Source organism: Sorangium sp. So ce145 (assembly GCF_051525985.1).
Taxonomy (GTDB): Bacteria; Myxococcota_A; Polyangia; order Polyangiales; family Polyangiaceae; genus Sorangium; species Sorangium cellulosum_B.
Window position 1 is genome coordinate 7,322,338 of the sequence record NZ_CP150315.1, and the last position, 115,343, is coordinate 7,437,680.

Below are 115,343 nucleotides of genomic sequence, written 5' to 3' on the forward strand. Positions count from 1 at the left end.
ATATGGCACGTCCCCGGCCGCGGCAGGTGATCCATCCAGTAGAGGTCGAACCGGTCGTCCGGCGCGAGCCGCCGCACCATCGGCTCGAGCGGCAGCATCAGCCCCTCGCGGAAGCGCGCCAGATAGACCACGTTCGACAGGCGAACAGGGGAGTTCAGGCCGATGCGCCGCCGCGTCCCGGACGCGTAAGGGCCCGTGTGATCGATGAACTCCACCGTCTGGAGATCGCCGTAGAGGTCCGGCTCCGTCTTCTCGACCGTCACCAGCGTCCACGCGCAGAGCGGCCGCTGCGCCCGCAGGAGCGCGCGCGTCATCTGCTCGAAGTCGGGCAGATCCGCGGCCGCCCGCGCCTCGGTGTAGTGGCCGTGCGCGAACTGGTTGCGCTCGGCCTGCATCAGGTTCGAGAGCGTCTCGAACGTCTGGTTGTGCGACAGCTTGACGTCGAGCACCTCCCTCGCCATCGAGCCGATCGGATCGTCGCGATCGCCGAACGCCCGCGCGGCCGTGCGCGCGAGCTCGCGCCACGCGCCGAGCGCCAGGCCGTCGCGCGTGCGCGTGCGGCCGTGGAAGTCGAGGAGCGCGCTCCACCCGGGAGGCGCCCCGCCCGCGCCCGGACCGCCCGCGCCCGCGCCGCCCGCAGCAGGCCCACCGGCGCCCGGACCGCCCGCGCCCGCGCCCGCGCCCGCGCCCGCCCCGCCCGCGCCCGGACCGCTCGGGACGCCGCTGCGTGCCGAGGTCGGGGGCGCGCTGCCGCCGCTGAAGAAGGCCGAGACGAGCACCGTCGCGATGAAGCGCCACGTGCCCTCGAGCACGTCGAACAGCATCTTCACCCGCTCGATCGCGCTCGAGGCCCCGATCGCCGCCCGCACCCGCCCCGCGATGGGATAGGGCAGGCCGCCGCTCAGCGCCGAGAGCACCCCGTGCGGATCGCCGCACTCGCGCGAGATCTCCGCCGCCCGCGCGCCCGCGTCGGCGTCGTGCAGGAGCTCCCACGACAGGGTCCGCGCGTGCTCGACCCTCCCGTCCAGGATGGGCGGCCGGCCGTGCCAGTCGCACTGCACCGCGCTCGCCATCACCGCAGGATCCGCCTTGCGGGGCACACACGCGGCGACCACGCCGGGCGCGAGCGGCGCGATCAGCGCGCCGGCGCCCGCGTGGGTGGCGACGACCGCCGCGAGCTCCTGCGCGAGCGCCCCGATGACGTGCGGCCCGACGCCGCCGAGCGCGCTCTGCTCCTCGATGCCGAACAGGACCGTCGCCCGGCGCCCGCTCCGCGACGCCTCGATCACCTCGAGCGGCGCGGCGAAGCGCGCGCTGGCCGTGCCGTCGCGGAGCTCCGCCACGGGGGTGGACGCGCTGCTCGCGCCCGCCGTGCCGCGCTCGCGCTCCGCCGCGAGCGATGCGCCCCGCTCGCGCTCCGCCCCGAGCGATGCGCCCCGCTCGCGCTCCGCCGCGAGCGACGCAATGGCGTGCAGACCGAGCTCGACCTCGCGGCCGGCCACGTCCGCCTCGCCGGCGATGGTGAAGTAGCCGCACGCGAACGCTCCGAGCCCCGCGGCCTCCGCGGCCTCCAGGGCCTGCCGGGCCGCGGCGGCCGCCTCGGCGGCGCCGCCCCGCACGAGCACCACCGCGGTGCCGTCCGCGTCGCCGACCGGCCGATCCGGCCACAGCCGGTGCACCGCGACCAGCGCGGCCGCCGCGCGCGAGGGCGCGCCCGCCTCGATCGGCCGCAGCAGGACGAGCGCGCCCTGGCCCTTCCGCGCGAGGAGCGACGCGCACTCCTGCTCCAGCCCGGCGCGCGCGAGCAGGCCCGTCGCCGGGTCCACCGCGCCGGCAGGGACCGACAGCGCGGCGTAGCGGCGGTCGAAGAACGTCGCGCGCATGCCGCCGACGCAGACGAAGGTGCCGTGCACGAGCGGCGACTCCTCCCCGCGCGCGAGGTGCCGCGCGCCGACCTGCACGGGCACGCTGCACTCCTCGCGGCGGCGCAGCCACCAGCGCACGCCGTCGTGGCGCAGCGAGGCCGCGAGCCGCGACGCCACGTCGGGGTAGACGAGCTCGTTGCGCTCGTCGCCCACGCGCTCCACGCGGCCGAGCCGCAGCGCGCCGACCGGCTCGAGCCGGAGCTCGTGGAGGTAGCCGTCGCGCCCCTCGATCCGCAGCCGATCCGGCGCGTCCACCTCGCCGCGCCACAGCGAGAACCCGGGCGCCTGCGTGAGCCAGAGCGTGGCGCCGCCCGCCGCGACCGACCGCAGCTCGGCCCCGGGCGCGCCCTCGGGGCCGCCCGCCTCGACGGGCGCGGGCGGGACGCTCTCGCCCACCGGAAGGTCCCCGCCGCTGTCTCGTCCGCCCGTCACGCGTCCCTGTCCATGGTGATGCCCGCGAGCCGCGCCGCCCGAGCATCCGGGGGGCTCCTTGGGCGATTACCGCACTGCGGCGCGGCAAATTCAACGCAAATGCGCCGCGGCGAATTCCGCGATGCCGCCCCGCGCCGCCTGCGCTGGCCGCGCCGCCTGCCTCGCCCCGCGGGCCTCGCCCCGCGCCTTGCGCTGAGCCGAATCCGCCTTCCTGCCGGCGGCAGCGAGCGTGGTCGCATTCGCCTGGTTGCTCACCCATCCTCCGAACGGAGCCGGCCGCATTTGCGTGCGCGGCAGCCGGCACAGGACGGCGCCCGCTCGCCAAAAGCGGGGCGCCCCCTCAGGGCCCGTGCGCGAGTTGATGGCGGCGATCCTCGCGGAGGGGAGCGCGTTCAGCTCAGGTGCTCTGCCGCCATCATCGCGTGCGCCCGGGGCGCGCCGGGCGAGCTTGCGCTCCGGCCCGGGTGAAGCGACACCTGCCTCGACAGGGCGGCCCCCCAGGGCGGGCGATGCACGCGGGGCCTCGGAAGGCGAGGTCCCCCGCAGAAAGCGCGGGCGCCCCGAGGCGGCAGACGGGCGCCCCGCGGCGGAAGGCGTCTCCCCCGGGTCCGAGGGCAAGCACCCCGCAGGGGATGAGTCGGGCGAGGCGGGGGATGAGTCCGGCGAGGCGGGGGGCGACGTGGCCGGAGGTGGGGCATGCGTCGTCCGAGCCGGGGGCGACAGCGCCGGAGGCAGGGCAGCGAGCGGCGGAGGTGGGGGGTGTACGGGCGGAGCCGTCGGCGAGAGCGGAAGGGCTGCCCGAGGAGAGGACGGGGTGTGTTATGACGAGGGCGGGAGCACCGGCTGCGAGCGGTGGTGTGACGCGAAAACCCCGGGGGGCGCTCGCAAGGCGGGCAGGTGTTTGAAATCAGGAAGAATTTTTGGATGGCCGAGGCCACGCCAGGGGCCTCGGACGACCCGCGCGGGGGGCCGAAACGGGAACCTCTCGCAAACCGGGTTGTAAGAGCACCTAACATTACTCCGTTGACGCCGCTCGTTTGCCCGCTCGCTTGAGGGATGCGGAACGTGCGGCAGAATACAGCGTGGGCAAGCTGTTGGTGCCGGACGAACTCTGGGAGCGAATCGAACCTCTATTGCCGAAAACGGAGCCGAAGCCGCAGGGCGGCCGGCCGCGTACGCCTGATCGGACCGCCCTGACGGGGATCTTGTTTGTGCTCAGGACAGGGATCCCTTGGGAATATCTACCGCAAGAGCTCGGCTGCAGCGGAATGACGTGCTGGCGCAGATTGCGCGATTGGCAGCAGGCTGGCGTGTGGGATCGGCTTCACGAGGCATTGCTTGATGAACTCGGCGGGGCCGATAAAATCAACTGGAATCGTGCTGCGCTGGATGCCTCCCTGGTTCCGGCAAAAAGGGGGGCCAAGAGACCGGCCCGAACCCCACGGATCGCGGCCGGGCGGGCTCGAAATATCACCTCCTGGTCGATCAGAGTGGCATCCCGCTCGCCGTCGAGATGACGCCGGCCAACGTCCATGACTCGAAGATGTTCACCCCCATGGTGGATGCGGTGCCGCCGATCGCGCGTCCTTGCGGCCGACCGCGGCGCCGCCCCAAGAAGCTGCACGCGGACAAGGCATACGACGACCCGGCCCTGCGCTTGGCTTGCCATCTGCGTCACATCGTACCCCGCATCGCTCGCAAGGGTATCGAGTCGTCGGAGAAGCTCGGCCGTTATCGATGGGTCGTCGAACGGACGATCGCATGGCTGCGTCGCTTCCGGCGCCTGACCGTACGCTACGAGCGGCGGGCCGACATTCACCGTGGGTTCCTCAAGCTCTCCGTCTGCCTGATCTGCCTCAGTTACGTCCAGACTAGCTTTTGTTAGGCGCTCTAAGTACGCGAAATGTCAGGTAGGTCTGGGAGGCCTCTCTCCGCCGCTGAAAGGCGGCGGCCCCATTGAAGCTGAAGTGGCGGCCAACTGGGGAATACCTGATGTGGCTCTCTCCGCCGCTGAAAGGCGGCGGCCCCATTGAAGCACCCTTCACCTGGCCGTCCACCAGGACCCAGCCCGCGGGCCTCTCCGCCGCTGAAAGGCGGCGGCCCCATTGAAGCATCGCACAGAGTCCCACCGTCCCGTGATCGAATAACCGCTCTCCGCCGCTGAAAGGCGGCGGCCCCATTGAAGCAGGTACCTGGGCTGGGGGCGCCTGCCAGCGAGCCAGCCGCTCTCCGCCGCTGAAAGGCGGCGGCCCCATTGAAGCCCGTCCCAGCGCAGGTCGGCCTCGGCCACGAGGTGCCTCTCCGCCGCTGAAAGGCGGCGGCCCCATTGAAGCTGGCCGAGCTGCCGGAACACCTGCTCTCCCAGAGCGCGCTCTCCGCCGCTGAAAGGCGGCGGCCCCATTGAAGCCGCAGGACCGGCGTCGTGCACGGTAGCCTCACCGGTTCTCCGGCTAGACGAGCTCTCCGCCGCTGAAAGGCGGCGGCCCCATTGAAGCCGCAGGACCGGCGTCGGCGCGTCGCGTTCCGGGAAGGTGCTCTCCGCCGCTGAAAGGCGGCGGCCCCATTGAAGCCGCGGCAGGCGCGCGACGTGAGGTCGATCCGCGGTTGCCTCTCCGCCGCTGAAAGGCGGCGGCCCCATTGAAGCCGGCCTCACGTCGTCGGGAGGACATTCGTGTTCACGGCCTCTCCGCCGCTGAAAGGCGGCGGCCCCATTGAAGCGAGGCGTACCAGGTCGTTCTCGGAAAGCTTGTACTCCTCTCCGCCGCTGAAAGGCGGCGGCCCCATTGAAGCAAACAGTGCTGTCTGTGGCCGCCGAGATGCGACAGATCACTCTCCGCCGCTGAAAGGCGGCGGCCCCATTGAAGCTGATATTTGACGTGCATGGTTGTGCCCCAGTAGTTACTCTCCGCCGCTGAAAGGCGGCGGCCCCATTGAAGCGGGTCGTTCAGGTCACGGATCGGAATCGTCGGCATGGGGCTCTCCGCCGCTGAAAGGCGGCGGCCCCATTGAAGCTCCATGACCCTGCACCGCACCCGTCGCGGGCTTCTTCCTCTCCGCCGCTGAAAGGCGGCGGCCCCATTGAAGCGCAGGGTGGCCCACGTCGCTGGCAATCCTTCGATCCGGCTCTCCGCCGCTGAAAGGCGGCGGCCCCATTGAAGCCGCGAGGTCGCCCGGGGGCCGCGCGCCGCTCCTGGTCCTCTCCGCCGCTGAAAGGCGGCGGCCCCATTGAAGCAGCGTGTCGAGGCCCGCCGTTACTGCGGCGGCCTCCGTGCTCTCCGCCGCTGAAAGGCGGCGGCCCCATTGAAGCCAGTTGCAGCAGGAAGTCTACACCGTCCACGTCGGGCTCTCCGCCGCTGAAAGGCGGCGGCCCCATTGAAGCGTCTTGGCCTGCATCATCGCCCAGACGACATCGGCCTCTCCGCCGCTGAAAGGCGGCGGCCCCATTGAAGCTGATCATTCGAGTCTCGAAGCCGACCAATCTCGAACGAGCTCTCCGCCGCTGAAAGGCGGCGGCCCCATTGAAGCACGTTGACGCGGAACACGCCCTGCCGCTGCGCCTGCTCTCCGCCGCTGAAAGGCGGCGGCCCCATTGAAGCTCCATGTGGCTGAGCTGGGCGTAGGTCTTGCCGCCGACGTCTCTCCGCCGCTGAAAGGCGGCGGCCCCATTGAAGCGGGTACTACTACCAGGGGCAGGACGGCGCGCCGACCGCTCTCCGCCGCTGAAAGGCGGCGGCCCCATTGAAGCTAGAAGTCGTAGTCGGCCCCGGGCGGCTTGATCGTCACCGCCTCTCCGCCGCTGAAAGGCGGCGGCCCCATTGAAGCTCTGATACCGTCAGGTTGCGTAATACCTTCTTTTGCACTCTCCGCCGCTGAAAGGCGGCGGCCCCATTGAAGCATGGGGTTGGCCTTGGCATGCTCCAGCCTGGCCTCACTCTCCGCCGCTGAAAGGCGGCGGCCCCATTGAAGCGAGATCCGGGTCTGGATCTGGCCCACCACCAGGAGCCCGACTCTCCGCCGCTGAAAGGCGGCGGCCCCATTGAAGCCAGTTCTGCCTCAGCTCCCGGAAGGCATCATCCACGGCTCTCCGCCGCTGAAAGGCGGCGGCCCCATTGAAGCCCCCGCCGTCATCAGGAAGGGAGCAGGCCCCGAGGGCTCTCCGCCGCTGAAAGGCGGCGGCCCCATTGAAGCACGAGCTTCGCGCGGAGCGCCGCAAGCTCTCCCTCCGCCCTCTCCGCCGCTGAAAGGCGGCGGCCCCATTGAAGCAACGTGGATCGGTCCAGGTGCGCGGGGACTTCTCGGTCTCTCCGCCGCTGAAAGGCGGCGGCCCCATTGAAGCAACGTGGATCGGTCCAGGTGCGCGGGGACTTCTCGGTCTCTCCGCCGCTGAAAGGCGGCGGCCCCATTGAAGCGTCAAGCCCCGGCGGTCGAATTAGAGCGCCTAACAAAAGCTAGTCTGGACGTAACTGAGGCAGATCAGGCAGACGGAGAGCTTGAGGAACCCACGGTGAATGTCGGCCCGCCGCTCGTAGCGTACGGTCAGGCGCCGGAAGCGACGCAGCCATGCGATCGTCCGTTCGACGACCCATCGATAACGGCCGAGCTTCTCCGACGACTCGATACCCTTGCGAGCGATGCGGGGTACGATGTGACGCAGATGGCAAGCCAAGCGCAGGGCCGGGTCGTCGTATGCCTTGTCCGCGTGCAGCTTCTTGGGGCGGCGCCGCGGTCGGCCGCAAGGACGCGCGATCGGCGGCACCGCATCCACCATGGGGGTGAACATCTTCGAGTCATGGACGTTGGCCGGCGTCATCTCGACGGCGAGCGGGATGCCACTCTGATCGACCAGGAGGTGATATTTCGAGCCCGCCCGGCCGCGATCCGTGGGGTTCGGGCCGGTCTCTTGGCCCCCCTTTTTGCCGGAACCAGGGAGGCATCCAGCGCAGCACGATTCCAGTTGATTTTATCGGCCCCGCCGAGTTCATCAAGCAATGCCTCGTGAAGCCGATCCCACACGCCAGCCTGCTGCCAATCGCGCAATCTGCGCCAGCACGTCATTCCGCTGCAGCCGAGCTCTTGCGGTAGATATTCCCAAGGGATCCCTGTCCTGAGCACAAACAAGATCCCCGTCAGGGCGGTCCGATCAGGCGTACGCGGCCGGCCGCCCTGCGGCTTCGGCTCCGTTTTCGGCAATAGAGGTTCGATTCGCTCCCAGAGTTCGTCCGGCACCAACAGCTTGCCCACGCTGTATTCTGCCGCACGTTCCGCATCCCTCAAGCGAGCGGGCAAACGAGCGGCGTCAACGGAGTAATGTTAGGTGCTCTTACGCGACGTGTTCCTCTCCGCCGCTGAAAGGCGGCGGCCCCATTGAAGCCCGCGAACCTGCTGAAGGCGCTGCTGAAGGAGAGCGCTCTCCGCCGCTGAAAGGCGGCGGCCCCATTGAATCCTGATCGCGGCCTCGCCCACGTCGCGCGCGAGCAGCCTCTCCGCCGCTGAAAGGCGGCGGCCCCATTGAAGCGACCCGACGACGCTCCCGGGGAAAATCGGCTCGCCCTACTCTCACCGCCGCTGAAAGGCGGCGGCCCCATTGAAGCAGCGTGTTCTCTAGGTATTTCTGCATCCAGCCCCTCTCCTCTCCGCCGCTGAAAGGCGGCGGCCCCATTGAAGCTTGCAACCTGTCCACGAAGCCTTCCTTGAGCTGCGTTGCTCTCCGCCGCTGAAAGGCGGCGGCCCCATTGAAGCTCGAGAGCCGCCCTGTTCTCGGCGATCTGCTCCTTCTCTCTCTCCGCCGCTGAAAGGCGGCGGCCCCATTGAAGCATCCCGCGGTGGCGTTGCGAGAGCGCGATGTTCAGCGCGTCTCTCCGCCGCTGAAAGGCGGCGGCCCCATTGAAGCATGGCCTGCCAGGCGTAGATGGCCTGCTCCGCGGTGCTCTCCGCCGCTGAAAGGCGGCGGCCCCATTGAAGCAAGGGTAGGACGTCGCACGTTGCATGCTGTTGTCCCGCCTCTCCGCCGCTGAAAGGCGGCGGCCCCATTGAAGCGAGATGTGCGATGAAGCCGAACGTTTGGGAATTCCTCTCTCCGCCGCTGAAAGGCGGCGGCCCCATTGAAGCTGAGATGAGCGTTACGGCCTCGGGCGCGCGACGGGTGCTCTCCGCCGCTGAAAGGCGGCGGCCCCATTGAAGCACGGCTGGAAGGAACGCCTGGGCAAGTTTGCCGATTCCTCTCCGCCGCTGAAAGGCGGCGGCCCCATTGAAGCACCTCGGCGAGGTTCCGCGCCGGCCGCCGCTCTTCGACTCTCCGCCGCTGAAAGGCGGCGGCCCCATTGAAGCGACACGTTCGAGCGCATGACGTAGAAGTCAACGAACCTCTCCGCCGCTGAAAGGCGGCGGCCCCATTGAAGCTCCTCGACCACGCCGTAGGGGATGCGCGCCTCGGCGCTCTCCGCCGCTGAAAGGCGGCGGCCCCATTGAAGCGAAAGCGTCGTGTGCATGGCGGCGAAGAGGGCGTCCGCTCTCCGCCGCTGAAAGGCGGCGGCCCCATTGAAGCATCGCGGTGTTCGCGGTGGAGGGCTCCCAGCCTTGCTCTCCGCCGCTGAAAGGCGGCGGCCCCATTGAAGCAGAACCGGAGCGGGCGAAGCCCTACTCCTTGATCATCTCTCCGCCGCTGAAAGGCGGCGGCCCCATTGAAGCCAGTGGGCGACGTACGAGGCCGCGCGGAAGCTCGGCTCTCCGCCGCTGAAAGGCGGCGGCCCCATTGAAGCCGACAAGATGCTCAACTGATTGTGAATCATCTGCTGCACTCTCCGCCGCTGAAAGGCGGCGGCCCCATTGAAGCAGGATGAAGGTCTCCTTACGGCTCCGGACCTTCTGGCTCTCCGCCGCTGAAAGGCGGCGGCCCCATTGAAGCATCGCGGTGCTGCCGTTGTAGATCGTGATCGCGAGCGGCTCTCCGCTGCTGAAAGGCGGCGGCCCCATTGAAGCCCCATATAGAAGTCGACCGGCTCAGCCTGGACCCGCCTCTCCGCTGCTGAAACGCGGCGGCCCCATTGAAGCAAATCCTGCCCCCGGAGTGAGGTTGGGGGGCAGGGGGCCAAGTCCACCGGCTACGTCGACGGGCGTCTGCATCGATGTGAACGGGGCGCGGTCCCAGGGACCGCACCTGCCGCGCAACACCACGAAAGCGCACAGACTTGCGTCGTCGCCAGGGTTCTACTCCCATTACGGATTTCCTACGTCAAGATGTTACGCTGAAGAGACGAGAAGAATGGCGTCGATCCGCCTGGCAGGCTCGTCCTTGACGTGGCCAGGGGCCGCGCTCCACGTGCTCCTCGGGGGGAGCACATGAGGCGGCTGCTGCGCGTGCTGGGTCTGCTGGGAATTGCGGGGACGGCGGCGACGACGGGATGTGGAGCATCGCCAGAGGTGGACGAACCTGAAGCGGCCAGCGGCGAGGTCGAACGGCCTGACTCCTACAGTGAGTGCGTTGCCGCCTGTAGGAACGGTCAGCTCGCGATGGAGCAGTTTTGCCGGGGGCTACCTGATCCACGCATGAGAGCGACCTGCTGGTTGGCTGCAAAGGGTGGCATGATCGCCTGCATCAACTGGTGCAACTGGCATTTCGGGGAATAGTAGGCGGCTGCCACTTGACCGTTCCCGGGAACGAGCGGCAGGCTGCGTCCCATGGTTCCCATAGACAACCCCATCGCGGAACGTCGCCTCACCGTCGTTGACGACCCAGGTCGTTCGGTGACGGTAGCGATCGGCCAACCTCTGGAGGTTCAGCCGGGTCAATGGGCGTGCCCGTTCACGATCGACGGCACCCCCGAGCCTCGGTCGGATCGAGGTCTCGGGATCGATGGCATTTCAGCCTTGCTCAACGCCCTCCATGCCATCCGGTATGCGCTCGAAGCTTCCGGGATTCGTGTCTTCTGGGAGGGTGGGGAGCCGGGGGACGCGGGTTTTCCGAAGCTGATGCACTATGCCTTCGGGTTCGCATTCTCCCAGCGGATGGAGCAGCTCATCGACGAAGAGATCCAGAAGCTCGTGGACGAGAAGAAGGCGCGTGCTGCGACGGGCTCCCCCGGCTGAAGCCCCCGCCCGGCGCACCATGCTTCGAGAGGGGATCGGATGACGGCACCGCCTCTTGCCGTGCATCAGCTCAAGGCGTTCCGTTTTGCGCCGTTAATTTACTGATAGTTCTGAATGGCTCACGACGCGCGAAATCCAGATTGAAGCGTCGGGATCGAGCTCGACCGCACCAACCGCGAGATCGCTCTCCGCCGCTGCAGGGCGGCGGCCCCATTGAAGCGGTTGGATGACGACCACGGGGGGCGCGCTGCATGGCCCTCTCCGCCGCTGAGAGGCGGCCCCGCGGAAGAATGGTCGCCGGCCTCGTCGACGCTCGACTCGTCGCCCCCTCTGCGCCGCGTCTCCGCACGGCGCAGATGGCACCCAACACGAAGCGTCGCCCTTCCTGCCATGGTCGAGCCCGCCGGCCATGACGTCCGAGGAGGTCACCCCGACCCGCTGCGCACCCGCGCCGCCCAGCGCCCCGCACCGTTCCGACCTTCTGCCGCCATCGGCCACGCTCCCGCCCCCACCCCTCGGTACCAGCCCCGTCGATTCCGTGACGATCCCAAGAATTCCCCGCAATTCTAAGCATGAGCCTTCTCTCTCCCCTCCCGCCTCCTCCCGAGGACCTCGTCCAGCACAGCACCTGGACGTCCATGCACGCGACCGCCGTTCACGTCCTCCCGGGGATGCTCCGCTACCTCGGCGTCGCCGAGGACGACATCGACGACCTGTCCCAGGAGGTCCTCCTCGGCGCCTACACGAGCCTCCGCCGGTACAACCCTGTCTATCCCGCCGCGGCGCGCGGCGCTGCCGCACCGTCGCCGGCCGCCTCACCGCCTCTCCAGGACTTCGCGTCCGCCGTGCCAGCTGCCGCCGCGGACACCGCCCAGGAGCAGCAGGGGCAGGACGACCCCGCGTCGCTCCCTCCGCCGGCGCCGCGCGATCCTCCTCGGCCATCGCGCCCGCACGGCCTCGGTCCGCGCTGGCGAGCCGAGTCCAGCTGGCTCTTCGGGATCGCCTGGCGAAAGGTCCGGCGCCACCTGGAGCGCACCTACCGGCGCCTCGAGGTGCCAGTGGGCCTCGCGGATGAGGCGTATTTCGAGGGCGCCGACGTCGCGCCGAGCAGCGAGCAGCGCATCGCCACGAACCAGCGAATCGCGATCGCTACCCGCCTGCTGGCGACGATCGCGCCCGAACGGCGCGCCATCCTGATCATGGCCGATGGGGTCGAGATCCCGGTGCGCGAGATCGCGCGCGCCCTCGAGCTCAACGAGAACACCGCTTCAAGTCGGCTGCGCCTCGCGCGCGAAGACTTCCGCGCCGCCGTGAAGCGCCTGCGCCCCGAGGAGCAGCGCGCGCTCCGGTCCGGCCTGCTCATGGTCCCGCTCTTCTCCCTCGCCTCCTCGCGCTCCGCCGTCGCGTCGCCGGCCGTCCACTCCGGCGCATCCGCCGCCGTCGAGACGAACGCGCCCGCGACCCGTCCCGAGCTGCCGAGCGATCTCAGACCCCAGGACCTCGCAGATCGACCCGGGCGCGCCGCTCGCCTCGCACGCCCGCTCGCCGGATTCATCCGCTCGGCGCTGGCGTGGGCGACGGCAGGCGTCGGCGGCGCCGTGCTGTTCGCCGCGCTCGCGCCAGCGCCCGCCCTCTGGGCCCACCGCCTGGGCCCGATCGCGACACCGCTCCTCCTCTCGCGTGCCGCCCACCCCGATGCGCGACCGGAGACCGGTCCCGGTGGACGGCCGCGGTCCGATGCTCCGCGATCCGACGCGCCGCGATCCGACGCGCCGCGATCCGACGCGCCGCGATCCGATGCGCCGCGATCCGACGCGATCTCGGACAACAAAGCTCCACCCCCTCATGCGCCCGCGCCCGCGCCTGCAAGTGCCTTCCGCCAGCGCAAGCCCGCCGCGCCGGAGCAGCGCGCTCCCTCCGACCAGGATCGAGAGCCGCTCGCCGACGAGCTGCAGCTGCTCGACGCCGCCAGGCAGGCGCTGTTGCAAGGCGACAGGGCGACCGCGCTGGAGCGCATCGCCGCCCATGAGCGACGGTTCCCCGAAGGGCAGCTCAAGCTGATGCGCGAGCGCCTGCGAACGAAGGCGGCGGCGGCGCAGGCGACGCCGGCCGGCGGCGCGGCGGGGCGGAAGCTTCCGTGACCGCGCGGACGAGGCGCGTGCGCCGGACATCGCACGGCGAGAGCGCGAGCATGAAGCGGGCGGCCCGCGCGGCGCTCGCCTCGATGGCCGCGGGCGCGATCTCCGTCGCTGGCATCACACCGGTCCAGGCCGAGCCCACGCCCACGCCGCTCCAGGTGCGGCTCGAGTTCATCCGCGGGCCAGGCGCCGAGGATTGCCCGGACGAGCCGTTCCTGCGCGCGGAGTCGGCCAGGGCGATGGGCGGGGTCGACCCCTATGATGCGGAGGCCCCGTTCACGATGACGGCGTCCATCGAGCGCCGGCACGGCAAGCTCGCCGCATCGCTGTTCCTCCGCGATGGCGACGGGCACGGACGCTGGGCCGACGGGTTCAGCGCGCGCGACGACTGCAAGGTGCTCGTCACCGCCATGGCCGTGTCGATCGCCTTGCTGCTCGACGACGCCGCCGAGCTCCCCGCACCACCGGCGGCGCCAGCGAGGCCCGCCGAGCAGACGATGCCGCCCGAAGAGCCCTGCTCGCCGGAGCGGCCCTGCCCGCCGAAGCCGGCCCCTGCGCCGCCATCACCGCCGCGCACGGCGTCCCCCGTGCGCGCGCCGCTCCGGAGCAGCGCAGTACTGCGAGCGCCGGCGGAACGCTTCCGCTGGGTGGCCGGCCTCGGCGCGGTGGCAGGCCTCGGGTTGACGCCCGGCATTGCTGCTGGGCCGGCGCTGTCCGCCGGGGCACGCTGGCCGGCGTGGTCCGTAGTGCTGGAGGTCCGCGGGCTCGCCGCGCTGTCAGGAAACGTCGACGCCGTCGCCATGTCGGTCTCCACCCTCACGACGAATGTCGTCTTCTGTCTGGACCGCCGGAGCTTGTTCGCGTGCGGCCTCGCCGAGCTCGGCGTACGCCATGCGGTCGCCGCTGTTCCGTTCAACACGACATCACGGCTGAATCTCCGCGCCGGATTCGGTGCTCGGGCGGGTATCGAGTGGCCTCTCTCAGATAATTTATCAGCCCGAGCACACGCGGATGTCGTTCATCCTGTGGCCGCCGGCGCCATCCTTCGCCAACCAGGCGATCCTGAGCCCGAGCGCCCTGTCTGGAGCGCTCCTGCTGTCGCCGTGGCAATCGGCGTCGGTCTACAGGCGAGCTTCTGAGAGCGATTCGACAGTGAGCGCGGCAGAACGCTCCGACAAATTGGAACGGAAAGAGAAATTCCTCTCGCTTCAGGGAATGGTGTTCATGAGAATCGTCGTACGTCATTGGCCTTGTGCTGAAGAATGGCGTTCAAGTAAGGTTTCAGCCATGCGCACGGCACGATTCGTCCTTCCAGGGCTGCTGCTCATCGCTGGCTGCGAGGTAGAGCCCACCATCATCACGGGCCCCTGCACACCCCAAGAGAAGGCGCTGGGTTATTGCTCGGGGGCCGCCACCGGTGGCGGCGGCGGTGAGGGCGGTGAGGGCGGTGCCGACGGCCAGGGCGCCGCCGGAGGCCAAGGCGGCGCCGGCGGCCAGGGCGGCGCCGGCGGCGACATGCACAGCTCGCTGTGCTCCGGCCAGTGCACCCCGCCTGCACCGCTCGGCTGGTTCGGCCCGGCGCTGCTCTGGTTCGGCCCGCCCGAAGCTGTCCCCGACTGCCCCGCCGATGCGCCCACGCTCGGCTACGAAGGCTTCGCCGATCTCCAGCAGCCGCCGATCAACTGCGCGACCTGCGCGTGCGATCCGCCCGAGGCCTCGTGCACGCTCCCCACCGGCTGGGCCGCATCCTCGTCCGCCTCGTGCCCCGGCGACGAACCGGGCACCGTGATGACCTCCTTCGCCGCACCCGACGGCTGGGACGGCGCGTGCACCGCAGCGAACCCGATCCCCGAAGATCAGCGCTGCGACGGCGAGCCCTGCGTGCAGTCGCTCACGATCGCGGCGCCCTCGGTCACGACCGGCGCGTGCACGCCGCGCATCGATGCGCCGCCGCCTGTCCCCAGGCTCGATCCGTGGGCGACACGGGCCAGGGCGTGCCTCGCCGGCGCGTACACCGCATGCGAGGACGCGACGACGTGCGTGCCAGCGGCACCGTCGGGCTTCGTGACCTGCGTCTACCACGAGGGCGACGACGCCAGCTGTCCGGAGGGGTACGCCGCCAGGCACGTCTTCTTCGAGGACGTGATCGACGGCCGCGAGTGCACCGCCTGCGGCTGCGGCGATCCTACCGGCGCCTCATGCACCCTCATGGCGTCCGTGTTCCGCGACGCCGCCTGCACGGACCTGCTCGCGTCGAGCCTCGTCAGCTCCAGCGTCCCGTTCTGCGTCGTGACGCCGCCCGGCGTCGGCCTGGGGAGCAAGTCGGCCGTGATCGCGGATGTCGAGCCGGGCGCGTGCGCTCCGCACGGTGGTGAGCCCGTGGGCGAGCTCCAGGCGAGCGCGCCATCCACCTTCTGCTGCACGGCCTGAGCGGGGCGTTCCCGGAAATCTGAAGCGCGAAGCATCGTCGAGCAGGGCGTGGATTCGCACGGTGACCCTGCGCCCGGCCAGATGGTCGGCGGGAGCGCTGACGGCTGCGAAGTGTGTGACTACTGGAGCCATGGATCGGGAATACATACGATGGACGCCGTGAGGTCGTGAGGATTGAGACTTTGTGAGCGTTCTCCGCGCTCCACGGCTCCAAGCGAACAACCGGGATAGGACCGATGGATAATTCACCGAGAAATAACGCAGTCACCTCGAAGCGCCGCGACGCCCGGCGCTCCTCGTCCGCACGGCTCGATCCGAAGCACGGTCGCGCGCGGCGAGCTTCCCTCCTCGCCGCGGCGATCGCGCTGATGACGGGTGTGCTGGCGCGCCCCGCGCTGGCCGCGGACAAGGCGCCCGAGGGGCGATGGGTCTCCGCGTGGCACAGCAGCCCGACGCCCGGCGGCACCTTCAACTCGCAGGATTGTCCCTCGGACGTCGGCCTCGCCGACCAGACGGTCCGGAACATCGTCCGCGTGAGCGCCGGCGGGAGCTCGGCGCGCGTGCGCATCTCCAACGCCGGCGGCAGCGAGCCGCTCAAGGTGGGCTCGGCGTCGGTCGCGCTCTCGGCCGGTGGAGCCGCCACGGTCGCGGGGAGCTCCCTGCCGCTGCGCTTCGCAGGCCAGACATCGATCGTCATCGCCGCGGGCGGCGAGGCGGTGAGCGACCCCGTGGCGCTGAAGGTCCAGCCGCTGCAGACGCTGGCGGTGAACGTCTACCTTCCGGGCAAGACCGGGCCGATCACGCAACACTACTTTGCGGCGCAGGACAACTTCCTCGCCTCGGGCAACCAGACAGGGAACGGCGCCGACAAGCAGTTCACACGGAAGATCTCGTGCTGGATGGCCGTGTCGGGCGTCGACGTCAAGGCCTCGCCGGACGTCGTCGGCACCCTGATCACGCTCGGCGACTCGATCACCGATGGATACCTGTCGACAAAGAACGACAACCATCGCTACCCCGATTACCTCGCGCAGCGCCTCGCCAGCCGGAAGGGGCCGACCCTCGCCGTGGCGAACGCCGGGATCATCGGGAACGAGCTGCTCACCGTCCGTCCCCAGCTCCAGTTCGGGTATCCGGTCCCTGCCCGCCTCGCGCGCGACGTGCTGACCCAGCCCGGCGCCCGCGCGATCATCCTGCTCGCGGGCATCAATGACATCGGCGATCGCTCCGCCAAGGCCGCGGATCTGATCCCGGCGATCCAGCAGATCATCCAGTCTGCCCGCGCCGCCGGGCTCAAGATCTACGGCGGCACCCTGGTGCCGTTCGCCGGCTCGAACGGCACCTACAAGGGCGATTATGGAACCGCCAAGGGGGAGCAGGAGCGGCAGAAGCTGAACACGTGGATCCGCACGAGCGGCGCCTTCGACGGGGTGATCGACTTCGACAAGGCCCTGCGCGACCCGGCCGATCCGAGCCGCCTGCTCCCGGCCTACGACGCGGACAAGCTGCACCCGAACGACGCCGGGTACCAGGCGATGGCGAACGCGGTGGACCTGGACGCGATCATCGGCGCCGTCGTCAAGGGAGCATCTCCGTAAACCTCGAGCTCCCGGCGCCGCCGGCCCGGGGCGCCAGGACACCGATCACGTTGATCGAGCGAGAAATGAACCGCCAAGGACGCCAAGGACGCCAAGAGAATCATAAAAATCTTGGCGTCTTATGGCGCCTTGGCGGTTCAAATTCCTGCTCTTTTCTGGGGTTTCAACCCGTTTGTCGCTCCAGGCAAGCGCCCGCCAGCGGCGCGCTCCGGCTCAAGCCCTCGTGGCGGCCGAGAACGGATCCACGTACGTCGTGGCGCCGATCTGCGCCCAGGTATCGTGACGCCCGTCGAGGTACGTCACCGGGACCCCGGTGAGGTCCGCGTCGTCGAGGCAATTCAGGTTCACGGAGCAGAACTCTCCGCCGAGCTCCGGGATGTTCCCGTGCCCAAAGACGCGGATACCGCACGTCTTGCAGAACCGGGCATGGCCGGCCTCGTGCCGCGAGTAGTCGCCGAGGACCTCCTCGCCGGCGATCAGGCGGAAGGCGCTCGGCTTCACGATGATGCCCCACCACCTCGTCTTCGTGCAGATCGTGCAGTTGCACTGCGTCGTCCCGGCGCTCGGGTCGAAGTCGGCCTCGAAGCGGACGGCGTGGCAAGCGCAGCTGCCCTTGTAGGTCCGGATGCCGGCGGTGGTCGTTGTGTGCTCGGAAGCGGCGTTGCTCATGGGCGGTGGCTCCAGGGATGGGGGGCGGGGGCCGTGGGGCTCGTCGAGACGCGCCTTCGGGCGCCTCGCCCGCGGGATGAGAGGAAGCTAGACTGGATTGCGGACAGATTCGGTCCGCAAGGAGACAGGCGGCACATGGTCCAGACGTCCGCGCGGCTGCTGAAGCTCTTGTCGCTGCTGCAATCCCGGCGCTTCTGGACGGGCGGCGAGCTGGCCCGCGAGCTCGCGATCACCGAGCGCAGCGTCCGGCGCGACGTGGACAGGCTCCGGAGCCTCGGGTACCCCGTCCACGCGGCCACCGGCATCGGCGGCGGATACCAGCTCGGCGCCGGGAAGGAGCTGCCGCCGCTGCCGCTCGAGGACGACGAGGCCGTCGCCGTCGCCGTGGGGCTGCGCGCGGCGGCGACCGGGCCCGTGAGGGGGCTGGAGGAAGCGTCGGTCCGCGCGCTCGGGAAGCTCGAGCAGGTGCTCCCCAAGCGGCTCCGGCGCAAGGTGACCGCGCTGGGCGCCGTGAGCGTGCAGCTGGGCGACGGCAGCCCCACCGTCGACGCGGACGCGCTCGCCGTCATGGCGAACGCGTGCCGCGACGCCGAGGTCTTGCGCTTCGACTACAGAAGCCACAGCGGCGCAGCGAGCACGCGCGCCGTCGAGCCGTACCGGCTCGTGCACACGAGCCGCCGCTGGTACCTGCTCGCGTACGATCTCCAGCGAGACGCCTGGCGGACGTTCCGCGTCGATCGCATCCAGGGCAGGCCGAAGGCCGCGGGCCGCTTCAAGCCCCGCCCGCTGCCCGCGGAGGACGTGGCCGCCTACGTGTCGAAGTCGGTCTCCACGGACGCCTACCCGATCCGCGCGCGCGTGACCGTGCACGCCCCCGCGCAGGCCGTCTCGGAGCGGCTCTCGGGCGTGGCGGGGCGCATCGAGGCGCTTTCGCCGGACCGCTGCGTGGTCCACACCGGCGGCGGGAGCCTCGACGCGCTCGCCTTCCACCTCGGGTTCATGGGGTTCGAGTTCGAGGTGCACGAGCCCGAGGAGCTCATCGACCAGCTCCGCCGCCTGGCCGAGCGCCTCGGCCGGGCCGCGGGGCGGAGCGGGGCGGCGGGAGCGTGAGCAGGTCGCTACGTCAGGTCCAGTTGCAGAACTCGAGCGAATCCGGGTCCGATGTGACCTGCACTTCCACTTCAGAGCAGTCGACAGGCTCGTAGGAGTCGAACCCCTCGCCAGGCGGCGCCGTGACGCACTTGCCGCAGCCGAAGCCGGCCGGGAAGCTCCCGGACCAGTCGAACCCCTGGCCGGAGTCGTCACGCCAGACGATGACGTGCCGCGAGCTCACCCCGAGGAGCGCTGTATCGAGCACGTCGGCGTCGATCTCGCCCCCGGGCATCTGGGTGCCCGGCGCGAGGAGCAGGACGAAGCCCATGCCGACACCGTTGCTGTTGAGCGCCTCGCGCGGCGGCGCCGACCCGAAGCCGACGGTGAACGTCGCGCCGGAGAGGCTCCCCTCGCCGAAGTTGAAGCCGTAGTCGGGGCTGGACGAGCTCACTATCCAGACGACGGCCACCACGGCGCCCTCGGGAGCCGTCTCCCCCGTGATCGGTCCGGTGACCGTGAATCCCCCCGCCCCGCCGCCCTCTCCCGTGCTGCCGCCGCCGCCCTCTCCCGTGCTGCCGCCCGGGCCTTCCTGCGCGTCATCGGAGCATGCGGGCAAGGCCAACATCATCCCCATCCACCCTGCGAACACCCATCGTGCGCTCTTCATATCCACCATCGAGCACGGCGCGCTCGATAACGGAAGCGAACCGCACTGTTTCCAGGGCGCGAAATCCTGCTCGATCCGCCCCGTTCACTCCTGCTGAAGACCTGTTCCCTCACGCGACGCGAACGGGCTCACTCCGAGAGCGCCGCCGCGATCGTCGCGTCGAGCCCGGCGCCCCGGCCCTCGAGGAAGCGCGCATCGTCGACCGCCTCCCCCAGCGCCGCGCGCGCGGCCTCGACGCACGCCTCGAGCGCCGGCCGCTCGATGGGCGGCACCGGCGTGCCGATGGCCTCGCGGAGCGCCGCGGCGCCGCCCAGCAGGCGCGCGCCGCGCTCCGCCTTCCCCGCCCGCACCGCCGCGCGCGCCAGCGCCTCCAGCACGCTCGCGGAGCGCCAGAGATCGCCGAGCTCCCGGTGCAGCCGCAGGCTCGCCCGCAGGCGCCGCTCCGCGAGGGCGAGATCGCCGCGCTCGATGGCGATGAGGCCCAGGATGTTGCTCGTCCAGGCGATCCCCTCCTTGAATTTGACCTGCCGCGACAGGCCCTCGCTCTCCTCGCAGAGGCGGGCCGCCTCGCCGAGCTCCCCGCGGTAAAACGCCGCGCAGCCGAGGTAGAGCAGCGCGGTCGCGGTCCCCTCGCGATCGCCCGCGCGGCGGAGCTCCGGCAGGGCGAGGCGGCACGCGCCCTCCGCGCGCGCGGTGTCGCCCGAGAGCCACGCCGCGAAGCCCGAGTAGCCGAGCGCGCGCGCCGCCTCGAGCGTGTCGCCGCGGCGCGTGGCCAGCGCGAGGCTCTCGCCGTGCAGCGAGAGCGCGCGCTCGTAGTCGCCCTGCTCGCGGGCGACGCTGCCGAGGATCTGGATCACCGAGGCGAGCCCGCCCTCGTCCCCGAGCTCGCGGTAGAGCGTCGCGCCCCGCTCGAGCAGCGCGCGCGCCTCGCGGTAGTCGCACTGGAGGAGCGCGAGCCTCCCCGCGCCCCGGAGCGCCGACGCCACGTGCTCGGGCGCGACGCCCCCGGCGCCCGCGAGCGCCCGGCCGAGCCACGCGCGGCCCTCCTGGTAGTGCCCGTGGATGTACCAGAACCGCGAGAGCGCCGCGGCGAGGCGCACCGCGGCGCCCGCGTCGGCGCCCGCGAGCGCGAGCTCCAGGGCGAGGCGGAGGTTGTCGTGCTCGAGATCGAGCGCCGCGAGCCACGCGGCCTGCTCGGGCCCGCAGAGCGCCTCGGCGGCGCGATCGGCGAGCTCCAGCGACAGCTCGACGAAGCGCCGGTTGCACGCCTCGGCGGCGCCCTCCTCCACGAGCCGATCGAGTCCGTACTCGCGGAGGATCGTGAGCATCTGGAACCGCGGCTCCTCGCCCGCGACCTGGAGCACGAGGCTCTTGTCGATCAGCGACTCGAGGATCCCGAGCGTGTCGAGCGCCGGATCGCGGAAGGCGCACATCTGGTCCGCCATGGCCAGGGAGAAGCCGCCCGCGAACACGGCGAGCGTGCGGAAGGCGAGCTGCTCCTCCGGATCGAGGAGGCCGTAGCTCCAGTCGATGGCGGCGCGCATGGTCTGCTGGCGCTCGGGCAGATCGCGCGCGCCGCCCGTGAGCAGGCGGAACGAGCCCGCGGGCGCGGAGGCGCGCCCGGCGGCGCCGCGGTCGCCGAAGCGCGAGAGCAGCGCCGCGGGGGAGAGGACCCGGAGGCGCGACGCGGCGAGCTCGATCGCGAGCGGCAGGCCGTCGAGGCGCGCGCAGATCTCCACGATCTCCGCGGCGTTGTCGGGGCCGAGCTGGAAGCCAGGCTTGATCGCGGCCGCCCGGCGGCAGAACAGGCTCACCGCGGAGCTCGCCAGCGCGGCGTCCACCGTGACGTCGCGCGGCTCCGGCACCTCCAGCGGCGGCACGACGTAGCGCCGCTCGCCCGAGAGGTTCAGGGCGGCGCGGCTCGTCACGAGGAGCGAGAGGTGCGGGCAGCTCGCGGCGAGGTGCGCGATCGCCGGCGCCGCGGCCGTCAGGTGCTCGAGGTTGTCGAGCAGGAGCAGCAGGCGGCGGTCGCGGAGGAACTGGACCACGCGCTCGAGATCCGGCCGAGCGCCGCCCTCGCCGAGGCAGAGCGCCTGCGCGATCGCCGAGGGCACCAGCGCCGCCTCGCGCAGCGACGCGAGGGGCACGAAGCAGACGCCGCCGGGGAACGCGGGGACGAGCTCCTCGGCAACCTGGAGCGCGAGCCGGGTCTTGCCGGTGCCGCCGACGCCGGTGAGCGTGAGCAGGCCGGCCTCGGGGTCGAGCAGGAGCGCGGCGATCTCGGCGCGCTCGCGGGCGCGGCCGACGAACGGCGTGCGCTGGACCGGCAGGTTGTGGCGCGGCCGCTCGGCCTCCGGCGAGCCGAGCAAGCCGAGCGGCGGCGTGCTGTGAGAGCCGGGCGGCGGCGGCGAGGTGCCGAGCGGCGGCGCGCCGTAGGAGCCGAGCGGCAGCGAGGTGCCGGGCGGCAAGGTGCCGTGGGGGCCGGGCGGCGGAGCGCCGTGGGGGCCGAGCGGCGGCAAGAAGCGGTCCGAGTCGCGGTGCGCGCCGCCGGGAAGCTCCTGGGGCGGGGCCTCGACGGTGCCCGCCAGCTCGATGGTGTCGGTGCTGAGCATGTCCGCGGGCACGCCGCCCCCGGGCGACGCCGGCCCGCCGGCGCCGGGCGGCTCGGCGGCCGCCGAGGAGCCCTCGAGCGCTGCGCGCAGCGCGAGGCTCTGCTGGCGGACCGAAGGGAAACGCCCGGCCGGGTCGCGGTCGCACGACCGCAAGAACCACGCGTCGAACGCGGGCGGGAGCCACCGCCAGCGCGTCGACGGCGGGTAGAGCCGCATCACGAGGAGCGCCGCCATCAGCTCGGCCATGCTGTTCGCGGTCCAGTAGATGTCGCCGGTCAGGAGGCGGACGGCGATGAGGCCGATCGCCCACACGTCCGCCGCGGGGCCGATCTGGTCCGAGCGCCCGCGCGCCTGCTCGGGGGCCATGTAGATGGGCGTGCCGATCGCCGTGCCCGTGGCGGTGATCCCGCCCGACGCGCCGAGCGCGCCCGGGTCGACCGCCTTGACCAGGCCGAGATCGAGGATCTTCACGCGCTCCCGCCCGTCGTCGCCGATCGCGAGGAAGAGGTTCGCGGGCTTGAGATCGCGGTGGGAGAGGCCCCGCGCGTGGGCGAGCTCGAGGGTCTCGGCGACCTCGCCGAGCCAGCGCTGCACCTCGCCGGGCGAGCGCCTGCCCTGGGTGGTGACGAGCTGCTCGAGGTCGTGGCCCCGGAGCAGCTCCATCACCAGGAAAGGGGCATCGTCGAGCTCGCGGGCGAAGCCGGCGTCGAGCATGCGCACGAACCCGGGCGCGTCGAGGAGCCGCATGGCCCGGATCTCGCGCTCGAACCGGGAGGCCGCCGCCGTGCCGGCCGCGTGCGTCCGGAGCAGGACCTTCACCGCGACATGGCCGCCTCCGTCGAGGTCGTCGGCCATGTACACAACACCCGCGCCGCCGCGGCCGATCTCGCTCAGGAGACGGTAGCGGCCACCAAGGACGAGCGGGCAATCCGGAGAGAGCATGAGGCGGCCGCGACCGGGACGAGCTCGGGAGGGGCCACGGCGGCGGCAGCTTACCACAGGGGGCGCCGACGCCCCGCCCTCGGCGGCCTCCGCTCCGCGTCGATGTGCCGGGGCGATGCTCCCCGCGCAACGCTTCCGCGCGACGCGTCCGCGGGGCGGATCCGCGCGAGCGAGAGGGCATGTCCATGACATCGAACAACGCGATCGCGCTGGTGGTCGGTGCCACCGGACAGGCGATGTCCACCTGCGCGCCGCGCGCAGGTCCCTCCTCGAAAACGATCGTCGAGCGAGGCCTCCCCTCGCCGCGGCGGGCCCGGTCACGGCGGCTCCAGCGCCGAGAGCGCAGGACCACCTCGGCCCCGCGTGCCCGCGCCGAGCGAAGCGCTCCCTCGCGTTGCGGGAAGCGGGTATGCTCGGCGCCGCGTTGGAGGGATGGCGCCGAGCACCAGCGAGAGCCCGCGCTCCGGCGCGACCCGCGGCCACGGAGCCGGCGCTCCGCGTCCCGGAACGCCGCCCCCCGCTGCTCGCCAGGAGAGAGCTCCATGACCAGCACCGTTGACAAGAGCGACGTGTTCCTCATCCCGATGCCCGGCAAGCGCGTGGCGCGCATCCCGGTCGCGGTCCTCGAGCGTTACCTCGACGAGGCCACGCGCGTCGTGCACGACCCCGCCGAGCCGGAGAGCGACGTGACCGCCCACGGGATGTCCGTCGACCCGGCGACGGGCGCGAGCGTCTGGCACACCGAGTGGGAGCTCGGCCCTTGCGACTACACCGACGAGAGCGGGTTCCCGCAGAGCGCCTACGCCTGGCACCGCCACCCGCTCGGGACCGAGTACACCGAGATCTACCAGAAGTGAGCGCGCCCCGGCCGGCCGTGCCCCGCTCCTGCACTCGCACGCCTCGCGCGCCCCACGCGCCCCGCGCGAAAGCTCGCCCGCGCCGCCCGCGCCTACCGAGCGCGCCGCTCCTCGCGGCGGCCGCCGGCGCGCTCCTCCTCGCCTCGCTCGCCTCGGCCTGCATCGAGCGCGGCTATCCCCTCGCCGGGAGCGGGCAGGTCGAGCTCCGCGCCGACGTCGCCGGGCCGCTGTTCGCCGCCGACACGCTCGACGAGGCGGGCAAGCCGGTGCTGCCCCGCCAGAGCCCCTGGCGGACCGCGGTCTCGCTCAAGCTGACCGAGGCGAACGAGCCGGCGTACGGCGGCTACGTCGAGGTCCGCGCCGTCCCGAGCGAGGCGCTCGCGCTGCACCCCGTGGAGCGCGACCAGGAAGACGGAGCCTCGTGCGGCGTGAAGGACGGCGCGTTCCGCTGCACCGCCGGAACCCAGGGCTACGCCCGCTTCACGGCCGCCTCGGAGGGCGACTGGTCCGGCGAGGCGCGGCTCGTCGTCTCGTGGGCCGACCGCACCGAGGAGCTCCCGATCACGATCCTCCCCGCGGGCTTGCCGGAGGACGCCACCAACTTCGCGCTCATCGCCGGGGGCCTCGGCGACAGCGACCGCGTGCTCGCGACCTACGTCCCCCTCATGTGCACGATCGGCCCCCTGCCGGACGATCTCGGCGCCACCTGGCGGCCGGGCGCGATCCGGGCGCGCGAGGCGCGCGTCCGCGCGTCGCCTCCCCTGAACGCGCCGGGCGTCGTCGAGCACGCGCCCGTGATCATCGAGTCGCTGCACAGCGAGGCCGCCCTCTCGCTCACCGCCGATTGCCTCGAGCGGACCTCGCGCCTGCGCGTGCTGCTCGGCGCGACCGGGGAGAGCCCGCCCTTCATCCTGTGCTTCAGCGACCTCGGCGGCGAGGTGAAGATCGCCGTGAGCTCCGGGCAGAAGGCGCTCGACCCGATCCCCTCGCTCACCGTCGACCCCGAGCCGCGCCTGCTCCGCGTGCGCGCCCTCCGGAGCGTCGTCGCCGCGGGGACGCCCGGCGATCTCTTCGAGGTGAGCGCCTACAACGCCGAGCGCGTGCGCATCGCCGTCCCCGTCGACCTCACCGTCGGCGACGACCAGGTGATCGCGCTCGGCGGGGCGTCGGTGACCCTGCGCGGCGAGGACAGCGAGGCGACGATCATCCAGGGCGTCGCTGTCGCGCCGGGGACGACGACGCTCCGAGTGACGCCCCGCCTGCTCGCGAGCCCCGAGTGCTCGTCCGAGCCCGTCACCGTCACGCCGGAGCCAAAGCCGGAACCGGAAGAGGACGCCGAAACGGAGACTGAGCCGGAGCCCGAGCCGGGCGCCGGAGGGGGAGGCTCGCCGTGAGCGCACGCAGATCCGCCATGTTCCTGTCGGCCGTGGCGCTCGCGCTCGCGATCGCCGCGCCCGCCACCGCGCCGGCGCAGGACGATCCCGAGACGGACACCGGGGAGACCGAAGAGGAGGATACGCCGGAGCCGGCCACCACCCTGAGGCGCCCGACCGACGCGGGGCCGATGGCCGTCCCCGCCGACTTCGGCGGCAGCCTGCAGGTCGTGCGCGCGCCGGCGGGCACGGCCAGCGCCGCGTCGTCGGCCGGCGGGCCGGAGATCTTCCCGGACGCGCGCCGCGTCTGGATGAGCGTCCGCGACACCGATCCGGTCCCGATCGAGGCCGCGCGCCGCGGCGGCCGCTGGCTGTGCAGCGGCGGCGGCTGCGCCGCGCAGACCGGCGATCCCGGGCAGAGCCCGATCGGCGACCAGATGCTGCGCTCGATCAAGCTCCAGACCCCGACGCTGCCCCTGCCGCTCACGGTGTGGGGGCGGCTCACCGAGGACGGCCAGCGCCTGCTCGACTTCGACCCGGTGCTGCTCGGCCGCCGCTCGTACCGGCACGTCTGCTCCTACCGCCCGGTCGCCGACGCCCCGCGCTCTCCCGTGGGCGCGCCGGCCGCGCCGTCGCCGCTGTCCCCCGATCGCGTGGACGTCTGCCGCGACGGCCGGCCCGAGCCGCCGCCGGCCGACGCGGGCGAGCTCACGCTGGGCATGCAGTGGCCGAAGCAGTCGGAGATGGCCGATTTCCACTACCTCGCCATCGTCGACAGCTGCGGCAACGCCCGGGTGCAGCCGTTCCAGCGCACGTTCACCGTGCCGGTCCTCGAGGTCGCCTCGGGCGGCTGCGGGCGCCCCGATGGCAAGGTCCTCCGCGTCTTCCCGGGCGGCGGCTGGCTCCGGGTCACCGCCTTCAACCTCCACGCGCCCGCGGCGGCCAACGTCGTCAACGCGACGTACCGGGTCACCATCCCGCCGCTCGAGAACCTCGTCGAGTCGAACCCCGCGCGGCTCCTCTTCCCCGATCCGCTCGCCGACGACCTGAAGGTCGACTGCGGCCCCACGCCGATCGCGCCCCGCACCGATGCCGGGAGCCTCCCGCCGCCCGGGAGCGCCCGCCCGCCCGGGCCAAGGGCGCCGTCCCCTGCCCCGCCGGGAGGCCGGGGACCTGCCCGCGCGGATGGGCAGCTCCAGGGCGGCGCAGGCGCCGGCCGGCGGCCCTCGACGGCGGCGCAGGCCGGTCCGACGGCGCAGCCCGGCGCGGCGGTGCAGGCCCAGCCGCCGGCGCAGGCCCAGCCGCCGGCCGGGTTGCCGCCTCCTCGCCGGGCGCCCGACGTCGATCCATCACGCCCCGGACCGCAGCCGCTCGCGCACGGCGCGGTCGTCATCTCGCCGGCGCCGCTCCGGCTGGGCAACTGCCGGATCCGGCTGACGGGCCAGGCCAAGCACCGGCTCGTGGCGCCGCTCGCGCTCCATGTCTCGCTGACGCGCACCGATCAGATGCGGAGCGGCACGCCGATCGAGCTCCTCCAGAACGGCACGTGGATCGTCACGCCGAGCAGCGCGGAGTTCCCGCTCCCGCCGCTCGCCGAGGACTTCGACGGGGACGCGCGGCTCCGGCTGGCCGTCTACAGCGATCCGCTGAGCCCGCAGGGCAAGGTGGTGCTCGTCTCCGACGCGGGCCGCGTCGCGAGCTCGCTGCGCTCGAACGAGCCCGGCGAGCCGGAGCGCGCCCGGCGCCTCGTGGGCTCGGTGGCGATCCACTCGGTCCCGCTGTGCGGCGAGGACAACTTCCAGACGCTCGAGGCCGCGGGGACCTGCTTCCGCGCGTACCTCACCGTCCCGGCGATGCTGGCCACGCTGCAGGTCACCCGCGCGCCGTGGGTGGAGAAGCCCCTCGTCACGCGGAGCGTGCTCAGCGCCGTCGGCGTCGCGCTCGCGATCGACCGCTACGACCCGGTGGAGCGCCGGGCCTTCCCGATCGCGGCGCAGCTCGGCGGCTTCGTGCAGACGCTCGGCGAGGGGCGGGTCGGCCTCCTCGGCTACGTCGGCGTCGCGCCGACGATCCCCATCCTCGGCTCGGGCGGCAACACCACGTCGTTCGGCTTCCTGGCGGGGCTCGGGCTGGAGTACATCACCAACGAGGCCGGGCCCGACGAGGGGCTCAAGCCCGCCGCGTTCGTGTCCGCGGTCGTGCAGGTGGGCCAGGCCGCCCCGCAGGTCTCCACGAGCGGCCGGGCGAGCTTCGGCACCTACGCCGGCGACTGAGCCGCCGCGGCGCGGGGCGCGCGGAGGCCCGGTCGCCCGCTCACCGGGGGTTCAGGATCGTGTCCAGCTCCTCGATCGCCTGCCGCTGGATCGCTGTATCGAGCCGCACCTCCTCGAGCAGGGCGCGCGCCTCCGGGTAACGCCTCGCGATCACGAACGCCCGGATCCAGAGCACCTTGCGCTCCGACGCGAAGAGGGTGTTCGGCATCTCGCGCTCGTAGCGCTGGAGCGCCGCGATCGCCCGGTCCGGATCGCGCGCCTGCAGCGCCTTGGTGACCGCATCGAACAGGGCGATGTCGTGATTGCTGCCGGGCCCGTCGATCTCGATCTCGAGCTTCTCGATCGTCTCGGCGGCGACCGGCGCCGGCGCGCGCTCCCCCCGGTCGCGCGGCGGCACGCGCGCGCGCCGCTGGGCCGGGGGGCTCCGCCGCGGCGCCTCGACGGACGCCGGAGCCGCCGGCGGCGCAACGGGCGGCGCCGGCGGCTCGGCGGGCCGGCGCGGCGGCATGGCGGCGACGAGCGCGGGCACGACGTGCCTCGCCTCCTGCGGAGGCGGCGGCTCCGGGGCGTGGAGCGCGAGCCAGGCCGCGCCCGTGGCCGCCGCCGCCGTGGCCGCGACGGGCGCGGCCACGCCCAGGGCCGGCAGCTGGACGAGCTTCGCGAGGCCCTTGAGCCACGTCGCGGCGTCGCTCAGCGCCTGACCGACGCCCCCGGCGGCGTTCCCGGCGCTGCCCGCCTTGAGCGCCCCCACCGCCTCCTGCACGCCGCGGAGGATCGAGGCCCGGACGTCGTCGGGCACGCGCGGCGAGATCCGCGCGGTGGCGAGGAGCGCCGCCAGATCCAGGGGCAGCACGAGGCGAAAGCCCTCCCTCTTCCGGTCCTCGCGCCGGCGCTTCACGAGGATGTCGTGGAACAGGCGCATGGCGCGCGCGCGCCACTTGTACGCGGTGGACAGCGGGATGCCGCGCTGCTGCGCGAGATCCGCCATCGGGGTGCTGTGGAGATCGTGCCCGACCAGGATCCAGTGCGCGTCGGCGTCGAGCTGCTGCATGAGCTCCAGCACGACGAGCCGCTCCTGATCCGAGATCAGCAGCTCTTCCGAGGTCTTGGAGGGGTCGACGAGGGGAGGGAGCTCATCGTCGGGCACGAGCTCTTCGTAGCGGTGCTGGGCCCGCTGCAGGTAGTGCGAGGCCGTGTGGACCGTGATCCTGTTCAGCCAGCGCTCGGGCCGGGAGATCTCGGGGTTGTATTTGTTGAAGCTGAGGTAGGCCGCGAACAGCACCTCCTGCGCGAGGTCCTTGCGATCGCGCAGCGGGACCCCCAGGCCCGTCAGCCAGCGCCCTACGAGCGCGGAGGTTTGCTCGCGAAAGAGAAGCTCGAAAGCGCGCTCTTTCTCGGGTGGGCCACCTTGGCCCGGACGTCGAGGTCTTGTCATACACAAGTCCAGTTCCGGGCACGGACGGGGGATTGCCGCCCGAAGCAGGCCACGCGCGACGGACGGGGGATCCGGGCGGCTGCTCACGGGCGTCCGGAGGCCGAAAATGCCGCAGAATGCTCGCGAGAACGGGGGCGCCAGGGCGCTCCGGATCCATCCGATTATCGAATAACACTACGAAGTACAATTCATGCCGAGAATGAATCGTGCTGCGCCGAGGTTGCGGCGCGAGGAGGCGCCGGGACGCACCGGCTCGCCGGGGATTCCGGGTGCACCCGCGCGCGACTCGAGGCAGGCTGCCGCCCCCGCCCCGCGGATCCAGCGCATGAAGCTCACCGACTTCTCTCTCGCATCGATCGCGGCGAGCTCGCGCCGCAACACCATCCGCGACGTCTGGGACAAGCTGAGCGTCCTGCCGGGGGGCAAGCGCCTGTTCAGCCGGCTCATCGGCGCGATGGCCCCGTACACGGGGACGATCCGCGCCGAGGTCGAGGTCCTCGAGCGCGGCCGCGCGGAGGTGTCGATGCGCGACCGGCCGGGGCTGCGCAACCACCTCCGCTCGGTGCACGCCGTCGCGCTCGTCAACCTCGCCGAGCTCACCGGCAACACGGCGCTGTCCTACGCGCTGCCCGATGACGCCCGGTTCATCGTCGCGGGCCTCTCGATCGAGTACGTGAAGAAGGCCCGCGGGACGATCCGCGCCGTCTGCGAGTGCCCTCTCCCGGAGACCAGCGAGCGCAGGGAGTACGATATCCCGGTGAGCCTGCGCGACGCGACGGGGGCCGAGGTCGCCCGCGCCGTCCTCCGCAGCCTCGTCGGTCCGAAGAAGCACCCCTGAGCTCGGCGCCGCGCCGCCCTACGGAGCCCCCCGGCGCTCCCGACCCCTGCATTCCGGCGAAGCGCGACGCGCCGGAGCCCCCTGTACTCCAAAGCACGCTGCGCTCCGGCGGAGCCCTAAGCTCCGGAGCAGGCGTGTGCTCCAAAGCACCTTGTGGACCGGAGCAATCCTGTGCTTCGGAGCAATCCTGTGCCCGCAAGCACACGGGGAGCTCAGCTGTCGCCTGCCCTCCCCTGAAGCGTCTCACCCCGTCCCACACCGGGCCAGGGCGCGGACAGAGGGTTCGAGTCAACACGCTCGACAAAGCGCTTCCAGGGTGTTTCGATTCTTCTCATGAGGAACCGGTCAGCGATGGTGGCGCTCGCCGCGACGGGGATCAGCGTGATCTTCGCGGCGTGCGGGGGGGCCGATGGCTCGTCGGTCTCCGCCGGCGGAGCCGGCGGAGCGGGCGCCGGGGCCAGCTCGGGGACAGGCCCGGGGAATGGCTCGGGGAATGGCTCGGGAACAGGCGGAGCAACGAGCACCGGCTATGGCACCGACGGGCCTGGAGAGATCACCACCGGGCCCAGCAGCGGCGCCGGCGAGGGCGCCGGCGGCGAGGCGTCGTGCGCCGGGGAGACGAAAACGGCGGAGCTCGTGCCGCTCGACCTCTACATCATGCTCGACTCGTCGGGGTCGATGAGAGACCGGCTCGCGACGGGCGGCACCAAGTGGACCGCCGTGACCGACGCGCTCGAGGCCTTCTTCACCGACCCCAAGTCGGAGGGGCTCGGCGTCGGGCTCCAGTACTTCCCTCTGCTGAACGCCGGCCAGCCCATGAGCTGCAGGACCAACGAGGAGTGCGGCGTCAGCGGGCCGTGCGCGCTCCGGGCCTGTCAGAGCTCGTTCGACGCCCGCACGGGCATCCAGATCTGCGTCGCCGACGCGGACTGCCCGGACGGCGACCCGTGCATCGACATCGGCGTATGCTCCCAGAACAGCAACGTCGTCTGCGGCGACATCGGCGAGCGCTGTCCCAACCGCGCGGGCACGTGCAACAGGGTGTCCCGGAGCACCTGCGCTCACCCGTACTCGTGCGTCACCGAGGACTACGCGACGCCCGCCGTCTCGATCGCGCCGCTCGACGCCGCCTGGGCCGACGAGCTCATCGGGTCGATCGACCGGACGTTCCCCGACGGAGGCACGCCCACCGCCGGCGCCCTTTCCGGCGCGATCGCCCAGGCCCGGGCCCACGCCCAGGCGAACCCGACCCACAGGGTCGTCACCGTGCTCGCCACCGACGGGATGCCCACCGAGTGCAATCCCACGTCCGCCGACGGCATCGCGGAGATCGCGGCCGAGGGGCTGGGCGGCTCGCCGAGCATCTCGACCTTCGTCATCGGCGTCTTCGGCAGGGACGACGACGGCGCCCAGGCCACGATGAACCGCATCGCCGAGGGCGGCGGGACGAAATCGGCCTACTTCATCGACACGAGCTCCGACGTGACGCAGGCGTTCCTCGACGCGCTCAGCGAGATCCGCGGGACGAGCCTCGCGTGCGAGTACCAGGTCCCGGCGCCGTCCGCCGGGCAGACGCTCGATTACGGCACGCTCAACGTCCAGCACACGCCGCCGGAGGGCGCCGACCCGTCGACCATCTTCTACGTGGCCAGCGAGGCGCGCTGCGACGCGACCGCCGGCGGCTGGTACTACGACGTCGACCCCGCGACCGGCGGCACGCCGACCAAGATCGTGATGTGCCCCGCGACCTGCACCCACTTCCAGGCGGGCGGGCAGGTCCAGCTCCAGGTCGGCTGCAAGACCGAGATCCCGCCGATCAACTGAGGTCTTCCCGCCACCTCACCGGCGCCACGCGCCCCCCATGGCTCGCCCGCGCGACCGGCAGTCGGTGGCGCGCGGCGCGTGGCGCGCGGCGCGTCAGGCGTCGAGCGCCGCCGGCCGCGCGGCGGCGGACGGGCCGCGGGTGCGCAGCCAGAAGTACGCCGCGGACGCGGCGAACAGGGCCCCGCAGACGAGCGCTGTCGCGTAGCTGAAGCCGAGGAAGAACTCGAGCCACGAGCGCTTCGCCTGGCCAAAGCTCTTGTAGAGCAGGAGCGCCACGCTCCCGAGGTAGCCGAAGGCGTCGGCCGCGGTGATCAGGAATCCCGCCGTCGCCACCGAGCCCACGGCCGCGATGAGCCGGTCGAAGAGGACGCAGTTGTACGGGACGTACCCCACGTAGAGCCCGAGCCCGACGCTGATCATCCAGGCGACGGGGCCGATGACGCCCGCCTGGTAAAGCGCGGTGCTCAGCCCCGCGAGCGCCGCCCCGGCGATCATGACGCCGTGGATCGCGGCGAGCGCCGTACGGTTGTTGCGGATGCCGATCATCACCGCGACCGAGAGGAGCGCGCCGATCGCCACGGGGATCTCGGCCGTCGTCAGGATGGCCGGCTGGTCGGTGTAGCCGAGGGCGTCCCAGATCTCGCGGGCGAAGTTGTCCCGGAAATCGCGGTAGGCGGTGAGGACGACGTAGCCGAGGACGAGGGTCGCGAGCCCGCCCGCGTTCGCGAGGACGAACGCGCGCCGCGCGGCGCGGTCCATGGGCGCGCGCCGGGTCCGGAGCGCCTCGTCGTCCACCGAGGGCGGCGGGATCTGCGCGAGCATCCACACCGAGAGGAGCAACGGCGGGAAGAAGAGGGCGCCCGTCACCGCCGGCATCCACACCTCCGGGACCCCCCAGCCGAGCGTGATTTTGCCAATGGTCTTTACGAAGCCGCTCGCGACGATGAAGCTGGCGCAGAGGCCGGCGCCGAGCAGATCGCTCACGCGGCGCCCCTCGAGGAAGCCGAAGACGAGCCCCCAGACCATGCCGAGGGGCAGGCCGTTCAGCGCCAGGAAGACGGCGGCGTACGGCGCCGGCGCGAGCCCGAACAGGACGAGCGCGGCCTCGCTCACGCCGATGCACGCGAGGATGGCGAGCGCGCGCCGCTCGGGCGGCATCTCGGAGACGATCTTGATGCCAAGGAACTTGGAGGCGCAGTACCCGAGCACCTGGGCGATGATGTAGAGGCTCTTCAGATCGAGCGCGGGGAGCAGCGGCAGCGCGACCATCCCCTTGTACGAGCCGACCGCGAACGGCTTGCGGAAGGCGTACATGCAGAAGTAGGTCGAGAACGCGGCGATCACGGCGAAGGCCGTGAACACCGGCGCAGGGGCTCGCTCGAGCCATTTCGTCACGCTTCGCTGGGCCGGCATGGGAGCTCCGAGGAAGGCGCGAGGGTAATCGCGGCCGCGCGGCGCGCGCATGGTTTTTCGGTGAGGAGCGGGCCGGGCTCCCGCCCGCACACGAACACGCGAACCGCGGATCTCGCCGTGGCCTGCCGAGCGTCCGGCCGGTATCCCGCGATGGTCACATTTTTCGCCTTCCGCCCTGCTCTTTCTTCTCCCGGCTCGTGTCGCGGCTCGCCCCTCGTCGCTCCGCGTTTCGGTCCTCGCTCTCCGTCTCTCGCGCCTCTCGTGGGGCGCCCGCGGGCGTGCGGCGCTCGAGGAAGCTCATCGGAGATCGATGAGGCGGGCTCATCCGCGGGGTGACGGTCGAGATCGGATGGCCTGAAGTCGATTCGTCGGCGCGCGGCCCGGAGAGTCATGTGAGCTCGTCCGTCGGCTCCCGAGTCACCTTCAGGGGAAGCCCTAAGTCATGATGTCGTCACTGTGGCACAACGTCTCTGTGAGACGGTTTGGTCGCTCCGGCATGGGGCGCATTGCACCTCGCAGCGGGCCTGACGGGGCGAAATCTCCCTGAAAACGGAGCGAAATACCGCCCTCGCCGTCCTGGAACACCCCTTGCGATGTCGGATCGCGCCGGGGCGTCGGGGCCCTGGATCTTCAGCCCACGCGGCGCCGGACAGGCACGCACGACAGGCGGCCCGATACGGCTGTCCTCCCGCACGCTCGTGCGTCGCCCGACTGTAGACCGAGCGTCGGCTGGATCACCGGAGAGGAGCGGCCCAGTTTCGCTGCCGTGTCGCTCTCCTCGCAAGAAAGGCGGAGGAGTCATGCCGAATCGTCAGGGATGGATCGACGAGGAACATAACGATGGGCCGGGGCGCGACGACGAGCGGTTTGGGCCAACCCAGGGTCAGCGAGCCGATGAGCGATATCGTGGCGAGCGCGGAGCGAGCGGGGATGCTAGTTACGGGCATCGTGGCAACTACGAGCAAGTCCTCCAGCGAGACGATCGGCGTCATTCCCGCGGAGGTCACGATGATCTCCGCGGTCGCCCCGATCAGCGAGAGTCTGTCGGACGCGGCCACGAGGGCGAGCGCGGCGGCGAGGGCGACCCGAGCTGGCGCGGCCATGCCGGAGAACGCGGCTGGGAGGGCCGACAGGATCGCGCCTGGGGGCAGCGCGAGGACGCCCGGCGCAAGGACTGGGGCGGCCAGCGTGATGACTTCCAGCGAGGAGGTCGCGACGATCTTGACGCCAGGCGCGGCCACGGCGGCGGCCAAGGCGGCTTCGGCGGCGGCCAGGGCGGCTTCGGTGGCGGCCAGGGCGGTCACGGCGGCCAAGGTCACTTCGGCGGCGGCCAGGGCGGCTACGGCGGCCAAGGCGGCTTCGGCGGCGGCCAAGGCGGTCACGGCGGCGGCCAGGGCGGATTCGGCGGCGGCCAGGGCGGCTTCGGTGGCGGCCAGGGCGGCTTCGGTGGACAGGGCCACTTCGGCGGACAGGGCCACTTCGGCGGCTACGGCGGAGAGGGATCCGGCCGCGGCCAGGGCGGATTCACCGGTGGCCAGGGCGTCTATGGCGATGAGGGCGGACAGGGCCGCTTCGGCGGACAGGGCCGCTTGGGCGAACAGGGTGGCTTCGGCGGACAGGGGCACTTCGGCGGACAGGGTGGCTTCGGCGGCAGCCAGGGCGGTTATGGCGCCGGTCAGGGCTATTTCGGTGGCCAGGGTGGATTCGACGGCCAGGTTGGCCAGGGCGGCTTCGGCGGACAGGGCCACTTCGGCGGCGGCCAGGGCGGTGAGGGCGGCCTCGGAGGCCAGGGTGGATTCGGTGGCCAGGGTGGATCTGGTGGCGGCCAGGGCGGCTTCGGTCGCCAGGGAGGCGTGGGCGGAGTCCAGCACGAAGGGTACGGAGCCCGCGGCGGCCTCCGGCAGTGGGCCGACGACGAGCGCGGCTGGAGCGAGCGGCCAGGACAGCAACGCGGATACGAAGGCCACGAGTCGTCCTTCGGCGGCGATCAAGGCCCTTCCCCTCGGCCCTACGGCGGACAGGGATCCGGCGGACAGGCCTCAGGCGGCCGCAGCTTCCTCCAGACCGTTCGACAGGGCGGCGGGCTCGGCGGCTCGCGTGGTCGCCCGCCCAAGGGGTACAAGCGCTCGGACGAGCGGATCCGCGAGGATATCTGCGACCAGATCTCCGATCAGCCGGACCTCGACGCGAGCGACGTCGAGGTGAAGGTGCAGAGCGGCGAGGTCATCCTCTCCGGGACCGTCCGCGAGCGTCGCTTCAAGCACCAGCTGGAGGCGCTCGCCGAGCGGATCTCGGGCGTGGTCGACGTGCGGAACGAGATCCGGCTCTACCGCGAGCAGCAGCAGGGCGAGGCGAGGACGAGCACGGGATCGTCGTCGAGCGATCGCGCGGCCGCGAGCACGAGCGGCGTCACGGCGGGCTCCGCGACCTCCATCGGCGCGACGTCACCCCCGGAGACGAAGAACAACGAGTCACGCCGGAACGCCTCCTGAGCGCCGGCGCGAATGGCCGAGGCGGGCGGGCCGCCGCGCGGCGGTCGATTGCAGGCCGAGCGCGTGGCACACGTGGCGGCGGGAGCCGCCGCAGCCGCGCTTAGAGCACCGATCACGTTGATCGAGCGAGAAGTGAACCGCCAAGGCGCCATAAGACGCCAAGATTCTTATGATTCTCTTGGCGTCCTTGGCGCCTTGGCGGTTCGAATTCTGCTCTCTTCTGGCGGTTTCAACCCGTTTGTCGCTCTAACCGCCGCAGCCGCCGTGAGTGTCCTCGCCGCCTGCATCGCCCCCGCCGCCTTCGTTGCCCCCGCCGCTCCCGTCGCTCTGGTCACTGCAGCTGACCACCCACAACCCGGTTGGTCCGTCGCAAGTGGCACTCACTGTGCCACACTCGCGATGATAACTGCACGGCCCCACGCTGTAGTAGGAACTGCAGTCCGTTCCATTCTCGGGCGCCGTATCGGGACATGCGGTGCAGTGCTCGACCCACACCCCGTCGGTGCAGGTGACGCTGCAGGGGGAGCAGGCGTAGTCGCACAGCTCGCCCTCGTTTGCGCAGCGCGCCCCCGGCGGAGCGCCCCCTCCTGAGAAATCACACTCGACGGGGGTGTCTCCACCGGTCGAGGCGCTGGACGACGTGGTCTCCTCGGGCGTGCCGCCGGTGCCGCTCGATACGCTGGAGGACAGGGTCTCGTCGGGCGTGCCGCCCCCCGAACCGCCGTCGGAAGGCTGCTCGACCGCGTCGGAGCAAGCGAACACAGGAAGGAGCGCGAGGGGAATGAGCCATCGGACAAAGGTCTTCATGCCGCCCCTTTCAGCAACGGATGTGCCAGCCTGATGTGCCAGCACAAATCGTGGATTTCCGAGCGTGAGACGATGAGGCTGCGCCAGGGTGAGCCGAGCGACTGACGGACGGTGCCTTGAGGGGCCGAGATCGTCGCTCGTCCTCACTCCCGCGGATCACTTCATCCTCGCAAGAGCCAGGCGCATGGCGGTGGCCGACCGCGGGCGTGCGCCCGCAGCGCCGTGAGCCTCGCGTCCGCCCCCTGGAGTCCGGTTGACTCGACTCGGTGACTCATCGACCATATCGTCCATGGTCCCCTTCGTTGCCTTCATTCCGCTGTCGAACTGGCTGCGGGGCTTCGATCGCTACGGGATGCGCTACTCGAAGGCGTTGATCCGCGAATCCACCTTCCCCGACGCTTTCTATATGCTGAAGGAAGACGAGCCCTTTGCGCCCGGGCTCGAGAAGGCGCGGAGGCTCGTGACGAGGCTCGGGCGGCCGAAGGATCGCGTCGTGGCGCTGCGGGCGCGGCTCCCTGTCGGGCCCGACGCGATGCGCCCGAACGACGTGACGGGCACGGGCATCGGCTGGCGCTGGCCGTCGAGCGAGATCCCCTTGAGCGGCGTGGCGTGGGTCGATGCGCGTGGCGCCCTCGTGCCCACCCGGCACGAGGAGATCACCGCGGAGGCCTTTCGCCTCGACGACGCCGGCCTCATCGACTGGGCGCAATGCCGGCCGCGGAGCATCTCGGTGCTGCCCGTCGCGAATGCTTGCCAGGCGCGTTGCGCATTCTGCTTCTCGAAGGCGAGCGCCTCCGATCTCGCGCGCCAGCAAAGCGCCACGCTGGAGCGCTACCTCGACTGGGCGAGGCGCGCGAAGGAGCGCGGCGCCGAGCGCGCCGTCATCACCGGCGGCGGCGAGCCGACGTTGCTCGAGCCCGAACGGCTCCGCGCGCTCGTTCGTGGCCTGTCCGAGCTCTTCCCGAAGTCCCTCCTCATCACGAACGGCGCGCGCCTCGACCTCGCGCAGGTCGAAGAGCTCCGGGACGCGGGGCTCACCACCCTCGCGGTGAGCCGGCACGGCGTGACGCGCGAAGACGACGCGCGCATCATGGGGATCGAGGTCGACTCCGGCGCGCTGGGGGGCGCGCCGGGCCTCCGCACGCGGGCCATCTGCGTGCTCCAGCGCGGCGGCGTCGACGACGCCGCGAAGGTGCGCGCCTACCTCGAACGGAGCGCCGGAGAGGGGTTTCAGGAGGTGTGCTTCAAGGAGCTCTACATCTCGAGCCTCTCGGAGAACCCGTGGGCGCCGAGCGCGGCCAACCGGTATTGCGAGGCAAACCAGGTGCCTCTCTCGCTCGTGCTCCACACGCTCGCGGGCCTCGGCTTCGAGCGATGCGCGGAGCTCCCCTGGGGGAGCCCGGTCTTCGAAGGAACCATGGGAGGCCGCGTGCTCCGCGTGGCGGCCTACACCGAGCCATCGGTCGGCTGGGAACGGACACATGGCCTCGTCCGCTCATGGAACGTGATGGCCGACGGGTCCTGCCTCGCCTCCCTGGAAGATCCGAGCTCCACGTTATGAAGCACGAAGCGTTTCTCGCGCGCCGCGCGGAGCTCAGGGCCACGCGTCCCTCGCTCGTCGATCTCTCGGAGCTCAACGTTTACCGGAGCCTCGCGCGTCTCTTCCCGGCCATCGCGCCCTCGACCCACCCGGAGGCGCCGTATCGCTGTCACCTCGCGGAGCGGTTCCTCGCGCACCTCGAGCTCCCGCAGGCGCTCAAGCCGCGCACGCAGATCAGCCACGGTATCCGTCGCTCGCTTCGCGCGTTGTTCGAGCTCCTCGCGAAGCGGGATGCGCGCGTCGGCGTCCCCGCCGACGTCTACCCCGTCTACCAGCAGCTCGCGGCCGAGGCGGGAGCGACCGTCGTCCCGTGGAATGCGCGCCTCGGGTTACCTGTCCTCGACGGGCTCGACGCGGTGTTGATCTGCGAGCCCCTGAAGCCGTGGGGCTCGCACCTGTCGCCGCCCGAGGCGGCCCAGCTCGGGCGCTGGGCGCGCGCGGACGAGCGGCGCATGCTCATCCTCGATTCGGCCTATGCGACGCCGCCGACGGAGCAGGCACGGGCGCTGCTCGACGACGGGAGCGCGATCCTCCTCGCCTCGCTGTCGAAGGGCTGGCTCATCCCGGATCACGCGGGGCTCTGCATCGTGCCCGAGCGTTTTCAGAAGGAGGCGCGCGACGCCTTCGCGAAGCTGCCGAAGGACGAGCCGCGGATCCGCATCGCCTACGCGGCGCTCACCGAACATGCCTCGCGTCCGCGGGAGGTCGGCGCGATCTTGAGCGATCGCGCGCGCAGCCTCGACGCGCTGACGAGCGCGAGGCCCGATCTGAGAGCTTCCCGGTGCACCGGCTACTTCGCGATCTCGGCGAGGTCGTTCGGGGAACTGCTCGAGATCGGGATCCTCGGCGTGCCGGCGCCGGTGTTCGGTGGGCCCGAGGACCTCAGCGTGCTCTCGAGCCTCGAATGCCAGGGAGCTCGCTGAGCCTCATGATCCTTTCGCGGCGCTCACCGCCAGGCGCCCTGCACCGCCACGCTGCCCGGCAGCAGCGCGACGCGCGCGCTCCAGGGCCGCGCCTGCGCGCTCGCGCGCTCCCCGGGCGCCACGCGAGACGGCGCCGTCAAGAGCAGCGTCAGGCCCCCAGCCGCCAGCGCGCCGCCCGCAATCCACGCCACCGTCGAGCCGGTGCCGAGCGTCCTCGCGGAGTTGCGCAGCTGGACCCCCCTCGGGTCGCAGCGGTCCTGCGCGTCGCAGCGCCCAGGCTCGTCGCTCTCGCTGTTCTTCGCGAGCGCGAGCCCGCCGAGCACCGCGCCGGCCACAATGCCCGCGCCACCGAGCCCGATGGCGGCGAACGACACAGGGCGCCGCCACGTCGGCTCAATCGACGCCTCGGTCGCCGGGACCTTCTCCGGGCTTGCGTTGCGCACGTTCTCGTTCTCCGGACCTGCGTCGCGCTCGAGCACCGGGATGCGCGCGACACCGGCGCTTCCGTCGACGGCCTCGATCTGCCGCGTCCAGGGCTTGCGGCCGGGCGCACGGGCGACGAGCTCGTGCGCTCCGCTGTCGACCGGCACCGGAGTGGCCCACTGGCCGGCGCCGACCGGCACGCCGTCGCGCGTGATCGCGAGCCCCGGGATCGAGCGCACCTCTTCCGGGACCTCGATCGCCAGTGTCGCGAGCCTCGGCCTCAGCGCCGCCGCTTTCTCGGCCGCCCGCTGCCCGCGCTCTGGCTGCCCGGCCCGCGGCGCGAGCGATTCGACGAGCGCATACTGAGACCATGCGCTCGCGAGCTTGCCCCACCGCTCGTAGCACTCGCCAAGCGTGAGCTTCGCGCCGAGCCCGGTGGGGGCGAGGCGCGTCACCTCCTCGAGCCTGGGGCAGGCGCTGTCATACCGGCTCGCGTCCATCTCGGTGACGGCCTGATCATAGAGCGCCTGCGCCGCGAGCGCGGCCTGGGAGTCGATCCCCTGCGCCCGCGCCGCGGCGGGCGCGAGGAGGCTCAGCGAAAGGACGAGCGCGCCTGTTGCTCGCGCGCATTGCAGAGGCCTGGTCATCGCGTGCTCTCCGTCATTGCGTTCTACCGGTGGCAGAGGCCCTAGAAGACGCCCTCGTACTTCTTGGACGAAGGAGGCGGTTGCGGGCTGCTGGTCGCCGCAGGAGCGCTGGCGACCGCTTTCGCCGTCGGTTTCACCCGCGGCGTCGTGAACGCGGGCGGCGCCGCGCCGGCCGGCTTCCCGGGGGACGGAGCAGCCACGGACGCCGACGGCGTCACCGTGCCGGATGGCTCCGAAGCTGCGGAGGCCGCCATCGCCGGTGCAGCAGGTGGCGGAGGGTCGGGGGCGAACGTGGCCACCGAGGGGGGCGCCGGCGGAGCGGGCTCCTGGCTCTCTCGAGAATCCGGCTGCGCGCGAGGCGCCGCCGCCTCGACGCCCACTGGAGCAGATCCCCAGGCGAGCCATGCGCCTCCGGCCGCGAGCGCGACCGCTCCCAGCCCCGCGCTCAGGAGAAGGCCCACCTTGCCGGCCTTCGCTGGCGGCGATGGCTCGGTGATGTTCCCCCACGAGGAGCCTGTCGCAGCAGCGACCTGCGGCCTGCTCATGGGCAGCGCGGGCGCGGACTGGGACACCTGGCCAGACGCCGAGGGTCCGCCATGCGCCGCGATGCCCGGTTGCGAGGGGGCGAGCTGCCGGAACGCGCTCGCGGCCGGGCCAGGCGCGGTCGACACGGCTTCCAGAGCTGCCATCAGCTCCTCGATGCGCTGAAAGCGATGCTCCGGCCGCTTTTGCAGGCAGCGCGCCACGACAGCATCGAGCTCCGGCGGCATGCCCGGGCGAAGGTGGCTCGGCGGCGCAGCCTCGGTCTGGAGCACGCGGCCGACGACCTCTGTCAACGTGTCGGCGGGGAACGGCACGCTGCCCGTCACGAGCTCGTACAGCACCACCCCCATCGCCCAGATATCGCTCCGCGCGTCCACCTGCTTGACGTGCATCATCTGCTCTGGCGACATGTAGAGCGGTGAGCCAAGCATCGAGCCCGTCCTCGTGAGGTCCATCCCGTCGGGCGTGGTCTGCTTCGAAATGCCGAAATCGAGCACCTTCACGCACGGCGAGCCGTTGGGACGGCGGGTCAGAAACAGGTTGGATGGCTTCAGGTCGCGGTGCACGATCCCAAGCACGTGCGCCTCGGCGATCGCATCCGATGCCTGCAGCACGTAGGTCACGGCTTCGCGCAGCGGCAGCGGGCCGCGCTCCTGCACTACCTGCTTCAGGTCCATGCCGTCGAGAAACTCCATGATCATGTACGGAGCGCCGTTCTCGAGGCTGCCCACGTCATGGACCTTCGCGACGTGCTCGCCCTTGAGGCGAGCCGACGCACGCGCCTCGCGCAGGAAACGATTGATCGCGTCCGGGGTCCCCATCGCCTCGGGCAGCAGGAACTTGATTGCAAAGAGCTCGCCGAGATCGACGTGGCGCACCGCGACGACGATCCCCATCCCCCCGCGCCCGAGGATGCGCTCCACGCGGTACTTGCCAAGGAGGACTTTCCCCGGATGAATCATTGCGTCCATGCTGAGCCGCTCCAGCGAGCGCCAGTGTACGCGGCTCGCAGGCGAAATTGTCCGTCGCTGTGTGGATCTTACCGAGGCGACCAGGGCGAGTCCACATGGGGTTTCCCGGCCAAACGCGCCAATTCCATCGAGAGCGGAATAGACGACTCCTGTTCCACTGGTTCTTCTGCGACGTGAATCGCGTCGTCTTCACGGCCTTCGCCTCGGGTGTGCCTCGGCGGTACCCGCGGACGGACCCGCAAAGGGCCTTGTCGACCGCGCCGTGGGTGCATCTCTGGACGTGAAACGGTCGAGGTCTGGCGGCGTGGGGCTCCGCCCGATCGGAGATTCGAACCGCCGAAGGCGCAGGACCGCCACGCGACAGGCGCTCGCATCATCGTCCTTCGGTCGCGCTCTCGGGCCGAGGCCGATGGGGTCCCGATCAGCGCGGCTCGCGGCTGACGCATCTCCATGCCTGTCAAGTTTTTTCGGCGGCGCGCTGGGCGGCCGAATTTGGCCCCCTCCGTCCCCTCCTTGTGATCCTATCGGAGACGCCGGTCGCGGGCGCCGCGTCCTGCCCGCGTCTGTCTATGGCCGAGGTGCTCGCCGCATCGCTCGCGTTCCCTGCCGTGATCTTCACGGTCGCGCTCGCGCTCGCGCTCATCTACTGGCTGTTCGTCCTCCTGGGCGCGGTCGACCTCGACCTGCTCGGCGGCGCCCACGGCGACGCGGCGCCCCCCCTCGGCGGGCTCGAAGGCGCCGCCAAGGGCGCCCTCGAAGGCGCTGCCAAGGGCGCCCTCGAAGGCGCTGCCAAGGGCGCCCTCGAAGGCGCTGCCAAGGGCTCGCTCGAAGGCGCTGCCACGGGCACGGCGGACGGGGCCGGCGGCGCGCAAGACGCCGGCTCGCTCCTCGCCGCGCTCCAGCTCCACCGCGTGCCGGCGACGGTGACGCTCACGCTGATCGCGACGTTCGGCTGGTTCACGAGCGCCCTGTCGACGGTGCTCGTCGAGCCGCTCTGGCTCGGCTGGGGGCTGCCTCGCTGGGCGCTCGGCGTCGCGGTGCTCGCCGGCTCGCTCGTCGCGGCCGTTCTCTCGACCTCGCTCGCGGTGCGGCCGCTCGGCCCGCTGTTCGTGACCCGGCACGGCCAGTCGAAGAAGGATCTCGTGGGCCGCGTGTGCGTCATCTCCACCGGGCGCGTCGACGAGCGCTTCGGCCAGGCGACGATCGACGAGGGCGGGGCGAGCCACATCCTCGACGTCCGGTGCGACACGCCCGGCGCGCTCCGCCGGGGGGACCGCGCGCTGCTCGTGAGCTGGGACCCGGACCGAGAGATCTTCAGCGTCGAGCCGCTCGACGCCCTGCTCGGCCCTCCCCCTCCCCTGGCCGAGCGGGGGGCGTCCCGCGTGGAAGCACGCCCGGCCGGCGTCGAGGAGGACGACGCGCCCGCGGCGCGCGCAGCGGACGAGCGGCAGCGCCGCGGCTGAACGCCGGCGCGGGCGCCGCCGCTGAACGCCGCTGTCGGGCGGGCGGTTTCGTGTACCCTCATCCCCGAGGGGGCATCATTCGGCCCCCGACCCGGCTCTGAGCGGGCCTGGCCGTCCGACCCTCACCGACGTGAACGCGGGGGCCGGCGCCCTCCCCTCCACCGAAACGCGAAGGAGCTCCGCGTGCCCCCTGTGACCGTCCCCTTAATCATCGTCCTCGTCGGCGTCCTCGCCTTCGTCGCCCTCGGGATGCTGGTGATGTACGCCAAGTTCTACCGCCAGGTGGATCAGGGCAAGGCGCTGATCATCAACACGAGAGGCCAGGACCCCATCGTCACCTTCACCGGGACGCTGGTGCTGCCGATCATCCACCGCGCCGAGTACATGGATATCTCGGTCAAGACGATCGAGATCGACCGGCGCGGCAAGGAAGGCCTCATCTGCAAGGACAACATCCGCGCGGACATCAAGGTCACCTTCTTCGTGCAGGTGAACAAGACGCAGGACGACGTGCGCACGGTCGCGCGGACCATCGGCTGCGTCCGCGCGTCGAACCCGGAGACGCTCGAGCAGCTCTTCGCCGCGAAGTTCTCCGAGGCGCTCAAGACGGTCGGCAAGCGCCTGAACTTCGAGGACCTCTACAAGGAGCGGCAGAAGTTCAAGGACGACATCATCGACGTCATCGGCAAGGACCTGAGCGGGTTCGTGCTGGCCGACGCGGCGATCGACTACCTGGAGCAGACGCCCATCGAGCTTCTCGACAAGGACAACATCATGGATGCCGAGGGCATCCGGAAGATCACCGAGCTCACGGTCACGCAGAACGTGCTGACGAACGAGCTCCGCCAGAAGGAGCGGATGGAGATCGGCAGCCAGAACCTGAACTCCGACGAGGCCATCTTCCGCTTCGAGCAGCGCCGGGCCGAGGCCGAGGCGAAGAAGGCCAAGGAGATCGCGGTGGCGCAGGCGCGCGAGCAGAACGAGGCCGCGCGCATCGTGAGCGACGAGCGCAAGAAGACGGTGCTCCTCCAGGAGAAGAACGACGAGGAGGCCTTCGTCGCCCGCGAGGCGAAGGAGCGCGGCGTCTCGGTCGCCCAGAAGAACAAGGAGCGGGAGGTCGCGGTCGAGACCGAGCGCGTCGAGAAGGCGCGTCAGCTCGAGATCGTGAGCCGCGAGCGCGACGTGACGCTCCAGCAGATCGCGCGCGAGAAGGAGCTCGAGGTCCAGAGGAAGGACATCGCCGACGTGGTCCGGGCGAGGATCGCGGTCGAGAAGACGGTGGCCGAGGAGGAGGAGCGCATCAAGGACGTGCGCGCGGTGGCCGAGGCGACGCGCCTCAAGGACGTGACGCGCATCAACGCGGAGGCCGAGGCGCAGGAGCAGCTCGTCAAGCAGCTCAAGGGCGCGGAGGCGAGCGAGGAGGCGGCGAAGTTCCGGGCCCGGGAGAAGCTCATCATGGCCGACGCCGAGCTCGAGGCGAGCGACAAGGCCGCGCGCGCGAAGATCCGTCTCGCCGAGGGCCACCAGGCCGAGGCCGCGGCCGACGGGCTGGCGCGCATCCGGGTGAAGGAGGCCGACGCGCAGGCGATCGAGAAGCAGGGGTTCGCCGAGGCGCGCGTGGCGCTCGAGAAGATGAACGCCGCCGCCGCCGGCGAGGAGAAGCAGGGCCTCGCGCGGGTGATGGTCAAGGAGGCCGAGGCGATGGCGATCGAGAAGCAGGGGCGCGCCGAGGCGACGGTCGCGAAGGAGCGGCTGCTCGCCGAGGCGGCGGGCATCGAGCAGAAGGGGCTCGCGGCCGCGCGGACGCGCGAGGCCGAGGCGCTCGCCCTGGAGAAGACGGGCCTCGCCGAGGCGACCGCGATCAAGCAGCGGCTCCTGGCCGAGGCGGCCGGCACGGCGGAGAAGGCGGCGGCGATGAAGGCGCTCGACGGGGTCGGGCGCGAGCACGAGGAGTTCCGCCTCCGGCTCGAGAAGGAGCGGGCGGTGGAGCTCGAGTCGCTGCGCATCCGGGCCGAGATCGCCAAGGCGCAGGCCGAGATCCTGCACGGGGCGTTCGAGCACGCGAAGATCAACATCGTCGGCGGCGACGGGGCGTTCTTCGATCGCTTCGTCAAGGCGGTCACCCTGGGCCAGTCGGTCGACGGGCTTGTCGACCAGAGCGCGACGGTGCGCGCCCTGGCCGGCGACTACCTGAACGGCAACGCGAGCGTCACGGAGGACCTGAAGCAGCTCGTCGCGCCCGGGGCAAAGCCCTCGGACGGCACGCTGTCGGGGCTCCTGACGTCGCTCTTGCCGAGCGCCGACGCCGACGGGAAGAAGAAGATCGAGGCGCTGGCCCAGAAGGCGCGTGAGCTCGGCATCGACGAGCTCGTCAAGGCGCGCACCCCGCGCGCTTAGCGGCGCTCCCGCTTCGGATACGGTGCGGGTGGGAGAGCGGTGATCGGCAGTCGTCGACCGCTACCGACCTCCCACACCCATCAAGACACGGATCGCTACTGCTTCCTCGTCACGTGGATCACGGCGGCGAGGCACATCTCGTCGAGCGTGCTCTCGCCGAGGTGCACGTCCACCGGGGCGGGGAGGTGCTGCTCCTTGAGCGCCTTCGCGAGGAATGGATTGCCGTTCGAGTTGTCGTACGTGCAGCGCATCGTCAGCAGGTCGCCGCCGCGGAGGCGCGGGAGCTGCTCGATGGGAGCGTCGTAGTAGAACCCGCGCTGCCACGAGAAGTCCCACCTCGGCGTCTGTACCAGGCACTGCTCCGCAGGCTCGCCGGCGGCGCCCTCCTCGCGCGCGAGGGTGACCTTCATGTCCGTGCCGACATAGTGCATGTGCGTGCCGGCGCCGTAGAGGTACGTCTCCGAGAGAGATACCGCGGCGGGCAGCCTGAACTGCATGGTCTCGACATGATCCTTCTCTCCGGCGGGGATCAGGAACTCCACGCCATCCGCGTCGTTCGGCCCGGGGAGGAGGCCGCGCCCCTCCGCGAAGGGAGACTCGAAGTTGCCGATCAGCGCGATGCCCATGAGCCACTCCGGCACGCCCTGGGTGAAGCGCAGCTGGAGGCGCGTCGCGTCGGGCTCGGCGGTCGTCCCGGCCGGGTGATAGTGGACCTGCATCACCAGCCGCGCCCCCGCCGGGAGCTCAGCGCCGATGTTCGGTTCGAGCTCGATGGGGACGCCCCCCGGCGCCCACGCGGCGACGAGCTCACCCGAGAACCCGGGGCCGCCAAAGCAGTCGTATCCGCCGTGCTCATCCACGAGCGCGTCGGTCGCGCCATCCCTGTCGATGAACACGAGCGCGTGGTGCACGACCTTGCTGTTGCCCGGCATGAGGTGCACGCCGTTGATGTACCGCGCCTCCGTGAGCCCAGGATCCATCACGAAACACCGGAACTGGTCGGCATCGCCGCTCGCGACGAACGGCTCCTTCGGCGCGACCTCCAGCTCGACGCCGGGCAGCCCCGGCGCCTCGGCCACGAACGGGGGCGGCGCGTCCGCCGGATCCCCCTCGGGAGCGCCCGAGGCCGCCCACGCCTCGAGGACCGCTATCTCCTCCTCCTTCAACCGGAGATCGTCCTTCCAGCCGTGAGGAGGCTGGCACTCGTCCGTCTCCATCGCACCCCACGGCGGCATCGTGCGCTCCCGCGCCGAGCGCGCGAGCAGGCTGGCCACGCCGCGCGCGGAGTCGTACGCCGTCAGGCTGAACGGGGCGATGTTGCCGGGAGAATGGCAGCTCATGCAGTGCTTCTGCAGCAGCGGCTCGACGTCTCGATGGAACGTCGGAGACGCCGCCGTGGCGCCCGGCGCTCCCTCGCCGGAGCACCCGAGGAGGAACCCCGGAACGAGCGCAAGCCATGTGAGCGCGCCGGATGTCGACTTTCGCATGGTACCCCTCTTCGATGGCCCGCGTGTTCACGTGTCCTGAGCCGCCGAGACGGCAGCGCGGCGGCCCCAGGCGAGCCGCCGCGCTCCCGTCGCCGTCAGGGCTCGCGCGGGATCAGTGGACCTCGTTGTGGCACGTGGCGCTGCAGCCGTCGCCGTTCGCGGTGTTGCCGTCGTCGCACGCCTCGAACGCCGCCTGCCGCACGCCGTCGCCGCAGTGCGGGCCGAACACGCAGCCCGGAGCGCACTCGCCGTAGCCGCCGTCGTTCTCGCCGTCGTCGCACTGCTCGGGCGGCGCCTGGGTCACGCCGTCGCCGCAGCGCGGGCCGTACACGCAGCCCGGAGCGCACTCGCCGTAACCGCCGTCGTTCTCGCCGTCGTCGCACTCCTCGCCGAGCTCCCGCTGCACGCTCCCGTCGCCGCAGACGGCGCCGATCCGGCAACCGAGGCAGCCCATGCTGCCGTCGTTCACGCCGTCGTCGCACTCCTCGCCCCACGCGTCCTGGGTGACCCCGTCGCCGCACTTCGCCGCGTCGCCGCACTCCGCCGTGCACCCGCCGTAGCGGCCGTCGTTCACGCCGTCGTCGCACGTCTCGTCGGGCTCCTGGACGACCGCGTCGCCGCAGCGCGGCCCGATCAGGCACTCCGACGTGCACCCGCCGTAACGGCCGTCGTTCACGCCGTCGTCGCACTCCTCGCCGAACTGGCTGTCGATCTCCTCGTCCCCGCAGCGGGGGGCCGCCACGCAGCCCGGCGCGCAAGCCTCGGAGCCATAGCCGCCCAGGTTGGTGCCGTCATCGCAGATCTCGTACGGCGAGGTCGTCACCCCGTCGCCGCAGTAGAGCCCCAGCGTGCAGCTCGTCGAGCATTTCCCGTACCCCGGGCCGTTCTCGTCCTCGTCGTCGCACTGCTCGTCGGGCGTGACGATGCCGTCGCCGCACACGGGCTCGCAGACGGACGACGCCGCGTTGAAGCCGCCGAGCGTCAGCTTGTAGCTCGACGCCGTTGTGTGGCGCTCCGCCTGGAACACGACGACCTCGTAGACGCGCCCCGCCGTGAGGCCGAGATCATCCATGAGCACCGTCCCGCGATCGTCCTCGACGCCTGCGACCTCGCCGGTCCCCATCGGGGTGTGGATGCCGCCGAGGTCGATGCGGAGCCGGTTGTTGATGAACACCCAGACGTCGTCGTCCCCGTAGAAATCGAGCCGCTCCCCGCCGTGGTACTCGAACCAGGTGCGGACCTCGCTCGTGAAGTAGAAGTTGTGGTTGCCCGCCACGGCCCAGTCGTTGAACGGATCGCGGGCCTCGCGGCTCGCCTCGCGCTGCGCCTCCGGCACCGACGGGTCCTGCCAGCCCTTGCCGTCGAGCGGGAAGAACAGGTGATCCTCGAAGAGGAACACGTCCGACGTCCCGACCCGCTGGAGCGGGAGCCAGTCCACGACCGTCTTCGAGTAGGACGAGTCGTTGTACCAGCGGTTGAAATCCGTGGCGTTCGTGAGGAAGGCGTTCTGCCGCGCCGCCGCGAACTGGGGCTTGCCGTCGGCGCCGAGCGCGCTCTGCACGATGCCCGTGACGATGGCGTCCGGGGGGTTGGTCCCGGGCTCGAAATTCGGCTGACCTGCCTTGAAATCGCGGTACACGATCGGCACGCGGAGCTCGTCGCCCAGGGTCGAATCGTTCCTGCAGATGTACCCCGGCTCGATCGTGCACGCGCTCGAGCAGCCGTCGCCGCTCCTCGTGTTGCCGTCGTCGCACGCCTCGTCGCCGAGGCGCAGGCCGTCGCCGCAGGCCGACGTGCACCCGCTGTCGCCGCAGTCCGGCTCGACCTGGCAGAACGGCGTGCAGCCGTCGCCGAGGTTGGCATTGCCGTCGTCACACGGCTCCGTGCCCTCCTTCTTCCCGTCGTTGCAGACGGTGGCGCGGCAGGTGTAGCCGCCGGGCGCGGACTGGCACACGAGGCCAGGCTCCCACTTGCAGGTGGCGTCGCACCCGTCGCCGTTCTTCGTGTCGCCGTCGTCGCAGTCCTCGCCCGCGACGACGCGCCCGTCGCCGCAGACCGCCGTGCAGCGGCTCCCCGCGCGCGCGCAGTCGAACCCGGCCTCGAGCTCGCAGTTCGACGAGCAGCCGTCGCCCGAGACCATGTTGCGGTCGTCGCACGCCTCGCCCACGCCGATCTGGCCGTCGCCGCACACGACGGTGAACGTGCAGTGCACGCCGTCCGGGCACTTCCAGCCGGCCTCCACCAGGCAGCTCGGCGAGCAGCCGTCGCCCGGCTCGGTGTTCCCATCGTCGCACCGCTCGGTCGGCCGCAGGCGGCCGTCGCCGCAGCGCTCGACCGGCCTGCAGGGCTTCCCGGGCACAGGGCACGTGATGCTGCCGGGGTCCTCCAGCGCGCAGACCTCGGAGCACCCGTCTCCGGACACCTCGTTCCCGTCGTCGCAGGTCTCGCCGCCCGAGACGCGCCCGTCACCGCACGCGTGGAGCCGGGCACACGACTGGCCCGGGCCCGGGCAGATCCAGTCGCCCGGCTCCCTCTGGCAGCGATCGTCGCAGCCGTCGCCCGAGGCGGTGTTGCCGTCCTCGCAGCTCTCGCCGGGCTCCACCGCCCCGTTGCCGCACACGATCGTCGTGTGACAGAGCTCCCCGGGCTCGCAGACGCAGTACGGCTCCACCTTGCAGGCGCCAGAGCAGCAGTCTCCGGGGAGGCTGTTCCCGTCGTCGCACGCCTCGCTCGCCTGGTTGACCTCGCCGTCGCCGCACGCCGGCTCCACCGCGTCGCACTCCGGCGGAGGATCGGGCGACTCGCAGGGATCGCCCCCGGCGCCCCCGCTCCCGCCCGATCCGACCGTCATGAACCCGCCGAAGCCCCCGCTCGTGTCCTCGCCGCCGGTGCCTGAAGCCCCGCCGCCGCCCGCACCGCCCTCGCCGCTGCCCGTGCCGCCCTCGCCGCCGCCCCCCCCGCCGCCGCCACCGCAGGCGACGAGCGGACCGGCGAGCATGACGAGGAGCACGGAAGTAAGTCTCTTTCCCAAGCCCATCGACGCCACCATCCCAACTTGCTTCAGAAGGTCGTCACGCTGTCCAAGCCACGCCTCGAGGCGCCTCGAGCGACGAGGTGCGCCGCTGGAGGCGGAGTGAGCGCGCGTCGCACAGGCGCACGCTCGCATCGACATGTAGGTCGCCCTCGTTCCCGCCCATCGCAACGCAGCGTCCCGCGTGGAGCAAGCGGATTTCAAGGTATAGCGGGTTCCCGACGCGCCGCCCGCCGGGACGCGACGGAATCCCCCTGCGGCGCTCGGGCTTGACATCCTTGGACAACCCGCGCTGACGCGGCCCACGCCGCCGCGCGGTCGCCATCTCGCCCCCCGGACGCGGCGAACGGCTGTAACCTGGCCGCGGGCAGGCCGAGGCCCGCGCGGATTCGACGCGGGGGCGGGCCCTTCGGCTGACCACACGGAGCATGCATGGTGTCGACAGGGGCCTTGGACGGCGCGGCCCGAGCGGCGGGGGCGTCCCCGCCGCAGGCGGCGGAGCCGCTGGATGGGGGCAATTACGAGGTCATCCGGCGGCGGCTCGTCGAGCGCGCCGAGGAGCTCGCCCGCCGCGCCGAGGCGCTCAACGCGCGGCGCAAAGAGGTGTTCGGCGGCACGGACCTCGCGCTCCTCGAGAACGCCCGCGTCAGGACCGAGAACAACTGCGTGCCGCGCGACATCGTGAGCATCCGGGGCAAGCTGCTCGTCGGCTACCTCGTGTTCATGGGGCTGAAGGAGGTCAACGTCGGCGACGTCTTCAGCCTCCACCGCTTCGCGAAGGACGGCGGCGCGTTCGACCTGTCCCACGTGCCGCTCGACGAGGGCGACGCGTTCCTCGGCGACCCCAACTTCGTCAAGGAGTTCAAGGACCTCCACCGCTACGTCAAGGAGCCCCGGCTGCTCCAGCTGCGGCGCAGCGGCGACACGCGGCTGCTCGCCATCTTCCAGGTCGGCGCGACCGAGCGCGACACCAAGGTGTTCCGGTGGAGCATCGACGCGACCGGGCGCATCCGGTACCTCGACGCGCGCGGCGACGAGGACAACGTCCGGCCGCGCGCCCACGACTTCGCCTGGACCCAGGCCACGCGCGACGACCACGTGCAGGGCAAGCACCCGCACGTCGCGATCCTCGGCGAGATCTTCGTCGAGACGGTCGGCGGCGATCTCACGGTCAAGGTCGAGAACAACACGACCACCGGGCTCGGCATCTACCGCGAGCCGGTCGACGACGCGGGCCAGGCGCTCGACGACGCCGACATCCAGTACGCCCGGCTCGGGCCGCTCATCCTGCTCAAGATCAAGCCGTTCCGGGAGCCCTCGTACCGCTACCTCGTCTACAACGGCCGCACCCGGAAGGTCACGCGCATCGACGCGATCGGCCTCGCCTGCCTGAGCCTCCCCGAGGACCAGGGCATCGTCTTCCCGAACGGCTACTACCTCATCACCGGCGAGACGAAGCGCTTCGAGGGCAGCACCGAGAGCCTCGTCTTCGAGCGGGTCATCCGCTCTCCGAACGGGGAAGACGTGCTCTACGTGTTCCACCAGGTCGTGGAGGGGCGGTACGTGCTCTTCCCGTACAACCTGATCCGCAAGGAGATCGCGACGCCGATCCAGTGCCACGGGTACAGCCTCTTCGACGACGGCAAGATGGTGATCTTCCGGGCGTCGAGCGACGAGGCGACCCGCGTCCACCCGATGCAGATCTGGCAGACGCCGTTCATGACCGCGGAGTTCGCGGCGTCTGCGCCGACCGACGGCTCGTACCTCGCGAAGGTGGGCAACGCCGACCTCGTCCGGGGGATCTCCGACGCGCTCAGCATGCGGCGCGCGGCGCTGGACGGGTCGCCGACCCGGCAGACGTACGAGGATCTCATCAGGACCGCCGAGCGGATGGCCGACGCCTACTACTGGCTCGGCCACGCCGAGGCGGGCGATCTCCTGTCCGTCGTGAACGAGCTCCGGGGCGTCTCCGAGAGCATCGTCGACGAGTTCGAGAAGGTCGAGGGCATCAAGGCGCGCGCCGCAGCCGCGCTCGCCGAGGCCGAGGCGGCACAGCGGCAGCTGCTCTCCGGGGTGCGGCCCGAGGATGCGGCGAGCGTCGACGCGTTCCTGAAGGCCCTGACCTCGCTGCGGCGGCAGCGGGGGCACCTCATCACGCTCCGCGAGCTCAAGTACATGGACCTCGGCCGCGTCGACGCGCTCGAGGCCGAGATCGTCGCGCGCGCCGACGAGGTGAGCCAGGCGTGCGTGACGTTCCTCCTCGGCGAGCAGGCGTTCCGCCCGCTCTGCGACCGGCTCGCGGGCCTCATCGCGAAGATCGAGGCCGTCGCGAAGTCGCCCGAGCTCGCGCCGTTCGCCGCGGATCTCGACGCCGTGAACGAGGGGCTCTCGGTCCTCGCCGAGATCGTGGCGAGCCTCAAGGTCGACGACCCCACGGCGCGGACCCGGATCCTGGAGGGGATCAGCGAGGTCTACGCGCAGCTGAACCGCGCGCGCGCGACGCTGAGCGCCCGCGGCAAGGACCTGCGGGGCGCGGAGGGGCGCGCCGAGTTCGGCGCGCAGTTCAAGGTGTTCGGCCAGAGCGTGTCGAGCGCGATCGCGGTGTGCGACACGCCCGAGCGCTGCGACGCCGAGCTGTCGAAGCTGCTCGTCCAGCTCGAGGAGCTCGAGGGGAAGTTCGGCGAGTTCGACGAGTTCCTGGGCGAGCTCGCGGCCAAGCGCGAGGAGGTGAACGACGCGATCGCGGCGCGTCGACAGGCGCTGCTCGACGAGCGGCAGCGGCGCGTCTCGAACCTCGTCGCCGCGGCGGACCGGATCGTCCAGGGGGTGGCGCGGCGGGCGCGCACCTTCGCGGGCGTGGACGAGCTCAACACGTACTTCGCGTCCGACGCCATGGTCGCGAAGCTCCGCGATCTCGCGGCCGATCTCCACGCGCTCGGCGACAGCGTGAAGGGGGACGAGGTCGAGGCGCGGCTCAAGTCGGCGCGGCAGGACGCGCTCCGGGCGCTGCGCGACCGCGAGGACCTGTTCGAGGGCGGCGGCGACGTCATCAAGCTGGGCCGCCACCGCTTCAACGTGAGCACGCAGGCCCTGGAGCTCACGCTGGTCCCGCGCGGCGACGGGCTCGCGCTGCACCTCACCGGGACCGACTTCTTCGAGCCGATCGAGGACCCGGCGCTAGAGAGCGCGCGCGATCTCTGGGGCCAGGAGCTCGCGAGCGAGACCCCCGAGGTCTACCGGGGCGAGTTCCTCGCGGGCTCGATGCTCGCGGACGCGGAGGCGGGGCGCGGCGGGCTCTCGATCGAGCGGCTGCGCGAGGCGTCGCTCGGCCCGGGCGGGCTGCTCGGCGCGGTGCGCGCGTACGCGGAGGGCCGGCACGACGAGGGCTACGAGCGCGGCGTCCACGACGCGGACGCCGCGCTGATCCTGGAGAAGCTGCTCGCGCTGCGGTCCACGGCGGGGCTCCTGCGCTTCGGGAGCGCGCCGCGGGCCCTCGCCTGCCTGACCTGGGCGGGGCTCGACGCGCGCGCCCGGGACCTCGCGCACCGGCGGTCGCGGAGCCTCGGCCGGCTCGCCGCGCAGCTCGGCGAGAGCGAGGCGCGGGCGGCGCTCGCGGCCGAGCTCGCGCAGGGCGTGGCCGCGGCGGCGGCGGCGCATCGGCTCGAGGCGAGCGCGGCGGACGTGCGCGTGGCGGCGCGGTACCTCGTGGAGGAGCTGGCGGCGGAGCGCCCCCGGTTCGTGACGAGCGACGCGGCGCTCGCGCTGCGCGACGCGCTGCTCGCGCGCCTCGACCTCGAGGGGGGCCGCGCGGCGTTCGAGGAGGACCTGCGGCAGCTCGAGAAGCACCCGGCCGAGCGGCTGGAGCTCGCGCTCGCGTGGCTGCGCGGGTTTGCCACGGTCGCCAACGATGGGGGCTCGCCCGGCAAGCCGGGCTCTGCCCCCAAACCCTTGGCCAACGATGGGGGCTCGCCCGGCAAGCCGGGCTCTGCCCCCAAACCCCCGGGCCCTGCGCTCAAGCACCTCGCGCTGGAAGCGGCGGTCGTCGTCGTGACGGAGCGGCACATCGAGCGGGAGCCGAGCGGGGCCGTCACCGAGGCCCGCGTCGAGGGGCTGCTCGGGCAGCACCCGCGCATCAAGGAGCGCGCGATCGCGCTCCGGCTCGACGAATTCCTGAGCAGGATCGAGGACTTCCTGCACGAGAGGGCGCCGCGCTACCGCGCTTACAGGAAGGTGCGGAGCGAGATCGCGGAGCGGGAGCGGAAGCGGCTGCGCCTCGAGGAGTTCGCGCCGCGGGTGCTCACGTCGTTCGTGCGCAACCGGCTCATCGACGAGGTGTACCTGCCCCTCGTCGGCGCGAACCTGGCGAAGCAGCTCGGCGCCGCGGGCGACGTGAAGCGCACCGACCTGATGGGCATGCTGCTGCTCATCTCGCCGCCGGGCTACGGCAAGACGACGCTGATGGAGTACGTCGCGAGCAAGCTCGGCCTCGTGTTCATGAAGGTGAACGGGCCGTCGCTCGGCCACGAGGTGACGTCGCTCGACCCGGCCGAGGCCCCGAACGCGACGGCGCGCCAGGAGGTCGAGAAGATCAACCTGGCGTTCGAGATGGGCAACAACGTGATGCTGTACCTGGACGACATCCAGCACACGAACACGGAGCTGCTCCAGAAGTTCATCTCGCTCTGCGACGGCCAGCGCCGGATCGAGGGCGTGTCGCGGGGCCGGACGAGGACGTACGACCTGCGCGGCAAGAAGTTCTGCGTGGTGATGGCGGGCAACCCGTACACGGAGTCGGGTGCGCGGTTCCAGATCCCCGATATGCTGTCGAACCGGGCCGACACGTACAACCTCGGCGACGTCCTCGACGGCAAGGAGGCGCTGTTCGCGCTGAGCTACCTGGAGAACGCGCTCACGTCGAACCCGACGCTCGCGCCGCTCTCCGGCCGGGCGCCGGGCGACACGCACAAGCTCATCCGGATGGCGCAGGGCGAGGCCATCGCCGCGACGGAGCTCGAGCACGCCTACTCCGCCGCGGAGGTCTCGGAGATGGTCGCCGTGTTCGAGCGGCTCTTCCGGGTGCAGAAGGTGCTCCTGTCCGTGAACCTCGAGTACATCCGGAGCGCGTCGCAGGACGACGCCTTCCGGACGGAGCCGCCGTTCAAGCTGCAGGGCAGCTACCGGAACATGAACAAGCTGGCCGAGAAGGTCGTGGCGGCGCACACGCCCGAGGAGGTCGACCGGCTCATCGACGATCACTACGTGAGCGAGTCGCAGACGCTGACGACGGGCGCCGAGCAGAACCTCCTCAAGCTCGCCGAGCTGCGCGGCCGGATGACGCCGGAGCAGGCGGCGCGGTGGGACGACATCAAGAAGGGCTTCGTGCGGATCAAGCGCATGGGCGGCAAGGAGGACGACCCGGTCGTGCGCGTGACCGGCACGCTGTCGATGCTGGGCGAGCAGCTCGAGGGCATCCGCGGGGCGATCGGGAAGGCGGCCGCGGTGGCGCAGGCGGGGGACGCGCGGGCGCGGGAGATGAAGCAGTGGCTCGCGCCCGAGATGGAGCGGCTCTCCGCGGCGCTCAAGGGGGTGGCGCAGCCGCGGGTCGACGTGAAGGTCGAGACGGATCGCTCGGTGTCGGAGTTCGTGGGGCACCACCTGTCGCTGGTGGAGCGGCTCGTGGCGCCGCTCGCGAAGGCGACGACGCAGAGCGCGTTCGGCATCCGGGCGATCGAGGCGCAGGTCTCGGAGCTCGCGCAGGGGCTCCGGTCGCTCGAGGAGAAGATCCGCGCGGCGGCGCGCCCGCAGAGCCAGCCGCCGCCGCCGCGCTTCGAGGCGCGGGTCGGGGCGGCGTCCCCGGCGAACTTCTACCGGACGGCGCCCGCGGCCGACGTCGTCGACCACGGCGGCATCTTCGTGCCGACCTTCCGGCCGCCGCCTGCGCGCGGGACGACGGTGGCGCTCAAGATCCCGTTCGCGGAGGGCGGCGAGATCGACGCGGTGGGGGTGGTCGAATGGACGCGCGAGGCCGAGGAGGAGGGCCCGCCTGGGTTCGGGGCGCGCTTCGTGCGGCTCTCGGGCGAGCAGCGGGAGCTCGTGGAGGGGTTCGTGCGGCAGCGGGAGCCGATGCTGCTCGGCATGTGAGCGCGCTCGCAGAGACGGCACTCGTACGCTCTGCTGTCGATGCCGCGCGACGCCGCGCTCGCGCGTAGGGCGGAGCATCGCGCGGTGCTCCGGCGCGGAGGTATGCGGCCCGAGCACAGCATCCTAGCTGAGCCGATGCTGCCCGATGCTCGTCACCCGAGCGATCGGGCGCGCGCGGCGGGCGCCTCTCCTCTATGAGGAGTAGAGCGGCCTCCCTCGTGCGTGATATCACCGTCACGACGCGGTTCGTCGGAGATGGCCTGGATCCGAAGCCCGCGCTCCGGCGCCGGGCACGCAGGAGCTTCAGCGCATGAAGATGATGACCCTCGGACCCTTTGACGGGAACGCGTGGCTGCTCGGCCGGAAGATCGAGCGAACGGTCGCGGAGTGGAAGGAGCCCGCGCGGCTCGCGATCGTGGCCATGCCGAGCGGGACGAAGCACGAGGAGTACCTCGCCGCGGTCGAGGACGCGACGGGCGTTCCGGTGGTCGGAGCCACCACGGGCGGGGTGTCGTTCACGGAGCGCGGCTTCAGCAGGAGCGGGGTGACGTGCGCGTTCCTCGGGGGAGCGAACGTCGAGGTGGCGTGCACCGCGGCGCGCGAGCTGCGCTCGGATCACGGCAAGAGCATCAGGGCGGCGCTGAGCGACATGGACGAGGCCGTCTCGAGCGGCAGCGGGCGGAGCGGGGCGACGAGCTCGATCCTGGTGCTGGCGGACGCGTTCGCGTGCGACGGCGACGATCTGGTGGCCGCGCTCCGCCAGGGCGTGCCGCCGCACACGCGCGTCTTCGGCGGGACGGCGGGCGACGGCTGGACGTTCGAGGGGGCGCGGGTGTTCCTCGGCCGCAAGGTGCTGACGGACGCGGCGGTCCTCGTGCGGCTGACGCACCGGCAGCGGGTGAACATCGACGTGGTGCACGGGTTCCGCGCCGCCGAGGGCGGGCGGGATTTCACGATCACGGACATCGAGCGGAACGTGCTCAGGACGCTGGACGGGCAGCCTGCGGCGCGGGTGTACGAGGAGGAGCTCTCGCGGCTCGGCTTCCGGTCGAGCGGCGAGGGGCTCCTCCAGACGATGGCGAAGCACGCGCTCGGGGCGAAGACGCCGTTCGGCGAATCGCTGAAGATCAGGTCGCCGATCGCGATCCGCGGGGACGGCGCGGTGGTGCTGACCGGGGGGCTGGCGCGCGGGCAGGTGGTGCGCGTCGTGAACGCGGCGACCGACGCGGTGCTCCAGGCGGCGAAGAGCCTGTCGACCAAGGTGCTGGGGCCGCTGCCCGCGGTGGCCGGTTCGCTGGTGTTCGACTGCGCTGCGCGGTTCCGGATGCTGGGCGAGCGGTACCGGGAGGAAGTGCGGGCGTTCCTCTCGCCGAACGCGGCGTCGAACCCGATGTTCGGGATGGCGTGTTACGGGCAGATCGCGAAGTTCGGGGGGAGCGTCGAGGGGTTCTACAACACGAGCGCGGTCATGGTGGCCTGGGGGGAGTCGGACCAGGGGACGGCTGGCGGGTGAGCTTTGCTGGGCGGACTGGGCTGACGAAGAGGCGGGGCGGATCGTTGCGCGGTGTGGGGGCTTTGCTGAGCTGACCGGCCCGAGGAGAGGCAGCCCGCCGCGCGGTGGATGGCACGAGCTTTGCGCCTGCACCGCCTGCGCCGGCGCCGACATCGAATCAGCGTGCGCCCGCACCGTCCTCTGGCACGAGCGCGCAGGCGCAGCGCTCGCCGCACCGGCCCTCGACCCGATAGCCGAAGGACGATTTCATAGGCATTAACCAAGCTCGGTCACCGAAGCCCACCTCACCATCGATCACCAACGTGAACGTGGACGTTTACGTTAGCGGTCACGGCGACATGCGATCGGCGTCGCCTACGACGCCGCCCCTATCGAAGTTACCCCCGAGCAGAGCGTCGGGTCCTCGTCGTGCATGAGCCCGGCGCACGTCATTCGCTGAGCCTACGACAGTGACACGGAGGAGTGACTTCATGCGATGCAATCCATTGGAGAAGACTCATCGATTCCGGTGCGCCGCCGTTCTCGCCGCGGCATTGTGCGCGACCGCGTGCCAGCGGGCACGAATGTACGAGGAGCCTGAAGGACCGACGCCGGTCGTCGGGTGCGACGTGTTCGCGAGCGCGAGCGCCGCGCCTGGAGGCGCCGGGACGCGCGACGCTCCCTACGCGCGCCTGCAAGAGGCGATCGACGACGCGAAGGGCGGGACGGTTTGCGCATGCGCCGGCCATCCTTTCGCCGAGGCCGTGACGCTGCCCGCGGGGATCGAGGTGCGCGGGGACTTCACATGCAATGGAGAGTGGAAGCAGAGCTCGGATGCGAAGAGCACGATCGCGGGGCCGGCGGGACAGGTCGCGCTGACCCTGACGGGCGACGCGGACGGGGCGAAGGTGCATGGATTCGTGATCTCCGCGGCGAGCGCGACAGAGCCTGGCGGGTCGTCCATCGCGGTCGCCGTGGCGGACATCGCGGCCGAGCTGAGCCACCTCGAGGTGCGGGCCGGCGACGGCATGCCCGGCGCCGACGGTGAGCCGGAGGCGACCGCGGCAGACGCCGGGAAGGACGCTCCGGCAGAGGGAGAGCACGCACCAACGAATGCCTGCGTAGTTCCCGCGCGCGGTGGTGAGTCCGGACGGATGACGTGCGGTGACGTGGTCACCGATGGTGGCCCGGGCGGGACCGGGGAGACCTCGCCCCTCTCCGTGAGTCTGCCCTCCACGCCCGCGGAACCCGGTGAGGGCGGCAAGCCGCTCGCGAGCACGCCCCCGGACGGGTATGGAGGCACGGTCGACGCCTCGGGAACCCGCCAAGCAGGCATCGCCGGAGCCACTGGCGCCAGCGGGACGCCTGGCGAAGGCGGCCAGGACGGGAGGCTGACCCTCGCCGGCATCACGGACGGGGACGGCGCCCCCGGCCAGCCCGGCAAGCCGGGCCAGGGAGGCGGAGGGGGAGCTGGCGCACGCGTGCTGGGCGTCGTTTGTACCTTCATCGACGGACGTCCGGCAGACGGCGCTGCCCCGGGCGGTGGAGGTGGAGGCGCAGGAGGATGCGGCGGCAAGGGCGGCGCAGGCGGGAGAGCCGGCGGGTCCAGCCTCGGAATCGTGAGCATCGGGACGAAGCTGAGCCTGGCCGATGTGACCGTCACGGTGGGTCATGGCGGCCATGGAGGAACTGGCGCCGCAGGACAGAGCGGCGGAGAAGGGGGGCGAGGTGCGCCGGGCGGCACGAACCGGAACGATACGAATGCGCCCGACAACGGGGCCGGGGGGAAGGGCGGGCGCGGCGGCGATGGCGGCCCCGGAGGCGGCGGGCGCGGCGGACATGCGATCGGCATCGCCTACGACGCCGCCCCTGCTGCCGTGCCGTCGTTGAAGGAGTTCATCCCTGGAGAGCCGGGTGAAGGCGGTCCGGGAGGACTCGAGTCGTCGTCCAACGCAGGCCGCGCCGGCGTCAGCGCCGCATGCTGGAGCTTCAAGACAGGGACGCGCTGCGCGCCGTGAGCCGCGACCGCCGCCACGCGGCACACCTCGAGGAAGGCCTATTCGAAGATGGGCAACGGCCGCACGGGGTCGCCTCAGAATCCGAGCGATCGGATCGCCTTGCGGATCGTGTCCGCGCTGGCCCGGACGCCGGCCTCCTCCTCGGAGCTCATCGGGATGGGCAGCTGTGACTCGACGCCGGACCGGTTCACGATGCACGGCACGCTCAGGCAGACATCGTCGATCCCGCGATAGCCGCACAGCAGGCTGCTGACGGGCAGCACGCGGTTCTCGTCGCGGAGCAGGGCCTCCAGGATCTTGGCGGTCGCGAGGCCGATAGCGTAGTTCGTCGCGCCCTTGCCGGAGATCACCTGGGCGGCGGCGTTCTTCACGTTGGAGAAGATCTCCGCCCGCTCGGTCGCGCCGAGGTGGCCGTGGCCGGGCACCGACCACGCGTCGAGCGGGATGTTCGCCACGCTCGCGCTGCTCCACAGCGGCACCTCGCTGTCCCCGTGCTCTCCCGCGATGTACGCGTGGACGTTCTGCACGGCCACGTCGAGCTGCCTCGCGATGAGGAACCTGAACCGGCTGCTGTCGAGCACCGTGCCGCTGCCGATCACCCGGGCGGGCGGGAGGCCTGTCAGCTTGAGCGTGACATACGTGATCACATCGACCGGGTTGGTGACGAGCAGGTAGAGCGCGTCCGGCGCGACGGCCAGGAGCCTCGGCAGCAGCTCGCGGCATATCGCGACGTTCGCGGTGGCGAGGTCCATCCGGCTCTGCCCGGGCTTCTGCTTCGCGCCGGCGGTGATCACGACGACGTCCGCCCCGCGGCAGACCTCGACGTCATCGCTGCCATCGAGCGTGGCCGCCGGGACGAACTGCAGCCCATGGTTGAGGTCGAGCACCTCGGCGCCGACCTTGGCCCGGTTCACGTCGAACAGGGCGATCTGCTTCGCCACGCCGCGGAGCAGGCACGCATAGGCGATCGTCGCGCCGACGCTGCCCGCACCCACGATCGCGACCTTGCTGGGAGAGACGGATTGGTCGTCAGGCATGCCGCCGGGGTACCGCGGCGGGGCGGGTGGACCAAGGCAAATCGGGCCGCCGAGCCCGCGCGGACGCGGCGGTGATCGCCCGACGGCGGGGCGGCCGGCGCCTCGACCTGAGCCCGCGCGGGCTCAGCGGTGACCGTCCGGCGCCGGGGCAGCCGGCGCCGCGACGATCGCCGCCAGGACCGCCGGCGCCGCCCTCGGGTCAGCGGCGGGCACCGCGGTGCCGGCGGGCCCTGCGGCGCCCTCTGCGAGCCCCGGGGCGCCAGCCGGGGGCCGTATCTCGACGGCGAGGGCCGGCTGCGCCGCGGCGGGGCTGAGCGCCACGCCCTCGTCGCGGCACGCGCGGAAGAACGCCTTCATGACCTCGGACTCCAGCAGATCGTGGCGCTCGAAGTCGGCGATCCAGAACTTGATGACGTAGCGCTGGAAGAGCGGCGTGACGGCGGCGAGCCAGAGCCTGGGCGCGGGCTCGCGCAGCACCTCGGGCACCTCGCTGCAGGCGCGCTGGGCGGCGCGCTCCACGGCCTCGGGCGGGGCGGCGAGCGCGACGAGCATCTCGACGTTGCGCGCGCAGTTCCGGTCCGGCGCGCAGAAGTTCTGGACGCGCGCCTTGGCGATGATCGAGTTCGGCAGGATCACCACGTCTCCGGAGAACGTCCGGAGGCGCGTGGAGCGCCATCCCACGTAGATGACCTGCCCCTCGACCCCGTCGACGAGGATCCAGTCCCCGACCCCGAACGAGCGCTCGGAGTGCAGGGCGAGCCCGGCGAACAGGTTGCCCAGGGTGTCCTGCAGCGCCAGGCCGAGGACCACCGTGATGACGGTCGAGGTCGCGAGCAGCGGCACGAGGTCGACCCCGGTGACCGCGCCGACGATCGAGAGGCCGGCGACCAGGTAGAGGATCGTGAGCAGGAGGTGCCGCACCAGCGCCGGGAGCAGCACCTTCCTGCGCTCGGCGAGCCAGTAGTCGATGACCAGGGTCTCGGCGATCTCGATGGCGAGGTACGCGGCGAGGGTGAGCTCCAGGAGGAGCACGCCCTTGTGGAGCGTGGGCAGCTCTCCCCCGCGAAGGGAGATGAACGCGTGCAGCGCGAGCAGCGCGACGAGCATGCGCGCCGGCAGCCGCATGCGGCGGACCAGGAGGTCGTCCAGCGACGTCCGCGTGGCGCCCGCGAGGCGCGAGAGCGAGGCGAAGACCAGGCGGTAGACGAAGAAGCCGAGCGCGAGGACGGAGGCCGAGATCGCCAGCGCGACGGGCATCGAGGCGGGAGAGCGGATGAGGTCGGCCCAGAGCGCGGGGAGCCGGTCGAGGTTCACGCGGCCGAGTCTGCCACAACTCGGCCACGACCCGAGCGCGGGGATCCGTCGCCGAGCCGCGCCCGGGGGCGTAGACTCCTTCCATGAACGACATTCGCGATATAAGCGACGACGAGGCCCGGGTGGCGGAGCTGGTGCGCTCGGCGCGGCGGATCGCCGTGCTCGGCATCAAGACCGAGGCGCAGTCGGATCAGCCAGCGTTCTACGTGGCCAGCTATCTGCAGGGCGCGGGAGTGGAGGTGATCCCGGTCCCTGTCTACTACCCTGACGTGAAGACCATCCTCGGGCAGCAGGTCTATCGCCGGGTGGCCGACGTCCCGGGCCCCATCGACATCGTCGATGTCTTCCGGCGGGGCCAGGACGTCGCCGGGCACCTCGACGACCTGCTCGCCGCCCGGCCGCGCGCCGTCTGGCTGCAGAGCGGCATCCGGAACGACCAGGTCGCCGAGCGGCTGGTCGAGGCAGGCATCCTGGTCGTGCAGGACCGCTGCCTGATGGTGGAGCACCGCCGCCACGCAGGGCGGGGCTGAGGCGTCGAACGCCGTCGAGGACATCGAATTCCTCGGCGACTCCGATCCACCGCGTCCTGCGGCAACCTGGCGCGGCTCGGCCCCGGGTTGTCGGACGGCGGGCTCGGCGTGGGGCGACTACACCGCTCGGTGCTGCGTCCCCTTGCCGAACGTGATCGCCAGGAAATCCCCCGGCTCGTGCACGATCATCCGGTGCCACACCCCTTGCGGCACCGTGCACGCCGTCCCTGCGCGCAGCGCGACGACCCGCTCGCCGCCCTGGTCCTGCAGCACCACGTCGATCGCGCCCGAGAGGAGGTACAGGATCTCGTCCCCGGCCGGGTGCATCTCCCACCGGGGCGTGTCCTCGGCCATGTGAAACCGCGTCACGAGCCAGCCATCCACGCGCTTGACCCGCCGGATGTCGGCGCCCGCCGGCTCGTCGGACATGAGCTCTTGCCAGAACGTCGGCTTCACCTCGATCTGCAGCGCATCCCCCGCGTCCGCGAGGTGCAGGTAGGTGCTGCGGAGATCGAACCCAGGCTGTTTCGGCTCGGCCATCTTTCCCTCCCCCGTCTCGACTGAGGGCGTCCATGCCAGCAGGGCTCCCCTACCGCGTCAATCCGCTCTTCCCGTCGTGGCCTCCCCGCCGGCACGACCGGTGCGTCCCAGGCGCCCCGACGGAGCCCGCCGGGCTCTACTGAACAAACGCTCCCATCCTGACCGGAACGCGCTAGACTGCGCTCGCAGCGCTCGCAGCGCTCGCCGCTTCGCCCGGAGCACTCCGCATCATGCCGCGCCCCGTGAACAACCCTCCGAACCCATGGTCGTCGACGCAGGTCGAGTACCTCGAAGAGGCGCCCCCGGCGACGCTGCAGATCTTCGAGGAGCAGGCCCGCTCCATCGTGACCGCGAACGACAGCCCCGATCTTCCCTTCCGGTACAGCGTCAACCCGTACCGGGGCTGCCTCCACGCGTGCGCGTACTGCTATGCCCGGCCGTCGCACCAGTACCTCGGGTGGGGCGCCGGGACGGATTTCGACCGCAAGATCGTGGTCAAGTCGAATGCGCCCGAGCTGCTCGAGAAGGAGCTCAACAAGCCGAGCTGGCAGGGAGACACCATCGTGTTCTCGGGCAACGTCGATTGCTACCAGCCGCTCGAGGCGAGCTACGAGCTCACCCGCCGCTGCCTCGAGGTGTGCCTCGCGTTCAGGAACCCGGTCGGGCTCATCACGAAGGGCGCGCTCGTGCGGCGCGACGCCGCGTTGCTCGGCGAGCTGGCGCGCCGGGCGCGCGCCCGGGTCCACTTCAGCATCCCGTTCGCCGACGACGCGGTGGCGCGCAAGATGGAGCCGTATGCGAGCCGCTCTTCGCTGCGCTTCGACGCGATGCGGGCGCTCTCCGACGCGGGGGTGCCGACGGGGATCTCGCTGTCGCCGATGATCCCCGGCCTGAACGACAGCGATGTCCCGGAGCTCCTGGAGCGCGCCCGGGCCGCTGGCGCGGAGAGCGCGTTCATGATGCCGCTGCGCTTGCCGCGCGAGGTGCTCCCGGTCTTCGACGAGCGCCTCGAGGAGGCCTTCCCGGACCGCGCCGCCAAGGTCCGCCGCGGCATCCAGGAGATGCGCGGCGGCAAGATGAACGAGGCCGCCTTCGGGGCGCGCTTCCAGGGCGCGGGCCCGCGCTGGGCGGCGATCCAGCGGCTCTTCGAGGTCCACTGCCAGCGGCTCGGGCTCAACGTGGCGCGCGGCAGCGGCGAGTACATCGAGCGAGAGGGCGAGTCGACGTTCAGGCGGCCGAGCCGGCAGGGGACGTTGTTCGACCTCTGAGCGTGGCCTGCGGGCTCGTCGTGATCGTGCACGACGAGCAGCGCGGTGCTTGCCGACGGATTCGCTGCTGACGGCTCGGTGCGCCACGAAGCAGTAGATCCGGCCGGCGCCGGTCACGCCGGTCTCGGCGGAACACGCCGTGGGCAAAGCCAAGGAGCGCGATCCAGATCGGCCAGCTGGAAACGTGCATTCTCCGAGGGGACCTCACGGCGGCAGGGCCGGAATCCTCTCTGTCGCCGGCGCCTTGCTGTTTCGTGACGTAGCCACCACCCGAGAAGGAAAACTGCTACCCAAGGATCGCGGCGCCAGATGCATGACGTGGCGCTCGCGGCTGCCCTTCGCCGATCACGATCCGGGCGGACGTAGCTGCTTGCGGACCTTCTTGATGAAGGTCTGGGTGCACTTTCCGTGGGTGGCCTCGTGCTCCATGATCTCGAGCGTGAGCTTGGCCTTCGTCCCGCTGGAGAGATGAGCAGCCGCGTTCACCTCCCTGGCGAGCTGGATGCCTTCCAGCGACACAGGTCCCTCCGGCTTCTGGACGGCCGCCTGCTTGTTCGGCTGCCGGAAGTGGGAGGGCTTCGTCTTGGTGACGTCGCGGAAGCCGGTGTCGTCCGAGCGCCGGCCGGTGCCGTGGCAGCCCGGACAGGTGGCGGTGGTGCCGGAGAACGAGTTGGCGATGCGGCCGTCGCCGCCGCAGATGCCGCAGGATTCACCAGCCATGAGCCTGGCCCTCGGGTCGGGGCAGGTGCTTCGGGTCCTTCATGCCCGAGAGCATACAGCCGATCGTGGCTCGTGGAAGCTTCGCCTGGGGTGGTCCTCCATTTTGTGCGTTGCGGCTGTGCGCGGCGTCGCGCGGCGTCGCGCGGCGCGGCGTGGCGTGCTCCGCGTCGTTCGGCTCGCCCCCGCGCAGGGGCGAGCGGGACGCCGCGAACCCATCCGGGTGGGCTGGCTCGTCCACGCGGGACATGGGTCGCTTCCATCTCCCGGTGGAAAGGCGCGGTGGTGCTCAATATCGAGCAACGTGCCCCGGTAGACGTGGAGCAGCGGGCAGACCGAGGATCAGGTGACGACGCTGAAGAGGCTCAAGCGCCAGATGTACGGCCACGCCAGCGTGGGGCTCCTGCGCCAACGATCGCTCCTCGCGGCGTAAAGGCGCATCTCCGTGTTGCGCCGGCTGCGAGGCCGACCTCACCGCCTTGACATCCTCGCGTCGGTTCGGCTTTTCTCCCCCTGAGCGCGTCCGATCACGACTGTCGTGTCACGCGAGATCCCCTGAAAGGGCGCTGGAGCTCGGGCCGTCGAGTCAGGCGCACAACACATCATGAAGCGCACAACCGAGAAGCCGAGCAAGCCGCGCGCGAAGGCGCAGAAGGGGTCGCCCGAGAGGCGCGAGCCTCGGGAGGCCCCCGGAGCGCCCGCCGATGCGCAGGAGAGCCCGGCCGTCGTCGCGTTCCTGCGCGAGCTGGATCATCCGCGGAAGGAGGCGATCGTGGCCCTCCGGCAGATCATCCTCGGCGTCAGCCCGGCGATCCGCGAGGAGATCAAGTGGAACGCGCCGAGCTTCCGGACGACCGAGCATTTCGCCACGTTCAACTTGCGCGCAAAGGACCGCGTCCGGCTCATCCTTCACCTCGGAGCCAAGGTGAAGGACACAGCGGCGAAGGGGCTCGAGATCGCGGACCCGGCTGGCTTGCTGGAGTGGCTCGCCAAGGATCGCTGCCTCGTTACGTTCAGCGACGGAGAGGACGTCCAGGCAAAGCGGGCGGCGCTGGAGTCCGTGTTGCGCGCGTGGCTCCGATGGATCTAACCCCTGCGCTGGTAGCGGGCGAGCGGGACCGAGCGTATCTGTCCGCAACGGTGCGGCGGGAGAGCACCCTGGATGACCGACGAGCGGCCTCGGACGCCGCGATTGACCCCGCGGCGGCGCGCAAACCAGGGTGGGTCGCGACAGATCGTCGATAATGGTGCTTGCGTTCGACGATTTGTCCACCATAACGCAGCACAAACTGCGTGCGGGACCTCGAATCACGTGAATCTACACGGCGCAATGATTGCCATCACCGCACCGTGACACTTGTTCGCCGCCTCGCGCTCGGCCTCGGATTCATCATGGTCATCGCGGTGATCGCGTGGGCCTCAAGTATCGTGAGCCCCCCCACCCCGCAGCGGCCGCGACCGCCGGTGGTCCGAGCTGGCGCCTCCGCACCCGAACCACCCTCCCCTCCCGCGCTGCAGCCCACCGCCATCTCCGTCCCGAGCCGGCCGGCGCCTGGCAAGCCTCCCACCGAGCCGATACCGCCGCGGGCGTCGGCGCGCAGTCCGGAAGATCAAGCCCCCCAGGAGCCCCCGTCTGTCCCCATCGATGAGGAGCCGATCGAGCGTCCGATCCACGATGCCCCCACGAAGTTAGCCACCCCGCTGCGCCCCGCGCGCCCGCCGGAACAGTCGGCGTTCCGGCGGAGGTTACAGCCCGGGCTGTGTACGGACCCCAGCGAGGCAGCCGGCGCGCAAGAGACGTTGATCTCCCACTTCCGCCACGAGACGTGGGGAGATGCCGGGCGCCTGTATGTCGACCCCAGGCTGCCGGACGACGCACACCTGCCTCTCCTCGATCACCTCGAGCATGCGGAACGGGAGGTGTTCTACCGGCTGGAGCTCAAAGCCGAGCGGCCTGACGTCTTCGCGTACCTCGATACGGACCTGCTCACGGCTGCTGCCTGCACCAACCGCGGCGTGGTCGCCTTTTACGACGGCGCGCTGCACGTGGTCACGACGCGCGCGGACGCTCGGACCAGCGTCGTGCACGAGTACACGCATCACGTGCTGATGAGCCATGGCATGCTGGGGCCGGCCTGGGCGCAAGAGGGCATTGCCATGGTTGTCGCGCAAGAGACATGGTGGCTCAACCCGGCCAGGATCGAGCAGGTGAGGGACGCTCCGATGTCCCTGCAGCTGATGGAGCAGGCGGTCCCCTACACGCTCCGCACGGACGATGCCCTGATGTTCTATGTGCAAGCGGCCGGCATGGTCCGCTGCTTCGTTCGCGGCGACGACGCCAGGTTGCGGCGGCTCATGCGCGCGATGGGCGCGGATGAAGAAGCGGCGCGCGACGGATCATCCGACGAGCTCGCGCAGCTCCTCGAGCCCTCCACCTGGGAGTCCTGCATCGACTATCTGATGAGAGACATGGCCCCGCTGCGCTAATCCCTCGTCGCCCTGGCATTCCACAGCCGAGTGGACTCGTTCGATCTGTTATTTTTAGGCGGATCAGCGGATCGTACTTTGTGTACGCCATGTCAACTGCCGGTCGTTGACATGGCGTACACAAAGAACGTCCCCTGAGCCGACCAGAAAGCCCAACAGATCGAACGAGCCCACCTGGCCGTGCAATATTCCACCACGCAGGCGCTCGCGCCGAGGATCTCGACTATCGGCCGTTGTGACATGGCGCGCTCGAGTGCTATCGTTGCTTGGTGCCGGCGACCGGTTGGCGAGAGCTCAAGGCCGAGGGAAGAGGACGATGAACCTCCGGTCTCACGCGACCGTCGTCGCGATGGCATGGCTGGCCGCGTGCGGCAGCGGGCCGAGCGAGCCGCCTTTGCCAGCGCCGTCGGGCGGAGCAGGTGGTACGTCGGCGGCTGGCGCCTCGCCCGCGGCAGGCGGCTCGAGCGGGAGCGCAGCACAAGCAGGCGGCGCGGGAATGGGCGGCGGCGCTGCGGCTGTCGCGGGCTCGACCGGCGTGGCCGGCAGCCCGAACGCCAGCGGCGCCGCCGACAGCGCCGGAGCGGGTGGAGCGAGCGCGGGGGCGGGCGGTGCCGGCGCGTGCCCGGCGGGCTCGATGCAGCTGTCGCCGTGGCCTGGCAAGGCCGAGGTACGCACGCTCGACAGCGAGGACGCGTTCGAGAGCGATCTGAGCGGGCTGACCTACGAGGCGCCCGGCGTGCTGTGGGCGACCGACAACCTCTCCGCCAGGCTGTTTCGGTTGTTGAAGAGCGGAGCGAGCTACGCGCCGGACACGTCGAATGGCTGGGCCTCCGGCAAGCGGCTACGTTACCCGAACGGCAAGGGCACGCCCGACGCGGAGGGAGTGACGCTCGCCGCCACGAGCGCCGCGGGCGTCTACGTGTGCGCCGAGCGCGACACGGACGATCCGTCCGTGAGCCGGCTGTCCGTGTTGCGCTACGACGTGACGGCCGCCGGAGCGACGCTGACCGCGACGCACGAGTGGAACCTCACCGCGCTCTTGCCCGAGGTCGACGCGAACGCGGGCCTGGAAGCGGTCACCTGGGCGGCTGACAGCTTGCTCACGGCGCACCACTTCTTCGACGAGAGCAAGGCCCGAGCTTACGTCCCGAGCGACTACGGCGAGCACGGCGCCGGCCTGTTTCTGGTGGGCGTGGAAGCGACCGGCAAGGTGTACGCCTTCGCGCTGAATCACGGGAGCGGCGCGGCCACCTTGGTGGCCAGCATCTCGACGCCGCTCGCGGGTGTGATGGGGCTCGAGCTCGACCGTGACACCGGGAGCTTGTGGGCATCCTGCGACGACACGTGCGACAACCAGTCCGCCGTGTTCGGTATCGACGACGCGCTCGGGCGCTTCGTGCTGGAGCGGCGTTTCAGGCCCCCCGGCGGACTGCCGGACTCCAACAACGAAGGCATCGCGCTCGCGCCGGACGCGGAGTGCAGCGGCGGCGTCAAGCCGTTCTTCTGGACCGACGACGCCGGCGCCGACGGCTTTTCCCTGCGCGAAGGCTCGCTCGCTTGCGGTTGCCTCCAGTGACCGAAGGCCGTGTGATGGAGCGGCAGCGCCTCGGGCGCCGGAACGAACGCCCCCCTGAGCCGCTGTCGAGCTCATCACGCATCACGACGAGATCGGGAATCACCGGGACACCCGTGCCGCTGCTCTCCCTGAGCCGGGCGGAGCCGAACGACGCGTCACGCGACGCTGACGGCCTCCTGTGCCCCGACTGGGCCCGACAGGAGCGCACACGATACCCCGGCAGGGTGCGCCGCCATCACGCGCGTCGCTGCGGCGGCGCCGCGCCGGCCCCGGATGATCAGCACCGCGGCCTCATGGCCCTCACAAGCCGCGAACCGCGTCGGAGCCCCGCCCGCGGATTGGGCCTTGCGACCGGCGCACGGAATGCTGTACCACGGAGACCGCAGTGCGTTTTCGTGGGGGGTCGCACCGGCGCGGCCCGCTCCTGGTCTATCTTGGACACGCGGCGATACCGCGCGCCCGCTGACGAGCCCTCATGACCTCATCTGCCCAGGATCGCGCCACGGCCCGCCCGGCATCCCGCCGCAAGCTGCTCCTGAACCCGCGATTCCAGCTCAAATACACCGGGCTCCTGGTCTCGGTGGTGCTCGCCGTCATGGTGGCGCTCGGACTCGTCATCTGGCAGACCGCGAGCGTCGCGAACGAACAGGCGCGCTACGCGGCGACCCAGGCGGAGCTCGCGCTCAAAGAGGCGGCGAACAGCGCCAAGATCCTCAAGATGAGCACCGCCGCCCTGGGCGGCGACGGCGCCGACCTCGGCAGCACCCTCGACGAGGAGCTCGAGAAGACGAACCGCGAGTACGAGCGCAACCTGGCAGAGGTCGCCAGGCGGCGCGCCGACGTCGAGGCGCTGCAAGGTCGCCTCCTCGGCATCCTCGTCGGCGGCGGCGCGTTCCTCCTCGCCGTCCTCGGCGTGCTCGGGGTCTTCATCACCCAGCGCATCGTGGGGCCGGTCCACCAGCTGAAGCGCCTCTGCCGCCAGGTCGGCACGACGCGGCTCACCATCGGAGAGGGGCTGCGAAAGGGCGATGAGCTCGGCGACCTGTTCGACACGTTCGTGCAGATGACCTACTCGCTCAAGGCGCTCCAGACAGGCAGGCTCGCGACGCTCGACGCGACCATCGAGCGGGCCGAGGCCGAGTCGGCCTCGGCCGAGGTGCTCGCGCGGCTGCGCGCGCTCCGGGCGCAGCTCTGCCTCGGCCTCAGCGAATCGGAGGCGGTGCGGCGCCGCGGCCCGAAAGGTGGTGAGTCATGAGGCGAATCGCCGGGGCGGTGGAGACATGAAGCCTCCCGAGTTGGTCCAGCAGGCGGCCGGATTGCTCCGCGCCCGCTTCGATCTCAACGAGTACAACCCGACCCCGATCGTCGACCTCGGCGCGCTCGTGGCGAACGCCGACGGCACCGTCGACGCCGAGGAGATCGACGCCCTGCGCCAGCTCATCGAGCCGATGCTCGGCGCCCAGCTCAACGTCGAGCTCGTCCGCTACCTCATCGAGGCGAGCCTGAAGGTGATCGCCGCGGCGGGGGTCGAGCCGCGGGTGCGCCTGCTCGCGGAGATCCTCATGGACTGCGACGCGGTGGAGGAGGGCATCATCATCGCGCTGGCGGTCGCCCACGCGAGCGAGGGGATCTCCGACGCGGAGCGCGCGGTCATCGAGTCGCTCGCCCGCGCGGCCGAGCTCCCCGCGCGCCGGCTCGATCAGCTGAACGAGCAGGTCCGGGCGGCGTTCGCGACCTGACGGCGGCCCCCGCCGGCGGCGCGGGCTCCGGCGGGGGGCGAAGAGCTGCGGCGCTGGACGTGGCCTCCGCCGGCCGTGCGCGGCGTCAGCCCTCTTCCTTGGTCGCGAGCAGCCGCGAGAGGCGGCCGTCCTCGATGCGGACGGCGATGACCTTCTCCCGGTCGAAGACCACCGCGCCCGGGGCCGCGCCGCGCGGCTTGCGCACGTAGCGGCGCTGGACGTAGCTCACCTCGCACACCGCCTCGCCGCGCGCGTCGCTGAAGTGCGCCGCCAGGGTCGCGGCGTCCACCAGCACGTCCGCGGGGCAGCTCGCCCCCTTCGCGAGCGGCACGACGACGTGCGAGCCCGTGACGCCCTTCGCATGAAGCCAGAGGTCGTGCGGCCGCGCGTGCTTCGTCGTCAGCGCGTCGTTGTCCTCGGCGCCCCGGCCGACGAGGATCGCCGCGCCGGACGCGCTGCGGTAGGCGTGGAACGGCCGCCGCGGCGCGGGCCGCCCGGCCCTGAGGGCGCGGGCGCCGGACGCCCCGGGCTCGCCGGCGAGCTCCGCGCGCGAGACGCCGAGGGAGCGGGCGCGCTGCGCGAGCGGCTCGAGCGCCTCGGGCCGCGCCTCCGCCGCGGCGATGTCCGCCTCGAGCGCGGCGATCGCCGAGAGGGCGCGCTCGGTCTCGGCGAGGCGCGCGCGCATCACCGCCTCGCCGCGCTGGTAGCGCCGCGCCTTGGCGAAGAAGGCCTCGGCCTGCGCCTTGGCGGGGCGCGACGGGTCGAGCGCGATCTCGATCTTGCCGCCGGTCTCCCAGTCGTCGAGGAGCGCCTTCGCGGCGCCCCGCGGCACACGGGCGCCCTGCGCGAGCAGGAGCTGCCCCGTCTTCTGCAGGCGCGCGACGCTGCCCAGCCGCCCGAGATCGCCGCGCACCGCCTCGGCCCTGCGCTCGAGCGCCGCGCGCCGCGCCTTCACGGCGCGCGCGAGCGCCGCCTTCTCCTGCCCGGCGGCGGCGTCGTCGCTCGCCTCGACGAGCGCCGCGCCGGCGGCCAGCGGATCCGCCGGGTAAGCGACCGCCGCCTGCGGGGCGCCCCCCTGAGGCGGCCAGCGGAGGATCAGGCGGCCGGCGGCGTCGAGCAGCCGCGCCTCGCCGCGGCGTCCCGGCGTGAGCTCCAGCCGCGCCCCTGGGGACGAACCGAACGACCCCAACCTGGGTGGGGGCGCCGCTGGCCCCAACCCGGGTTCGCGTTCGGCCAACCCCAACCCCGGTGCCGCCGGCCCCAACCCGGGTTCGCGTTCGGCCAACCCCAACCTGGGTGCGCCATCTTCACCCACTCGGTCATTTTCCACCATGACTGCCGGCCCCAACCCGGGTTCGCGTTCGGCCAACCCCAACCCCGGTGCCGCCGGCCCCAACCCGGGTTCGCGTTCGGCCAACCCCAACCCCGGTGCCGCCGGCCCCAACCCGGGTTCGGGCGCGGCCAACCCCAACCTGGGTGCGCTCTCTTCACCCCCTCGGTCATTTTCCACCATGACCGCATCATCATCACCCGCGACGATCACGATGCCGTCGCCCCGCACCTCGATCGCCAGCACGCGGCGGCCGACCAGGTGCGCCCTCATGGCGGCGACGAGCGGGTGCGACGCGCCGGCGCGGAGCCGGGGCAGCCTCGGCAAAATCCCTACCCCTGAAACGCGCGGCCCGATGCCGGCGCCGAACACGCGCCGCGTCCCGCCGTAGACGGCGAGCGCGACGAGCCCCGTCGCCGGGTTCGCGTGCGCCGCGTCGATCCGCGCCCCGACGCAGCGGGCGAGCGCCTCGGCGAGCGCCCCACCCTGCGCCGCGCCCCCCGTGTGGTCCTCCATGGCGAACGCCGCTCGTGCCCCTCAGCGCAACGCTTCGAAGTACGGCCCGCAGCAGCGACGCCCGAGCTCGCAGGTCTCGCCGCGGTCCTCGCACGAGGCCACCTCTTCACCGTTGACGAAGCAGGAGCAGAGGGTCCTGCCGGAGCTCTGGGGGCGGCACTCGGCCGCGACGACCATGCCCCGGCACGCTCCCTTGCAACTGCAGGCCCCGCCGGGATCGCCGGCGCACGCGATCCTCGGACAGCCGTCGCCGTTCGCGCACCCGTTGTACTCGTCCAGCAACCGCGAGCACCGGGGCCCGATGAGGTTGCAGTCGAAGCTGCTCTTGATCAGGCAGTCGAAGTACGGGATGAGCAGATCGTTGCACTGGGGCGCCTGGTCCAGCTCCCTGTCACACATCGTCCCGCAGCCGTCCGGCACCGACACCCCGCACAAGTCCTCGTAGCGCTCGCAGTAGCGCGCGCACGCCGACCAGGCCTCGCCGCCGCCCGCCCCGGTGGAGGCGCTCGCTGTCCCCGCCGTGGCCATCCCGGTCACGCTGGAGCTGACCGCGCTGGAGCCGTTCCCGCCGGTGCCACCCACGCCGGAGCCGACCGCGCTGGTGCCGCCCCCGCCGACGGTCACCCCGGTGGAACCGCCCACGCCGGAGCCGCCCACGCCGGAGCCGCTCACGCTGGTGCCGCCTACGCCGACGCTGACCGCGCTTGCGGCGACCGTACCCGTGCTGATCGCGCTGGAGCCGAACGCGCCCGCGCCGATCGCGCTGGAGCTCGTCACCCCCGCGCCTCCTGATCCGTCGGGCATCCCATCGACGACGACGTTGCCACCACACGCGCTCCCCCACGCCAGGGCGGCGAGCGCAGCGGTACGCATCCCGAGCATCGTCATTCCCATGAGCCGCGAGAGTACCCCAGGAGCGCGCCCGGGCGCGAGCGCCGCGTCGATCCGCGCCCCCACGCAGCGCGCGATCGTCTCGGCGAGCGCTGCGCCCTGCGCCGCGCTCCCCGGCTGGCCCTCCGTGGCGAACGCCGCGGGCGCCCCTCAGCGAAACTCGTCGAAGAACGGCTCGCAACAGCCATGGGCGAGGTCGCACGCCGGGCCGACATCCTGGCACCTGGCCAGCTCCTCGCCGTTGACGAAGCAGGAGCAGACGATCCCGTTGCGCGTGTCGGGGCGGCACTCGACCGCGAACCCCGCGTTCGGGCACGAGCCCTTGCAGGAGCAGGTCCGGTTGCGATCGGCGAAGCACTCGAGCGGCGTGCAGCCGCCGGCCCGGCAGGCGTCGTACTCGGCCAGGAACGGCCGGCACCGTTCCAGGACGAAGTCGCAGTCGATGCGGCCGTTCGTCGCGCAGTCGAAGAACAGCGCGAGCGGCTCGTTGCACTGAGGCGCCTCGTTCAGATACCCCTTGCAGAACCCCTCGCACTGCCCCGGGTCCACCCCCTCGCAGGCATCCGAGTAGGTCTCGCAGAACTTCACGCACGACGACCAGGCATCGCCGCCGCCGGCCCCGGTGGAGGCGCTCGCCGTCCCCGAGCTGATCGCGCTGGAGCCGCCCACGCCGACGGTCACCGAGGTGGAGCCGCCCACGCCGACGCTGACCGCGCTGACCGCGGCGCCCGTGCTGATCGCGCTGGAGCCGAACGCCCCCGTGGTGCTGGCGCTGGAGCTCGTCGCCCCGGCGCCTCCTGATCCGTCCGGCATCCCGTCGACCACCACGTTGCCACCGCAAGCGCTTCCCCACGCCAGGGCGGCGAGCGCAGCGGCGCGCATCCTGAGCAGCGCCATTCGCATAGACCGCGAGAATACCCCACGTGGGCGCCCGAGCGCGAGCGCGGCACGAGCGCGGAGCGCGAGCGCGGCACGGGCGCGACGGGCGCCGCTCGAGGCGAGCCGCCACGCGGCCTCTCGTCCGCCGCGCGGCTTTGCGATAGAGACCCGCCGCGTGCTCCTCGACCTCCTGCTCGCCCCGCTGCTCGCCCAGGCCGACGCGCCGCCCCGGCCCGGACCCGCGGCGTCCTGCCCGCCCGACATGGTGCTCGTCGAGGGCACCCACGCCGAGAACGTGCAGCGGATCTGCACGAGCTACCGCGGCGGCCACTGCTTCGACTTCTTCCCCGGTCTGTTCGCCGCCGAGCCGCGCTTCACGCCGGTGCGCACGTGCATGGACCGCCACGAGTGGCCGAACCGGGCCGGCGCGCTACCGGTCGTGATGCTCCGCTTCATCGAGGCCGAGCGGGAGTGCGCCGCCGTCGGCAAGCGCCTCTGCACCGAGTTCGAGTGGGAGCTCGCCTGCGAGGGGCCGTCCACGCTCCCCTTCCCCTACGGTTACGCGCACGATCCGGCCGCCTGCAACGTCAGCAAGCCGTACCGAGGGATCAGCGAGCGGCGGCTCGCGTCCGCCGACCCGGCGGTGCGGGCCGCCGAGACGCAGCGGCTCTGGCAGGGGGAGCCGTCGGGCTCGTATCCAGCGTGCGTGAGCCCGTACGGCGTGGTCGACCTGGTCGGCAACGTCGAAGAGTGGGTGTCGACCTCGCGCCCCGAGTGGCCACACCGCTCGTCGCTGAAGGGCGGCTACTGGTCCAAGCCGTGGGCGGGGTGCCGGGGGACCAACGACTCGCATGGACCGATGTTCCGGTTCTACGAGATCGGGTTTCGCTGCTGCAAGGATCCGCGGCCAGGGCCGTAGCACGGCGTCCCCCGAGGGCGAATCGGCGAGAGAGTCGGTTGCCAGAGCGCATGGAGCGGAGGAGACCGGATGGAGGTCACGCCGAGCGAAGCCCCGCGCGCCGTGGAGCGAACGCGGCCCCTTCGACACATGCACACTTGCCGTACTGGTGGCATCACGGGAGCCCATGGCGCCTGATGTGGACAATCGACGCCAGCGCAGGCTGTTGTGCTCGAGGTGAAATGTTCGACGGATCCGCGGGTGCTCTCCGGCCGCGGACGAACATTTCAGAGTTATTGTCTGTCAAAACGATCTAACTGACCATCAGGCGATGGTCAGATGGCCAATCCGTGTCTATTACATCGTCCGGCGCGCCCTCTCGGCGCCCCGATGACTTGGAGAATCAGGATGCGATTGGGAGCTTATCGTTCCGCTGTTGCGTTATCTTTCTTGGGCCTGGTCGCCGCCGCGTGCACCGTCGCGACAGGGGGCGAGGAGGAGGCGGACGCGCTGTACGGGGCTGTGGTGACGACCGACGGGCTCACGCCCGCAGCGCTGACGATGCCGTCGGACTGGGGGAGCGGCTACTGCGCCAACGTGATCGTCGCGAACGATGGGACCGCCCCGGTGACGTCGTGGACCGTCGTGATCAATCTCAATCAGGCCGCCGTGAGCAGTTTGTGGAACGCGGCGTCGAGCCAGAGCGGCTCGACCCTGACGGTGAGCCCGCGCTCGGGCAGCCCCTCCATCCCGGTCGGAAGCTCTGTCAGCTTCGGGTTCTGCGCGAACGCGACCGGAAGCAACTACCGTCCGACGCTGGTGTCGGTGACCAAGACAGGAGGGGGTTCGAGCAGCTCGAGCAGCTCCAGCTCGAGCAGCTCCAGTTCGAGCAGCTCCAGTTCGAGCAGCTCGAGCAGCGCCGGCAGCACCGGCAGCGCCGGCGGCGCCGGCGGCGCTGGCGGGGCAGGAGGAAGCGGCGGCAGCGGAGGATCCACGGGCGCCGGCGGAAGCAGCGCCACCTGCTCGATACCGCTGCCGAGCTACACGAGCGGCAACGGCTCTGCGACCTGGTACTCCCTCGACCAGGGCACCGCCCAGGTGAACTGCAGCTTGCCCATCCAGCAGCGCAATCCGGACAGCATCGGCCACGTCGCGACCGGCGGAGGGCGGTATTTCGCCGCCCTGAACACCGCGGACTACAACACCGCGGCCGCGTGCGGCGCCTGCGTCGAGGTGAGCCGCGACGATGGGCGCAAGGTCGTGGCGACGGTCGTCGATCAATGCCCGACGGCGAGCAACCCCAAATGCAAGGCCGGGCACATCGATCTGAGCAAGGAGGCCTTTGCGCAGATCGGCGCGCTCGACGAGGGGTATCTGGGGACCGGCAACGGCGGAGTCAGGGGCAAGATCTCGTGGAAATACGTCCCATGCCCCGTCGAGGAGAACGTCTCCATCGTGTTGAAGGAGCCGGGCAACGCCTGGTGGAACGAGCTCCGCGTGCAGGGCCATCGCACCCCGGTGCGCAAGCTCGAGGTGTACGTCGGCGGGCGCTGGACGGAGGCCACGCGGCAGCCGTACAACTACTGGCGCGTCGGCAGCGGCAACATGGGGCAAGGGCCCTGGCGTGTCCGTGTGACCGACGTCCTCGGCAAGACGATCGAGACCTCGATCAACACCACCACCGCCGAGCAACTCACGTCGTCACAGTTCCCGGTTTGCCAGTGATCGGGGCGAGCCGGCAGGCGCGGTCGCATCGACGATCTTGACGAGGCAGAGATCAGCGGGAGGGAGCGCCGGCGCAGATCCAGTCGTTGATCGTCTTGATATCGGCCTCGGGCAGCGGCGCGCTCGGCGGCATGCTGCTCTCGTCGGGGTCGCACAGGCCGACATCCTTCAGCTTGTTCATGAGATAGCTGCTGCTCGGCTTGAACGGCACGACGAGCGCCTGCTCGCGGGAGCAGGACGCGCTGTCCTGATCGACGAGCCTGCCGACGGCCGCGCTCGCGCGGAGGTCGAGCCCGCCGGTCGGCGCGCCGGCGTTGCCGTGGCAGTACTGGTTCGCGCAGCTCCTCGTCAGGATGGGCTCCACGTCGGCGAACGCCGCGGTGTCCGCGCCGCAGGCGGGATCGCCCGGAGGCGCGCCGCCACCCTCGCCCCCCGTGCCGGCCGGCGCACCGCCGCCGCCCTCGCCCCCGGTGCCGGCCGGCGCACCGCCGCCGCCCTCTCCCCCCGCGCCGGCCGCACCGCCGCCCTCGCCAGCGCCGCCGCCGCCCTGGCTTGAGCCGCCGCCGCTGCTGGCCTGGCTGGAGCCGCCGCCGCTGCTGGCCTGGCTGGAGCCGCCGCCGCCGCCAGTGCCCGAGGAATCGTCATCGGAGCAAGCCGCCGCCGAGAGCCCGAGAGCCAGGCAAAGGACCAATCGAATCGAATCGTTGTGATAAAGCAAGGGACCTCTTCATGATGGTGTTGGTCACGCGGCGCTCGCCGCGCGAGCGATTCACGAAGAGACTAGAAAGCATGTGATCGCACGCGACGCAATCGCGTGATGGTGGACGAGGTGGTCGCCAAATTCCAACCGTGGCAGCGGGGCTGAGGCCTTGAGCGTCTGCGTGCCGACGGGAGTCGACGCGTATCGATCAGAAACCGACATCGCGCGCGCGTCCGGCTTCTCCACTGGAAGCACGCGGCGCTAGAGTACCGCGATGCGACAAACCGATTGGACCGGCCTGGCGGCGTGCGCCGCCCTGAGCACGGCGCTCGGCTGCAACGCGATCTGGGGGATCCCCGACGGAGAGGCCAGCGGGGATTCCGCGGCAGGCGGCGCGGGCAGCTCGGGCAGCTCAGGGGGCGCAGGGGCCACCGCGAGCGCGGGGCCGGGGGCCGGCGGGGGCGGCGCGGCCGGCGGGCCCTCCGCGGAGTGCCCGTTTGAGCCGTTCACAGGGCGCGCGCCGGGCGCGTGCCAGGCCGCCGACGGCGACCACGATTACCTCTCCGATCCGGAGAACTGCTGTGTGCCCGGCAGGAGCTGCCTCGGCGGCGCCTGTGAGGAGGGCAGGTGTCTGCCGGTCGTCCTCGCCACGGCCGACGACGAGGAGCATGAAGCGATCGGCCTCGTTGTGGATGGCGACGGGGACGATGGGCGCGTGCTCTGGGCGAGCGGCTACGGCAGCACGATCTTCGCGACCGAGAAGGCGGCTTCCGGCTCGACCGAGCCGCTGGTGGTGCTCGACTCGCTCGCGACCATGCTCGCGCGCTCGGAGAGCTCGCTGCTCATCACCGACGAGACCGAGCCGGACGTGTACAGGATGCCGCTCACGGGGAACGTCACCGTCTCGACGGTCGCCAGCGCCCAGGGAGCGGCGGGCTACCGGCGGCCCGTGGCCGGCGGCGGCTGGGTCTACTGGAGCACCGGCGTGATCGAGGACCCGGAGCAGGATCCCGACGCGCGCGACGTCCCGAAGCGCATCTGGGCGGCGCGGGCCGACGCGACCGATCAGACAGGCCTCCCCGTCTTCGACCGGGACACGTACGTCGGCGGCCTGGCGCTCGACGCCACCCATCTCTACTGGACCGAGCTCCCGCCCGGCGGGACGCACAGCACCGTTCGGCGGATGGCGCTCGGGGAGCCCGGCCAGACCGAGATCGTCGCGTCGATCCCCATCCACGACGGCGATCTCCCCGGAGACATCGCGGTCGGCGAGCGGATCTTCTGGATCAGCGGCTACGCCATCTACGCCGCGAACAAGGACGGCACCGGCGCGGGGACACTCGTGGCGACGGACTTCCCCACGCGCCTGCTGGCGGACTCCACCTTTGTCTACTGGTACAGCCGCGAGGAGCAGCTCCAGCGGGTGCGCACCTCGGGCGGCGCGCCGGAGCCGCTCGCCGACAGCGCGGACATCCGGGATCTCGCCCAGGACTGCGGCGCTCTTTACTGGACGACCTGGGCCACCGACGAGCGGCCAGCGTCGGTGATCAAGCTGGCCAAGTGAGCCGCGCGCCGGTCGCGCTCCCGGCGAAGTTGGCACGATGGTCTTGCCACGATGGAACGAGATACCCCTGGCCCGCTCCGCCCCCCGTCGGCGGTCACCGCGCCACGACGCCGAGCTGCTGGAACAGCGTCAGGTTGTCCTCGATGTGCCAGTTGTCGGTGATGCGACCGTCCTGCACGCGCAGGATGTCCGTGGCGATGAAGTCCACGGCCTGCCCGGCGCCCTTCCTGTCGCCGAAGGCGCCGGTGAAGCGGCCTCGAAAGCGCAGGTGCGCCACCACGCGATCGCCGGCGACGATCAGCTGCTCCACCTCGCAGCTCAGGTCCGGCACCGCGGCGCGGAAGCTCTTCGACGCGAACGCCGGGCCCTCGGGGCCCTGCGGGCCCCCCTCGGGCAAGGTGCGGTCGGTGAACGTCGGCGCGATCGCCGCGTCGAGGTGGCGCGTGTCGCCGGTGCCCCAGCGCGCACGCGCCGACCGGCAAGGCGGGCCGCTGCCGGCCGCTGCCGACACGAGCGGCGCGCTTCAGGCCTCGGCCTGCGGGCCAGCGCCGATCGCCGACAGGAACTGCGCTCTCTCCTCGTCCGTCGGGCGCCGGCCCGAGAGGTAGCGCCGCTGGTGCGCGCGGGCCGCCGCCAGGGACGCCTGATTCAGGACGATGATCGGCACCTTGGGCGCATACAGGCTCGTCACCTCGATCAGCGTCGTGCCGCCCGAGCCCGGCGAGAAGCGGTAAGTCCCGAGCCCCCGCGTCCACAGCACGTTCTCCTCGAACGCATCGACGACGATGACGAAGACCTCGGGCGCGACGCGCTCCGCGGAGAAGCGCAACATCTGCGTGAAATGCCCGACGCCCGGGAGAGGCACGCTCATCCGGACGACGAAGCGCGGCTCACGGTACGATCCCGACTGCATCTCGCACCCGGTCCCGGGGAAGAGCTCCCGCGCGCAGCCCTGCTGATCCCACCACATGGCGGCGGCGTCGAGCGGGTCGATGTTCCCGATATCGATGACGAACCGGACGCCGCGCATGCCCCGCGCCTCGTCGTGGACGCTCTCGGCGTGCGCGATCTCCGTGTCTTCCTGCTGCCACATGGTCGTCTCCTCGCCCCGGCGAGCGAGCATAAGTGAAGCACCGTTGCACATCAAGGAAGCGGCCCTCCGCGCCGGATCCGCGCCGCCGCCACATCGCGGCAACGCCTCCAGCGCGGCGCGCGGCGCCTGGCGCGCGCCACACGCCGCGCGCCGCCGCCCGCCGGGCCGGCTCATGACGCCGCGACTCCGGCAAAACCCTACGGCGCGTTCAGCCCTACGGTGTGGACGGCCCGCAGAGCGCGTTGCTACCCTCCCCGGCACCATGGACTACCGCAATCTCGGACGCACCGGCCTGAAGGTCAGCCCCCTCTGCCTCGGCACGATGAACTTCGGCCCGGAGACCAGCGAGCCCGACAGCTTCGCCATCATGGACCGAGCGCTCGAACACGGGATCAACTTCTTCGACACAGCCAACGTCTACGGGCGGAAGCGCGGAGAGGGGATCACCGAGCAGATCGTCGGGCGCTGGATCGCCCAGGGCGACGGGCGCCGGGACCGCATCGTGCTCGCCACGAAGGTCTACGGCCTCATGGGCGAGGGGCCGAACGACAGGAGGCTCTCGGCCTATCACATCCGGCGCGCCTGCGAGGCGAGCCTGCGCCGCCTGCAGACAGACCATATCGACCTCTACCAGATGCACCACATCGACCGCGAGACGCCCTGGGACGAGATCTGGCAGGCGATGGAGCAGCTCGTCCGCGAGGGGAAGGTCCTCTATGTCGGCAGCAGCAACTTCGCTGGATGGCAGATCGCGCAGGCGAACGGCCTGGCCGCGCAGCGGCACTTCCTCGGCCTCGTCTCGGAGCAGAGCCTGTACAACCTCAACGCGCGCACCGTCGAGCTGGAGGTCCTGCCCGCGTGCCGCGCGCTCGGCCTCGCCGTCCTGCCCTGGAGCCCGCTCGCCGGCGGGCTGCTCGGCGGCGCCCTCCAGAAGGCGCGCGAGGGCCGGCGCTCCTCCGCCGACGCGCAGGCGCGCATCGAGAAGAACCGCGCCAAGCTGGAGGCGTACGAGGCGTTCTGCGCCGAGATCGGAGAGCGGCCCGCCGACGTGGCCGTGGCCTGGCTGCTCCGGAACCCCGTCGTGACGTCGCCCATCCTCGGCCCGCGCACCGCCGAGCAGCTCGACGGGAGCCTGCGCGCCCTCGAGATCACGCTGACGCCGGAGCACCTCGGGCGGCTCGACGCGATGTTCCCCGGCCCCGGCGGCGAGGCGCCGGAGGCCTACGCGTGGTGACCGCCTCGTCCACGTGCAGCCCGCGCCCCGCCCGGCCCCCCTCGCTCACGGCGGCGTTGATTTCGATTCCATGGCAGCCAGCGTATGGCCTAGCCTCAGAGGCTCGGAGACGCGCCCTGCGAGAAGGCGGGGTCTTTTGAACCGCCAAGGCACCAAGACGCCAAGAGAAGCACAAAAATCTTGGCGTCTTGTGGCGCCTTGGCGGTTCCATCACTCTGGTACGGTGGGGGGATTCCCCCACACCCCCGGCGGCGCCCGGGAACGAGGGAGTGGCCATGAGCCGATGGCGGTATGAACGAGGGCTGGAGGACATCGGCAACGGCTGCTTTGCCTATCTCCAGCCGGCCGGCACCTGGGGCCTCAGCAATGCGGGGCTCGTCACCTCGGACGGCGAGGCCCTGCTCGTCGACACGCTCTTCGACCTGAAGCGCACGCGCGAGATGCTCGACGCCATGCGCGCGGCGGCCCCCGCCGCGGCGCGGATAGGCACCGTCGTGAACACCCACGCGAACGGCGACCATTGCTACGGCAACGCGCTCGTCGAGGGCGCGACCATCATCGCCACGCGCGCCGGCGCCGCCGAGATGGACGAGGTCCCCGCGCCGATGCTGGCCATGCTGATGCGACAGGCGCGCAGCGGCGCCGCGGGCGCGCTGGGCGAGTACCTCGTCCACTGCTTCGGCGCCTTCGATTTCGACGGGATCGCCCCCACGGCGCCGACCCGGGTGTTCGACGGGGAGCTGACCGTCGCGGTCGGGGGCAAGGAGGTCCGCCTCATCGAGGTGGGCCCCTCGCACACGAAGGGCGATCTGCTCGTGCACGTGCCGGCGGACCGGGTGATCTACACGGGAGACGTCCTCTTCGTCGACGCGACGCCGATCATGTGGGCAGGGCCCGTCGGCAACTGGCTCAAGGCCTGCGACATCCTCCTCGCGGCCGACGCCGACGTCATCGTGCCGGGACACGGCCCCATCACGGATCGCGCGGGTGTGCGCGCGGTCCGCGACTATCTCGTGTACATCCGCGACGAGGCCCGGCGCCGCTACGACGCCGGCATGCCCCCGGCGGACGCCGCCCGCGACATCGCGCTCGCCGACTACGCGAGCTGGAGCGACGCGGAGCGCATCGTGGTCAACGTGCACACGCTCTACCGCGAGTTCAGCGGCGGGAAGCTCCCCTCGCCGGGCCCAATCGAGCTCTTCGGCCTCATGGCCGAGCTCGCGCGTCGGCCACGTTGAGCGAGCCAGAAGAAGATGACGCTCATCATGAGTCTGTCGTCGCGAGCAGCGAAGTTAAGCTAAGCGAAGACCACGCCCGTCGTCGTCCCTGGCAGCAGGCGATCCTCGGCGCCTCGGCCGCGCACAGAGGGGCGCCGCCCGCCGCCATGGACACAGAGTTTCCCCTGAGGACGGTTCCTGGTCAAGCGACGCCGGGGGCGCGCGGACAGCCAATGTCCTTGCCGTCGCGCCGGCGTTCGGCGCGCCACCTGCTGTATTTCGCATGGCGTCGCGTCGCGCTCCTGCCGGAGCGCGGCGAAGCGCCTGGAGGCGCGCGAGCACGGTGCCCCCCCTCACCAGGCGACGGCGGAGCTCCTCCGACGTGTCCGGTTGCGCGGCCACGGTCGGCAGGCGCGGGAACCAGCAGGATTGCCCTTGCGGACTCCATGTTCCTATGATGCCTTCTCCCCGAAGCGTCTGGACTTCATTCTCCCCCACCATCTCCCCCACCATGAGCTATGCACACGGCACCCCGCCCGAAGGCGCGGCAGCGGATTGGACGATTCCCCAGCGTTGGGAGCGCTACAGCGCGGCCGAGCACGCGCTGTGGGACCGGCTGTTCGATCGGCAGGCCAAGCTACTCCCGGCCCGCGCCGCGCCCGAGTTCCTGGCCGGGCTCGATGTGTTGCGTCTAGGCGACAGCGGAATCCCGAACTTCGACGCGCTCTCCGAACGCCTGATGAATGCGACCGGCTGGCAGGTGGTGGCGGTGCCGGGCCTGATTCCCGACGATGTGTTCTTCGAACATCTGGCGAACCGCCGCTTCGTCGCCGGCAACTTCATCCGCACGCCCGAGCAGCTCGACTATCTGCAGGAGCCGGACGTCTTCCACGACGTGTTCGGCCACGTCCCCCTGCTGGCGAACCCCGTCTTCGCCGATTACATGCAGGCCTATGGCCAGGGCGGCCAGCGGGCGAACGGGCTCGGCGCGATCCAGCGGCTGGCGCGCCTTTACTGGTACACGGTCGAGTTCGGGCTGATACAGAGCGCAGAGGGCCTGCGCATCTATGGCGCAGGGATCGTCTCCTCGCACGGCGAATCGATCTTTGCGCTCGACGATCCCTCGCCCAATCGGGTCGGCTTCGATCTGCTGCGGCTGATGCGCACCCGCTATCGAATCGACGATTACCAGCAGAGCTATTTCGTGATCGACAGCTTCGAGGATCTCCTCCGCCAGACGCTCGAGACCGACTTCGCGCCCCTCTACGAACAGGTCGCCCAGCTGACGGACATCGCGCCGGCCGACGTGCTGCCGGAGGATCGGATCTACACACGCGGCACGCAGGCCTACGCGCTCGCGAAGGGGGTTGCGGGATAAGGCATCCCCTTACTCGACCTCGAAGAAATGGCCGAGGGGTCCTGTGCCCTCGACCGGGCTCACATCGAGTAGGCGCCGCCCTGCCCCGCCGCAGCGGGGGCCTCGGCGGGGGACTCCCCCTCGCGGAGCTCTTCCACCGCCTTCGCGTGCTCGGAGAGCGCCGGCAGCGCCTGCGGGTCGTAGTCGGGCGCGACCCAGAAGACCTCTGGCGCGGGCCTGTACTCGCTCGAATAGCTGCGCTCCGAGGCCCTGCCGTCCTTGTAACGGACGGTGACGAAGGACCTCACGTCGTAGCCGCACGAGCCCTTCTGGTGGCGCTTCACCTTGCCCTCGGCGAGCTCGGACTTCACGTAGATGCGCCGGATGAAATCGTCGGTGTGCTCGGCCGAGACGTGATGTTGGACCTCCGCCACCGGGTCTCCGCCCAGGATCTCGACGCGGAGCACCGTCGGCTCGGGGAGATACGCGTGGATCATGATCGGGAACGGGAGCGTGTTCTTGATCTTCAGGTCCGACTCCGGGTAGGTCACCATCGCGTCGAGCCCCATGGGGATGTAGGCGCTCGGGCGGGAGTGGCTCTGGCGGTCCGGCGTGTCGAGCGCGCCGAAGAGCGACGCGGCGTAGAGCGTGCTCGAGACCTGACACGTCCCCCCGCCATAGCCGGGGACGGTCTCGTCCCCCAGGATCTCCGGGGCGATCGTGAACCCGTTCTTGGCCGTCCGGGGGCCGACATGGGCGTTGAACGAGAAGGTATCGCCCGGGGCCAGGATGGTGCCGTCGATCTTGGAGGCGGCGTTCCTGATGTTGCGGGCGCGCCCCGCCTCCTTGCCGTGGTGCTTGAACTTCGTCTCGTAGGCCGCGACGACCCTGGTGACGTCGACGCTCACCAGGTCGGCGACGACGACCTGCGGCAAGATCTGCCGGACGGCGAGCTCGATGAGCTCCTCGTCGCCGTGCTCCCCGGCCCGCAGCGCCGCGAGGGACGCCTCGACATCGAGCGCCCGGCCGGCCTGCTCCGGGATCTTGCGCCGGTTCGCGAGGTCGAGCCGCGCGTCCACGGGCGCCCGGTAGATCTGCGGAGCGAGCCGCTCGAGGAACGCCCGCGCCCGCGGCTCATCGACGGCCCAGGTGAGCGGCACGTCGATCTCGCCGCGCCGCGCCCCTCGAGCCTCGCGGAGCCGCCGCGCCCAGGGCCCCTCGTGGCCGACGCGCCGCGCCGCCGCGAGCGTCTCGTCGACGTCGACCTCGACGCCCGCCTCACCGAGCGTGGCGGTGAGCTCCACGTCGTCGTGGCGCAGCCGGACCACGCGCTCGCGAAGCGCGTCGCGCCGCGCCGCGAGCCAGGCCGCCGGCGCGGCGCCGTCCGGCAGGAAGCGCTCGCCGACCGAGAGGCCGCGGACCACCGGAGAGGCCGGCAACACATGGCGCACCCCCACGGCGGCGCCCACGCCGGCCGACCCGCCGAGCGCCAAGACCAGAACGAGGGCCCTCGTATCCACGGCAGCTCGCCATGGTAGCCGGATCGCGGACGACCTGGAAGATCGCTAAACCGTCGAGAAGAGAAAAAAACGCCATGGCGCCAAGGACGCCAAGCAGTCTCAGCCGCCGCCGACGAAATGGACGATCTCGACCACGTCCCCCTCGGCGAGCTCGGCGGCCGTGTGCTCGGCGCGTGGCACCACCTCGCCGTTGCGCTCCACCGCCACCGGCCCCTCGGTCAGCCCGAGCAGCTCGACGAGCCTCCGCACCGTGAGCGCCGCGGGCACGTCGCGCGCTTCCCCGTTCACCCTGATGTTCATGGCTTCCTCACCTCTCGCATCACCAAGCGCGCCGCGACTTCCGGCGGCTCGACGGCCTCCCCGGCGAGCGCCGCCCGGAAGCGCCGCGCGTTCTCCACGTAGCCCGCGGCGCCCAGCTTCCCGAGCTCGGCCTGGTCCGGCCGCACCTCGCCCACGACCCGGGCCGGGTTGCCGCGCACCATCGAGCGCGGCGGGATCACCCGCCCCGGCGGCACCACCGCGCCCGCCGCGATCACCGAGCACTCGCCGATCTCGACGTTGTCGAGCACGATGCTGCCCATCCCGATCAGGCACCCGTCCCCGACGCGGCAGCCGTGCAGGATCGCGCTGTGCCCGATGGTCACGTCGGCGCCGACGATCGTCTGCGAGACGCCGCCCGTCAGGTGCAGGCACGCGAGATCCTGCACGTTGGTCCGCGGGCCGACGCGGATCGCGCCGATGTCCCCGCGCAGCACCGCGCCGAACCACACGCTCGCCTCGTCGCCGAGCTCGACGTCGCCGATCACCGTCGCGTTCGGCGCGAGGAACACGTCGCGCCCGAGCCGCGGGGACACCCCGCCGAGGTCCAGGACGAGCGCCACGTCAGCCGCCCTCGGCGGCGACCACCGGCAGCGAGCGCCGGGCGGGCCGCGGCTCCAGGCCGCCCCGCTGCCGCGGCCGGGCCGCGGCGCGCGCCGCCTCCGTGAGCTCGGCCTGCAGCGAGTGCTTGTTCGCCCGCGCGATCGAGACCTCGACGACCTCGCCGAGCAGATCGAGCTCCCCGGCGCCGTCGATGTGCGTGATCTCGTGGCGCCCCGTCCGGCCGGACCAGAGCGCGCCGCCGGGTCCGCCGTGACCCCGCTCCTTGTCGCGCCCCTCGACGAGCACCTCCTGCGTCGTCCCCACGAGGGCCGACAGGTGGGCCGCGAGCAGCGCCTCGCTCTCCTCGAACAGGCGCGCGAGCCGCTCGCCCTTCACGCCCTCGGGCACGTCGTCCGGCAGCTTCAGCGCGGGCGTGTGCGGCCGGCGCGAGTACTTGAAGCCGAACAGCCCCTTGAACCCCACCTCGCGCACGAGCGACAGCGTCGCCGCGAAGTCGTCCTCCGTCTCGCCCGGGAAGCCGACGATGATGTCGGTCGAGAGCGTCAGCCCCGGGACCGCCTCCACGAGCGCCCGCGTCCTCGCGACGTACTCGGCGCGCGTGTAGCGGCGGATCATCCGCCGGAGGACCCGATCGCTGCCCGACTGCACCGGCATGTGCACGTGGCGCGGCAGCACCGGGAGCTCGGCGTGGGCGAGGACGAGCGAGGGCGTGAGGTGCCGCGGGTGCGGGCTCGTGTAGCGCAGGCGCGCGAGGCCGGGGACGTCGGCCGCGACGCGCCGGAGCAGCGCCGCGAACTCGCTCTCGTCCGGGTCGTCCGCGCTCGCGCCCGGGGCCCGCGGCAGGGCGCCGAGCGGGTCGCGGTAGCTGTTCACCGTCTGGCCGAGCAGCGTGACCTCGCGCGTCCCCGCCGCCACGAGCGCCGCGATCTCGGCGACGATCTCGTCGCTCGGCCGGTACCGCTCCGGCCCGCGGGTGTGGGGGACGATGCAGAACGAGCAGCGCTCGTCGCAGCCCTTCATGACGGTCACGAACGCCGTCGGCGCGGCGCGCGGCGAGGAGGAGGACGAGGGCGACGGCGGCGACGCGACGAGGAACCGGGGCGCGTCGAGGTCGAACACCGTGCGCGCGATCGGCAGCCCGCCGATCGCGAGGTCGCCGAGCAGGCCGGGCAGCTCCGGGATGTTGTCGGGCCCCACCACGACGTCGATCGCGCGCATCTGCTTGAGGAGGCGCTCCCCCTCCTGCTGCGCCACGCAGCCCGCCACGACGAGCACCCGGTCCGCGCGCTCCCGCTTCCAGCGCGCGAGCCGACCCACCTCGCTCCGCAGCTTCTGCTCGGCCTTCTCGCGCACGCTGCACGTGTTGAGCACGAGCACGTCCGCCTCGTCGGCGCTGCCGGCCTCCGTGTAGCCGGCGCAGCGGAGCACGTCGTGCATCCGCTCGGAGTCGTGCACGTTCATCTGGCAGCCGAACGTCGTGATGGAATACCGGGGCATCGAAGCGATGAACGCTCTAACAGAAGGGGCCCGAGGCCGCCACCTCGCGCGCCAGGAGCCCCGCCGTCGACGCCGCGCGAGCCCTCCCCCCATCGTCAACCCCCCCGCGCGGCACCCCCGACCCCGCGCCGATCGACGCGCGCGGGGCCGCTCCAGCGTCGGCGCGACAACAGCCGGCGCCACGCGCCGCCAAAAGGACACTGACGCGGCGCAGTACCATGTTAACAATCGGCTCGGGAGGAGACCGATGGCGAAACTGGAGAACCTGGTAGACCTGCTCGATCGCGCGCTGAAGCTTCATGGCCACCGGCCGCTGTTCGGGACAAAGACCGATGGCCGCTGGGACTGGATCACGTATGCGGAGTTCGGGCAGCTCGTCGCCAGGTTCCGCGGTGGGCTGGCGTCGCTCGGCGTCCAGCGGGGGGATCGGGTGGCCCTCATTTCCAACAACCGCGTCGAGTGGGCGGTCTCGGCGTACGCCTGCTTCAGCATGGGAGTCGCCGTCGTGCCGATGTACGAGGCGCAGCTCCCGAGCGAGTGGGCGTTCATCATCAACGATTGCGAGGCCGTGGCCGCGATCGTCGCCACGCCGCAGATCTACGGCAAATGCAAGGATCTCCCCGAGAAGGCGCCCTCACTGAAGCACGTTGTCTGTCTGTTCGACCCCGACGGGGCGAGGGACGGCGTCCCCGGCGCGAAGACCAGCTCGTACAAGGAGCTCCTCGCCGCGGGTGAGGGGAGCCCGGCCCCGGCCATCCAGCCGACATCGAAGGACACGGCGTGCCTCATCTACACGTCGGGCACGACCGGCAACCCCAAGGGGGTGATCCTGTCGCACGGCAACATCGCCTCCAACGTCTGCGCGGTGCTGGATCTCATCCCCTTCGGCGGCGACGATCGGAGCCTGTCGTTCCTCCCGTGGGCCCACTCGTTCGGCCACACCGGCGAGCTCCACGTGATGATCACGGTGGGCGCGTCGATGGCGCTGAGCGAGTCGGTCGACAAGATCCTCGCGAACCTCGGCGAGGTGCGCCCCACCGTGCTGATGAGCGTCCCGCGGATCTTCAACCGCATCTACGAGGGCGTGCAGAAGAAGATGGCGGGGAAGCCCGCCGTCATCCAGGCCCTGTTCCGCGCCGGGCTGCGCGCCGCGAAGAAGAAGCAGAAGGGCGAGCCCCTCGGCCTCGCCGAGCGGCTCACGCTCGTCGCGGCGGACCGCGTCATCTTCTCGACGATACGCGCCAGTGTCGGCGGCAGGCTGAAGTACGCCATCAGCGGCGGGGCGGCGCTCGCCTATCAGGTGGCCGAGTTCGTCGACGCGCTCGGCATCACCGTCTACGAGGGCTACGGCCTCACGGAGACATCGCCCGTCGCCACCGTGAACTACCCGGGAGCCCGCCGCCTCGGCAGCGTGGGCAAGCCGATCCCGGGCGTGAAGATCGTCATCGACAGGTCGGAGACCCACGACCCGAAGCAGGGAGAGATCGTCATCTACGGCCCGAACGTCATGGTGGGCTATTACAAGCGCGACGAGGAGAACAAGGCCGTCTTCACGGAGGATGGCGGCTTCCGCACGGGCGATCTGGGCTACCTCGACGACGACGGCTACCTCTTCGTCACGGGCCGCATCAAGGAGCAGTACAAGCTGGAGAACGGCAAGTACGTCGCGCCGGCCCCGCTCGAGGAGAAGATCAAGCTCTCTCCGCTGATCAACGGCGCGATGATCTACGGCGACAACCGCCCCTTCAACGTGGCGGTGATCGCGCCCGAGATGGCGGCGCTGACGGAATGGGCGCGGGCCGAGGGGCTCTCGTTCGAGTCGACGGAGACGATGCTGAAGCACCCGCGGGTGGTCGCGCACGTCCAGGCGGAGGTCGACAGGTACGCGTCCGATTTCAAGTCCTTCGAGAAGATCAGGCAGATCGCCCTCACGGCCGAGGATTTCACGGCGGAGAACGGGATGCTCACGCCGACCCTGAAGCTGAAGCGGCGCGTGGCGCTCCAGAAGTACGGGCCCGCGCTCGAGGCGCTCTACGGCGGCGCGGGCGGCGCGGAGAAAACCGCTGCGCGCGACGCCGCGCAGCCCGGCTGAGCCTCCCGCGCCCCCGACCGGCGGTCCCCCGCCGCTCCCCCTCCGCGACCTGCCGTCCCCCGTCCACGCCCTCTCCCCTCCCGCCCGTCCACGCCCTCTCCCCTCCCGGCGCGCCTTCGCGTACGCTGGACGCGCCGGCGCGCGCGACGCGCGACGTCGACCGACGGACGGGAGCGGCATGACGACGACAGGCACCCAGAGGCGAACGCTGTATCCCGAGATCGAGCCGTACCGCGCCGGGAGGCTGCGCGTCTCCGATCTTCACGAGATCTATTTCGAGGAGTCGGGCAATCCGCGCGGCAAACCGGTGGTCTTCGTGCACGGCGGCCCCGGGGGCGGCACGGAGCCGAAGCAACGGCGCTTCTTCGACCCGGCGGCCTACCGGATCGTGCTCTTCGACCAGCGGGGCTGCGGCAGGAGCACGCCGTACGCGTGCCTGGAGGAGAACACCACCTGGCACCTCGTCGAGGACATGGAGAAGCTCCGCGAGCACCTCGGGATCGAGCGCTGGCAGGTGTTCGGCGGCTCGTGGGGGAGCACGCTGTCGCTGGCCTACGCCGAGCGGCACCCGGAGCGCGTGACGGAGCTCGTGCTGCGCGGCATCTTCCTCCTGCGAAAGCAGGAGCTCGACTGGTTCTATCAGCGGGGCGCGAGCGCCATCTTCCCCGACGCGTGGGAGGAGTACCTCGCGTTCATCCCCGAGCCCGAGCGGGACGACCTGCTCACGGCGTACCACCGGCGCCTCACGAGCCCGGACCCCGGGTTGCAGCAGCGGGCGGCGCGCGCGTGGAGCGTCTGGGAGGGGCGGACGAGCTGCCTGTTCACGAACCACGAGCTCGTCGCGAAGACGTCTGGTGATGCGTTCGCCCTCGCGTTCGCCCGGATCGAGTGCCACTATTTCATGAACAAGGGCTTCTTCACGACGGAGACGCAGCTGCTCGACGACGTGCACCGGATCCGCCATATCCCGACCGTCATCGTGCAGGGCCGCTACGATGTGGTCTGTCCGCCGGAGAGCGCGTGGGCGCTCCACCGCGCGTTCCCCGAGTCCGATCTGCGCATCGTGGCGGACGCAGGGCACTCGGCGATGGAGCCGGGCATCCTGCACGAGCTGGTCGAGGCGACCGACCGGTTCCGTTGACCGGCGGTCCACGAGCTCGGCCGCGGCGGCGCGGCCGAGCTCGGTGGATACGCCCGGTACACCAAACACCGTATTTCGCGGTCAACCACCTCCCGAGCGCCGATCGCCCGCTCCCGCTCTCCACGAATTCAGGCCGCGCGCAGGTTGTCGAGCCTGCTGGAGCCCGCCTCTCGGGGTGCGATCCGGCCGAATCACGCCGGACTCGGCCCTCCGGCCGCTTGCGCCGCGTCGGGTCGGTCTTTAACGTAAACCAAGGGAAGGTTGATTCCCCCGTGGAGGCTTATGGCAAAGAAGGCAGCACGGAAGACATGGATCCTGGTCTCCGACGCAAGCCGTGCCCAGCTCTATCGTGAAGAGCCTGCTGGCAAGGGCTTTACCCTGCTCGAGTCGTACAACCATGACGAGAGCCGGGCGCGCGTGCGGGATCTGATGGCCGACGCGCACGGCCGCAAGCCGAACGGCACCTCCGGCGGGAACAGCAGCCCTGTCGGCGGCCCGGGGGGTCAGTACCTCGGCCGTCCCGGCGCCGCCCCCGACACCGATCCCAAGGAGGTCGAGAAGCAGAAGTTCGCCCAGGAGCTCGCGGAGGTGCTGGAGAAGGGGCTGAACGAGCACGCCTACGAGACGCTGGTGCTCGTCGCGCCGCCGCACTTCCTCGGCCTGCTCCGCGGCGCGGTGAGCAAGCAGGTCAGTAACCACATCGAGACGAGCGTGGACAAGGACCTGAGCTGGCTGGACGGCCCCCGGCTCACGGAGCGGCTGCGCGAGCTGCGGGCCGGATAGGGCCGCTCCCGGCCGCCTCGAACGTGTAGGCGACGCCGAGCCCGACGACGTTCGCTCGGGCGCTGTAGGCGCCGCCATTGATGGTGTTCGGGTTCTCCGGCGGATTGGCCCGCACCGGGCTCACCTGCGGGAGCCGCGCCTCCCTCGGATCGACCCTCACGTCCGCGGCGAAGGCGTGCGCGTAGCTCGCGTCGAGGCGCCACCGGCCGAGGTGGACGCCGAGGCCGGCCGCCGTCGTCAGCTTCGTCGCGTCGATCGTGAGGACCGACAGGTACCCGGGCGGGACGGCGCTCTGCTCGAGGCTCACGCCGGCGCGCAGATCCCACCGCGCGCCCGCGAGATCGAAGGAATACTCGCCCCCGAGCCTCGCCGAGAGCGAGCTCTCGAACCGCCGCGGGAACGAGACGGCTGGCACGCGGAACTCCTCCGGGAAGCCGGCGACGTTCCGGAGCACCACGCCGTCGGGCTCGACGAGGATGTCGTCGTGCATGCTCCAGCCCTCCACGCCGAACCCGAGCTCCACACGCAGGTCGTCCACGACCCGCGCCTCCACGCCGGCGCGGAGGATCCACGGCAGGTCGAACGCGACGTCGGCGTCCTCGCCCTCCTGGACGGCGCGCTCGAAGACAGGCGCCGCCGGGAGCCGCGCCCTGAATTTGGCGGGCGCGCGCACCCAGATGGGCAGCTGGAAGGCCAGGCCGACGCGCCAGCGCGGCGTCGGGACGAAGAGCGCCCCGAGCTGGCCCGTGGGCGCCACGATGGGCGCGACGCTGAGCTCGGAATGGATGTCCCACTCCGGATCTTCGGGCGCGCAGAACATCCGCTCCGGGAGGCACCCGGAGACCACCATCCGGCTGTTGAACGCGCCGACCAGCGCGCCGAGCCCGGCGCCGAAGCGCCATTCGGGCGACGGCGCGTACGCCGCCCCGACCCCCACGAGGGCGAGCGCGGAGCCCTCGAGCGTGAGCAGCGCGTAGCGCTGGGGCGCCGGCATGCCGTTCACCTGCTCCGGATAGCTGGAGAGGGCCGCGTACGGCGCCCACACCCCGCCCCAGACGACCCACCGCGGATCGACCTTGAACGACGCCGCCAGCGTGGGGATCGGCAGCACCGGCGCGCTGCCGGTCACCGGCTCCATCGTCTGCACGAAGCTCGCGCCCGTCGGCTCGCCGGTGTTCGGGTCGACCTGCCGTACGATCGCCTGGCGCGTGTGCCGGCTGCGCCACTCGAAGAGCCCGACGTCGAACAGGACCTGGGTGCCGGCCTCGTAGACGCCCGCGGGGTTGTAGGCGATCGCCCCGAGATCGTCGCCGCCGGCGATGTACGCCCCGCCGCGGGACGACGGGCGGACGCCGCGGTCGGTGAAGTACAGCCCGGCGGCGCCGGCGTCGCCCGCGGGCAGGAGGAGCGCGCCCGCGGCGAACGCCACGGAGAGCACGGCGCGGATCGTGGGCGTTTGCACGTGCATCACTCGTGCGGCCGGTTCTTGACGATGGCGTAGATCTGCTCGAGCCCGCGGGTCTCGTCCGTCAGGAAGTCCCTGGCCGAGACAAGAAGCTGCCGGTAGTCCTCCGCCGTCAGCGGCGCGCCGCTCCCGGCCTCGATGCGGTTCACGTCCGCGAACGCGTCGAGGAACACGTCGAGCGGCGCTCGGCCGTCCGCCATCGGCGTCACGAGCGCCGGGAGCACGTGCTCCATCGCGCGATACCTGTCGTAGCGATCGTCGTTGAGCGCCTTCAGCGCGTCGAGCCCCGCGCCGGCCGCGCCCGGCCCGCCGGCGCCCCCCGCCGGGGTCAGCGCGGTCGACGCGGCCTTCAGGATCCGGCGCAAGGCGTCGTCGTCGGCGAGGAGCTGGAGGCCGTCGGCGAGCGTCGTCGGCAGCGCCTGGAACGGGGCGCCGGCTGCGTCCGCGTCGAGCAGGTAGGTGAGGAACCGCTCGATCTCCCGCCGCGCCGGCTCGTGGGCGCGGACTGCCTCCATCACGTCGACGGCGGCGGCGAACAGCGGGTGGCTCAGGAGGTCGCTCACCGTGGCGCCGATCTCCTTCTGCGCCCAGGCGCACCGCCCCGCCGTCTCGCGATCGGGGCAGCGGGCGTTCAGCTGCTCGCGGAGGACGCGCAGGACGAGGGCGCCCATCCTCGGGAGCGCGCGGTTCTTGAACCGGGCCTCGGGCCCCGACCCCTCGACCGCGAGCAGCGCATCGACGAGCTCGTCCACGCCGCGCTTCCACTGGCCCTCGCGCTCGGCGGCGTCGGGCGCGTTGCGCTGCGCGAAGCGCGCGTCGATGCCGTTCAGAGCGCCGGCGAGGAGGGTGAACACGGTGAGCTGGTCCTGGACCCGGCCATCCGCCCACGTGGCCTTCTTCTTCCCCCAGCGGTCGGTCATGCCCACGCCGGCCGCGTAGCGGGCGCTGAAGAGGATGCGCGCGAGCTTCTCGATGACCTGGGCCTTCGTCAGCGGCCGATCTGCCGCGGGGCCGCGCCGCACGGTCACGGACGTGTCGCGCGCCATCCGGGCGAACGCCACCGACGACGCCAGGACGTCCTCGGCCCGGAGCGCGTCGGCCAGGAGCGGCTCGTAGCTGTTGACCCCTGCCTCCGAGCAGTACGCGGTGTTGGTCTCGGGCGATCCGGCCTTGATGCACTCCGGCCCGTGCTCCTTGCCCGGCCAGTGGCGGTACGCCGTGCTGAAGAGATCGGTCAGGATCGCCTCGCCGGTGGTGCCGGGGTCGACGTCGGCGAACGCCTTCACGATGGGGCCCAGGTACGCGGCGAGGCCGAGCTGCTCCAGGAGGTAGGTCGTCCCCGGGTGGCGCACCCGGATCAGGTTCTCCGGGGAGCTGCACTCGTTCACGCCGAGCGCGTTCCTGGGGCAATGGATCGTGCCGGCCGGCTCGAGCGTCCCCGAGATGAACAGGTTCGTCGCCAGGTTCGCGCCGGCCCGGAAGGGATCCAGGTCCGGCAGCCCCGGGAACCTGTCCGAGTCCGCCCCGAAGTAGATGAGCCGGCTGAGCGCGGCCGGCGTGGGGCGGCTCGTCAGGCCGACGATGCCGCTGGAGTCCACGAGCACCGAGTCGGTCACGAGCAGCGCCAGGGCCGAGGGCTTCACCTCGAGCTCGGCCCGCTTCGGGTCCCCGTCGGGGAGGAGCGAGTCGAGGTAGAAGGCCGCCAGGTCGTCGATCTGGAACAGCTCGCACTCGGCGAACTCGACGAACGGCACCGTGATCTCGAAGGCGCTCACCACGGCGCCCTCCTTGTTGCACTGCCTGACGCCGGCGGTGTCGTGCATGAGCTGCATCAGCCGCTCCATGCCCGAGCGGTTGTCGCCGCCCCTCGGCTTCTTCGGGTCGATCGGCGTCTTCGGGGCCGCCGTCGACGGCGCCCCGACCGTGAGGTTGATGGCCGGGCCGTTCAGGTCCGCCGGGTTGTACGCGTACTGGTCGCGGGTCGTGAGCATCGCCGCGATCGCGTCGCCCGCGTGCCGCGCGCTGCCGTGCGGGGTGAGGAGCGCGCCGCCCGCGATCGCCTCGAGCAAGCGCGCCACGAGCCCCGGCTGCTCGACGGCCTTGCCGAGCACGGCCGCGAGCTCGTCCCAGAGCGGCGCCTTGTCGTCGATCCGCGCCGGCGCCTCCTTGCCCTGGGCGGCCAGCCGGTCGTGCTCGCGGGCGACGTCCCGGATGCGCAGCGCCGCGGCGGTCATGCGCGCGAGCTCCGCCTCGCGGTTCTCGAGCAGATCGATGAGCGTGAGCAGGAGGACGTCCGAGTCCTTGTCGGCGAGCACCTGGCCGACCGCGTGCGCGAGGTCGGCGAGCGGCGAGTCCTCGCCGCGGAAGCGGCGGTACGACAGGCAGCCGTCGCACCGCTCGTCCGCCGGCACGAGCCTGCCGCGGCGGACGTCGTAGCGGGCCTCCTCGCGCTCGCCGAAGAGCAGGTACGCGCCGGAGAGCGCGTACATGAGCCCTTCGTGCTCGGTCTTCCACGGCTCCGGATCGCCCTTGCCCGCGTACCGGGTCCCGTCGACGAGCGGCACGATCGACCGCAGCGCCGCGCCGAGGACGGTGCGGGAGGTGTCGACGTAGGCGTAGAGCTCCGGCGAGAGGCCCCCGAACGGGTCCCGCGGCGGCTCGGTGACGCCGGGGATGGCGAACGGCGGTTCGATCGCGAGCGGCGCGCCGGTCCGGTCCACGAACCTGCCGGACGCGTCGACGTCGGCGAGGCCGTCGCCGTCCGCGTCGGCGAACGGCGCGGGGACCCCGTCGCCCTGGGGGAGGACCCACCCGCGCCCATCGCGGCGGGCGATGAAGATCGACGGCGGCGCGGCGAGCTCGGGGTGCTCCGCGAGCAGCGCCGCCTGCGCGAGCTCCAGGGTCGTGCGCGGGCGGCTCGGCTGCGCGGTGGCGGCGTCGATCGCGAGCGGGGCCCGCTCCGGCAGCGACAGCGTGGCCAGCTCCTGCTCGCCGGCGGCGAGCAGCGCCTGGAGCGCGGGCGCCCCCGGGCCGCCGGGGCCGAGCACGTCGAGCGCCGCCACGGTCATCGGGCGCAGGCCGGGGTACGCGAGCGCCGCGCCCGCGATGCCGAGCCCCACCTCCGCCGAGCGATAGCCCTGGCGCCCCCAGATGCTCGCCAGCGCACAGACGGGCGTTTCCCGCCCCTCTGCCCGGTCGCAGGCGATCGGCGCCCGCTCCCGCTGCCTCTGCTGGTCGCCCTCCTCTTCTTCTTCCGGTTCCGGCCTCGCGCTCTCCTCGCCGCCGTGGAGGAGCGCGTCGAGGAGCCGGGCGATCCCCCGGGTCGACGCGGGCAGGACCGCCGGCCCCGCCGCGTCGAACGGGTTCGTCTCGTAGAGCGGCGCGAGCGTCTGCGAGAGGCTCAGGACGGCATCGTGCAGCCGGATCTTGCCGCCCCCCTCGCCGGGCGCGACGTTGTCGATCTCGATGTCCGGCACCGCGGCGTTGACGGCGTCCACGAGGGCGTTGCGCCACCGCGCCATGGCCTCCACCTTGGCCACGCCCAGCCTGCGCGCCTGCTCCGCCCGCTCGCCCGAGACCGGCGGGAGCAGCGAGACGTCGACCGCGTCCTCGTACCGGCCCTCGCGGTCGTAGTGACAGACGCGCTGGTACGAGGCGCCCGTGTGGTCCTCGTGGAGGCTCGACGCGCCCACACGGTCGCAGAGCATGCCGAAGACGTCGTCGCCCAGCCCGCCGCCCTCCGTGACCTTGGGAGGCGCCACCCGCGTCGTGTCGAGCGGCTCGTGACACGAAGCGATCGCCCCGCCGACCGAGACGAGCGCGACCAGCCGGAGTACGACAGCGGCCGAGGAACCCAGCGCGCGCCTGCGCATGACGACAACCTCCCCCAGTTGCCCCCAGGGTAGACTATTCCACTCCAGGTGCGTAGGGGCTTGGCGCCCCTGCGGGGGTCAGGTGGGTGACACCGGAGCGCGCGTTCTCCAGTTCTCCAGCGTCACTGCGCTGCGACGAGGACGGCGGCGGGCTCGTGGGTATACGCTGCGGAGCGATGGCGACCCAACCCACCCCGCTCACCGCTGTCGTTCTCGCTGCTGGACAAGGGACTCGGATGAAGAGCGCCCGACCGAAGGTGCTCCACGAGCTCTGCGGCCGGCCGATGCTCCATTACGTCGTCGACGCGGCGCTGGCCGCCGGCGCCTCGGACGTCGTGGTCGTCGTCGGCCACGGCCGGGACGAGGTCTCGGCGGCCCTGGACAAGGCGTTCGGCGCCCAGGGGAAGAAGGTCCGCACCGCGCTCCAGCCCCAGCAGCGCGGCACGGGCGACGCGGTGCGCTGCGCCATGCCGCACATCGACGCGACCTCCGAGGCGATCCTGATCCTGTGCGGCGACACGCCGCTGCTCGATCCGGAGCAGCTCACGCAGCTCCGCGGGGCGCTCGACCGCGCGGGCGACGCGCCGATCGCGATGCTCACAGCGGAGGTGTCCGATCCGACGGGGTACGGCAGGATCCTCCGCGACGCGTCGGGCCGGGTCATCGGCATCCGCGAGCACAAGGACGCGACGGCCGAGGAGCGCGCGATCACCGAGGTGAACCCCGGCGTGTACCTCGCCCGCAGCGGGTTCCTCGGGCGCGCGCTGGCGGGGCTGACGACGGACAACGCGCAGGGCGAGCTCTACCTGACCGACATCGTCGCGCAGGCGGCGAAGGCCGGCGGCGCCGCGGCGGTCGTGGCCAGGGACGTCGGCTCGCTCGTGGGCATCAACGACCGCGCGCAGCTCGCCGCCGCCGAGGAGGTGCTTTACGGCCGCATCGCCGACCGGCTGCGCAAGAGCGGCGTCACGATCCGCACGAGCGCCCGCATCGACGCGGGCGTGCTCGTCGAGCCGGACGCCGTGATCGAGCACGCCGTGGTCCTGCGGGGCCGGACGCGCGTCGGCGCGGGGGCGCGGATCGACGTGGGCTCGGTCCTCACGGACGTTGTCGTCGAGGCGGGCGCCTCGGTGAAGCCGTACACGGTCGCCTCGCAGTCGTCGATCGGCGCCGGCGCGCAGATCGGGCCGTTCTCGCACCTCCGCCCGGAGAGCCAGATCGAGGCCGACGCGCACATCGGCAACTTCGTCGAGACCAAGAAGACCGTGGTCCGGAAGGGCGCGAAGGCGAACCACCTCGCCTACCTCGGCGACGGCGACATCGGCGAGGGCGCGAACGTCGGCGCCGGGACGATCTTCTGCAACTACGACGGCTTCCGGAAGCACCGGACCGAGATCGGCGCCGGCGCCTTCATCGGCAGCGACTCGCAGATCGTCGCCCCGGTGAAGATCGGCGCGGGCGCCTACGTGGCGACGGGCACGACCGTGACCCGCGACGTGCCGGACGAGGCGCTGGCGATCGGCCGGGTGAAGCAGGAGAACAAGGAGGGCTACGCGACGCGGCTCAAGGCGCGGCTGAAGGACGCGGCGAAGAAGTAGGCCCTGAAGGGTGGGGGGGGGGGCCGGTGGGGGGGCGTGGATGACGTGGGCGACCAAGTACATCGAGCAGCTGAGGCAGGGGCAGACCGTCTCGTTTCGGCCGACGGGCAACTCCATGCAGGGCCGCATCGCGTCGCGGCAGCTGGTCACGGTGGCGCCGATCTCGACGCCCCCACGGGTCGGCGACGTGGTGCTCTGCAAGGTCGAGGGGAAGCAGTGGCTGCACCTGGTCTCCGCCGTCGGCGCGGACGGGCGCTTCCAGATCAGCAACAACAAGGGCCACGTGAATGGCTGGACGACCCGAGCGAACATCTTCGGGATCGTCACGCATGTGGATGGCGTCGCTGAGAAGCGCAGATGACCGACCAGAAGCGGGCGAGGTCGACGCGGCCCGTGCTGTTCACGCACGGTGAGGGGCGGTAGCGAGGCGACCGGCCGACCCGCCGGGATCACACCTCCCGGCGCCGGAGCCACGCGGCGAGCGCATCGGCGATCCGACCCGAACTTCCGGCCGCGGCTGTAGCTCGGCCTCCGGCAGCGACTGCGCAGGTCATTTTCGCGCGACGCCAGAGACCCCCGTGCTCGTCCGGCTGCAACCTGGGTCGGCTCGAATCCTGGGAGGGCACGGATCTCGCTTGTGCCCTCGTATGTGATTCAGTTCACATTTGCAGGACAGGAGCCCCATGCCGACGTACGAGTTCAAGTGCAACGACTGCGGCGCCGAGTTCGAGGTGGTCGCGTCGCTCTCCGAGTTCGAGCGCCTGAAGCGGGAGCGCACGGTCCAGTGCACGGCCTGCGGCCGCTCGAACGTCGAGCCGGAGATCGTGGCGTTCCAGGTGCAAACGGCGCGAAAGAGCGCCTAGGCAGAAGGACGAAGCGACGTGTCGAGCGAGAACTACCACGAGCTGCCCGAGCTCCTGTCCGAGGCGACCAAGGAACGGCACCGCGCGATCGTCTCGTTGATCGAGGAGCTCGAGGCGATCGACTGGTACCAGCAGCGCGCCGAGGCGTGCTCGGACGCGGAGCTCCGTGCCGTGCTGCTCCACCACCTCGAGGAGGAGGTGGAGCACGCGATGATGAACCTCGAGTGGCTCCGGCGGAATGATCGCGTCTTCCAGGAGAAGATCGACATCTACCTCAACAGCCAGGGGCCGATCACCGAGGTGGAGGCGGCCGAGGAGGCGGCGAAGCTCGGCGCCACGGCGAAGACCGGCGCCACGGTGCCGCCGAGCGGTGCGCTCGGCATCGGGAGCCTGAAGGGGGCATGATCATGGATCTTCTCAAGCGCGAGCTCGCTCCCATCCTCCCCGCCGCGTGGGACCTCATCGATCACGAGGCGACGCGCGTGCTCAAGCTGCACCTCGCCGGCCGCAAGGTCGTCGACTTCCGCGGTCCGTTCGGCTGGGAGGTCGCCGCCGTCAACACGGGGCGCCTGCGCGCGATCGAGCGGAAGGAGGGGTCCGCGGTGAGCGCGGGCGTCCGCCTCGTGCGGCCGCTCGTCGAGTTCCGCGCGCCCATCCGCCTCGAGCTCGCCGAGCTGGACGCCGTCGGGCGCGGCGCGCAGGAGCCCAACATCGAGGACGTCGTGCGCGCCGCCGAGCACGCCGCGCGCTTCGAGGACGGCGCCATCTTCAACGGGCTCGCGGCCGCCGGGATCGAAGGGATCCTGGAGGTCGCGCCGCACAAGCCCGTGGTGATCCCCGCGCCGGAGGCGTGGCCGCGCGCCGTGGTGGAGGCGAGAGAGGTGCTCCGCGCCGCGGGCGTCGACGGTCCTTATGCGCTCGCGCTGGGCCCGAAGGCGTACGACGAGCTGGCCGCGGCCGCGGAGGACGGCTATCCGCTCCGCAAGCACATCGAGGGCCAGCTGATCGACGGGCCGATCGTGTGGGCGCCCGCGCTCGAAGGCGGCGTGCTCCTGAGCACGCGAGGCGGCGACTTCGAGCTGACCGTGGGGGAAGACCTGTCCATCGGCTACGACGGGCACGACAGACAGGTCGTCGAGCTCTTCCTCACCGAGAGCTTCACGTTCCGCGTGCTCGAGCGCGCCGCGGCCGTGGCGCTGCGGCGGGGCTGAAATCAGGCCGGCTACTCGGCGTCGCCGACCGCGGCGCCCTCGCCGTCCCGCAGCGACGGGATGACGTGGCCCATCCGGAGGCGCTTCGCCTCGAGGTAGGGCGCGGAGAACGGGTTGGCCGGGACGATGGCCGCCGAGCGCGAGGCGATCCGGACGCCGAGCGCGCGGAGCGCGTCGACCTTGTCGGGGTTGTTCGTGAGGAGCCGGATCGACTCGATGCCGAGGTGCTCGATCATCGCGGCCGCGGGCTCGTAGCCGCGGGCGTCGTCCGGCAGGCCGAGGATGCGGTTCGCGTCGACCGTGTCGTGGCCGAACGCCTGGAGCTGGTACGCCCGGATCTTGTTGGCGAGCCCGATGCCGCGCCCCTCCTGCCGGAGGTAGAGCACCACGCCGAGCCCGCGGCGCCCGATCTCGGCCTGGGCCGCCTCGAGCTGCTCGCGGCAATCGCACTTGAGGGAGCCGAACACCTCGCTCGTGAGGCACTCGGAGTGGACGCGCAGGGTCACGTCCGAGCGGCCGCGCACGTCGCCCATGACGAGCGCGACGTGATCGGGAGACAGCCCCTGGTCGGGGCTCGTCGTCCCACCGAAGTGGAACACCAACATCTGAAAGACGCCGTGCTTCGTGGGCACGGGCGCCTGGGCGCGAATATCGAGCTGAGGCCGGATCGCCGTCGTCGGGACGTGCATCTCGCTCTCCTGGTGGAGGAATCCTGGGTCGCCTGTCAAGCAAGGAGCGCGCCTGGGTAGCCCGCTGCCCTGCCCTTGTCCGGCCACCCCTGAAGGTGGCGTCAATCAGGTAGCGTAAGCACCCGGCCGGAACAAGGTAAGCTCTCCAAGATGTTGCTCCAAGGACATACCTGGAGCAGCCGGTCAGCGATCCGGAGCAGCCGATCTGCTTCGTCCCCGCGCGATCCGCCGGCACCGCCGACTGTGAGCGAACTCACCAACGAGACGCCGGCGGACCCTCGGAGCGGCGAGGAAGCCGGGGGACCGCCGCCGCCTCGGAACCACCGGGGGTGCCGAGGAGGCCGGGCGCCGCGCGCCCGCCTCAGAACCACCCGGGTTGCATCCTGGCGTACGAGTCCTCGCCGGAGCGGCAGAGCGCGGCGAGCACCTCGACCCGGGGCAGCTCCGTCGAGAGCCAGTACTGCGCCGCGCAGAGCTTGCCTTCGTAGAAGTCGGCCGGAGCGGCGCCCCTGGCGAGCCCTTCGCGAGCGGCCGCGGCCATCGCGAGCCATTGCCAGGCCACCACGACCACGGAGACGAGCTCCATGTAATCCGCGCTGTGCCGCAGCATCCGCTCGGTGTCGCCGTGCATCCCCGCCTCGGCGAGCTGCACCGTCACCTCGCCGAGCAGCGCGAGCGCCGCGCCGAGGCGCTCGCCCCACGCGGGCTCGACGCCGGCCCGCTGCGCCCGGGCGATCGTCAGCCGGATCTCGCCGCCGAGCGCGATGAGCGCGGCGCCGTTCCCGGCCACGACCTTGCGGCCGAGCAGGTCCAGGCCCTGGATCCCCGTCGTGCCCTCGTGGATCGAGTTGAGCTTCTGATCCCGGAGCCACGCCTCCGGGAGGTACTCGCTCGAGTAGCCGTAGCCGCCGTGGACCTGGAGCGCGAGGGCGTTCGCCTCGAAGCCCTTCTCGGCGGGGAAGGTCTTGGCGATGGGGGTGAGCAGGTCGAGGAGCCGCTGGGCGCGCTCCCGCTCCGCCGCGTCCGCGGCGTGCGCCGCGAGATCGGCGTACAGCGCGGTCGTGGAGACGAGCGCGAGGCCGCCCTCGACGATGGCCTTCTGCCGGAGCAGCATCCGGCGCACGTCGGCGTGCTCGATGATGGGCACCTGCGGCGCCCCCGGGTCCCTCGCGCCGAGCGGCCGGCCCTGCGGCCGGACGAGCGCGTAGCCGAGCGCCTCGTGGTAGGCCGCGGAGGCGGTCGCCACGGCGTTCGCGCCGACCAGGATGCGGGCCTCGTTCATCATCTGGAACATGCAGGCGACGCCCTGGTGGGGGCTGCCCACGAGGTAGCCGTGGCAGTCCCCCTTCTCGCCGAAGCTGAGCGACAGGCTGGGGAGCCCGCGCCAGCCGAGCTTGTGGATCATGCCGGCGACCTCGACGTCGTTCGGGACGAGCTGCCCGCCCTCGGGCCGCCGCTTGGGCACGGCGAACAGGCTCACGCCCTTGATGCCCCGAGGCGCGCCCTCGATGCGCGCGAGCGTGAGGTGGACGATGTTCTCGGTGAGGTCGTGGTCGCCGCCCGAGATGAAGATCTTCGACCCGCGGACGAGGTAGTGGCCCGCGTCGGTCTTCACCGCGCTCGCCTGGACGTCGGCGAGGCTCGAGCCGGCCTGGGGCTCGGTGAGCGCCATGGTCCCGGTCCACTCGCCGGCGTACATCCGGGTCATGAAGGCGGACCGCAGGGCGTCGTCACCGAACGTCTCGATGAGGTGCGCCGCGCCGGCCGTCAGGCTGAGGTAGCCGCACGCGCTCAGGTTCGCCGCCTGCAGGTAGGCCCCCGCGAGCGTGGCGACGACGAGCGGAAGCTGCTGGCCCCCCACCGCGGCCGGCCGCGCCGCGGTGAGCACCCCGAGCTCGACCATCGGCCGGAAGACCCGCCTGACGGCGGGGTGCACCGTGATGGCGCCCCCCTCGAAGCGCGGCGGCGCCTCGTCGACCGGCCTGTAGGTCGGGAACAGCACCTCCCGCGCGAACCGCCGGCAGCTCTGGAGGTAGAGATCGAACGTGTCGCGCGCGTGATCGGCGAAATAGGGGAGCTCGCAGAGGCGCGTCGCGTCGAGCACCTCGTAGAGGAGGAACTCGACGTCGCGGTCGTTGAGGAGGGGGTTCTGGGGAGGGGTCATGTGTCTCTCGCCGGGCCTGACGCACGCTAAGCGCGCATGAAGCGGGATGTCGAGCGGCTTGTCTCGGTCATGGGTCCGGCGAGCGCGGGCGGAAATGAACCGACAGGATCCGGCCGGATCCTGCCGGCGTCGGCGCCAGCGCCGAGTTAGCCCGTTCCGCCTTGGTCTCGAGTGCGTTTCTTCCAAACAGACGGGCTGCGCCGCTGTGATGGAGTACGGCAAGGATCAGCGCCGCCCGCTGGTCTGCTTCACCACGAAGCAGGAAGTAGATCGCATAGGGGAATCGCTTGAGCAGTGCGCGGCGAGTCCCCCGCCCGATCTCGGGGAACTGTGACGGGAGCTCGCGGATCCGGCGAACGATATGCCGTAGTTCGTCAACGAACTGTCCGCCCAGCCCCGCCTCCTCGTCCTCGTACCATTGTCCTCGTACCATTCCGCCGCCTCCCGGATGTCCAGCTCGGCAGATGGGCGTACGATGAGCCGGATCATCGACGCGTCGCGAGGCTCGCACGAAGGTCGGCCTCGACCTCTTCCCAGGACCGGCCAGCGTCTGGCGCTGCTTCGTACTCGGCGAGCCGGCGTTCGAGCACGGCGCTGTGCCACTCGGGTACCGGCACCTCTTCCTCCCTCGCCGCGATCCGCTCCCAGAGCGCTTGGACGTATTCGATCTGCTCGTTCACGGTGAGCTCGTCGAAGCCAGGCGGCGGGTTCTGGATGGCTCGCTCCATGATCAGCAGGATACCACAAGGGGCGCGCGGCGGCGTAGCGCGTGGTTGACGCGGTCAAGAGCGAGCGGCGCCGACGGTGAGCCGCGCACCGCGGCACCGTCACGCCGATCCGGGACCGACATGTACATGTCGACAGTCCCTATTCGCGCGCGACACGATCGAGATGCTTCACTGACGATCAAGGATATTCCTCGCCTGCGAAAGGAGTTCAAATTTTCGACGTCCGATGCGAACAAGGCGCTCGGTGCCGCGTTTGCCGTTGCCGGGTAGTATCCGGCAGGGCAGCGCCAAAGTTTGAATCGGAACTGGCTGGGCTTCGCAATCGCGCGGTCCACGCCGGCGAGTATCCGACCGCGGAACGCGCCGAGTGGGCAGTGCTTGAAGTCGAGCGAATTGTGACTACACTAGACGACATGCTCAACGAAGCGGCTCCGAGGCGCGATCCTTCCTTTCGCCTCGCGGTGTCGATGGTCGACTTTCCTCTCCTGCCCCAGCAGCCTGCGGGGCAAATGACTGTTGGGTTCTCTGCCGTGCTCTCTGGAGTTACAAAACCTCGAGAGACAGTACCGAACCGGCTCGCACGTTATAGAAGCGGAGAGCTTCGAAACCTAAGGCTCTACTGAGCGACGTCGGACCATTCCGGCCCAGCGTCGGCGAGGTGATGCGTCGGCGAGTGCGTGCATTCAAGAGAGGCTTGCCCTCTCCCATCGCTCCCAGAAGCCATCTCTCGACAGCCAAGGATCGCTCCGCCGCCCTCGACCGCCGTTAAACGCGTGTCACGGCCGACCGGCTAGCAGTTCCCGTGGCGATGGATCCACGCTTTTTTTTTCGAAATTGAGCGATCGGGGGCCACGCGCTCTTTGCCGTGCTTGCCCGGGGTTCCTACACTCCTGACCCATGAGACGACTTTCCTGGGTTCTGCTCGCGGCGTTGGTTTCCGTGGGCTGTGGGGACAACGACGACCCGTCGGAGGCGGGTTCCGGCGGTGATGGCGGTGGCGGCGCAGGTGGTGGCGCGGCGTGCGAAGCCGAAGGCGACGGGACGCTCGACGTCGAGATCGTGAGCCCGAATGACACTGGAGACGTCGCCGTGACCTCGCCCGGAGTGCCGGACGAGCGCGTGGTCTCGAGCGCGTCCCTCGACACGCCGGCGGGTGAGTACACGCTGCGCGCAAGCAGCGTGGCCGACTACCCGGACGGCGAACGCGTCGGCTTCGTCTATCGGCCCGAAGACCCGGAGCAGAGCGCCTGCGTCGCCGACGGCGCGACCACCGAGGTCACCTTCAACTACGAGCTCACGCCCGGGAGCCACCAGCTCTGGTTCACCGCGCAGAACGGCGACCAGCTGGTCGGCGCGCTCGACGGCGAGGCGCTGCTCGAGTCGGGCGAGGTCACGCCGAGCGTCGCGTTCCAGGGGAGCGCGGAGATCATCAACCAGGGCGCGATCGCGTTCGACGAGGCCGGCAACCTGTGGGTCTCGGCCAACGCGGGCCAGATCACCGTGCGGCTCGTCGACACGCTGGGCGAGAGCAGCGAGGCCGCCCCTGACCGCGTGCTCGATGTGTCCGAGGCGTGCGCGGGCGTGATCCCCTGCGCCGCGGGCGGTCTCGCGTTCGACGCCGCCGGCAACCTCTGGGTCGGGATCCGCGATCATTTGCTGAGGATCGACGCGGCCGATCTCGAAGGCTCCGGCGCGGTGGAGCCCTCCGTGACCATCACCGGAGACGAGATCGAGAACGTTCAAGCGCTCGCGTTCGACGGATCGGGCAACCTGTGGGTGGCGAGCGCCGAGCAGGACGCGGTGCTGATGTACGCGGCCGAGCGGCTCGCCGCGGACGGCGGGGATCCCGCCGACGTGGTGCTGAAGGCGCTCACCCCCGCGCCGGTGATCGGGCCGCTGAGCCAGCCGACAGGGCTCGCGTTCGACGAGCAGGGCGCGCTCTGGGTGGGTTACTGGAGCTCGAACACCATCGCAAAGTTCGAGCCCGGCGATCTCGGAGCATCCGCGGAGCTCACCCCGGAGGTTCAACTCGGCGTGGGGGTCCTGGCGCTTCCGGAGAGCATCGCCTTCGATCAGCAGGGGAACCTGTGGTTGCCCTCCAAGGTCGGTTCGGCGGCGGCGATCGCCAAGGCCGAGCTCGCCGCGGGCGGCGACGTGGAAGCGGGAGCCACCGTCCTGACGAGCGAGGCGTTCGGATCGCTCATCGACCTCGCCTTCAACCCGCCCCCCGACTGGTCACCGATCCAGGGCCCCAAGTGAGCCCGTGGCGGCCGTGGCGCCAGACCGCCGGAGCCGCGCAAGGCGCGCCCGCAGGTCGTCCGCGACCACGTAGAAAGCCGGCACGACGAGGAGGCTGAGCGCCGTCGAGACGACGAGGCCGCCGATCACCGCGGCGGCCATCGGAGCCCGGATCTCGGCGCCGGGGCCGAGCGCCAGCGCCGACGGGACAGCGGCCATCAGCGTCGCGATCGAGGTCATCAGGATGGGGCGCAGCCGCACCGGGCCGGCGCGGAGCATCGCCTCGCGGGCGTCCATCACCTCCCCTGCCCCCTCGCCGTGCCCGCGCCTCACCTCGATCGCGTGATCCACGAGGATGATCGAGTTCTTCTTCACGATCCCCATGAGCAGGAGGATCCCGATCATGCTGAAGATGTTGAGCGTGTGCCCCGTCAGCAGCAGCGCGAAGGCGGCGCCCGCGATCGACAGCGGCAGGATCGTCAGCACCGTGACCGGGTGCAGGAACGAGTTGAACTGGGACGCGAGCACCATGTAAGCGACGAGGATCCCGAGCACCAGCGCGAAGAGGAGCCCGCCCATCGACTCGCGGAACGTCACGCTCGCGCCGCCCAGCACCAGGCGGTAGCCGGCCGGCAGGTCCCGGCCGAGCTCCTCGACGCGGGCCACCGCCTCGCCCTGCGAGCGCCCCGGCGCGACGTTGCCGAACACCGAGATCGCGCGCTCGCGGTCGCGCCGCGTGATCGCCTGGAGCGCAGGGCGCTCGTCGTAGGTGACGACCGACGTCAGCGGGACCAGCGCGCCCGACGCGCTCCTCACCTGGATGCGCGCGAGATCCTCGGGCCGGCTCCGCTGCTCCGCGAGCAGGCGCGCGCGGACGTCGATGCGGCGCCCGCTGTCGTTGTACTTGGCGACGCGCCCGCCGCCGATCAGCGTGTTCAGCGTCGTCGCGATGGCCTCGACGCTCACGCCGAGATCCGCGGCCCGCGCCCGGTCGGGCACGATGCGGAGCTCGGGCATGCCGAGCTGGTAGTCGGAGTCGAGATCCACGACGAGGCCGCTCTGCGCGAGCTCGGCCCGGATGCGCTCGCTGTGCTTCGTGAGCTCGTCCCAGTCGGGGCCGCGGATCGAGAACTCGACAGGGAACCCGCGCTGGGCCGTGAAGCCCGACTGCGAGAGGTCCTGGACCACGGCGCGCAGGCCGGGGTAGCCATTCAGCTCCTTGCGGAGCGCGCTCTGGAGGTCGGCCTGCGAAAGCGCCCGCTCGTCCGCCGGCTTCATCGTGACGAACAGCATGCCCGTGTTGACGCCGCCCCCTCCGCCGAAGCCGCCGACGACGGCGAAGACCCGCTCCACCGCCGGGTTCGCACCCACGGCCGCCTCGGCGCGGCGGAAGAGCCGGTCGGTCTCCTCGATGTCCGAGCCGACCGCCGTCTGCAGGCGGACAAGGAGCCGCCCCTGGTCCTGCGACGGGACGAACTCCGTCGGGAGGCGCTGCATGGCGACGATCGCGCCGGCGAAGAGGATCGCGCCGAGCAGGACGACCGCGACCGGGAACCGGAGCGCCCGGGCGAGCAGCCAGCCATAGCCGCGGGAGAGCGCCTCGAAGCCGCGATCGACGAGCCGCCCGAGGCGGCCCCGGCCCTCGCGCGAGACGTCGAGGATCTGCGCGCAGCGGGCGGGCGCGAGGGTGATCGCCTCGAGGTACGAGAGGAGCACGGCGATGCAGAGGGTCACGCCGAACTGGAGGAAGAACCGGCCGACCACCCCCTCCATGAAGATGATCGGAAGGAAGATCGCGACGACGGCGAGCGTCGCGGCGAGCGCCGCGAAGGTGATCTCGGCCGTGCCCTCGCGGGCGGCGCGGACGCGGTCCTTCCCCCCTTCGGCGTGCCGGTGGATGTTCTCGAGCACCATGATCGCGTCGTCGACGACGATGCCGACGGCGAGCGAGAGCCCGAGCAGCGTGAAGGTGTTCAGCGTGAAGCCGAGGAAGTAGATCGCGGCGACCGTGCCGAGCAGCGACATCGGGATGGCCAGGACGACGTTGAGCGTGCTCGAGAGCGAGCCGAGGAACATCCAGCAGACGAGGGCCGTGAGCGCGATGGCCATGCCGAGCTCGAGCTCGATCTCGTGGACCGACTCCTCGATGAACTTCGTCGAGTCGAAGTTCACGCCGACCTCCATCCCCTCGGGCAGGGACTTCTGGACCTCGGCAAGCGCGGCCCGGACCCCCCGGGCGACCTCGACCGCGTTCGAGCCGCGCTGCTTCCTCACGCCGAGGCCCTGGGCCGGCTCCCCGTTCACCCGGGCGAGGCGGCGGACGTCCTCGAAGCCGTCCTCGACCAGCGCGACGTCCTCCAGGTACACCGTGGCGCGCGCCGACGACGGCGGCCCTGCCGCCTGGGCGGCCGCGCCCGGCTGGGCGGCCGCGCCGGGATCGCCCTGGCGGAGGACGATCCGCTTGAAGGTCGCGAGATCGAGCGCCTCCCCCATCACCCGCACGTTGAGCTCCCGCCCTTCGGTCTCGATGCGACCGGCGGGGAGCTCGATGTGCTGGCGGCGCAGCGCCTCGGTGACGTCGGCGACGGTGAGCCCCCTCGCCGCGAGTCGATCGGCGTCGATCCAGATGCGGACGTTGCGCTCGAGGTAGCCGCCGAGCGTGAGCTCTCCGACGCCGGGCACCGTCTGGAGCTTCTCCTTCAGCCGGTAACGCGCGATGTCGGCGACGAGCTGGGGAGAGAAGGGGCCGGAGAGACCGACCCACATGATCGGCTGATCCTCCGGGTTCGTCTTGGAGACGACGGGCGGGTCGAGGTCGAGCGGCAGCCGCCGCTGCGCCTGGGAGATCTTCGTCTGAACGTCCTGGAGCGCGACGTCGACGTCGCGCGACAGGTCGAGCTCGATGGTGACCGAGGCGCTCCCCTGGCGCGACGTCGACGTGATCGATCGGATCCCCTCGACCTGGACGGCCGCCTCCTCGAGCGGCTCGACCACGTCGTGCTCCATGATCTCGGGGGCGGCGCCCTCCAGCGTGGCGGAGATGGTGATGGTGGGGAAGTCGACGTCGGGGAACTGGCTGATGCCGATGCGCGACACGGCGACGAGACCGAAGACGATGGTCGCGGCCATCAGCATCCACGCGAAGACCGGCTTCCTGAGGCAGGCTTCGGTGAGGCTCACGGCACGCTCCGTGACGAGCTGGCGGGAGCGGTCAGCGGCGACGCGCCGGACGAGGCGGCCGGCGGCGATGCGCCGGACGAGGCGGCGGGCGGCGATGCGCCGGACGAGGCGGCCGGCGGCGACGCGCCGGCCGCGGACGCGCTGGCGTCTGCGCCTCCCTCGGGGTGGCGCCCCGCGGCCTGGCCTCCCGGCACGCTGCCGGGCGCCGCGATGCGGACCTGCGCCCCCTCGCGCAGCGCCTCCGCGCCGCGCGCCACGAGGAGTTCTCCCACGGAGAGGCCCGACTTGACCTCGACGCGCCCGTCGGGCGTGCGCAGGCCCAGCGAGAGCACGCGCTCGCGCGCGGTGGTGCCGTCGACCACGTACGCGAGGAACCCCCGCTCGCTCGGTCGCACGGACGTGAGTGGGATGACCGGGGCGTCGCCGCTCGCGCCCACGGGCACGGTCACCTCGGCGAAGGTCCCCGGGCGGAGCAGCTCCTTGCCCTCGCCCTGCACCTCGCCGGTCACGGCGACCATGCGCGTCGCCGGATCCGCCGCGTCGGCGACGTGCGTCAGCCTGGCGCTGTAGGTCCGCGCGTCGCCCTTCACCGTGAAGCGCGCCTCCATGTCGGGCCTGACCCGCGGGGCGTCGGCGGCGGGGATCTGGAAGCGGAGCAGGAGCGGGTCGCGGCGCAGGAGCGTCGCGAGCACGGTGCCGACGGGCACGTGCTGGCCGGTCTGCACGGTGCGCGTCTGGATCTTCCCCTGGATGGGGGCGCGCACGTAGGCGTCGCGCAGGTTCAGGAGCGCCTGGTCGACGGCGACCTTCGCCTCGGCGACCTGCGCGGCGGTCGTCGCCGCCCTCGAGCGCCAGGACGCGACGTCTTCCTTGCTGAAGACGCCGTCGGCGCCCTCGGCCTCGCGCCGCTCGAGCCCCGCGGCGGCCTCGGCCTGGGTGGCGGTCATCCGATCGAGCGTCGCGCGCGCCGCGCGGACGGCGAGGTTGTACCGGGCTGGGTCGATCTCGACGAGCACCTGCCCTGCCTTGACCTCGGCGCCCTCCATGAACCGCACCGCCTCGACGACGCCGGCGACGCGCGCGGTGAGCTGCACCTGCTCGAACGCCTCGACCGCCCCGACGGCCGGCACGGCGTACTCGACGCGCTCCGCCGCGACGGGCACGACCTCGACCGGGAAGCTGAGCCCCTGCTTCGCGGGCTTGCGCCCCTGCTCGGGCGAGGCCTCCCCGCCCTTCTTGCACGCCGGAGATCCGAGGAAGACAAGCGCCGCCACCAGGGCGAGCGCGGCCACGCGAATCGGTTGGAGCACCATCTAGGTGGAGGAGTAGCGCAACTCGAGCCGCTGTGCGCGGGGCCGGGCGGGGGTGACCGGGCAGCGTCACGCCGGCCACAGGCCGCGGAGCGGGGCCCGCGCAGCGGCGGGGCGCCGGGAAGCACGGTACGCGCGGCCCGATCTGACCGGCGGCGCGCACCGCGGCGGTCGCGACGGGCGCCCGGGACTTCCGCCGCCCACCGATCGCAAACCACGCCGATCCAGCACAAAGACACGCACTGCCGCACAGGACAGACACTGCGTACAGTCCCGCAGACAGCAGGGATGCTGACCCACGAGCCCGGCGTGAAACCAGCAACGACGGGCGAGCTGACACGAGCTGGCGGAGTCGACGATGACAGACCTGGTCAACGACATGACCGAACGATTTCTGCGCGATGCCGGCATCGCTCCCGGCATGCGCGTCCTCGACGTGGGGTGCGGCCGAGGCGACGTGAGCCTCATGGTCGCCCGCATCGTCGGCGAAGGGGGTTGCGTGCTCGGGGTAGACCGTGATCCGGCGCCGATCGCGGTCGCTCGCCGGCGAGCCGCCGAGCTGGGACTCCGCCGCGTCGCCTTCGAAGAGCGGGACCTCGGCGCGCTCTCCTCCGCCGCCGAGCGCTTCGATGCCGCCGTCGGCCGGAGGGTGCTCATGTACCAGCCGGATCCTGTCGCCGCGGTCCGTGCCATGGCCGGAGCCGTGCGCGCCGGCGGCCTGATCCTGCTTCAGGAGAACGACGCGACGATGGGCCAGGGCAGCCTCGTGCCCATGGATCTGCACCGCCAGGTGCACCAGTGGATCTGGCGGACCGTCGAGCGTGAGGGCGCGAGCCTCCACATGGGATTCCAGATGCCGAGCGTCTTTGAAGAGGCGGGCCTGACCGTGCAGCTCGTGAGGGCCGAGGCCATCGTGCAGACGCCGAGGATCGAGCATCCGCTCGCGTTCATCGTTCGCGCGATGCTCCCGCGGATCGTCCAGCAAGGCGTGGCGTCGGAGGCCGAGATCGACGTGGACACCCTGGAAGAACGGCTCGCCGCCGAACGGACGAAGGCCAATACCACCTTCGTCGGCGACCTCGTCTTCAGCGTGTGCGGCCGGACACCGTCTCCTGGGTGAGCGTGCCGCCCTTGCTCTGCGCTTCGGCGCGCCACGCCGCCGGCGTCGCCCCGTGCTCTCTACGGAACATGCGGATGAAGTGCGTCGCGTCCGCGTAGCCGACGCGCTCGGCGACGAGCTCGACCCTCTCGTCGGAGTGGAGGAGGATGCGGCGAGCCTCCGCCATTCTCCCAGCCACGATCCACTCGACCGCGCTCCGGCCCGTCGCCCGAGAGAGCGCCGTCGTCACGTACGCCGGGCTCCGCCCGACCGATCGCGCGACGTCCTTGAGCGAGAGCGGCCGAAGGCAGTTTCGCTCGATGAAGCGAAGGGCATCGACGACGACTCCCGGCGATGGCGAGGCAGGGTGTTGCGAGCGCGCGGCCTGCCGAACCTCGTTGAGGATGAGAACAAGGAGGCTCCGCTGGACGACGTCAGGAGCGCCGCCATCGCCCGATTCCGTCGCGCGCATGAGCTCGCGGAGGAGCATGTCGATGTGCGCGTGACGATCCGCGGGCACCCGAACGACGGGGGACGCGCCGGAGCGCACGCGCTCGAACGGCTCGAGCAAGCTGCCCGCCTCCTCGGCGGCCAAGCAGGGGACACAGAAGCCAACGCCGATCCAGTCCGGGGCTGCCTTCTCGATCGAGCGGTGCGGCTGTCCGGCCGGCACGAGGAGGACGTCTCCAGCCTCGACGTGCCATCGACCGCGCTGATCGATCCGAGAAGCGCCGCTCGTGTAGAACGCCAGCGCGGCGAAGGCGTGGGTCACGGACGCCCGCATGACCGGCTGCACCGGTGAGGGCTGCCGGCAGCAAAAAATCGCTCGGCCTCCGCCCACAAGGTCTTCTCGCTGGATCGCCGGCGCCAGGGGCACGAGCGCCATGATGACATCGGCGGAAGCAGGAGGCGAGCGCCGGCGCTCTCCGCCGAGCAGGCGGCTGGATAGTAAGGAGCTCTTCCCTGCGCCGCGCCAGCGAAAGGCCGGCAAAGATCTGGCGGGCCCGACCCGCGCGCGCCTGCCGGACGGAGCTACGGCTCCAGCGTCATCCGCATCTTGTAGACCTGCATACCGAACATCACGCCCGCCGGGGCGGCAGGATCGATGGTCCCGTCCCGACCGCGGCTCAAGCGCACGAAGGCCTGACACCCTTCGGCGGGGAGCCCCGTGGGGTACGAGCCTTCGGGAACGGTGAACGAGCCGGTGTCGTCCACCTCCCCCGACGAGTCGACCCAGGATACGTCGTCCAGACAGGGACCCGGCTCATCGAAGCTGACAGGTCCGATGGACCACCTGAGCATATCGTCCTTGCCCAGCGGCTCCCACGCCAGCACGAGATCCTCGCCGGAGCCGAGGCTGAACACGCTCTCCGGCTCGGGAGACGTGAGCTCGGAGAGCTCGGGCATCACGATCTCCCAGCCGTCGAGGTCGTTGAACCGGGCGCGGATCGCGCGGCCCGGCTCGGCGTGCTTGAGATAGCCGCGGCACTTGGCGGCGATGAGGTCGTCCTCCGGATAGCTGTCATGCCACCAGAAGCAGGCGAGCTCCGCCTCCTCCGCGCCGTTGCTCACGACGAACCTGTCGGGGAGGTACTCCCCGTCGCCGGGGTCTCGGACGCCGAACGCGCTGCTGGCGCCCAGCTTCGTAACGTAGGCCTCCGCTTCGCCCAGGTATTCGACTCCATCGCGGACGATCGGCACGTTGTATCCGTAGACCCGGATGACGACCGCCTCGTCCTCCGCAAGGGGCCGGTACTCGTCCGGCCCACACGCTGCCCCGCAAAGGCCCAGGACGGTGATCAAAGCCAGCCATATGATGTCGCGCATGATTTCCTCCACGGTCCTATGTCATTGCGAGAGACGGCTGCGCCGCACGGGGACAACCTGTGCGCCTTCTCGCTGAAAAGAAGCTACGGTTTCAGCGTGATCCGTACCTCATAAGACTGGCGCGCGAAGATCGAGCCCCTCTGGACGCCGGGATCGATGGTCCCGCGGCGACCGCGGTCGAATCGAAGTAAAGCCTGACACCCGTCGGGGGGAAGGCCCGTGGGATACGAATCCCTGGGAACGACGAACGCCCCGGTGTCGTCCATGGCCCCGTCCGAACGGTACCACTCTACGTCATTCACACACGGCCCTGGGTCGTCGAAGCTGGCGGGTCCGAGAGACCACCCCATTCGGTCGTCCGTGCCCAGCGGCTCCCACGAGAGTGCCAGATCCTCTCCGGCGCTGAGGCTGAACTCGCTGTCCTGCTCGGGAGACGTGAGCTTCGAGAGCTCGGGCATCACGACCTCCCAGCCGTCGAACTCGTTGAAGGTGGCGCGTATCGCACGACCGGGCTCGGCCTGGACGAACTGACCGCGACAGAAGGTCGCGATGAGGTCGTCCTCCGGATAGCTGTCCTCGTAGAGGACGCAACGGAGCGTGGTCTCCTCGAGGCCGTTGTTCACGACGAACCTGTCGGGGAGATATTCCCCATCGTCGTGCTTCCGGATACCGAACGCATTGGGATTGTCCGTCTTCCAGACGTAGCCCTCCACCTCGCCCCGGTACGTGACGCCATCGCGGACGAGGGGCGGCTCGAACCCGTAGACGTCGATGCGAACGGCGTCGTTCTCCGCGAGCGGCCGGTACTCGTCCGGCGCGCACGCCACTCCCGAAAGGCCCAGCACCACGATCACGACCGGCCTCGCCATATTGCTCATGATATTCGCCTCGCTCCCGTGCTTTTTGAGGAAGACGGCGACGATGCCCCTTCCGCTCAGGGGAGCCCCTCCGGGCAAGGAGGGCAGTCACCACCACAGTCTCTACCTATTTCCCTACCGTTCTGGCGGTCGTCGTCGCATCTCGCCGACTGGCATCTGCCCCCGAAGCACACCTTCGTCAGGCAATCCTCGGCTTCGATGCACTTCTCTCCAGCTGCGCAGGAACGGCAGTTGGCTCCACAATCGACGTCGGACTCGTGCGCGTTCTGGACGCCGTCGCTGCACGTGGCGTAGCTGCATCGGTCATCGAAGCCGCACACCCCGGTATTGCAGTCCTCTCCCGTGCTACACGGGAACGTCGGGAGACACGGTTCGCAAAGGCCACCGCAGTCCACATAGGACTCGCCGTTGTCTGCATCGAGCTCGCCGTTGTCGCAAGCAAGAGGCACGCACTTGCCGATCGGGGCGCAGTACTCGGAAGGGTCCCCGCAGTCTGGATCCGACAGGCACTCGACCAAGCTTAGCTGGCCATTGCACAGCCCCGAGCCGTCAGGGGCCGGACCTCGCCGGGTCGGCACCGTGACCGGTTGCGTGATATCGCAGAGGTCATCCGAACAAGGGTTACCGTCTTCCGGCACGTCGTCCGGCGCGGGCAC

At 71.4% G+C, this 115,343-nt stretch carries 82 protein-coding genes, 1 pseudogene and 2 CRISPR repeat arrays (2 of these 85 only partly in view); of the genes and pseudogenes, 43 read left to right on the forward strand and 40 right to left on the reverse strand.

The features are described from left to right. On the reverse strand, positions 1-2,357 hold the 5' portion of the coding sequence (locus WMF34_RS26900; RefSeq protein WP_012237845.1) for a hypothetical protein. The gene continues 97 nt to the left of window position 1, outside the view; only the first 2,357 of its 2,454 coding nucleotides appear in the window; it begins with the start codon at positions 2,355-2,357; its stop codon lies beyond the left edge, outside the window. A 1,082-nt stretch (positions 2,358-3,439) separates the two neighbouring features. On the opposite strand from WMF34_RS26900, the gene WMF34_RS26905 reads away from it, so the two are divergent. After that, positions 3,440-4,242, forward strand: a protein-coding gene (locus tag WMF34_RS26905; RefSeq protein WP_086018256.1) for an IS5 family transposase whose coding sequence is annotated in 2 segments (ribosomal slippage) — positions 3,440-3,764 and positions 3,764-4,242 — 804 coding nt in all. Because the reading frame shifts where the segments join, the coding sequence is not laid out codon by codon here. Between the two features lie 42 nt (positions 4,243-4,284). Next, positions 4,285-6,767: direct repeats of the CRISPR family, unit length 36 nt; unit sequence CTCTCCGCCGCTGAAAGGCGGCGGCCCCATTGAAGC. Between the two features lie 28 nt (positions 6,768-6,795). Here the strand turns inward: WMF34_RS26905 and WMF34_RS26910 are convergent. Next, positions 6,796-7,598, reverse strand: a pseudogene (locus WMF34_RS26910) (IS5 family transposase). Between the two features lie 94 nt (positions 7,599-7,692). Next, positions 7,693-9,407: a CRISPR direct-repeat array (repeat unit 36 nt; unit sequence CTCTCCGCCGCTGAAAGGCGGCGGCCCCATTGAAGC). Between the two features lie 627 nt (positions 9,408-10,034). Here WMF34_RS26910 and WMF34_RS26915 point away from each other — a divergent pair. From WMF34_RS26915 to WMF34_RS26935, 5 genes are all read left to right on the forward strand, one after another. Continuing rightward, the gene (locus tag WMF34_RS26915) at positions 10,035-10,442 is read left to right on the forward strand and encodes a DUF6968 family protein (protein WP_044965857.1); all 408 of its coding nucleotides are present in this window, start codon (positions 10,035-10,037) and stop codon (positions 10,440-10,442) included. A gap of 671 nt (positions 10,443-11,113) precedes the next feature. Next, on the forward strand, positions 11,114-12,583 hold the full coding sequence (locus WMF34_RS26920) for a sigma factor-like helix-turn-helix DNA-binding protein (protein ID WP_157906922.1): 1,470 nt from the start codon (positions 11,114-11,116) through the stop codon (positions 12,581-12,583). A gap of 50 nt (positions 12,584-12,633) precedes the next feature. Beyond that, a complete protein-coding gene (locus WMF34_RS26925; RefSeq protein ID WP_437989563.1) occupies positions 12,634-13,719 on the forward strand; it encodes a hypothetical protein in 1,086 nt (361 codons plus the stop codon). Between the two features lie 148 nt (positions 13,720-13,867). Further along, positions 13,868-15,010 carry a hypothetical protein gene (locus tag WMF34_RS26930; protein ID WP_437989564.1) on the forward strand — a complete coding sequence of 381 codons (1,143 nt, stop codon included), beginning with the start codon at positions 13,868-13,870 and terminating at the stop codon, positions 15,008-15,010. A gap of 368 nt (positions 15,011-15,378) precedes the next feature. Further along, complete coding sequence (locus WMF34_RS26935; RefSeq protein WP_437989565.1) at positions 15,379-16,608, forward strand: SGNH/GDSL hydrolase family protein; 1,230 nt, start codon at positions 15,379-15,381, stop codon at positions 16,606-16,608. A gap of 213 nt (positions 16,609-16,821) precedes the next feature. Here WMF34_RS26935 and WMF34_RS26940 read toward each other — a convergent pair whose 3' ends face one another. Next, positions 16,822-17,277, reverse strand: a complete 456-nt coding sequence (locus WMF34_RS26940; protein ID WP_437989566.1) for a GFA family protein — start codon at positions 17,275-17,277, stop codon at positions 16,822-16,824. A 135-nt stretch (positions 17,278-17,412) separates the two neighbouring features. Between WMF34_RS26940 and WMF34_RS26945 the strand changes: the two genes are divergently transcribed. Then, positions 17,413-18,387 carry a helix-turn-helix transcriptional regulator gene (locus tag WMF34_RS26945; RefSeq protein WP_437989567.1) on the forward strand — a complete coding sequence of 325 codons (975 nt, stop codon included), beginning with the start codon at positions 17,413-17,415 and terminating at the stop codon, positions 18,385-18,387. A gap of 13 nt (positions 18,388-18,400) precedes the next feature. Here the strand turns inward: WMF34_RS26945 and WMF34_RS26950 are convergent, their stop codons facing one another. Together WMF34_RS26950 and WMF34_RS26955 are read right to left on the reverse strand one after the other, a co-directional pair. Continuing rightward, positions 18,401-18,985 (reverse strand): hypothetical protein, encoded by a 585-nt coding sequence (locus WMF34_RS26950; RefSeq protein ID WP_437989568.1) that lies wholly within the window; start codon positions 18,983-18,985, stop codon positions 18,401-18,403. A gap of 179 nt (positions 18,986-19,164) precedes the next feature. Further along, positions 19,165-22,590: a protein kinase domain-containing protein gene (locus WMF34_RS26955; RefSeq protein WP_437989569.1), complete on the reverse strand. Its 3,426-nt coding sequence runs from the start codon at positions 22,588-22,590 to the stop codon at positions 19,165-19,167. 542 nt (positions 22,591-23,132) lie between these two features. Here WMF34_RS26955 and WMF34_RS26960 point away from each other — a divergent pair. The 3 genes from WMF34_RS26960 to WMF34_RS26970 are packed head-to-tail and all read left to right on the forward strand — an operon-like array spanning position 23,133 to position 27,093. Beyond that, on the forward strand, positions 23,133-23,447 hold the full coding sequence (locus WMF34_RS26960) for a hypothetical protein (RefSeq protein ID WP_012237857.1): 315 nt from the start codon (positions 23,133-23,135) through the stop codon (positions 23,445-23,447). Continuing rightward, positions 23,444-24,841, forward strand: a complete 1,398-nt coding sequence (locus tag WMF34_RS26965; RefSeq protein ID WP_437989570.1) for a hypothetical protein — start codon at positions 23,444-23,446, stop codon at positions 24,839-24,841. The genes WMF34_RS26960 and WMF34_RS26965 overlap by 4 nt, the downstream gene beginning before the upstream one ends. After that, entirely contained in the window at positions 24,838-27,093 is a 2,256-nt protein-coding gene (locus tag WMF34_RS26970; protein ID WP_012237859.1) for a hypothetical protein, read from the forward strand. The genes WMF34_RS26965 and WMF34_RS26970 overlap by 4 nt, the downstream gene beginning before the upstream one ends. Positions 27,094-27,133: 40 nt before the next feature. Here the strand turns inward: WMF34_RS26970 and WMF34_RS26975 are convergent, their stop codons facing one another. Then, on the reverse strand, positions 27,134-28,528 hold the full coding sequence (locus tag WMF34_RS26975; RefSeq protein ID WP_437989571.1) for an RNA polymerase sigma factor: 1,395 nt from the start codon (positions 28,526-28,528) through the stop codon (positions 27,134-27,136). A 325-nt stretch (positions 28,529-28,853) separates the two neighbouring features. Here WMF34_RS26975 and WMF34_RS26980 point away from each other — a divergent pair, with 325 nt between their 5' ends. Both WMF34_RS26980 and WMF34_RS26985 read left to right on the forward strand, forming a co-directional pair. Beyond that, complete coding sequence (locus WMF34_RS26980; RefSeq protein WP_157906925.1) at positions 28,854-29,366, forward strand: hotdog fold domain-containing protein; 513 nt, start codon at positions 28,854-28,856, stop codon at positions 29,364-29,366. Positions 29,367-29,699: 333 nt separating this feature from the next. After that, on the forward strand, positions 29,700-31,190 hold the full coding sequence (locus WMF34_RS26985) for a VWA domain-containing protein (protein ID WP_157906926.1): 1,491 nt from the start codon (positions 29,700-29,702) through the stop codon (positions 31,188-31,190). A gap of 93 nt (positions 31,191-31,283) precedes the next feature. On the opposite strand, the gene WMF34_RS26990 is transcribed toward WMF34_RS26985, so the two are convergent. Both WMF34_RS26990 and WMF34_RS26995 read right to left on the reverse strand, forming a co-directional pair. Beyond that, a complete protein-coding gene (locus WMF34_RS26990; RefSeq protein WP_012237863.1) occupies positions 31,284-32,603 on the reverse strand; it encodes a DUF5690 family protein in 1,320 nt (439 codons plus the stop codon). 734 nt (positions 32,604-33,337) lie between these two features. Next, the gene (locus WMF34_RS26995; protein WP_437989572.1) at positions 33,338-34,474 is read right to left on the reverse strand and encodes a hypothetical protein; all 1,137 of its coding nucleotides are present in this window, start codon (positions 34,472-34,474) and stop codon (positions 33,338-33,340) included. Here WMF34_RS26995 and WMF34_RS27000 point away from each other — a divergent pair. Next, positions 34,457-35,095, forward strand: a complete 639-nt coding sequence (locus WMF34_RS27000; RefSeq protein WP_437989573.1) for a BON domain-containing protein — start codon at positions 34,457-34,459, stop codon at positions 35,093-35,095. The two genes, WMF34_RS26995 and WMF34_RS27000, sit on opposite strands and share 18 nt — an antisense overlap. A 246-nt stretch (positions 35,096-35,341) precedes the next feature. Here WMF34_RS27000 and WMF34_RS27005 read toward each other — a convergent pair whose 3' ends face one another. Continuing rightward, on the reverse strand, positions 35,342-35,902 hold the full coding sequence (locus tag WMF34_RS27005) for a hypothetical protein (protein ID WP_437989574.1): 561 nt from the start codon (positions 35,900-35,902) through the stop codon (positions 35,342-35,344). 289 nt (positions 35,903-36,191) lie between these two features. Between WMF34_RS27005 and WMF34_RS27010 the strand changes: the two genes are divergently transcribed. Together WMF34_RS27010 and WMF34_RS27015 are read left to right on the forward strand one after the other, a co-directional pair. Further along, complete coding sequence (locus tag WMF34_RS27010) at positions 36,192-37,463, forward strand: radical SAM protein (RefSeq protein ID WP_012237866.1); 1,272 nt, start codon at positions 36,192-36,194, stop codon at positions 37,461-37,463. After that, on the forward strand, positions 37,460-38,425 hold the full coding sequence (locus WMF34_RS27015) for a hypothetical protein (RefSeq protein ID WP_437989575.1): 966 nt from the start codon (positions 37,460-37,462) through the stop codon (positions 38,423-38,425). Before WMF34_RS27010 ends, WMF34_RS27015 begins: the two co-directional genes overlap by 4 nt. A gap of 23 nt (positions 38,426-38,448) precedes the next feature. Here WMF34_RS27015 and WMF34_RS27020 read toward each other — a convergent pair whose 3' ends face one another. Further along, the gene (locus tag WMF34_RS27020; protein WP_437989576.1) at positions 38,449-39,495 is read right to left on the reverse strand and encodes a hypothetical protein; all 1,047 of its coding nucleotides are present in this window, start codon (positions 39,493-39,495) and stop codon (positions 38,449-38,451) included. Between the two features lie 41 nt (positions 39,496-39,536). Continuing rightward, the gene (locus WMF34_RS27025; RefSeq protein ID WP_437989577.1) at positions 39,537-41,009 is read right to left on the reverse strand and encodes a serine/threonine protein kinase; all 1,473 of its coding nucleotides are present in this window, start codon (positions 41,007-41,009) and stop codon (positions 39,537-39,539) included. A 569-nt stretch (positions 41,010-41,578) separates the two neighbouring features. On the opposite strand from WMF34_RS27025, the gene WMF34_RS27030 reads away from it, so the two are divergent. Both WMF34_RS27030 and WMF34_RS27035 read left to right on the forward strand, forming a co-directional pair. Continuing rightward, positions 41,579-42,472 carry a glycine zipper family protein gene (locus WMF34_RS27030; RefSeq protein ID WP_437989578.1) on the forward strand — a complete coding sequence of 298 codons (894 nt, stop codon included), beginning with the start codon at positions 41,579-41,581 and terminating at the stop codon, positions 42,470-42,472. A gap of 183 nt (positions 42,473-42,655) precedes the next feature. Further along, positions 42,656-44,869 carry a hypothetical protein gene (locus WMF34_RS27035; RefSeq protein WP_437989579.1) on the forward strand — a complete coding sequence of 738 codons (2,214 nt, stop codon included), beginning with the start codon at positions 42,656-42,658 and terminating at the stop codon, positions 44,867-44,869. Positions 44,870-44,964: 95 nt separating this feature from the next. Here the strand turns inward: WMF34_RS27035 and WMF34_RS27040 are convergent, their stop codons facing one another. Next, on the reverse strand, positions 44,965-46,356 hold the full coding sequence (locus WMF34_RS27040) for a hypothetical protein (protein ID WP_437989580.1): 1,392 nt from the start codon (positions 46,354-46,356) through the stop codon (positions 44,965-44,967). Between the two features lie 112 nt (positions 46,357-46,468). Then, positions 46,469-49,405, reverse strand: a complete 2,937-nt coding sequence (locus WMF34_RS27045; protein ID WP_437989581.1) for a DUF4215 domain-containing protein — start codon at positions 49,403-49,405, stop codon at positions 46,469-46,471. A 414-nt stretch (positions 49,406-49,819) separates the two neighbouring features. Between WMF34_RS27045 and WMF34_RS27050 the strand changes: the two genes are divergently transcribed. The 3 genes from WMF34_RS27050 to WMF34_RS27060 all read left to right on the forward strand — a co-directional run bounded on the left by WMF34_RS27050 (position 49,820) and on the right by WMF34_RS27060 (position 59,038). Beyond that, a complete protein-coding gene (locus tag WMF34_RS27050; RefSeq protein ID WP_437989582.1) occupies positions 49,820-55,528 on the forward strand; it encodes a DNA repair ATPase in 5,709 nt (1,902 codons plus the stop codon). 310 nt (positions 55,529-55,838) lie between these two features. After that, positions 55,839-57,041 carry an FIST signal transduction protein gene (locus WMF34_RS27055; RefSeq protein ID WP_012237874.1) on the forward strand — a complete coding sequence of 401 codons (1,203 nt, stop codon included), beginning with the start codon at positions 55,839-55,841 and terminating at the stop codon, positions 57,039-57,041. Between the two features lie 563 nt (positions 57,042-57,604). Continuing rightward, entirely contained in the window at positions 57,605-59,038 is a 1,434-nt protein-coding gene (locus WMF34_RS27060) for a hypothetical protein (protein ID WP_437989583.1), read from the forward strand. A gap of 74 nt (positions 59,039-59,112) precedes the next feature. On the opposite strand, the gene WMF34_RS27065 is transcribed toward WMF34_RS27060, so the two are convergent. Together WMF34_RS27065 and WMF34_RS27070 are read right to left on the reverse strand one after the other, a co-directional pair. Further along, positions 59,113-60,075, reverse strand: coding sequence for an L-lactate dehydrogenase (locus WMF34_RS27065; RefSeq protein WP_437989584.1), 963 nt, complete (start codon positions 60,073-60,075; stop codon positions 59,113-59,115). A 123-nt stretch (positions 60,076-60,198) separates the two neighbouring features. After that, on the reverse strand, positions 60,199-61,389 hold the full coding sequence (locus tag WMF34_RS27070; RefSeq protein WP_012237877.1) for a mechanosensitive ion channel family protein: 1,191 nt from the start codon (positions 61,387-61,389) through the stop codon (positions 60,199-60,201). Positions 61,390-61,472: 83 nt separating this feature from the next. Between WMF34_RS27070 and WMF34_RS27075 the strand changes: the two genes are divergently transcribed. Continuing rightward, entirely contained in the window at positions 61,473-61,919 is a 447-nt protein-coding gene (locus WMF34_RS27075; protein ID WP_437989585.1) for a CoA-binding protein, read from the forward strand. A gap of 117 nt (positions 61,920-62,036) precedes the next feature. On the opposite strand, the gene WMF34_RS27080 is transcribed toward WMF34_RS27075, so the two are convergent. Continuing rightward, on the reverse strand, positions 62,037-62,459 hold the full coding sequence (locus WMF34_RS27080) for a cupin domain-containing protein (RefSeq protein WP_437989586.1): 423 nt from the start codon (positions 62,457-62,459) through the stop codon (positions 62,037-62,039). A 230-nt stretch (positions 62,460-62,689) separates the two neighbouring features. Between WMF34_RS27080 and WMF34_RS27085 the strand changes: the two genes are divergently transcribed. After that, on the forward strand, positions 62,690-63,727 hold the full coding sequence (locus WMF34_RS27085; RefSeq protein WP_012237880.1) for a PA0069 family radical SAM protein: 1,038 nt from the start codon (positions 62,690-62,692) through the stop codon (positions 63,725-63,727). 345 nt (positions 63,728-64,072) lie between these two features. Here WMF34_RS27085 and WMF34_RS27090 read toward each other — a convergent pair whose 3' ends face one another. Further along, on the reverse strand, positions 64,073-64,447 hold the full coding sequence (locus tag WMF34_RS27090) for a molecular chaperone DnaJ (RefSeq protein WP_437989587.1): 375 nt from the start codon (positions 64,445-64,447) through the stop codon (positions 64,073-64,075). Then, the gene (locus tag WMF34_RS27095) at positions 64,437-64,694 is read right to left on the reverse strand and encodes a hypothetical protein (protein WP_437989588.1); all 258 of its coding nucleotides are present in this window, start codon (positions 64,692-64,694) and stop codon (positions 64,437-64,439) included. The genes WMF34_RS27090 and WMF34_RS27095 overlap by 11 nt, the downstream gene beginning before the upstream one ends. 354 nt (positions 64,695-65,048) lie before the next feature. Between WMF34_RS27095 and WMF34_RS27100 the strand changes: the two genes are divergently transcribed. The 5 genes from WMF34_RS27100 to WMF34_RS27120 all read left to right on the forward strand — a co-directional run bounded on the left by WMF34_RS27100 (position 65,049) and on the right by WMF34_RS27120 (position 70,246). Then, complete coding sequence (locus WMF34_RS27100; RefSeq protein WP_012237882.1) at positions 65,049-65,534, forward strand: DUF1801 domain-containing protein; 486 nt, start codon at positions 65,049-65,051, stop codon at positions 65,532-65,534. Between the two features lie 260 nt (positions 65,535-65,794). Continuing rightward, a complete protein-coding gene (locus WMF34_RS27105) occupies positions 65,795-66,931 on the forward strand; it encodes a translation initiation factor IF-2 (protein ID WP_437989589.1) in 1,137 nt (378 codons plus the stop codon). Positions 66,932-67,247: 316 nt separating this feature from the next. Continuing rightward, positions 67,248-68,507, forward strand: coding sequence for a lamin tail domain-containing protein (locus WMF34_RS27110; protein WP_437989590.1), 1,260 nt, complete (start codon positions 67,248-67,250; stop codon positions 68,505-68,507). Positions 68,508-68,982: 475 nt separating this feature from the next. Beyond that, the gene (locus tag WMF34_RS27115) at positions 68,983-69,762 is read left to right on the forward strand and encodes a sensor histidine kinase (RefSeq protein ID WP_012237885.1); all 780 of its coding nucleotides are present in this window, start codon (positions 68,983-68,985) and stop codon (positions 69,760-69,762) included. Between the two features lie 25 nt (positions 69,763-69,787). Then, a complete protein-coding gene (locus WMF34_RS27120; RefSeq protein WP_012237886.1) occupies positions 69,788-70,246 on the forward strand; it encodes a tellurite resistance TerB family protein in 459 nt (152 codons plus the stop codon). 85 nt (positions 70,247-70,331) lie between these two features. Here the strand turns inward: WMF34_RS27120 and WMF34_RS27125 are convergent, their stop codons facing one another. From WMF34_RS27125 to WMF34_RS27135, 3 genes are all read right to left on the reverse strand, one after another. Beyond that, on the reverse strand, positions 70,332-71,435 hold the full coding sequence (locus tag WMF34_RS27125; RefSeq protein WP_437989591.1) for an NFACT RNA binding domain-containing protein: 1,104 nt from the start codon (positions 71,433-71,435) through the stop codon (positions 70,332-70,334). 678 nt (positions 71,436-72,113) lie between these two features. After that, the gene (locus WMF34_RS27130) at positions 72,114-72,965 is read right to left on the reverse strand and encodes a hypothetical protein (protein ID WP_437989592.1); all 852 of its coding nucleotides are present in this window, start codon (positions 72,963-72,965) and stop codon (positions 72,114-72,116) included. Between the two features lie 168 nt (positions 72,966-73,133). Then, a complete protein-coding gene (locus tag WMF34_RS27135; protein WP_437989593.1) occupies positions 73,134-73,880 on the reverse strand; it encodes a hypothetical protein in 747 nt (248 codons plus the stop codon). Between the two features lie 157 nt (positions 73,881-74,037). Here WMF34_RS27135 and WMF34_RS27140 point away from each other — a divergent pair, with 157 nt between their 5' ends. Both WMF34_RS27140 and WMF34_RS27145 read left to right on the forward strand, forming a co-directional pair. Next, on the forward strand, positions 74,038-74,781 hold the full coding sequence (locus tag WMF34_RS27140) for a formylglycine-generating enzyme family protein (RefSeq protein WP_437989594.1): 744 nt from the start codon (positions 74,038-74,040) through the stop codon (positions 74,779-74,781). Between the two features lie 429 nt (positions 74,782-75,210). Next, positions 75,211-76,485: an expansin EXLX1 family cellulose-binding protein gene (locus WMF34_RS27145; RefSeq protein WP_437989595.1), complete on the forward strand. Its 1,275-nt coding sequence runs from the start codon at positions 75,211-75,213 to the stop codon at positions 76,483-76,485. 52 nt (positions 76,486-76,537) lie between these two features. On the opposite strand, the gene WMF34_RS27150 is transcribed toward WMF34_RS27145, so the two are convergent. Next, positions 76,538-77,176: a hypothetical protein gene (locus WMF34_RS27150; protein ID WP_437989596.1), complete on the reverse strand. Its 639-nt coding sequence runs from the start codon at positions 77,174-77,176 to the stop codon at positions 76,538-76,540. Positions 77,177-77,459: 283 nt separating this feature from the next. Here WMF34_RS27150 and WMF34_RS27155 point away from each other — a divergent pair, with 283 nt between their 5' ends. Continuing rightward, positions 77,460-78,749 carry a hypothetical protein gene (locus WMF34_RS27155; protein WP_437989597.1) on the forward strand — a complete coding sequence of 430 codons (1,290 nt, stop codon included), beginning with the start codon at positions 77,460-77,462 and terminating at the stop codon, positions 78,747-78,749. 94 nt (positions 78,750-78,843) lie between these two features. Here the strand turns inward: WMF34_RS27155 and WMF34_RS27160 are convergent, their stop codons facing one another. Continuing rightward, a complete protein-coding gene (locus WMF34_RS27160) occupies positions 78,844-79,260 on the reverse strand; it encodes an ester cyclase (RefSeq protein ID WP_437989598.1) in 417 nt (138 codons plus the stop codon). Between the two features lie 12 nt (positions 79,261-79,272). Continuing rightward, positions 79,273-79,842, reverse strand: a complete 570-nt coding sequence (locus WMF34_RS27165) for a hypothetical protein (RefSeq protein ID WP_437989599.1) — start codon at positions 79,840-79,842, stop codon at positions 79,273-79,275. Between the two features lie 262 nt (positions 79,843-80,104). Here WMF34_RS27165 and WMF34_RS27170 point away from each other — a divergent pair, with 262 nt between their 5' ends. The 3 genes from WMF34_RS27170 (at position 80,105) to phhA (ending at position 83,671) form a co-directional block, all read left to right on the forward strand. Next, entirely contained in the window at positions 80,105-81,076 is a 972-nt protein-coding gene (locus WMF34_RS27170; RefSeq protein WP_012237895.1) for an aldo/keto reductase, read from the forward strand. A gap of 275 nt (positions 81,077-81,351) precedes the next feature. After that, positions 81,352-82,314 carry an MBL fold metallo-hydrolase gene (locus tag WMF34_RS27175; protein WP_437989600.1) on the forward strand — a complete coding sequence of 321 codons (963 nt, stop codon included), beginning with the start codon at positions 81,352-81,354 and terminating at the stop codon, positions 82,312-82,314. Between the two features lie 490 nt (positions 82,315-82,804). Continuing rightward, entirely contained in the window at positions 82,805-83,671 is an 867-nt protein-coding gene (gene phhA, locus WMF34_RS27180; protein ID WP_012237897.1) for a phenylalanine 4-monooxygenase, read from the forward strand. A gap of 59 nt (positions 83,672-83,730) precedes the next feature. On the opposite strand, the gene WMF34_RS27185 is transcribed toward phhA, so the two are convergent. The 4 genes from WMF34_RS27185 to miaB form a co-directional block, all read right to left on the reverse strand. Continuing rightward, positions 83,731-85,170, reverse strand: a complete 1,440-nt coding sequence (locus tag WMF34_RS27185) for a VanW family protein (protein ID WP_437989601.1) — start codon at positions 85,168-85,170, stop codon at positions 83,731-83,733. A gap of 99 nt (positions 85,171-85,269) precedes the next feature. Beyond that, positions 85,270-85,470 carry a sulfur carrier protein ThiS gene (gene thiS, locus WMF34_RS27190; RefSeq protein ID WP_012237899.1) on the reverse strand — a complete coding sequence of 67 codons (201 nt, stop codon included), beginning with the start codon at positions 85,468-85,470 and terminating at the stop codon, positions 85,270-85,272. After that, complete coding sequence (locus WMF34_RS27195) at positions 85,467-86,051, reverse strand: gamma carbonic anhydrase family protein (RefSeq protein WP_437293205.1); 585 nt, start codon at positions 86,049-86,051, stop codon at positions 85,467-85,469. The genes thiS and WMF34_RS27195 overlap by 4 nt, the downstream gene beginning before the upstream one ends. 1 nt (position 86,052) lies before the next feature. Beyond that, a complete protein-coding gene (gene miaB / locus WMF34_RS27200; RefSeq protein ID WP_437989602.1) occupies positions 86,053-87,549 on the reverse strand; it encodes a tRNA (N6-isopentenyl adenosine(37)-C2)-methylthiotransferase MiaB in 1,497 nt (498 codons plus the stop codon). A 247-nt stretch (positions 87,550-87,796) separates the two neighbouring features. Here miaB and WMF34_RS27205 point away from each other — a divergent pair, with 247 nt between their 5' ends. From WMF34_RS27205 to WMF34_RS27215, 3 genes are all read left to right on the forward strand, one after another. After that, positions 87,797-89,641 carry an AMP-dependent synthetase/ligase gene (locus tag WMF34_RS27205; RefSeq protein WP_437989603.1) on the forward strand — a complete coding sequence of 615 codons (1,845 nt, stop codon included), beginning with the start codon at positions 87,797-87,799 and terminating at the stop codon, positions 89,639-89,641. A 178-nt stretch (positions 89,642-89,819) separates the two neighbouring features. Continuing rightward, positions 89,820-90,782 (forward strand): prolyl aminopeptidase, encoded by a 963-nt coding sequence (gene pip / locus WMF34_RS27210; protein ID WP_437989604.1) that lies wholly within the window; start codon positions 89,820-89,822, stop codon positions 90,780-90,782. Between the two features lie 282 nt (positions 90,783-91,064). Next, the gene (locus WMF34_RS27215) at positions 91,065-91,565 is read left to right on the forward strand and encodes a host attachment protein (protein WP_049876377.1); all 501 of its coding nucleotides are present in this window, start codon (positions 91,065-91,067) and stop codon (positions 91,563-91,565) included. Here WMF34_RS27215 and WMF34_RS27220 read toward each other — a convergent pair. Together WMF34_RS27220 and WMF34_RS27225 are read right to left on the reverse strand one after the other, a co-directional pair. Next, positions 91,531-93,033, reverse strand: a complete 1,503-nt coding sequence (locus WMF34_RS27220) for an OmpP1/FadL family transporter (RefSeq protein WP_437989605.1) — start codon at positions 93,031-93,033, stop codon at positions 91,531-91,533. The two genes, WMF34_RS27215 and WMF34_RS27220, sit on opposite strands and share 35 nt — an antisense overlap. Beyond that, positions 93,033-96,902, reverse strand: a complete 3,870-nt coding sequence (locus WMF34_RS27225; RefSeq protein ID WP_437989606.1) for a hypothetical protein — start codon at positions 96,900-96,902, stop codon at positions 93,033-93,035. The genes WMF34_RS27220 and WMF34_RS27225 overlap by 1 nt, the downstream gene beginning before the upstream one ends. 176 nt (positions 96,903-97,078) lie before the next feature. Between WMF34_RS27225 and glmU the strand changes: the two genes are divergently transcribed. The 5 genes from glmU to WMF34_RS27250 all read left to right on the forward strand — a co-directional run bounded on the left by glmU (position 97,079) and on the right by WMF34_RS27250 (position 100,574). Then, on the forward strand, positions 97,079-98,500 hold the full coding sequence (gene glmU, locus WMF34_RS27230) for a bifunctional UDP-N-acetylglucosamine diphosphorylase/glucosamine-1-phosphate N-acetyltransferase GlmU (RefSeq protein ID WP_012237907.1): 1,422 nt from the start codon (positions 97,079-97,081) through the stop codon (positions 98,498-98,500). Positions 98,501-98,540: 40 nt separating this feature from the next. Then, positions 98,541-98,861 carry a S24/S26 family peptidase gene (locus WMF34_RS27235; RefSeq protein WP_012237908.1) on the forward strand — a complete coding sequence of 107 codons (321 nt, stop codon included), beginning with the start codon at positions 98,541-98,543 and terminating at the stop codon, positions 98,859-98,861. A 322-nt stretch (positions 98,862-99,183) separates the two neighbouring features. Further along, positions 99,184-99,363, forward strand: coding sequence for an FmdB family zinc ribbon protein (locus tag WMF34_RS27240; RefSeq protein WP_437293213.1), 180 nt, complete (start codon positions 99,184-99,186; stop codon positions 99,361-99,363). An 18-nt stretch (positions 99,364-99,381) separates the two neighbouring features. After that, positions 99,382-99,768, forward strand: coding sequence for an encapsulin-associated ferritin-like protein (locus tag WMF34_RS27245; RefSeq protein ID WP_437989607.1), 387 nt, complete (start codon positions 99,382-99,384; stop codon positions 99,766-99,768). A 2-nt stretch (positions 99,769-99,770) separates the two neighbouring features. After that, the gene (locus tag WMF34_RS27250) at positions 99,771-100,574 is read left to right on the forward strand and encodes a family 1 encapsulin nanocompartment shell protein (RefSeq protein ID WP_437989608.1); all 804 of its coding nucleotides are present in this window, start codon (positions 99,771-99,773) and stop codon (positions 100,572-100,574) included. 11 nt (positions 100,575-100,585) lie between these two features. On the opposite strand, the gene ribA is transcribed toward WMF34_RS27250, so the two are convergent. The 4 genes from ribA to WMF34_RS27270 form a co-directional block, all read right to left on the reverse strand. After that, on the reverse strand, positions 100,586-101,263 hold the full coding sequence (gene ribA / locus WMF34_RS27255; protein ID WP_012237912.1) for a GTP cyclohydrolase II: 678 nt from the start codon (positions 101,261-101,263) through the stop codon (positions 100,586-100,588). A gap of 361 nt (positions 101,264-101,624) precedes the next feature. Continuing rightward, positions 101,625-103,427, reverse strand: coding sequence for an acyl-CoA dehydrogenase (locus WMF34_RS27260; RefSeq protein WP_437989609.1), 1,803 nt, complete (start codon positions 103,425-103,427; stop codon positions 101,625-101,627). A gap of 67 nt (positions 103,428-103,494) precedes the next feature. After that, positions 103,495-103,860, reverse strand: a complete 366-nt coding sequence (locus tag WMF34_RS27265) for a hypothetical protein (RefSeq protein ID WP_437989610.1) — start codon at positions 103,858-103,860, stop codon at positions 103,495-103,497. 52 nt (positions 103,861-103,912) lie between these two features. After that, positions 103,913-104,155 (reverse strand): addiction module protein, encoded by a 243-nt coding sequence (locus WMF34_RS27270; protein WP_437989611.1) that lies wholly within the window; start codon positions 104,153-104,155, stop codon positions 103,913-103,915. A gap of 897 nt (positions 104,156-105,052) precedes the next feature. On the opposite strand from WMF34_RS27270, the gene WMF34_RS27275 reads away from it, so the two are divergent. Next, entirely contained in the window at positions 105,053-106,414 is a 1,362-nt protein-coding gene (locus WMF34_RS27275) for a Vgb family protein (RefSeq protein ID WP_437989612.1), read from the forward strand. Here the strand turns inward: WMF34_RS27275 and WMF34_RS27280 are convergent. Next, on the reverse strand, positions 106,391-109,573 hold the full coding sequence (locus tag WMF34_RS27280; protein ID WP_012237915.1) for an efflux RND transporter permease subunit: 3,183 nt from the start codon (positions 109,571-109,573) through the stop codon (positions 106,391-106,393). The genes WMF34_RS27275 and WMF34_RS27280 overlap by 24 nt on opposite strands. After that, positions 109,570-110,886, reverse strand: coding sequence for an efflux RND transporter periplasmic adaptor subunit (locus tag WMF34_RS27285; RefSeq protein ID WP_437989613.1), 1,317 nt, complete (start codon positions 110,884-110,886; stop codon positions 109,570-109,572). The genes WMF34_RS27280 and WMF34_RS27285 overlap by 4 nt, the downstream gene beginning before the upstream one ends. A gap of 355 nt (positions 110,887-111,241) precedes the next feature. Between WMF34_RS27285 and WMF34_RS27290 the strand changes: the two genes are divergently transcribed. After that, entirely contained in the window at positions 111,242-112,003 is a 762-nt protein-coding gene (locus WMF34_RS27290; protein WP_437989614.1) for a methyltransferase domain-containing protein, read from the forward strand. On the opposite strand, the gene WMF34_RS27295 is transcribed toward WMF34_RS27290, so the two are convergent. The 4 genes from WMF34_RS27295 to WMF34_RS27310 all read right to left on the reverse strand — a co-directional run. Beyond that, a complete protein-coding gene (locus WMF34_RS27295) occupies positions 111,969-112,766 on the reverse strand; it encodes a helix-turn-helix transcriptional regulator (protein ID WP_012237918.1) in 798 nt (265 codons plus the stop codon). The genes WMF34_RS27290 and WMF34_RS27295 overlap by 35 nt on opposite strands. A gap of 248 nt (positions 112,767-113,014) precedes the next feature. After that, positions 113,015-113,809 carry a hypothetical protein gene (locus WMF34_RS27300; protein ID WP_437989615.1) on the reverse strand — a complete coding sequence of 265 codons (795 nt, stop codon included), beginning with the start codon at positions 113,807-113,809 and terminating at the stop codon, positions 113,015-113,017. Between the two features lie 83 nt (positions 113,810-113,892). Continuing rightward, a complete protein-coding gene (locus WMF34_RS27305; RefSeq protein WP_437989616.1) occupies positions 113,893-114,687 on the reverse strand; it encodes a hypothetical protein in 795 nt (264 codons plus the stop codon). Positions 114,688-114,743: 56 nt separating this feature from the next. Beyond that, positions 114,744-115,343: the 3' portion of a hypothetical protein gene (locus WMF34_RS27310; protein ID WP_437989617.1), read on the reverse strand. Its footprint extends 108 nt past the window's final position; only the last 600 of its 708 coding nucleotides appear in the window; the start codon falls outside the window, past its right edge; its stop codon occupies positions 114,744-114,746.

Coding starts and splice junctions, on each gene's coding strand:
- WMF34_RS27295 (WP_012237918.1), bottom strand. CDS start 112,766: ATGCGGGCGTCCGTGACCCACGCCTTCGCCGCGCTGGCGTTCTACACG.
- WMF34_RS27175 (WP_437989600.1), top strand. CDS start 81,352: ATGAGCCGATGGCGGTATGAACGAGGGCTGGAGGACATCGGCAACGGC.
- WMF34_RS27040 (WP_437989580.1), bottom strand. CDS start 46,356: ATGCGAAAGTCGACATCCGGCGCGCTCACATGGCTTGCGCTCGTTCCG.
- WMF34_RS27015 (WP_437989575.1), top strand. CDS start 37,460: ATGAAGCACGAAGCGTTTCTCGCGCGCCGCGCGGAGCTCAGGGCCACG.
- WMF34_RS27300 (WP_437989615.1), bottom strand. CDS start 113,809: ATGCGCGACATCATATGGCTGGCTTTGATCACCGTCCTGGGCCTTTGC.
- WMF34_RS26930 (WP_437989564.1), top strand. CDS start 13,868: ATGCGCACGGCACGATTCGTCCTTCCAGGGCTGCTGCTCATCGCTGGC.
- WMF34_RS26925 (WP_437989563.1), top strand. CDS start 12,634: ATGAAGCGGGCGGCCCGCGCGGCGCTCGCCTCGATGGCCGCGGGCGCG.
- WMF34_RS26915 (WP_044965857.1), top strand. CDS start 10,035: ATGGTTCCCATAGACAACCCCATCGCGGAACGTCGCCTCACCGTCGTT.
- WMF34_RS27240 (WP_437293213.1), top strand. CDS start 99,184: ATGCCGACGTACGAGTTCAAGTGCAACGACTGCGGCGCCGAGTTCGAG.
- WMF34_RS27285 (WP_437989613.1), bottom strand. CDS start 110,886: ATGGTGCTCCAACCGATTCGCGTGGCCGCGCTCGCCCTGGTGGCGGCG.
- WMF34_RS27265 (WP_437989610.1), bottom strand. CDS start 103,860: ATGGTACGAGGACAATGGTACGAGGACGAGGAGGCGGGGCTGGGCGGA.
- WMF34_RS27215 (WP_049876377.1), top strand. CDS start 91,065: ATGGCAAAGAAGGCAGCACGGAAGACATGGATCCTGGTCTCCGACGCA.
- WMF34_RS27055 (WP_012237874.1), top strand. CDS start 55,839: ATGAAGATGATGACCCTCGGACCCTTTGACGGGAACGCGTGGCTGCTC.
- WMF34_RS27060 (WP_437989583.1), top strand. CDS start 57,605: ATGTACGAGGAGCCTGAAGGACCGACGCCGGTCGTCGGGTGCGACGTG.
- WMF34_RS27290 (WP_437989614.1), top strand. CDS start 111,242: ATGACAGACCTGGTCAACGACATGACCGAACGATTTCTGCGCGATGCC.
- WMF34_RS27115 (WP_012237885.1), top strand. CDS start 68,983: ATGACCTCATCTGCCCAGGATCGCGCCACGGCCCGCCCGGCATCCCGC.
- pip (WP_437989604.1), top strand. CDS start 89,820: ATGACGACGACAGGCACCCAGAGGCGAACGCTGTATCCCGAGATCGAG.
- WMF34_RS27080 (WP_437989586.1), bottom strand. CDS start 62,459: ATGGCCGAGCCGAAACAGCCTGGGTTCGATCTCCGCAGCACCTACCTG.
- WMF34_RS27130 (WP_437989592.1), bottom strand. CDS start 72,965: ATGCGTACCGCTGCGCTCGCCGCCCTGGCGTGGGGGAGCGCGTGTGGT.
- WMF34_RS27110 (WP_437989590.1), top strand. CDS start 67,248: ATGAACCTCCGGTCTCACGCGACCGTCGTCGCGATGGCATGGCTGGCC.
- WMF34_RS27100 (WP_012237882.1), top strand. CDS start 65,049: ATGAAGCGCACAACCGAGAAGCCGAGCAAGCCGCGCGCGAAGGCGCAG.
- WMF34_RS27205 (WP_437989603.1), top strand. CDS start 87,797: ATGGCGAAACTGGAGAACCTGGTAGACCTGCTCGATCGCGCGCTGAAG.
- WMF34_RS27120 (WP_012237886.1), top strand. CDS start 69,788: ATGAAGCCTCCCGAGTTGGTCCAGCAGGCGGCCGGATTGCTCCGCGCC.
- glmU (WP_012237907.1), top strand. CDS start 97,079: ATGGCGACCCAACCCACCCCGCTCACCGCTGTCGTTCTCGCTGCTGGA.
- WMF34_RS27065 (WP_437989584.1), bottom strand. CDS start 60,075: ATGCCTGACGACCAATCCGTCTCTCCCAGCAAGGTCGCGATCGTGGGT.
- WMF34_RS26975 (WP_437989571.1), bottom strand. CDS start 28,528: ATGACAAGACCTCGACGTCCGGGCCAAGGTGGCCCACCCGAGAAAGAG.
- WMF34_RS27225 (WP_437989606.1), bottom strand. CDS start 96,902: ATGCGCAGGCGCGCGCTGGGTTCCTCGGCCGCTGTCGTACTCCGGCTG.
- WMF34_RS27220 (WP_437989605.1), bottom strand. CDS start 93,033: ATGCACGTGCAAACGCCCACGATCCGCGCCGTGCTCTCCGTGGCGTTC.
- miaB (WP_437989602.1), bottom strand. CDS start 87,549: ATGCCCCGGTATTCCATCACGACGTTCGGCTGCCAGATGAACGTGCAC.
- WMF34_RS27025 (WP_437989577.1), bottom strand. CDS start 41,009: ATGGACGCAATGATTCATCCGGGGAAAGTCCTCCTTGGCAAGTACCGC.
- WMF34_RS27170 (WP_012237895.1), top strand. CDS start 80,105: ATGGACTACCGCAATCTCGGACGCACCGGCCTGAAGGTCAGCCCCCTC.
- ribA (WP_012237912.1), bottom strand. CDS start 101,263: ATGCACGTCCCGACGACGGCGATCCGGCCTCAGCTCGATATTCGCGCC.
- WMF34_RS27020 (WP_437989576.1), bottom strand. CDS start 39,495: ATGACCAGGCCTCTGCAATGCGCGCGAGCAACAGGCGCGCTCGTCCTT.
- WMF34_RS27270 (WP_437989611.1), bottom strand. CDS start 104,155: ATGGAGCGAGCCATCCAGAACCCGCCGCCTGGCTTCGACGAGCTCACC.
- WMF34_RS27030 (WP_437989578.1), top strand. CDS start 41,579: ATGGCCGAGGTGCTCGCCGCATCGCTCGCGTTCCCTGCCGTGATCTTC.
- thiS (WP_012237899.1), bottom strand. CDS start 85,470: ATGAACATCAGGGTGAACGGGGAAGCGCGCGACGTGCCCGCGGCGCTC.
- WMF34_RS27045 (WP_437989581.1), bottom strand. CDS start 49,405: ATGGTGGCGTCGATGGGCTTGGGAAAGAGACTTACTTCCGTGCTCCTC.
- WMF34_RS27305 (WP_437989616.1), bottom strand. CDS start 114,687: ATGAGCAATATGGCGAGGCCGGTCGTGATCGTGGTGCTGGGCCTTTCG.
- WMF34_RS27155 (WP_437989597.1), top strand. CDS start 77,460: ATGCGACAAACCGATTGGACCGGCCTGGCGGCGTGCGCCGCCCTGAGC.
- WMF34_RS27165 (WP_437989599.1), bottom strand. CDS start 79,842: ATGTGGCAGCAGGAAGACACGGAGATCGCGCACGCCGAGAGCGTCCAC.
- WMF34_RS27090 (WP_437989587.1), bottom strand. CDS start 64,447: ATGGCTGGTGAATCCTGCGGCATCTGCGGCGGCGACGGCCGCATCGCC.
- WMF34_RS26990 (WP_012237863.1), bottom strand. CDS start 32,603: ATGCCGGCCCAGCGAAGCGTGACGAAATGGCTCGAGCGAGCCCCTGCG.
- WMF34_RS27135 (WP_437989593.1), bottom strand. CDS start 73,880: ATGGCGCTGCTCAGGATGCGCGCCGCTGCGCTCGCCGCCCTGGCGTGG.
- WMF34_RS26985 (WP_157906926.1), top strand. CDS start 29,700: ATGAGGAACCGGTCAGCGATGGTGGCGCTCGCCGCGACGGGGATCAGC.
- WMF34_RS26955 (WP_437989569.1), bottom strand. CDS start 22,590: ATGCTCTCTCCGGATTGCCCGCTCGTCCTTGGTGGCCGCTACCGTCTC.
- WMF34_RS26920 (WP_157906922.1), top strand. CDS start 11,114: ATGCTCCGCTACCTCGGCGTCGCCGAGGACGACATCGACGACCTGTCC.
- WMF34_RS27075 (WP_437989585.1), top strand. CDS start 61,473: ATGAACGACATTCGCGATATAAGCGACGACGAGGCCCGGGTGGCGGAG.
- WMF34_RS27010 (WP_012237866.1), top strand. CDS start 36,192: ATGGTCCCCTTCGTTGCCTTCATTCCGCTGTCGAACTGGCTGCGGGGC.
- WMF34_RS26980 (WP_157906925.1), top strand. CDS start 28,854: ATGAAGCTCACCGACTTCTCTCTCGCATCGATCGCGGCGAGCTCGCGC.
- WMF34_RS27095 (WP_437989588.1), bottom strand. CDS start 64,694: ATGTCCCGCGTGGACGAGCCAGCCCACCCGGATGGGTTCGCGGCGTCC.
- WMF34_RS27050 (WP_437989582.1), top strand. CDS start 49,820: ATGGTGTCGACAGGGGCCTTGGACGGCGCGGCCCGAGCGGCGGGGGCG.
- WMF34_RS26935 (WP_437989565.1), top strand. CDS start 15,379: ATGACGGGTGTGCTGGCGCGCCCCGCGCTGGCCGCGGACAAGGCGCCC.
- WMF34_RS27250 (WP_437989608.1), top strand. CDS start 99,771: ATGGATCTTCTCAAGCGCGAGCTCGCTCCCATCCTCCCCGCCGCGTGG.
- WMF34_RS27085 (WP_012237880.1), top strand. CDS start 62,690: ATGCCGCGCCCCGTGAACAACCCTCCGAACCCATGGTCGTCGACGCAG.
- phhA (WP_012237897.1), top strand. CDS start 82,805: ATGAGCTATGCACACGGCACCCCGCCCGAAGGCGCGGCAGCGGATTGG.
- WMF34_RS27275 (WP_437989612.1), top strand. CDS start 105,053: ATGAGACGACTTTCCTGGGTTCTGCTCGCGGCGTTGGTTTCCGTGGGC.
- WMF34_RS26960 (WP_012237857.1), top strand. CDS start 23,133: ATGACCAGCACCGTTGACAAGAGCGACGTGTTCCTCATCCCGATGCCC.
- WMF34_RS26940 (WP_437989566.1), bottom strand. CDS start 17,277: ATGAGCAACGCCGCTTCCGAGCACACAACGACCACCGCCGGCATCCGG.
- WMF34_RS27005 (WP_437989574.1), bottom strand. CDS start 35,902: ATGAAGACCTTTGTCCGATGGCTCATTCCCCTCGCGCTCCTTCCTGTG.
- WMF34_RS26945 (WP_437989567.1), top strand. CDS start 17,413: ATGGTCCAGACGTCCGCGCGGCTGCTGAAGCTCTTGTCGCTGCTGCAA.
- WMF34_RS27235 (WP_012237908.1), top strand. CDS start 98,541: ATGACGTGGGCGACCAAGTACATCGAGCAGCTGAGGCAGGGGCAGACC.
- WMF34_RS27260 (WP_437989609.1), bottom strand. CDS start 103,427: ATGACCCCTCCCCAGAACCCCCTCCTCAACGACCGCGACGTCGAGTTC.